The organism is Streptomyces sp. NPDC047981 (assembly GCF_040653315.1).
In the GTDB taxonomy this organism is placed as follows: Bacteria; Actinomycetota; Actinomycetes; order Streptomycetales; family Streptomycetaceae; genus Streptomyces.
The window spans coordinates 1-110,679 of sequence record NZ_JBEZNQ010000018.1; the positions used below are offsets into that span (position 1 = coordinate 1).

Sequence of the window (110,679 nt, forward strand, 5' to 3'; positions counted from 1 at the left end):
GCCCGGGCGCGGCGGGCGGCGACGCGGACGGGGACGCCGGCGCCGGGGACGTGGTCGACGGCGCGGCCGGCGGACCGGAGGCGCCGAGGGTGGGGGTGGGGGTGGGCCGCCCCGCCGGGGTGGAGGGGGCGGCGGAGGAGTCGGTGGCCGGGGGGCGGGACGGCTGGGTGGCCGTGGCGGGCGGGGTGGACGGAGCCGAACGCGCCGAGCCCGTCGGCGCGGGTCCCGGTCGCTCGTACCCGTGCACGTTTCCGTACCCGTACCCGTACGCCGTCGGTGCCGCGCCGACCAGGAGCCAGCACGCCACCGCGGGGCCGAGCGCCCGCCGCCGCAATGCCCGCGTGCGCGTGCCGCGGAGTCCTGGAGTCACGGGGTGACCCCCCTCCCGTACCGAGCCGCCGAGGTATCCAACTCAGCGTCACATGACGGGACAATTCCGGCATCCGGGCGCCTGCGCGGGGATGACCCCGGCAGGATCCGGATGCCGGAAGCGGGTTACTGCCCCGGGTTGCCCGTGGAGATCTCCAGGGTGAACTCGGCGTCGTCCTTCGACGCGTCCCCACCCGCCGGCGGGTACTGGCTGAGCACCGTGCCCTCGCCGTACGTCGCCTCGTCCACCGGCGTCTGCTTCGTGATCTTCCACCCGGCGGCCTGGATGCAGTCCTTCACCGACTGGATGTTCTTGTACGTGAAGTCGGGGATCTCGAACTTCGACGGGTCGTCGCTCGACTCCCTCGGCTCGGTGCACTTCTTCACGGCGATGGTCTTCGTCAGATCGGGACCCTTGTGCCCCGGCGCGATCGACTGGCTCTGGCTGGGGTCGCCGCCCGCTGTGTTGTTCGGGTCGTCGTCCTTGTTGAGGTTGATCACGGTGATCACCCCGGCGATCACGAGCAGCGCGGCGACGGCCGCGCCCACGATCATCGGCGTGTTCCGCCGGGACCCGCCGGCGGTGGCGGTACCGGACGTGCCGCCACCGGAGACCGGGGGCTGCGGCGACATCGTGTACGGGCCGGGGGCCGGCGTCTGGTACGCCGGGGCCGGCGGCGGGGTCTGCACCTGCTGCGGGTAGCCGTAGGCGGGCCCGGGCGCCGGAGTCGGCGGACCGTAGGGGCCCGGGGTCGGCGTCGGCTGCTGGTACGGGTACTGGACCCCGTGCGTCGCGGGCGGCGGCGTCTGGCCGACCGGCGGGAAGACCGCCGAGCCGACACCCGAACCGCTGCTGACCGGACCGCCCGCCACGATCACCGGCGCGCTCGTCTGGCCCGCCGACAGCACGCGCAGGCACTCGTCCTGCATCGCGGCGGCACTCGGGAAACGCTCGTTCGGGTTCTTCTTCAGCGCGCGGGCGACGAGCGCGTCCATCGCCGGGGTGACCGAGCGGTTGATGGACGAAGGTGCGACCGGCTCCTCCTGCACATGCGCGTACGCGATGGCCAGCGGCGAGTCCGCGTCGAACGGCAGACGGCCCGTGAGCAGCTGGAACAGCATGATGCCGACCGAGTACAGGTCGGAGCGCGCGTCCACCGCGCGGCCGAGGGCCTGCTCGGGGGAGAGGTACTGGGGCGTGCCGACGACCATGCCCGTCTGCGTCATCGAGGTGACGCCGGACTGCATGGCGCGCGCGATGCCGAAGTCCATCACCTTGACCACGCCGCGCTTGGTCATCATCACGTTGCCGGGCTTGATGTCCCGGTGGACCAGGCCCATCTCGTGGCTGGTGTCCAGGGCGGCGAGGACGTCCGCCGTCACCTTGAGCGCCTTGTCCGCGGGCATCGCGCCGAACTGCCGCACGTCGGAGGCGAGGACCGAACCGAGCGGCTGGCCCTCCACGTACTCCATGACGATGTACGGCATGACCGAGCCGTCGAGGGTGTCCTCGCCGGTGTCGAAGACCGAGACGATGTTCGTGTGCGAAAGCTTCGCGACGGCCTGCGCCTCGCGCCGGAACCGCTCGCGGAACGACTGTTCCCGGCCGAGTTCGGTGTGCAGCGTCTTGATGGCGACCTGGCGGTCGAGCGCGCTGTCGTAGGCGAGGTAGACGGAGGCCATGCCGCCCTCGCCGAGCAGGTCGCGCAGCTGGTACCGGCCGTTCGCAACCGAACCGCCCGCATAGCGGCCCTGGGCGCCGTCCTGGCTCATTCGTGCTCCCCCTACGCGCGCGTGCCGGCGCTGATCGTTAATTTCCTGGCCAAGTCTGCCCGAGGGCACGAACACGTCAAGCCGGGTGCCCGTTCCGTGACCCTCCGCGCAAGAAGCGTCTCGGAAGCGTTACACGATCCGGTCGGAATTTGCATGGGTGTACACGCGGGAGGTTGGATGGCCGGTCGACTCGGACCGAGGTGTCGGACGAAGCCTGTAGCGTGACGACGGAACGGCACCACACGACTGAAGACGACGGCGAGGACTGATGGCACCCGAATCCGAAGCAGGCGGCGGCGGCCTGTCGGGCGCCGCCGCGGAGTCCTGGGGCGTCGGCGGAGTGGTCGGCGACGGCCGGTACCGGCTGACCCACCGCCTCGGCCGCGGCGGCATGGCGGAGGTCTTCGCAGCCGAGGACGTGCGCCTCGGCCGCACCGTGGCTGTCAAGCTGCTCCGCTCCGACCTCGCCGAGGACCCGGTCTCCAAGGCCCGCTTCACACGCGAGGCGCAGTCGGTCGCCGGCCTCAACCACCACGCGATCGTCGCCGTGTACGACTCCGGCGAGGACGTCGTCGGCGCCCAGTCCGTGCCGTACATCGTGATGGAGCTGGTCGAGGGCCGCACCATCCGCGACCTGCTGATCAGCGCCGAGGCCCCGGGCCCCGAGCAGGCCCTGATCATCGTCTCCGGTGTCCTGGAGGCGCTCGCCTACTCGCACCAGCACGGCATCGTGCACCGCGACATCAAGCCGGCCAACGTCATCATCACGCACAGCGGCGCCGTCAAGGTGATGGACTTCGGCATCGCCCGCGCGCTGCACGGCGCGCAGTCGACGATGACCCAGACCGGCATGGTCATGGGCACGCCGCAGTACCTCTCCCCCGAGCAGGCCCTCGGCAAGGCCGTGGACCACCGTTCCGACCTGTACGCCACCGGCTGTCTGCTCTACGAACTGCTGGCGCTGCGGCCCCCGTTCACGGGCGAGACCCCGCTCTCCGTGGTCTACCAGCACGTGCAGGACACCCCGGTCCCGCCGTCCGACGTCGCCCAGGCGTCGCCGCCGGAGCTCGACGGGCTCGTGATGCGCTCGCTGGCGAAGGACCCGGACGACCGGTTCCAGAGCGCCGAGGAGATGCGCGGTCTCATCCAGTACGGCCTGTCGATGCTCCAGCAGGCGGGCGGTCACACGGGCACGTGGAGCACCGGCCCGGTGGAGATGCACGAGGGCGGTCACACCCCGGTCGGCGGCGTCGCAGCGACGACGGCGATGGGGCACCCGATGCACCACGAGACCGCGCAGCGCCCGATCCTGCCGCCGATGAACCCGGACGACGGCGGCTACGACGGCGGCGGCCACGGCGGCTACGGCCAGGACGGCTACGGCGGGCAGGGCGGCCGGGGCCGGGGCGGACGCGGCAAGGTGCTGCTGTTCCTGTCGCTCGCGATGATCGCGATCGTCGCGGGTGTCGTGTACGCGCTCGACAAGGCCGGTCAGCCGGACAACGGCAAGCCGACGGCCCCGGTCACCCAGTCGCCGACCCCGTCCTCGGGGACCCCGACGCCCTCGCAGGAGGCGAGCGAGGACACCCAGGAGCCGGACACGTCGACCGGCGGCGGCAACGAGCAGCCGTGGACGAAGCCGCCGACCACCCCGCACACCACACCGCCGACGACGCCCCAGACGACCCCGCCGACCACCCAGCCGACGCCGACGGACGACGGTTCGGACGACGGCGGCACCACCGGTGACCCGACGGGCGACCCGACCGGCACGCCGTCGGGCGACCCCTCGGACCCGCCGGACACCACCGTGCAGGGCAGCACCGGGCAGCCGGCGACGCGCGGCGGCACGGGCTCGACGCCGTAGCCCGCAGGCCCTCGCCTGGCGAGGGTCACCCCGTGAACGCGTCGCGTACCGCCTGGTATTCGCGTGTCCACCACACCACCAGGGCCGACGCCGCAGGAAACTGCGGGTCGGCCCTTCGGTCGTGGAGTTGGTAGCGCCAGCGCAGTATCCAGAAGTCGTTGAGCCGCTCCCACCAGACCCGGTGCACCGCCGAGGCCAGCTCCGCCGCGTCCGCGCCGGCCGCCCGCCGGTAGGCCCGCGCGTACGCCCGCACCTTCTCCAGGGCCAGCTCGCCCGCCGGCCGTACGAAGAAGATGGCGGCGGCCCGGACGGCCTCCTCCGCCCGTGGCTGGACGCCGAGGCGGTCCCAGTCGACGATCGCGGCCGGTTCGGCGCCCCGGTAGAGCAGGTTCAGCGGGTGGAAGTCGCCGTGCACCCAGCCGGCCGAGGTCGCGGCGGGCGGCCGGTGGTGGGCGTGCTCGGCGAGCAGCCCCCGGCGTTCGAGCAGCCGGTGCTCGGCGAGCGCGTCGAAGCCCGTGCGGGGCCGGTGGGCGCGGGCGAGGCGCAGCAGCTCGTCGATGACGCGGAGGGTGTCCTCGGGGCGGGCGCTCTCGTGCCCGCCGCCGGGTGGCGGGGACTCCATCACCTGCTCCAGGCAGGTGTGGACGTGCCCGAGCAGCGCGCCCAGGCGGAGCGAACCGCCCGTCGAGAGCTGGGTGCCGTCGCGGTGGCGGCCGTCGATCCAGGGGTGCAGGGCGTAGCAGCGGCCGCCGATGACGGCGACCGTGCGGCCGGCGGAGTCGGCGAGCGGCGGGGCGACGGGCAGGCCGAGGGCGTGCAGACGCTGGGTCGCGCGGTGCTGGCGGCTGATGGTGTCCCGGTCGGCGGTCGGCGCGTCGAGGTGCTGCTTGAGGAAGTAGGCGCCGCGGGTGGTGAAGAGGCGGTAGCCGCGGTTGAGGAGGCCCTGGGTGACGGGTTCGCAGGAGAGCGGCTCGCCGGCCTCGCGGTAGCGCCGCAGCAGGTCGCCGACGGGCGGCACGGGCGTCGCGGCGCGCAGCGGCGGCGAGGGCGTGCCGACGCTCACGAGCGGCACGGGCTGCGCGAGTGGTGCGGGCTGGGCGGGCTGCACGTGCGACGCGGGCGTGGGGGACGTCGTGGCGCCCCGCAGGCCCAGCGGGGTGGTCCCGGCCCGGGGTGCGGGCATGGTCGCGCCGACGGGCGGAGCGAGTGTTTCAGATGAGCGCGGCACCCGTCAGATGTTAGATCACGCTACGTGCTGGAGGTGTCGCTCCGTGGTGTAGTCCAGCTGGTGCACGGTCACGAACTGCGGCTCGATGCGCAGGTAGATCGGCTCGAAGGGGGCGCCGTCCACGACCTGCGGGCTCGCGCCGAACGCGGCGAGCTGCGCCTCGGTCGGTTCGACGACCTCGGCATAGCCGGTGAACTGCACGGACCAGAGGTTCTCCTCGCCCGAGTTGAAGTTGTCCGCGCCGTACGCGACGACACTGCCCGCGCAGGCCCGGTGGTAGCCGAGGCCCCGGTGCATGCGGATCAGGACGCAGCCGTCGTCCACGATGTGCCGGGCGGGGGCGACGAACGGCATCGCGCGCATGCTCGTCGCCACGCGGCCGTACGAGACGCGGTTGAGCAGCTCGATGGCGCGGATCTCCTCGGTGGACATGGCTTCCACTCTCCGCCACCGGCCCGGCGCGGGGAAGGGGCGCCTGCCCCGGTTCACCGGGGACGTAGGTCCCGAATCGGGGCCCGCACCGGGCCGGGCCGAACAGGTGACGGTGACCCGCGCGGGGCCACCGGCGCGCTCAGTGCCGCTCGGCCTGCATGCGGGCCACGTACGCCGCGGCCTGCGAACGGCGCTCCATGCCCAGCTTCGACAGCAGGCTGGAGACGTAGTTCTTGATGGTCTTCTCCGCCAGGTGGAGCCGTTCGCCGATGGCCCGGTTGGTCAGGCCCTCGCCGATCAGATCCAGGATCTTGCGCTCCTGTTCCGTCAGATTCGCGAGCTTGTCGTCACCCTTGGGGTTGTTTCCGTCCCGCAACCGCTCCAGGACGCGGGCGGTCGCGACCGGGTCGAGCAGGGACTTCCCCGCCGCCACGTCCCGTACCGCCGACAGCAGTTCGTTGCCGCGAATGGCCTTGAGGACATATCCCGAAGCCCCGGCCATGATCGCGTCGAAAAGCGCCTCGTCGTCGGCGTACGAGGTCAGCATCAGGCACTTGATGTCCTCGTTCTGCGAACGCACCTCGCGGCAGACCTCGACCCCGCTGCCGTCCGGCAGCCGCACGTCGAGCACGGCCACGTCGGGCCGGGTCGCCGGGATCCGGACCAGTGCGTCCGCCGCCGTGCCCGCCTCCCCGACCACCTCGATGTCGTCCTCCACGGAGAGCAGCTCGTGGACGCCGCGCCGGACGACTTCGTGGTCGTCCAGCAGAAATACCCGGATTTTTCCATCTTCGCGCACGCACTCAGTCTCACATATTGGCTCTTCCCGTGCCCGGGGTGTGCGGGATAACGTGCCGGTGTTCCGGCGGCCTGCGAGGCTGTTGCCAGCGCGCTGACCAGCTACTGTTCCCACATTTCTCGATTTACTTGGAAATCCAAGCAAAATCGCAGGTCAAATGGGGTTTCGCAGTAATGCGAAGCAGTGGGTAACGTGCCTATGACAGGGCGCTCGCCGGGGCACCTGTCACGCCCGACCCGGCCGAGTCGCACCCACCCCCGTGCGCGCGTCCGGACAAGGCGAGCCGCACTGGCCTTCCCGGCAACCCCGGGGGCCGGACCGACGGAGGAGTACGCACGTGACCGTGGAGAGCACTGCCGCGCGCAAGACGACGCGACGCAGCAGCGGCACCAAGCGCACGGCCGGCGCCAGCGCCGCCGCGAGCGCCAAGAAGTCGCAGACTTCGGAGCCCGAGCTCGTACAGCTGCTGACGCCCGAAGGGGAGCGCGTCCAGCACCCCGAGTACGACATCGACCTGAGCGCCGACGAGCTGCGCGGCCTGTACCGGGACATGGTCCTCAGCCGCCGCTTCGACGCGGAGGCCACCGCCCTGCAGCGCCAGGGCGAGCTGGGCCTGTGGGCGTCGCTGCTGGGCCAGGAGGCCGCCCAGATCGGCTCCGGCCGCGCCCTCCGGGACGACGACTACGTCTTCCCCACCTACCGCGAGCACGCCGTCGCGTGGTGCCGCGGGGTCGACCCGACCAACCTCCTCGGCATGTTCCGCGGTGTGAACAACGGTGGCTGGGACCCCAACACCAACAACTTCCACCTGTACACGATCGTCCTCGGCTCGCAGACCCTGCACGCCACCGGCTACGCCATGGGTATCGCCAAGGACGGCGCGGACTCCGCCGTGATCGCGTACTTCGGCGACGGTGCCTCCAGCCAGGGCGACGTGAACGAGGCGTTCGTCTTCTCCGCGGTCTACAACGCCCCGGTCGTGTTCTTCTGCCAGAACAACCAGTGGGCGATCTCCGAGCCCATCGAGAAGCAGACCCGCGTGCCGCTCTACCAGCGCGCGCAGGGCTTCGGTTTCCCCGGCGTCCGCGTCGACGGCAACGACGTCCTCGCGTGCCTGGCCGTGACCCGGTCGGCGCTCGAGCGCGCCCGCCGCGGCGAGGGCCCGACGCTCATCGAGGCGTACACCTACCGCATGGCCGCCCACACCACCTCCGACGACCCGACGCGCTACCGCCGCGACGCGGAGCGCGAGGAGTGGGAGGCCAAGGACCCGATCCTGCGCCTCAAGGCCTACATGGAGCGCGAGGGCCACGCCGACGCCGCCTTCTTCGAGGAGCTGGAGACGGAGAGCGAGGCGCTGGGCAAGCACGTCCGCGAGGTCGTCCGCGCCATGCCCGTTCCGGAGCACATGGCGATGTTCGACAACGTGTACGCGGACGGGCACGCGCTCGTCGACGAGGAGCGCGCGCAGTTCGCCGCCTACCAGGCGTCCTTCGAGGGCGGAGAGGCCGAGTAATCATGGCTGTTCAGAAGCTTCCCCTGGCGAAGGCGCTCAACGAGTCGCTGCGCAAGGCCCTGGAGACCGACCCCAAGGTCCTCGTCATGGGCCTGGACGTCGGCAAGCTCGGCGGTGTCTTCCGGATCACCGACGGTCTGCAGAAGGACTTCGGCGAGGACCGGGTCATCGACACCCCGCTCGCCGAGTCCGGCATCGTCGGCACCGCGATCGGTCTCGCGCTGCGCGGCTACCGGCCGGTCGTGGAGATCCAGTTCGACGGCTTCGTCTTCCCGGCGTACGACCAGATCGTCTCCCAGCTGGCGAAGATGCGGGCCCGTTCGCTCGGCACGGTGAAGATGCCGATCGTCATCCGCATCCCGTACGGCGGTGGCATCGGCGCCGTCGAGCACCACTCCGAATCCCCCGAGTCGCTCTTCGCGCACGTCGCGGGCCTCAAGGTCGTCACCCCGGCGACGCCCTCCGACGCCTACTGGATGCTCCAGCAGGCGATCCAGAGCGACGACCCGGTCGTCTTCTTCGAGCCCAAGCGCCGCTACTGGGACAAGGGCGAGGTCGACACCGAGGCCATCCCCGGCGAGCTGCACAAGGCCCGGGTCGCCCGCGAGGGCACGGACCTCACGCTCGTCGCCTACGGCCCGATGGTGAAGACCTGCCTGGAGGCCGCCGCGGCCGCCGCCGAGGAGGGCAAGTCGGTCGAGGTCGTGGACCTGCGCTCGATCTCCCCGCTCGACTTCGACACCGTCCAGGCCTCGGTCGAGAAGACCCGTCGCCTGGTCGTGGTCCACGAGGCTCCGGTCTTCTTCGGTTCCGGAGCCGAGATCGCCGCCCGTATCACCGAGCGCTGCTTCTACCACCTGGAGGCCCCCGTCCTGCGGGTCGGCGGCTACCACGCGCCGTATCCGCCGGCGCGCCTGGAGGAGGAGTACCTGCCGGGCCTGGACCGCGTGCTCGACGCCGTCGACCGCTCGCTGGCGTACTGAGGAGAGCACCGTGACGATCCGCGAATTCAAGATGCCCGACGTGGGCGAGGGCCTCACCGAGGCCGAGATCCTCAAGTGGTACGTCCAGCCCGGTGACACGGTCACCGACGGTCAGGTCGTGTGCGAGGTCGAGACGGCGAAGGCGGCCGTCGAGCTGCCGATCCCGTTCGACGGCACGGTCCACGAACTGCGCTTCCCCGAGGGCACGACGGTCGACGTCGGCCAGGTCATCATCTCGGTGAACGTGGGCGGAGAGGCCCCCGCGGCCCCGGCCGCCACCCCGGCTCCGGTCGTGGAGACCCCGGCGGCTCCGGCCGCTCCTGCAGCCCCCGCCGCTCCCGCCGAGGACGACGAGCCGCAGGGCCGTCAGCCGGTCCTCGTCGGCTACGGCGTGGCCGCCAGCTCGACCAAGCGCCGTGCCCGCAAGGGCGCGGGCGTGCCCGCGCAGGCCGCCTCCGCGATCCAGGGCGAGCTCAACGGGCACGGTGGTACGGGCGCCACCGCGACCGCGACCGCCACCCGGCCGCTGGCCAAGCCGCCGGTGCGCAAGCTCGCCAAGGACCTGGGCGTGGACCTGACGACGGTCGTCCCGACCGGCCCGGACGGGATCATCACCCGCGAGGACGTCCACGCGGCGGCCGCCCCGGTGGCGGCTCCCGCGGCCCCGGCCGCGGTTCCGGCTCCGGCGGTCCAGGCCCCCGCGGTCGCCGCGGCGCCGGCTCCTGCCGCCGCGCCCGTCGAGGTCGGCGCCCGGGAGACGCGTACCCCCATCAAGGGCGTACGGAAGGCCACGGCGGCGGCGATGGTCGGCTCGGCCTTCACCGCGCCGCACGTCACCGAGTTCGTCACCTTCGACATCACGCGCACCATGAAGCTGGTCGAGGAGCTCAAGTCCGACAAGGACATGGCGGGCCTGCGGGTCAACCCGCTGCTCCTCATCGCCAAGGCCGTCCTGGTCGCCGTCCGGCGCAACCCGGAGATCAACGCGGCCTGGGACGAGGCGAACCAGGAGATCGTGCTCAAGCACTACGTCAACCTGGGCATCGCCGCGGCCACCCCACGCGGTCTGATCGTGCCGAACATCAAGGACGCGCACGCCAAGACCCTGCCGGAGCTGTCGCAGTCGCTGAGCGAGCTGGTCGCCACGGCCCGGGACGGCAAGACGACCCCGGCGGCGATGCAGGGCGGCACCTTCACCATCACCAACGTCGGCGTCTTCGGCGTCGACACCGGTACGCCCATCCTGAACCCGGGCGAGTCCGCGATCCTCGCGGTCGGCGCGATCAAGCTCCAGCCCTGGGTCCACAAGGGCAAGGTGAAGCCGCGTCAGGTCACCACGCTCGCGCTCTCCTTCGACCACCGCCTGGTCGACGGCGAGCTGGGCTCCAAGTTCCTCGCCGACATCGCGGCGATCCTGGAGCAGCCGAAGCGGCTCATCACCTGGGCGTAAGAGTTCAGTTGGGATGTTTCACGTGAAACGCCCGGCCGGGGACGATGTGGTCCCACGGCCGGGCGTTTCGTGTTGAGCTGATACCCCTGACGGCTGTACGACGAGCAGGGGGGAACATGGCGGAGTATCTGGGCCCGCTGGAACTGGTCGGGGACCGGTGGATCATCGGGGACCCGAAACGCGAGGGCGGCACGTGCCTGGTCTTCACCCGCGAGGGGATCGAGTACCACAGGAACGGGGCACCGGAGCCACTGGAACTCGTGCCGTGGGCACGGGTGGTGTCGCTCCAGGTGGAGGCGGCCCGCCCTGTCTGGGTGCACGCCCTCGTGCGCCATCCGTACGACGATTGGTTCGTCCGCTACACCCATCACGAGCGGGCCTACTCGGGTACGCACATGTACCTGGTCACGCGGTTCATCCGTGCGGTCTCCGAGGCCAAGCTGCTGCCGCGGCTCGGAGACCCGCAGTGGGTGGGTCTCGCGGTCGCGAAGCTCGCCCCCTTGAAGATCGGCTTCACGACCGCGCGGAGAGTCAAAGAGGTCGTGGAGGTCGTGGAGGTCGTGGAGGGCGGGCAGCGTGGGGAGGGCGTGCAGGGCGGGTAGTGCGCGGGTGCGGGGCGTGCGTGCGGTGCGCGGCGCGCGTGGCCGTGCAGGTGGTGACAGGTCCGTCCGTATCGCGGACGGGCCTGCCTGTTGCACCCCTGTTGTATCTATGCTGTGCGCATGCCATCAGCGCCTCCCGCGGCCGACCGCGTCTACATGCACGTCAAGCAGGCCGTCCTCGACCGCCGCTACGAGGGAGGAACGCTGCTGACCGAGGGCGAACTCGCCCAGGCCGTCGGGGTGTCCAGGACCCCCGTACGGGAAGCGCTGCTGAAGCTGGAGATGGAAGGGCTGCTCAAGCTCTACCCCAAGAAGGGCGCCCTCGTCCTCGCCGTCTCCGCGCAGGAGATCGCCGACGTCGTCGAGACCCGGCTGCTCGTCGAGGAGTTCGCCGTCCGCCGGGCCGTCCCCGCGTCCGCCGCGCTCGTCGAGCGGCTCGAGGAGCTCCTGGAGGAGCAGAAGCGGCGCGCCGAGGCCGGGGACCTCGCCGAGGTCGCCGCCACCGACCGCTCCTTCCACGCCGAGATCGTCAAGCACGCCGGCAACCAGATCCTCGCCCGCCTCTACGACCAGCTGCGCGACCGTCAGCTGCGGATGGGCGTCGCCGTCATGCAGTCCCAGCCCGACCGGATCGCCAAGAACATCACCGAGCACGCCGAGATCCTGGAGCGGATCAAGGCCGGGGACACGGAGGGCGCGGCCCACTGCGTCCGCCAGCACCTGAGCTGGGTCAAGGTCCTGGTCCGGGGTGAGGCGAGGTGAGCCGCGACGGTCACGGCTCCGCGGTCACCCTCCCCGGTGACCCGCCCGGCGGCCGGCGCGCCGCCCTCGTCTGGGGCGTCGGCGTCGCCGTCTACTTCGTCGCCGTCATCTTCCGTACGTCCCTGGGCGTCGCCGGACTCGACGCCGCCGACCGTTTCGACGTCAACGCCTCCGCCCTCTCCACCTTCTCCATCCTCCAGCTGCTGGTCTACGCCGGCATGCAGATACCCGTCGGCCTCATGGTCGACCGGCTCGGCACCAAGAAGGTGCTGACCATCGGCGTCGTCCTCTTCACCGTCGGCCAGCTGGGCTTCGCGCTCTCCCCCTCGTACGGCACCGCGCTCGCCGCCCGCGCCCTGCTCGGCTGCGGCGACGCGATGACCTTCATCAGCGTGCTGCGGCTCGGCACCCGCTGGTTCCCCGCCCGCCGCGGCCCGCTCATCGCCCAGGTCGCCGCGCTCTTCGGGATGGCCGGCAACCTCGTCTCGACCATCTTCATCGCCCGCGCCCTGCACGACCTCGGCTGGACGACCACGTTCGTCGGCAGCTCGGTCGCGGGCGTCCTCGTGCTGGTCCTGCTGCTGCTCTTCCTCAAGGACCACCCCGAGGGCCACGAACCGCCGCCCGCGCCGCACGCGGGAGCCGCGTTCGTCCGCCGCCAGATCGCCGAGTCCTGGCGGGAGCCCGGCACCCGGCTCGGCATGTGGGTGCACTTCACGACCCAGTTCCCGGCGATGGTGTTCCTGCTGCTGTGGGGCCTGCCGTTCCTGGTCGAGGCCCAGGGCCTCTCGCAGGGGGTCGCCGGGGAGCTGCTGACGCTCGTCGTGCTCTCCAACATGGTGGTGGGGCTCGCGTACGGGCAGATCATCGCCCGCCATCACACCGCCCGGGCCCCGCTCGCCCTCTCCACGGTCGCGGCGACCGCGCTGCTGTGGGGCGCCACGCTCGCGTACCCCGCCGACCGGGCGCCGATGTGGCTGCTGATCACCCTGTGCGTGGTCCTCGGGGCCTGCGGACCCGCCTCGATGATCGGCTTCGACTTCGCCCGCCCCGCCAACCCGCCGGAGCGTCAGGGAACGGCCTCGGGCATCGTCAACATGGGCGGTTTCACCGCCTCGATGACGACCCTCCTCGCGGTCGGCGTCCTCCTCGACGCCACCGGCGACGACTACCGGATCGCCTTCGCGTCGGTCTTCGTCCTGCAGGCGCTGGGCGTCGTGCAGATCCTGCGGCTGAAGTCCCGTACCGCGCGCAGGGAGAAGGAACGCCTGGTGGCGAGCCGCGTCGAGGCGGTCCACGTACCGGCGTAGGCCACGCAGGCCGTGGCCGACGCCTCAGGGCGTCACGGGGTACCTGGCGTCACGGGGTCCCTGGCGTCACGGGACCACGTGATCACGGACGTCACGGACGTCACGGCATCACGGTGTCACGGCGAAGTTGTCCAGGATGGCCTGGGCCAGCTCCGTGTCGCCCTCGATCTTGATCCGGTCGGCGACGGACGCCGGCCGGACCCGGCCGCAGGCGAGGCGTACGTACGTCTCCCAGTCCGTCGCCAGCGTCACCGCGGGACCGAGCGACGGCGCGCCGTCGACCGAGCCGCGGCCCTCGCCGTCCACCCGGACCGTCCGCAGGAACTCCACCGGGCCGTGCACATCCACCACGACCGCCGAGTTCGCGGGCGCTCCCGCGTCCTTCGCGACGACCTTCGGCAGCGCCGCGAGCAGGTTGTCGCGGACGACCAGCGCGCCGGGGGAGTCCAGGTTGCCCGGTCGGCCGAGCGCGACCCGCAGGTCCTGCTCGTGCACCCATACGTCGAAGGCGCGCATCCGGTAGGCCACTTCGAGGGTCTGCTCGGCGCCGAGGGGGGCGCGGATGAGATGGTCGGGCTGCCGGTTCTCGTTGCGCAGCTGGCGGGCGCGGCGGATCAGGATGTACTCCAGCTCCGAGGTCATCTCGGGGCCGGTGTGGTGCCGGCGCACATCGACCTGCATCTCCATGTAGCGGGCGAACTCACCGCGTACGTGGTACAGATCGCGCGGCAGCGAGTGGATCGGCCGCGGGTCCCCCAGCATCTCGCACTCCATGCCGATCACATGGGACACGATGTCGCGCACCGACCAGCCCGGGCACGGTGTCGCGCGGTTCCATTCGCCTTCCACGAGCGGCTGCACCAACTCGGATATCGCTTCGATGGAGTGGGTCCAGGCGTCGGCGTAGGTCTGGAGGCTGGGATGGACGGTCACGGGACCCCTCGGCGGTTCTGCGGTGCGCGGGCTGACGATCGAGCGGACAGGCGGGCTGGAGACAAGACTGCGTGGGAGGCTCGGACGCTAAGTTACGCTGCCCGAAGGCACCCCGGCAGTGCTTTCGTGTGACGATCGTAGGCTGTGTTGACGGTTCGAATGCCAGGACGGTGGTAGTGTGCGCGCCTCCCTCATCCAGATCGCAGTAGACCCGGACGAACCGGTCGCTTCGCGCCGTGCGCGCGTGGCCGAGCTGGTACGCGCGGAGCGCGGCGCCGCGGACCTCGTGGTCCTGCCCGAGCTGTGGCCCATGGGCGCCTTCGCGTACGAGTCCTTCGCGGCGGAGTCCGAGCCGCTGCGCGGCCCCACGTACGACGCGATGGCGGCGGCCGCGCGGGACGCGGGGGTCTGGCTGCACGCCGGCTCGATCGTCGAGGCGGCGGAGGGCGCCCTGTACAACACCTCGCTCGTCATCTCCCCGTCCGGGGACCTGGCGGCGAGCTACCGGAAGATCCACCGCTTCGGCTTCGACAAGGGCGAGGCCGTGATGATGGCGGCGGGCGAGAAGCTGGTGACGTTCACCGCGCCGGAGCTCACGTTCGGCGTCGGCACCTGCTACGACCTGCGCTTCCCGGAGCTGTTCCGGGGCCTGGTGGACGCGGGCGCCGAGGCCTTCGTCGTCCCCGCGGGCTGGCCGGCCCGCCGCCGCGCCCACTGGACGCTGCTCGCGCGAGCCCGGGCGGTGGAGAACCAGGCGTACATGCTGGCCTGCGGCACGGCCGGCACCCACGCGGGCGTGGAGCAGGCGGGCCACTCGATCGTCGTCGACCCCTGGGGCGAGGTCCTGGCGGAGGCGGGCCCGGGCGAGGAGATCCTGCGCGTGGAGCTGGACGCGGAGCGGGTGACGACGACGAGGGAGCAGTTCCCGGCGCTGAAGGACAGGGTGCTGTAGGGGGCGCTCGCGCCGGGGGGGACGGGGTCCTGCGGCCCTCGGGCGCTCCCGCCCGGGCGGACGTCCCGCGGCCCTCGGGCGCTCGCGCCCTTGGGCACGGTGGCCCTCCGGCCCTTCGGGCGCCCCCGCCCGGCCGGACGTCCTCCGGCCCTCCGGCCCTCCCGCTCCGGCGGGCCCTAGTCCCCCCGCTCCGCCATCCGGATCACGCACACCGCGACCGCGATGAGAAGCGCGGTGTCGGTGTCGTCCCGGACGACGTTCACGGCGTACGTGTCGCGGACGCGGAACCACTGCCGGGAGATGTGGGCGAGGAGTTCGCCGTCGTACTCGATGGTGAACTCCCGGTCCAGGATCCGCCCGCTGACGTCCAGCTCGGTGCCTTCGACGAGGGTGACCCGGTAGTGGTTGCGGAGCAGCGAGAGCCGCTTCCTGCGGATCGTGGCGAGCGGCCGGTCGTCCCGCTCGATCGTCATCGAGTCCCGCAGGCTGAACATCTTCTGCCGCAGCGTGACCAGGACCTGCCCGTGCGGGTCCTTCAGCTCCAGCGTGTCCCGCAGGCGCAGGGCCTTCCCGTCGACGAGGAAGGCGTGGCCGCCGTGCTCGTCCTCGATCCAGTAGTCGTCGCCGACCGCGAAGATTTTGTCCCGTACGAGATATTTCATACGGGTACGCGTGCCCAATTCGGAGGCGATCCACGCCGTGCCGCCCCTAACGTGGGGCGGCATGACCAACATATGGGTGGGGCAGAAAGTGCGCCTGCGGGCCGTCGAGCCCGAGGACTGGGAAGGCTTCCGCGCGCTGGAGCAGGACACCGTCGACCTGCGCAACGCGGACATCGTCACACCGCCGCGCTCGGCGGAGGGCTTCCGCTCCTGGACCGCGGAGCGGGCGGGCCGGGAACCGGGCGGTGAGGCCTTCCGGCTGGTCGTCGAGGCACTGTCCGACGGGTCCTTCGTGGGATCCGTGACGGTCGGAGGCGTCGACACCCGTGCCGGGCACTTCAAGTCGGGCATCGAGATCACCCGCGACCGGCGCGGCAAGGGATACGCGAAGGAAGCAGTGGCGCTGCTCCTCACGTACATGTTCGCGGAGCGCCGCTTCCACAAGTGCGAGGTCGAGATCCACGCCTTCAACGACGCCTCGCTCGCCCTCCACCGCTCGCTCGGCTTCGTCGAGGAGGGCCGGCTCCGCCAGCACGAGTACTTCGCGGGCGCCTACCAGGACCTCGTCCTGATGGGCCTCACCGCCGACGAACACTGGACCGCCCACCCTCGACCGTCCGTGCGCTGACCCGCGCGGGCGCGCGGGCACGGACATCGCCGACGTCAGGCGCCGACCCCCTGTCGTACGTGCGTGATCCGCCCTTCATACCCGGATGGCAAGCTTGAAGCATGAACGATGCCGCCCCGGCGCCCACCCCCGCGCCCGAGCCCCGCCGCCGTGCCCGTGTCCGTGCCCCCGAGCTGATCGGCAAGGGAGGCTGGATCAACACCGGCGGGAAGGACCTCAAGCTCGCCGACTTCCGAGGTCGCACATTGATCCTGGATTTCTGGACCTTCTGCTGCATCAACTGCCTCCACGTCCTCGACGAACTCCGTGACCTGGAGGAGAAGCACCGGGACACGCTGGTGATCGTCGGTGTCCACTCGCCCAAGTTCGTGCACGAGGCCGAGCACCAGGCCGTCGTGGACGCCGTCGAGCGGTACGAGGTGCACCATCCCGTGCTGGACGATCCCGAGCTGGCGACCTGGAAGCAGTACGCCGTGCGGGCCTGGCCGACGCTCGTCGTCATCGACCCCGAGGGGTACGTCGTCGCCCAGCACGCGGGTGAGGGGCACGCGAACGCCATCCGGACGCTCGTCGAGGAGCTGGAGGCCGAGCACGCCGCCAAGGGGACGCTGCGTCGGGGCGACGGGCCCTACGTGCCGCCGGAGCCGGTAGCCACCGATCTGCGCTTCCCGGGGAAGGCCGTGCTGCTCGACAGCGGGAACTTCCTCGTCTCCGACACGACGCGCCACCAGCTCGTCGAGCTCGCCGCCGACGGCGAGACCGTGGTGCGCCGGATCGGGGACGGCGAGTTCCGGGAGCCGCAGGGGCTCGCGCTGCTCCCCGACGGCAAGGTCGTCGTCGCCGACACCGTGAACCACGCGCTGCGGACCTTCGACCCGGCGACCGGCGCGATCGAGCGGATCGCCGGTACCGGCAAGCAGTGGTGGCAGGGGTCGCCGACCTCCGGGCCCGCCCTCGACGTGGACCTCTCCTCGCCCTGGGACGTGGCCTGGTGGCAGGGCAAGGTGTGGATCGCGATGGCCGGCGTCCACCAGGTGTGGACCTACGACCCGGAGACCGGGACGGTCCAGGTCGCGGCCGGCACCACCAACGAGGGGCTCGTCGACGGGCCCGCCGCCGAGGCCTGGTTCGCGCAGCCCTCGGGCCTCGCGGCCACCGAGGACCGGCTGTGGATCGCCGACTCCGAGACCAGCGCCGTCCGCTGGATCGACACCGAGGGCGCCGTGCACACCGCCGTCGGCACCGGTCTCTTCGACTTCGGCCACCGCGACGGCGCCGCCGACCAGGCGCTGCTCCAGCACCCGCTCGGCGTGACCGCCCTCCCCGACGGCTCGGTCGCGATCTCCGACACGTACAACCACGCCCTGCGCCGCTTCGACCCGGCGACCGGCGAGGTGACGACGCTGGCCACCGATCTGCGCGAGCCGAGCGACGCCGTGCTCGTCGGCGACGAGATCGTGGTCGTCGAGTCCGCCCGGCACCGGCTGACCCGGCTGCGGCTGCCCGAGGAGGCCGTCCAGGTCGAGTCGGTCGCCCACCGCACGCAGCGCGAGGCCACCGAGGTCGCCCCCGGCCGCCTCCGGCTCGACATCGTCTTCCAGGCGCCGACGGGCCAGAAGCTCGACGAGCGCTACGGGCCCTCCACCCGGCTCCTGGTCTCCTCGACCCCGCCGGAGCTGCTGCTCGACGGCGAGGGCACGGGCACCGACCTCTTCCGGGAGCTGGAGCTGAACCCGGAGATCACGGACGGCGTCCTGCACGTCTCCGCCATGGCGGCGTCCTGCGACGACGACCCCGCCAACGAGTACCCGGCCTGCCATGTGCACCAGCAGGACTGGGGGGTTCCGGTGCGCCTCACGGCCGACGGCGCCTCCCGGCTGCCGCTGATCCTCGCCGGGATGGACGCCGAAGGGGTGTCGTCCTAGCCCACAAGGCCCTGGTTCCTGGACGGGCGGTTCGCCGCGCCGTCCAGGCAGCCGGCGACCCAGGCGGCCGGGTCGTGCACGGCCCGGCCGCCGCCCATCCCCGTGCGCCGCATGCTCGCGCACTCACCGGCCAGCAGGGCGCGGGCGCGCTCCCCGGTCGGGTCGGCCTTCCGGATGCGGACGGCCTGCAGATAGCCGCCCTCGTAGGCGATGTCCGTGCCCCACGGCGGGCGTTCGTTGTACCGGGCGATGAGGAGGCCTGTCGCGGCCGTGCCGATCAGCACGGCCGCGCACAGGCAGGCGATGAACTTCCCCCGGGGCGGGCCCACATGACGATCCATGAGGTCGACGGTGTCAGGTGGGACCTTTCCCGGATGTTTCGCCGGGCGAGTGCTCCGATCAGCCTTCCAGGAACGCGACCAGCGCGTTCGCCAGCAGGTACGGGTCCTCCGCGCCGCAGAGTTCGCGGGCGCTGTGCATCGACAGGCAGGCCACGCCGATGTCGACCGTGCTGATGCCGTGCCGGGCCGCCGTGATCGGGCCGATCGTCGTGCCGCACGGCATGTCGTTGTTGGAGACGAACGTCTGCCACGGCACGCCCGCCTTCTCGCACGCCGCCGCCCACACCGCCCGGCCGCTGCCGTCGGTCGCGTACCGCTGGTTGACGTTGACCTTGAGGATCGGACCGCCGTTGGGGCGCGGGTGGTGCGTCGGGTCGTGGCGCTCCCCGTAGTTGGGGTGGACGGCGTGGCCGACGTCGGAGGAGAGGCAGATCGAGGCGGCGAAGGCGCGGGCGCGGTCCTCGTAGGCGCCGCCCCGGGCGTAGATCGAGCGCTCCAGGACGTTGCCGAGGAGGGGCCCCTGGGCGCCGGTGTCGGCCTCGGAGCCGTTCTCCTCGTGGTCGAAGGCGGCGAGCACCGGGATGTACGGGAGGTCGGCGCGGCCCGCGACGGCGGCCAGGGCGGCGACGCCCGCGTGGACCGAGATCAGGTTGTCCATCCGGGGCCCTGCGACGAGTTCGCGGTCGCGGCCCAGGTAGGAGGGGGCCTCGATGGCGTGGACCATGAGGTCCCAGCCGGCGACGTCCTCGGCGTCGACGCCCGCCTCCTCGGCGACGAAGCGGATCAGGTCGCCCTCGTGGACCTCGCCCAGGCCCCAGATCGGCTGCATGTGGCGCTGCCGCTCCAGCTTGAGGCCCTCGTTGGCCTGCCGGTCGAGGTGGATGGCGAGCTGCGGGACGCGGAGCACGGCGCGGTCCACGTTCACCAGGTGGTGGCTGCCGTCGCGCAGGGTGAGCCGGCCGGCGAGGCCGAGGTCGCGGTCGAGCCAGGTGTTGAGGAGCGTCCCGCCGTAGATCTCGACGGAGACCTGGCGCCAGCCGCGCGCGCCCATGTCGGGCTGCGGCTTCACGCGCAGGTTGGGGGAGTCGGTGTGGGCGCCGACGATCCGGTACGGGGTGTGGGGGGACGCGCCCTCCGGGACGTACCAGGCGATGAGCGCGCCGCCGCGGATCACGTACTTGCCGCCCGTCGTGCCGTCCCAGGCGGCGGTCTCCTCGACCTGGCGGAAGCCGGCCTTCTCGAGCCGCTCGGCGGCGTTCGCCACGGCGTGGTACGGCGACGGGGATGCCGCCAGGAACGTCATGAGGTCGTCGGTGTGGCCGCGGTCGAAGCGGGCGGTGCTCGTCATGGGTTCACCTTACGCAGGCCCCGGAATACGGCGCCGGGGCCCCGATAGACGGAACGGAACGTTTCTGTGGGGGACGCGTTCCCGGAAAAAGCGGAACGGCCCACTCCCCTCCCCGGGAGCGAGCCGTTCCTCGTTGGACGTGGCGCGTGTCGAAGCGACTAGAACGCAGCCTCGTCCAGGTCCATCAGCGAGCCGTCGATCGCCTCGGCGAGCGCGCGCTCGGCGCCCACGCCCGGCAGGACGTTGGCGGCGAAGAACTTCGCGGCCGCGATCTTGCCCGCGTAGAAGGCCTGGTCCTTGGCGGGGGCGCCGGCGGCCAGCTTCTCCGCGGCGACGGCCGCGCCCTTCAGGAGCAGGTAGCCGACGACGACGTCGCCCGAAGCCATGAGCAGGCGCGTGGTGTTGAGGCCGACCTTGTAGATGTTCTTGACGTCCTCGCCGGTCGCCATGAGGTCGTCGAGCATCTTCTTGACGATGCCCTCCAGGTCCACGGCGGCCTTGGTGAGCGCGTCGCGGGCGCCGGCCAGCTCCTCGCCGCCGGTGCCGACCGCGAGGAACTTCTTGATCTCCTCCGAGAGCGCGTTCAGGGACGCGCCCTGGTCGCGGACGATCTTGCGGAAGAAGAAGTCCTGGCCCTGGATGGCCGTGGTGCCCTCGTAGAGGGTGTCGATCTTGGCGTCCCGGATGTACTGCTCGATCGGGTACTCCTGCAGGAAGCCGGAGCCGCCGAAGGTCTGGAGCGACTGCGCGAGCTGCTCGTAGCCCTTCTCGGAGCCGTAGCCCTTCACGATCGGCAGCAGCAGGTCGTTCAGGCCGTGCAGGGCCTTCGCGTCCTCGCCCGCGGCCTCCTTGAGCTGGATCTCGTCCTGCACGGTGGCCGTGTAGAGGACGAGGGAGCGCATGCCCTCGGCGTACGCCTTCTGCGTCATCAGCGAGCGGCGGACGTCCGGGTGGTGCGTGATGGTGACCTTGGGGGCGGCCTTGTCCATGAAGTTCGCCAGGTCGGTGCCCTGGACGCGCTCCTTGGCGTACTCCAGGGCGTTGAGGTAGCCCGTGGAGAGGGTGGAGATCGCCTTCGTGCCGACCATCATGCGGGCGAACTCGATGATGAGGAACATCTGGCGGATGCCGTCGTGCTTGTCGCCGATCAGCCAGCCCTTGGCGGGGTGCTGGTCGCCGAAGGTCATCTCGCACGTGTTGGAGGCCTTGAGGCCCATCTTGTGCTCGACGTTCGTGGCGTACACGCCGTTGCGCTCGCCCAGCTCGCCGGTCTCCCAGTCGAACAGGTACTTCGGCACGAGGAAGAGCGAGAGGCCCTTGGTGCCCGGGCCGGCGCCCTCGGGGCGGGCGAGGACGTAGTGGAGGATGTTCTCCTCCATGTCGTGCTCACCGGACGTGATGAAGCGCTTGACGCCCTCGATGTGCCAGGAGCCGTCCTCCTGCTGGACCGCCTTCGTGCGGCCGGCGCCGACGTCCGAGCCCGCGTCGGGCTCGGTGAGGACCATGGTGGAGCCCCACTGCTTCTCGACGGCGATCTGCGCGACCTTCTTCTGCGCCTCGTTGCCCTCGTTGAAGAGGATGCCGGCGAAGGCCGGGCCGGAGGAGTACATCCACACGGCCGGGTTCGCGCCGAGGATCAGCTCCGCGTAGGCCCAGATCAGGGAGCGCGGGGAGGTGGTGCCGCCGATCTCCTCGGGCAGGCCGAGGCGCCAGTACTCGGAGTCCATGAAGGCCTTGTAGGACTTCTTGAAGCTCGCCGGGACCGGGGCGGTGTTCGTCTCGGGGTCGAAGACCGGAGGGTTCCGGTCGGCGTCGGCGAAGGACTCGGCCAGCTCGTTCTCGGAGAGGCGGGTCAGCTCCTCCAGGACGCTCTTGGCGGTCTCGACGTCCATCTCCTCGAACGGACCGGTGCCGTACACCTTGTCGCGGCCGAGCACCTCGAAGAGGTTGAACTCGATGTCGCGGAGATTCGACTTGTAGTGCCCCATGGCGACGGCTCCGTAAGGATCGGGGAGGCAGGTTCCTCGTACACGTGCGGCGAGTACCAGCGAGTAGCTAATGCTCTCTCCGATGATGCTACCCACCGGTAATAAGAAGCAACCCCTATCCGGTCATCTGTGACGACAATCGCTACGGTCGCCCACTCGCTAGGCTGTGCGCCATGTACGGCTACGAGCAGAATCCGGGTGCCCAGCAGCAGTACGCCCCGCCCCCGCAGCAGCCGATGGCGGGCGGGATGCCGGGCATGCAGGGCGGGATGCCCGGGATGCAGGGGCAGGGGTACGGCCAGCAGCCGCCGCTCTACCCCGAGCCGTCCCCGCCGTCCCTCGCCGACGCCGTACGCGCCTTCACGACGGGCTCCCTGTCCGCCGAGGACTTCCAGCAGATCTTCGCGGGCTCGAAGGTCTACTGCCCGCGCGGCGACAACCCCGGCTTCCTGGCCCTGCACAACACCCAGCAGCCGGTCATCCCCATGTTCACGTCGCTCAAGGAGCTGCGGCGGTACGCGGGCAAGGAGTCGAAGTACTTCGTCATCACCGGCGCCGAGGTGATCGACCTCCTCCCGACCGGCTACGGCTTCGTCCTCGACATGGAGGGCGACCACCGGATGGTCTTCGACGCGAAGGCCGTGGAGCAGATGGTCGACTTCGCGATGCGCCGGATGTACGGCTGAGGTCGTAGCTGTAGCTGTAGCTGTAGCTGTAGACGTACGGCCGCTGCTGTGGCTGTGGCTGTGGCTGTAGACGTACGGCCGCGGCTGTCGCTGCAGCCCGTACGGCCGCGGACGTAGCCGTAGCCGTGCCGTACGGCCGCCGCGCCGCTCCCTACGCCGCCGTCGCGCGCCGGTGCAGGTGCAGGGCGTGCGCGCACCAGATCGCGGCGGCGAGCAGGGCGATCCCGGCCCCCGCGGCCAGCTCCGCGAGCTCGGGCCGGAAGCCCAGGGCCAGCCGGGTGCCCAGGAAGACCAGGACGAAGCCGATCCGGCCGGGCGCGTACACCGGGAACCGCGCGGCGGCGCCGCGCAGCAGACCGGCCACGATCAGCCCGGCTGCCCCGCAGGCGGCGAGCAGGGCCCAGGGGGAGCCGGGCGCGGCGGCCGGGATGCCGTAGTCGGCCGGACCCCAGGGGACGGCGGCGGCCACCCAGCCGAGGGCCAGTCCGACGACGGTGGCCGTGACCACCGACAGCAGGTGCTTCCACCAGGGGCCGGGCCGAGGGGTGGCCGGCTCGTCGTCGCCGCCGACATCGAAGATCTCCATCACGCACGGTAGGACGCGCCGTGGCGCACCCTGGTTGGCGCGGACGCCGTGGGGTTAGACCTGTGGGGCCAGATCTTTGTCATGTCTGTCATGTCCTGATGCCCTTCGGGCCCCCGGGAATGCCCTCGGGGCCCTTCCTGTTCTGCGGGTGTGGCAGAAAGTTCGAGTTTCAACTAAACTCGACGCAGAAGGAGGTTCCGACCATGCCTGCAGTGACTGTGGAGAACCCGTTGACGCTCCCGCGCGTCGCCGCCCCCGCCGACGCCGTCTCCCGCCCCGTGCTCGCCGTGACCACGGCGCCGTCCGGTTTCGAGGGCGAGGGATTCCCGGTGCGCCGCGCGTTCGCCGGGATCAACTACCAGTACCTCGACCCGTTCATCATGATGGACCAGATGGGAGAGGTGGAGTACGCCCCCGGTGAGCCCAAGGGCACCCCGTGGCACCCCCACCGCGGCTTCGAGACCGTCACGTACATCATCGACGGGACCTTCGACCACCAGGACTCCAACGGCGGTGGCGGCACCATCACCAACGGCGACACCCAGTGGATGACCGCCGGCTCGGGTCTCCTTCACATCGAGGCCCCGCCGGAGTCGCTCGTCCTCAGCGGCGGCCTCTTCCACGGCCTCCAGCTGTGGGTGAACCTGCCGGCCTCCGACAAGATGATGGCCCCGCGCTACCAGGACATCCGCGGTGGCCAGGTGCAGCTGCTGACCTCCCCCGACGGCGGCGCGCTGATCCGCGTCATCGCCGGCGAGCTCGACGGCCACGCGGGCCCCGGCATCACGCACACCCCGATCACGATGATCCACGCGACGATCCGGCCGGGCGCCGAGGTGACCCTGCCGTGGCGCGAGGACTTCAACGGCCTCGTCTACGTCCTCGCCGGGCGCGGCTCGGCCGGTGCGGAGCGCAGGCCGGTCCACATGGGCCAGACCGCGGTCTTCGGCAAGGGCGGCGCGCTCACGGTCCGGGCCGACGAGAAGCAGGACGGGCACACGCCCGACCTGGAGGTCGTCGTCCTCGGCGGGCAGCCGATCCGCGAGCCGATGGCGCACTACGGCCCGTTCGTCATGAACACCCAGGCCGAACTCCGCCAGGCCTTCGAGGACTTCCAGGCCGGACGCCTCGGCACGATCCCGGCGGTGCACGGGATGGGCGAGTAACGGTCGTACGAGGAACAGGGAGTGCGCCGGGCCGGACCTCGTCGTCCGGCCCTCGCCGCCTCCGCTCAGTCCCTTTCCGCGGTGCTCGACGCGCGGAACGCCTGGAACAGGCCGAGCGCGACGAGCGCGCCGCCGACGTACATCAGCACCAGGCCGACCTTCGTCAGCGTGACGACGGGCGTCTCCACACCGTCCGTGAACAGCCGGAGGGCCAGACCCGCGGCGAAGGTGAGGACACCTTCGATCAGGTTCTTCGACGACTGCCTCATGGGCGAACCCCCTTCCTGGAGCTACGGATACTCAGCAGCCTAGGAACGGAGCGGGACCCCGGCTTCCCCCTGGGGTACGAAGTCCCCTACATCGTTCGACGGACCCGCGTCAGGACCTCTCCGGACAGGCCCTGACGGAGCGTCACCCGTCCGGCCCGTAGCGCAGGACGACGCGCCGAGCGGCGTGGTCCGGTGGACGGGTGCAGACGCCCCCGCCACCGCCCCCGAGCTCGCAGGGCCCGCAGCCGCAGGGCCCGCGGTCGCAGGGTCCCCAGAGGCCGCTCCTTCCCGAGGCCGCCCTGCGGACCGCCGCCTGGTGTGCCGTCCTGCTGCTCCTCGCCGGGGTCGTGGCCGTCGGGATCTGGCTGTGCGTGGTGTTCCAGACGGCCGTCACACCCGTCCTGCTCGCGATCCTGGGCACCGCGCTGCTCGGGCCGCTCTACCGGCGCCTGCTGCGGATGAAGGTGCAGAAGTCGCTCGCCGCCGGGCTCACCGTCCTCGCCGTCCTCGCCTTCGTCGGCGGCGCGACGTACATCGTGGTCGCCGCGCTCATCGAGACCGGGGACCAGATCATCGCCTCGCTGCGGCAGGCCGCCCTCGACATCGCCGACCACCTGGGCGCGGCCGGGACCTCGATCGACGACCTCGCCAAGAACGCGAAGGCGCTCCTGGAGAAGTTCGGCGGGACCGCCGCGTCCGGGGTGATCTCCGGGATCAGCATCGTGGGCCAGGTCGCCGCCATGGCCGTGCTCGCCCTGCTGCTGATCTTCTTCTTCCTCCGGGACTCCCACCGGGCCGCCGACGCCCTGCGCTCCTTCGCCCCCGGCTCGACCGGCGACATGCTGGAGGCCATGGGGCGCCGCGCCTTCGAGGCCGTCGAGGGCTTCATGCGCGGGACGACCATCGTGGCCCTCGTCGACGCCGTCCTCATCACCATCGGCCTGCTGATCCTGCGGGTCCCCGGGGCGGTGGGCCTGGGCGCGCTCGTCTTCGTGACCGCCTACATCCCGTACCTCGGCGCGTTCCTCTCCGGGGCCATCGCCGTCCTGGTCGCCCTCGCCGACCGGGGCTTCGTCATCGCGCTCTGGGTCCTGGGCGTCGTCCTCGCCGTCCAGGTGATCGAGGGCAACGTCCTCCAGCCCGCGATCCAGAGTCGTACCGTCCAGATGCACCCGGCCGTCGTCATGCTCGCGATCACGGCCGGGGCCTCTGTCGCCGGGATCCTCGGCATGCTGCTCGCCGTACCGGTCACGGCGGCCGCATTCGGGGTGATCGGCGAGCTGCGCGGCCGGTACGCGAACCAGCCGGGCTGACCTCGGCCACCTCCCGGACCTCGGCCACCTCCCGGACCTCGGCCACCTCCCGGACCTCGGCCACCTCCTGGCCGGCCGACCTACCTCCCGGCCGACCTACCTCCCGGCCGCCATGCCGCCGGGCTCGAAGGACGCCAGCATCTGCACCAGGGCCGCCTGGTCCGGGCCCACGAAGGGGTCGGAGTCGGGGGCGGCGGCGATCGTCTCCAGCATCATCGAGGTCATCCGCACGGCGGGCGGCAGATGCGTGGAGAGCACGATCTCCGGGTTCATCTCCCGCAGCGGCTCGATCGTCGCCCGGTACTTCGCCGGGTCCACCAGGTGCACCCACGGGCTGTCGATCGTCGCCCACAGCGTCTGGGCGCCGGCCAGCTCCTCCGGCTTGAGGTCGTTGGCGTGCCCGCTCTCCGCCAGTTCGGCCGTCGGCATCGGGCCGCCGAAGCAGTCGGAACTGAAGCAGATCCCGGTCCTCTCGTCGTAGAAGCCGACGGTGGCCGGGTTGTCGAAGAGCGGCGGGCGGAAGGCGTGGAGCATGCGGTCGCCGACGTCCAGGGACTGGCCCGGGTTGCAGAGGTAGACGCGGTCCATCGGCAGCGGACGCTCGGTGGTCATCTCCCCCGCGCCCACGAAGGTGGTGACGACCTTCGCCTCGGGCGCGGCGTCGAGCAGGTCGAAGATGCCGCCCGTGTGGTCCTTGTCGGGGTGCGTCAGCCAGATCCAGCGGACGTCGTCGAGGTCGATGACCGTGGAGAGCGTGGCGACGAAGTCACGGTCGTCGAGGGAGAGACCGGTGTCGACGACCACGGGCTCCTTGGCGGTGACGACGTAGGCGTTGACGGGCAGGTGACCGATCCCCGGCACTTCGAGGCTGTCGGCGAGGACGGTCGTGTCGCTGCCGACCTTGTGGATGTCCATGGCGTACTCCGTGGTCCCCCCGGCGGCGGCCGTACACGTCCAGTCTCCTCCGGGGGAGTGACCCCCGCGCGCCGTGCGCACGGGGCAAGGACGCCTCCGGCTACTCCCGTTCTTCCGGCGGGGGCTCGTTCAGCTCGAACCAGATCGACTTGCCCTCGCCCCGCGGATCGACCCCCCACGCGTGCGCCAGCATCTCCATCAGGACCAGGCCGCGCCCGGAGGACGCCATCTCGCCCGGGTGCCGCTTGTGCGGCAGTTCGTCGCTGGTGTCGGAGACCTCCACCCGCAACCGCCGCCGGCAGGCGTCGTCGCAGGTCACCTCGGCGACGAGGAGCGCGTCGCCGTCCGTGTGGATGAGGACGTTGGTGACCATCTCGGAGACCATCAGGACCGCCGAGTCGATCTGGTCCTCGTCCGTCCAGTCGTGCAGCAGCTGGCGCACGTGCTGGCGGGCCGCCGCGATCCGCTCCGGTTCCGCCTGCGCGATGGTCATCATCGTGCGGCGCGGGGCCTGGCGGGCGGTCCGGCCCTGGCGGGAGAGGAGCAGGACCGCGATGTCGTCCTCGCGGCGGTCGGCCAGCGGGCCGGTCGTGTAGTGCGAGCCGGGGCCGTGGACGGCCTCCACGAGGCTGTCGGCGAGCTCCTCCAGGGACTCGCCGTCGTGCCCTTCGAGCAGCGTACGGATGCGTTCCCAGCCGCTGTCGAGGTCGTGGCCGCCGGTCTCCAGGAGCCCGTCCGTGCACATCATCAGGGTCTCGCCGGGCTCCAGCGTGAACCGGGTCGTCGGGTAGTCGGTGTCGGGGTCGATGCCGAGCGGCAGCCCGCCGGCCGTGGGACGCAGGAGAACCGTTCCGTCGGTCATCCGGACCGCGGGGTGGGGGTGCCCGGCGCGGGCGAGGTCGACGACGCCGGTGACCGGGTCGATCTCGAGGTAGAGGCAGGTCGCGAAGCGCGGCCCGCTGTCGCTCCCGCCGCCGCTCTCCCCGTAGCTCCCACCGCCGCTCTCACCCCCGTCCCCGTCGCCGCCCCCGTCCGCGCCCTCCGGGGTCTCTCCGCTGGTGATCCCGTACAGGAAGCGGGAGGCGCGGGAGAGGACGGCGTCGGGCCGGTGGCCCTCGGAGGCGTACGCGCGCAGGGCGATCCGCAGCTGGCCCATCAGTCCGGCGGCCCGCACGTCGTGGCCCTGGACGTCGCCGATGACGAGGGCGATGCGGCCGCCGGGCAGCTGGATCATGTCGTACCAGTCGCCGCCGACCTGGAGCCCGCCGCCGGTCGGCACGTACCGCGCGGCGACGTGCAGGCCCGGGATGCCGGGGCCGAGGACGGGCAGCATCGTGCGCTGGAGGCCGAGCGACAGTTCGCGCTCGGACTCGGCGACGCCCGCGCGGGCGAGGGCCTGGGCCAGCATGCGGGCGACGGTGGTGAGCACGGACCGCTCGTCGGGGGTGAAGCCGACGGGGTGCTTGAAGGCGGCCATCCAGGCGCCCATGGTGCGCCCGGCGACGATCAGGGGGAGGTAGGCCCAGGACTCCCTGCCGAATCGTTGCGCCAGCGGCCAGGTCACCGGGAAGCGGCGCAGGTACTCGTCCGGTGTCGGGAGATAGATCGCCCGCCCGGTCCGCACGACCTCCGCGGCCGGGTAGTCGGTGTCCACGGACATCGAGGTGAAGGGGCCTTCGTCGCCCACGTTGTGCCCGTGGTGGCCGATGATCGTCAGCCGCTCGCCGGCGACCCCGAAGACGGCGAGCCCGTCCGGCGAGAACCCCGGCATGGAGAGGGAGGCGGCCACCCGAAGGACCTCCGCGGTGGACCGGGCCTCGGCGAGCGCCCGGCCCGCGTCGAGCAGGAAGGCCTCGCGGGAGCGGCGCCAGTCGCCGGTGATGGGCGTACGGGCGGCGGTGCCCGGCTGCGGTTCGGCGACCTCCTGGAGGGTGCCGACGAGCTGGTAGTCCGTGCCCTCGACGAGCGGCTTGGACCTGCTCCGTACGGTACGGATCACCCGTCCGTGGCCGTCCATGATCCGCAGCCGGGCCTCGGCGAGGGTGCCTTCCGCGACGGCGAGGTTCACGACCCCGTCGATCTCGTTCCAGTCGACGGGATGAAACCGGGAGCGCACGGCCGCTTCCGTGAGCTCGACCGGTTCGGCGGGCAGCCCGAGCAGCCGGGCCGCCTCGGCGTCGAGGGTGACGATCCCGGATGCGTTGTCCCAGCGCCACAGGCCGGTCGCGATCGCGGCCAGGACGTCCTCGGTGCGCATTGCCCTACTTTATGAATATCGGACAGAAGGTCGCCACTGAGCGTATTCGAAATGCGATCTTGGGTCGCCCGGTAGGCTTGGCGGGTCTGCCGTCATGTCATGCCACGGCGGCACACCACCATGGATCCCGAAGACTGGATGAACGACGATGCATCGGTACAGGTCCCACACCTGCGGCGAGCTCCGCGCCTCTGACGTCGGCACCGACGTCCGGCTGAGCGGCTGGCTGCACAATCGGCGCGACCTGGGCGGCATCCTCTTCATCGATATCCGCGACCACTACGGCATCACGCAGCTGGTCGCCCGGCCCGGCACGGCCGCGGCCGAGGTGCTCGACAAGCTGACGAAGGAGACCGTCGTCCGCGTGGACGGCAAGGTCGTCTCGCGCGGCGCGGAGAACGTCAACCCGGAGCTGCCGACCGGCGAGGTCGAGATCGAGGCCGCCGAGGTCGAGGTCCTGGGCGCGGCCAAGCAGATCCCCTTCACCGTCAACACGGACGACGGCGTGAACGAGGAGCGGCGCCTGGAGTACCGCTTCCTCGACCTGCGCCGCGAGCGCATGCACCGCAACATCATGCTGCGCTCGGCCGTCATCGCCTCCATCCGTTCCAAGATGGTGGCCCTCGGCTTCAACGAGATGGCGACCCCGATCCTCGCCGCGACCTCCCCCGAGGGCGCCCGCGACTTCGTCGTCCCGTCGCGTCTGAACCCGGGCAAGTTCTACGCGCTGCCGCAGGCGCCGCAGCAGTTCAAGCAGCTGCTGATGATCTCCGGCTTCGACCGCTACTTCCAGATCGCGCCCTGCTTCCGCGACGAGGACGCCCGCGCGGACCGTTCTCCGGGCGAGTTCTACCAGCTCGACGTCGAGATGAGCTTCGTCGAGCAGGAGGACGTCTTCCAGCCGATCGAGAAGCTGATGACGGAGATCTTCGAGGAGTTCGGCGGCGGTCGCCACGTCACCTCCCCGTTCCCGCGGATCCCGTTCCGCGAGTCGATGCTGAAGTACGGCAACGACAAGCCGGACCTGCGGACGGCCCTGGAGCTCGTCGACATCTCGGACGTCTTCGAGGCGTCGGAGTTCAAGGCCTTCGCGGGCAAGCACGTCCGCGCGCTCGCGGTCCCGAACACGGGCGACCAGCCCCGCAAGTTCTTCGACTCCCTCGGTGACTTCGCGGTCTCCCTGGGCGCGAAGGGCCTGGCGTGGGTGCGCGTCGGTGAGGGCAACGCCCTGACCGGCCCGATCGCCAAGTTCCTCACCGAGGAGAACATCAAGGTCCTCACCGAGCGCCTCGGCCTGGAGCCGGGCCACGCGATCTTCTTCGGCGCGGGCGAGTTCGACGAGGTCTCCAAGATCATGGGCCCGGTCCGGGTCGAGGCCGCCAAGCGCGCCGGCCAGTTCGAGGAGAACGTCTTCCGCTTCGCGTGGATCGTGGACTTCCCGATGTACGAGCGGGACGAGGAGACCGGCAAGATCGACTTCTCGCACAACCCGTTCTCCATGCCGCAGGGCGGCATCGAGGCCCTGGAGACCCAGGACCCGCTGGACGTCCTCGGCTGGCAGTACGACATCGTCTGCAACGGCATCGAGCTCTCCTCGGGCGCGATCCGTAACCACGAGCCCGAGATCATGTTCAAGGCCTTCGAGATCGCGGGCTACTCCCGCGAGACGGTCGAGCACGAGTTCGCGGGCATGCTCCGCGCCTTCGAGTACGGCGCCCCGCCGCACGGCGGCATCGCCCCGGGCGTGGACCGCATCGTGATGCTCCTGGCCGACGAGCCGAACATCCGCGAGACCATCGCCTTCCCGCTCAACGGCAACGCCCAGGACCTCCTGATGGGCGCCCCGACGGAGCTCGACGAGGCCCGCCTGCGCGAGCTGAACATCCAGCTCCGCAAGCCCGTCGAGACGAAGGTCGTCGAGAAGCCCACGGACGAGCGCCCGATCACGGACGCGGTCCACCCGGACGCGGCGCGGTAACCCGTTCTTCGAACGAATGAAGGCCCGGGATCTTCGGATCCCGGGCCTTTGTCATCCGCCGCTCCAGATGCTTCCCGTGCCGTACGGTTGATGTGACGTTCGGCAACCGGGGGGATGCGATGAGCGATGTGGTGACGCCTGCGGACGACGAGGACGGCTCGGGGGACGCCGGGGGCACGGGGGGTCGTAGAAGCAGCAGGACGAGGAAGGCGGCCGAGCTGGCCGCTGTCGTCTCCGCGGTGACCGCGCTGGCGGCCTTGGTGTTCGGGCTGTTGGGGGTGATCGGCACCGGTGGCGCGGCGGGTGAAGGCCGCGATGCCGGATCCGGGCCGTCGACCGGGGAGGCCGCACCACCGGCCGAGAGCCCGTCGGCCAGTACGACCGGGACCCCACCCATCTCTTCGGCGCCACCCGCAGCGACCCGTACTCCCTCGCCCTCCCCGACCTCCGCACCCCCTCCTTTGCCACGAGGCTGGCACGTCGTCAGGTCGAAGGCGCTCCGCGTCGAGGTCGCCGTCCCTGACGGCTGGAAGCTCGCTACGGACACCGCGCTGCAGTCCACCTGGGTCTCTCCCGACGACCGCTACAGGATCGGCGTGAAGCGGGACGGCACCCACGGGAGCACCGCTCAGTCGGCGGCCATCGGTCAACTCGCCTGGTACCGGAAGCCGGAGGAGTCGAAGATGGAGGCCCTGCAGGCCGCGACCCACCCGGACCGACAGGGCGGCAAGCCCGCGGTGCGGCTGGAGATGGACTTCCACTGGCCGGCGAGTGCAGTCCCGTGCCACAGGACGGAGATCTTCGTCGCGGGCGAGGGCGGCCAGGTCTACCAACTCCACGTCAACGACCAGCAGTACGGCACCAAGCCGTCGGCTCTGCCTCAACTGCTCGCCACGGCACGGGCGCAGCTGCGTACGGACCTCACTGTCTGAGGGGCGGAACGGGGCAACAGCCACCGCAGGCGCCGGGTTCGGGCGCGCGGAAGGCGCGGTCGCAGACGTCGCAGTTCTGGAGCGGGTGCGGGACGGGCGGGGGTGCCTCCAGGGCGCGGAACGGTGGCAGCGGCGGGAGTTGGGCGGTGAGCCGGTGGGCCAGGAGCGCGGCCGGCCGGTGCAGACGGTCCGGTGGAAGGCCGGAGGTCAGTGCGTGCCGTACGGCGCTCGGAGGCATCTGCCGCTCCAGCCAGGCGACGACCCCGGGGGCGAGGTGTTCGGCGTCCGTGGCGGAGAGCAGGAGCCGCGGATCCTCCCGGTGGAGGCCGGCGAGCACGTCGAGGGCGGTGCGGAGGAGATCGGGGGCGGGGTAGGCGGGCTTCGGTACGGCGGGGAGGACGCGGCGGACCGGGCGTTTGGGCTTCGCGGCCGTTTCCCGCCTGGTGGCGTCGCCCTGACCTGCGTGACCCGGCTGGTTGCAGGAGACCGTACGGGTGACGATCCGGCCGCCGCTGGTGCGTTCGCACGTACGCCGTAGATAGCCGTGGGCTTCGAGTTCGCGCAGCGCGGCGGCGATCCGGGCCTTGCCTTCGGGGAAACGGGCGGCGAGGGACCGGATGTCGACGGCGGCGCCGCTGGGCAGGGACTGGATGTGCACGGCAAGCCCGATGGCGAGCAACGACAACTCGGCGTGCTGGGCGAGGTGGTTGCCGATCACCGTGAAGCGGCTGGCGTGGCGGACGTTGTCGTGAACGACACCGCCGCAGGTTCCCCGCTGCGGGTGGTTCTTGCCGCTGTTACGGGACGGGGCATGCGGGCGCACGCTAGTGTTCTGGACATCCATCAGGAAGGTCTGACTTCCTCGCTGGTAGGCCCTCGCCTCGGGATTTGCGGTCCCGGCGGGGGCCGACGCATTTCTGCGGCCGGTTGTTCTGTCGCGCTGAGCGTAGATCAGGCAACCCGCCCCGAAGCCAGTCGAGTTGGCACATTTCACCCGAGCGAGTGATCGCCCCGCCATGGGCGGGAGGGGTGGGGTTGGGCGCGGTTCTTTCTCCTCACGTTCCTTGGATCCTGGGACCGCCCCTGCCACCGGAGACCCGCCGGCGGGCCTCCGGTGTGTGGCCCTGGCGGGGCCACGGTGGCATCGCACGGACGGGTGAAGCCTCAGAATCTCCGACGCCCGAGCCTCTGGCATATGCCACGGTGCAGCCATGGCGATGACCCAAAGCACGTTCGAGGAGCTCGCGCGCCTCGGTGACCGCTTGAGCGACGCCCTGCGGCTTGAGTTCATTGACGGGAAGGTCAGGGAGAAGGCTTTGCCGGACGGCAACCACGGGCGGATCATCGAATGGCTGACCCGCCTGTGCGTTCAGGATGACGTCGGCTGGTGGCTCTACCCGGGCCAGGGGCTTCGGGTCGAGACGTACGGCAAAGGCAACGCACGCCCCGATGGACTCCTCGGACCTATCGACACCTTCGTCGGGCAGGGGGAATGGGCGAGCGCCGAGGGCGTGCTCATGGTGGTCGAGGTGACCTCGTACGACGCCGACACCGACCGACGCGACCGCGTCGAGAAGCCACGCGCGTACGCCGAGACGGGCATCCCCGTCTACCTGCTGATCGACCGCGCCCAGGGCGAGGTCAGGGTCCACTCCCAGCCCGGCGACGCAGGCCGCTACGACGTGGTCATCACCGTGACGTTCGGCAAGACGGTCACACTCCCGGACCCGGTGGGCCTGGAACTGGACACGGAACCGCTGAAGGACTGGGTGGGCTGAGGCGTAGGTCGAGTTCGGCCCATACGGTCTTGCAGGGTACGGGCCCGAGGTCGACGCCCCAGCGGTCGGCGAGGGCATCGACGAGGAGCAGGCCGCGCCCGGACTCGCCGTCCGGTGGCCGCAGGCGCGGGAGAGCGTCATCCCGAGTGTCCGTGACCTCGATGCGGAGTGTCTCTTCTTGCGCGATGAGCGCGAGTCGGAGGTTCCGGCCGGCAACGCGGCCGTGAGTGGCGGCGTTCGTGGCGAGTTCCGCGACGACGTGTTCGGCGTTCTCGACGACCCGGTACGGCAGCTCCGGCTTGGTGCGCAGCCACTCGACGGCGAGGAGACGGGCGAGGCGCGCACCGCGCGGTGTGGGGGACAGCAGGACACCGAAGTGTGGCGACTGTGACAGGAGTTGGGCGGGAGATTTCTGGTTCACGTCACCGAGCGTGGCGGCCCGCGACGACCATGAACAGTGATGAAGTCGATGCGTAGGGTGACTGTCCGGAGCTTGTCCACTGCTGTCCGGGCTGTCGGGCCCCCTTCGGCGGGTAGGGCCGTTGCGGCACGCAGGACGAAGGGAAGGGTGCGGCATGTCCGTGGATGACGGGGTGGGGCGGCTCAAGGGCGAGGCGGACGAGCCGGGCTGGGAGGTGGACCCTGACGACGACTGGGGCCTGGCCGTCGTCGCCACCGTGGGGCGGCAGTTGAGGCTGTGGCGGGAGGCGGCGGGCATGCGAGCTGCCGACTTCGGGGTGGCGGTCGGCTACGGCGAGGACATGATCTACAAGCTGGAGGGCGGGAAGCGGATCCCGCGACCCGAGTTCCTCGACAAGGCGGACGAGGTGCTGCGGGCGGACGGCATGATCACGGCGATGAAGGACGACGTGGGGAAGGTCCGGTACCCGAAGAAGGTCCGCGACCTGGCCAAGCTGGAGGCGGGCGCGGTCGAGCTCCAGCTCTACGACCCGCTCAACATCCACGGCCTGTTGCAGACGCCCGCGTACGCGCGCGGACTGCTGCTGATGCGGCGGCCGGCGTACACGCAGGACGAGGTGGAGCGGATGGTGGCCGGTCGCATGGCCCGCAAGGCCGTGTTCGAACGGGACCCGGCACCCGAACTCGGCTTCGTCCTGGAGGAGTGGACACTCCGACGCCCCTTGGGCGGCCGGGCGCTGCTGCGGGCACAGCTCGAACACCTGCTGGAAGTGGCGCAGTTGCGGAGCGTGGAGCTGCAAGTGATGCCGATGGACCGCGAGGAGCACGCGGGGGTGGACGGCGGGATCGAGGTGCTGAAGTTCGGCGACGGATCGGCGGTCGGCCGCTCTCCGGTCGTGGCCAACGGCCGACCGGTGACCGAGCGGAAGCAGCTCCGTATCCTTGAGCTGCGGTATGGCATCATCCGGGCCCAGGCTCTCACGCCCCGTGAGTCGACGGCCCTCATCGAGCAACTGCTGGGAGAGACATGATCCGCAACGCTTCGGCCGGGGACGCCTCCGAACTGGCGTGGTTCAAGAGCAGCTACAGCAGCGGCAGCGAGGGTGACTCCTGCGTCGAGGTCGCCACGACCCTCACCACCATCCACGTCCGCGACTCCAAGCTCCTCGACGGCCCCGAACTCAGCCTCACCCCGAGGGCATGGGCCGGCTTCGTCGCGTACGCGACGGGCGCCTGACGCCTGGAGAACCGGGAGTAGCCTTGCGGCGGCCGGGGCGACACGGGAATTGGTGGACGACGATCCACGTCTCCCATTCCTCTGCGGAGACCGCACAGATGACGCTGCCATCCTCCGACACCGTGACGAACTCGGTGTTGCTGGTGCCGGCACGGATTCGGGACGGAAGATCGCTTCCGATGGGGTCTCGTACATGGATCCAGCCGACCTCGTGCCCGCGTGCGACCGGAGCCAGAATAAAGAAGGTGCCGCCGTTTCCGACGAGGTGATGGGCGGCAGCCTGGGCCGCCCATTCGCGATCCAGTTGTGCGGAGGCGTCGGCTAGGGAATTACTGACAGCCGCAGTTGGTTCGACTTCGAATCCGTTTACCGCGTAGATCGCAGACATGACGTCGGGAAAGCCGTCGGGGGCCCTGCGATCGAGCACTGTCAGCCCGCTGGCCTCCAGCTTCCACCGCCATTCCGGCGTAGTTCCGTCGAGGTTTTTCCTCAAGTCGATCTCGCGATGCGTGGGGCGAATTCCTCCATGTACGCGCGGTGTTCCGCGTGGATAGCCGATTCCGGAATTTCCCCCAGGGGTGAGAGATCGACACCTCCGAGCTTTCCGCACCCGTCGAGATCCGTCAGCGCGTGAAGGAGGGCCTCCAGGGCCACGCGGGACTCCTCGTGCGGGGACAGCATGGCGATCAGGTCACCGGCGGCTCTGGCTTGAGTTTCGGTGAGGAGGTTCGCGAAGTCCTGAACGCGGTCGGCCGCCTCCGTGCGAACCGCATCGTCGAGACTCAGGAGGTCCCGGAGGAATTCGATGTAGTACTTGCCTTCCATGTGCCTCGTCTTTCAGGTCAGTGTGAGTACGGGATCGGCAGGTGGCTGGGCCATGGAATGTGAGTATCGTTCATGGCCTCCTCATTGTAGTTCGGGCTATTCTTGTTTCCGATCTGATGGTGGTAAAGATTTCCTGCCTCGTCCTGGAATTGGTGTGATATCTGGATTCGGTAGATGGGGCCGCTACGGGCATTGGGTCCGGCGTCCGGGCCGAAGTCGGCACCATGGACGCGCATACGTACCGTCTTTCCCGTGACTTCGTCCGTCCATTTCCACTTGATGCCGTGCTCGACACCGCCGGGGATCGGTCGCCATGGTTCCTGGACGGCGTCCTTCGGGATGATGCTGAGCGGGTCCGCTCCTCCTCTGAGGTCCCAGCCTCCACCCTCGATCCGGGGCGGACAGGGCCCGAGTCCGAGCGGGTCGCTCCAGGTGTGTGGGTTGTGGACGTACGTCGCCGGGTTGTCCGCAGGAGCGAGGCCCAAGGGGTCCTGGGCCAGGTACCGGGCTGATTCTGGGTCGTAGTAGCGGAAGTGGTTGTAGTGGAGGCCTGATTCCGGGTCGAAGTACTGGCCCGGGAAGCGGAGGGGGGTGTAGGCGGTGGCCGTTCGGTTCCAGGTGGTGGTGCCCCAGAGGGTGGTGCGGGTGTGCCAGGCCAACTCGCCTGATTCAGCGACGAGTTCCGTCGGTGTGCCGATCAGGTCCGTGACGATGGCGAAGAAGCGCTCGTCCGTCGAGTCCGTGCGGCGTTCCGTCTGGGCCAGGGGGCGGAGGCCCTCGTGGTCCCAGGTGAGGGTGACCTCTGCCGTCTGCTGTTCGCAGAGCGTGGGGCCGTCCCAGGTGAAGTGGACGATCTCTGACGGAGACTGCTTCGACATTCGGCGGCCCAGAGGGTCGTACGCGTAGCGCCACACCGTGCCGTCCGGGGTCGTCACCGACGTCAGGCGGTCCTCCGCGTCCCACGCGTAGCGCCAGGTGTCCGGCTTCCGGGAGAGGCGGGTCTTCTGGCGGAGGACCGTGCGGCCTTGCGCGTCGTTGTCGTAGCGGACAGCGCCGGCGTGGGTGAGGCGGGTGCCCGTGTATGTGCGAAGGCCCGTCGATTCGTGGGACGGGTGGGTCGACGGCCAGGAGGCTTCCGTCTGGTTGCCCGCCTCGTCGTAGGCGTACCGTTCCGACCAGTCCTTCGCGTGCACCGCCGTGACCCTGCCCGCCGCGTCCACGTCGAAGTGGCGCGTTCCTGAGAGCTTGTCCGTGACACCGATCAGGTTGCCGTCGGGGCGGTACGCGTATGTGCGGTGTTGGAGCTGGGTTCCCTGCGACCGTACGTCCTGTGCCGCCAGGCGGCCCCTCTCGTCGAACGACGACGTCAGCGTGACGAAGTCCGACACCGTGCGCGCCGCCTCGCGGCCCGCCGCGTCCCGGACGAAGGCCAGGCGGCGGCCCGAACTCGTCAGCTCCGTCCTGCGGCCCGCCGCGTCGTACGACCACGTGCTCGTCGAGCCGCCCGGGGTCGTACGGCCCACCCGGCGGCCCACGGCGTCGTGCCTGAAGGAGAGCGTTCGGCCGTTCACCGTCTCGGAGACGAGGCGGCCGTAGCGGTCCCTGAGGCGGGTCAGCGTCGCGTCGGGGCCCGTCGCCGTCGCCAGTTCGTCGAAGACGTCGTACTCGTACGTGGTGACCGCGCCGGCCGCGTCCTTGCGGATGACTCTGCCGAGGGCGTTGTGCTCGAAGCCGATCGTCTGGCCGAGTCCGTTCGTACGGGAGGTCTGGCGGCCCGCCGCGTTGTACGTGTACGTCAGCGTTCTGGCGTCGAAGTCCGTTTCCGAGAGCAGGCGGCCCGCGCCGTCGTACGCGTACTCCCACGTCAGGCCCTGCGGGTTGGTCACGCGCGTCAGCCGCAGGTTCGAGTCGTGGGTGAACTCGTAGCGCACGCCGTCCGGGGTCGTGCGGGACGTCAGGAGGTCGAAGTCCGTGTACGCGAAGTGGGTCGTGGCGCCCATGGCGTTCGTGTGTGTCAGGCAGTTGCCCTCGCCGTCGTACGTCCACGACTCCACCGTGCCGTCCGGGGCCGTGCGGCGGGACACCCGGCCCTCGACCGTCCACTCCAGGTGGGTTTCGGCTCCCAGGGCGTCCGTGATCCTGGTCGTGCGGCCGAACGCGTCGTGTGCGTAGTGGGTTGTCGCCCCCAGCGGGTCCGTGATCTCGGTGGGCAGGCCGCGGGGGTCGAGGACCAGGCGCGTGGTGGCGCCGAGGGGGTCCGTCACGGCCGTGAGGCCGCCCTGCTCGTCGTACGTGAAGCTCGTCGTCGCGCCCGACGGGTCCGTCACCGACGTGCGGTTGCCGCGCTCGTCGAAGGTCTGCCGGGTGACGTTGCCGTCCGTGCCGACGATGCGGGTCGGGAGGCCGAGGGGGTTGTACTCCGCCCGCGCCCGGCGGCCGTCCGGGCGCTCCAGCTCCGTCATGTGGCCGTGCTCGTCGTAGGCGGAGTGGGTGACGTTGCCCAGGGGGTCCGTGTGGGACAGGAGGTTGCCGTGGCGGTCGTACGCGAAGCGGGTGACCGCGCCCAGCGCGTCGATCTCGGCGACGCGCTGCGCGCGGTCGTTGATCAGATGACGCTGGGTGTGTCCGTAGCCGTCCGTGAAGGTCGTCAGGCGGAGACCGGTCGCCGGGTCGACATCGTCCCAGGTGAAGGTGGTTTCGAGGTGGCCGTTGGTGCCCGACTGATAGGTGCAGCGGTCCTGGTCGTCGTAGACGTAGTCGAAGCGGCTGCCGTTGGTGTCCGTCCACGAGGTGATGCGGCCCTCCGCGTCGCAGCCGAAGCGCAGCGGGCGGCCCGAGGAGTTCACCACCTCCGTCAGGTGGCCGTCGGTGTAGCCGTAGCGCAGGATCTCCTGGTCGGACCCGTCCGGTGCCGCTTCCGCGAGGTGGAGGGCGGTCACCCGGCCTTCGGCCGTGGTGAGCTTCAGGTGGTAGCCGCCGTGGTGGACGATCGAGGTCGGGGCGCCCGTCTCGTCGTGCTCGAAGGTGATCCAGCGGCCGTTGCGGTCGTCGATCTGGGCCAGGAGGGCCAGTTCGTGGGTGTGGTCGGTGAAGTGGCGGACCGTTCCCGTGTCGGGGTCGGTGATCGTGTAGCCGTCCTCCACCCGGTCCAGCGGCCACTGCCGGCCGTGGGTCGGAACGACCGGGACGCCCGGTGCCGGGTGCGGGTACGCGAGCAGGCTGCCCTCGTCGCAGCTGAAGATGACGCCCGCGGAGTCGATCTCAAGGCGTTGGTCCACCGTCGACGACCACGTCGGGCCGAACCAGCGGCCCGAGCGGCGCGAGGAGTCGAAGGTACGGCGGAAGAGGAGGGGGAGCGAGCCCGGCAGGGTGATGTCGGTCTGGGGCAGCACCATGTGGCCCGACGCGATGTCGACCGGGTCCTTCGCGCAGTCCTTCTGGCCGGTCGTCTTGCAGCTGGTGGGCGGGTCCTTCTCCTGGTCCGCCCGGGGGGTGCCGTCCGACTGCATGTGCGGTTTGTCCGGGCGCTCGGCTCTGTCCAGGCCGACCCGCAGGCCGCCCTTGATGACGCCGCCGCCCTTCGTGCCCAGGAGTTCCGGGAGGAGTCGGCCGATGAACTCGCTCGGGTCGCCCTTCGCCGCGTCCCAGGCGTTCTTCAGCGCCCGGTCCGGGTTCGCCACCGTGGAGACCAGGCCGGCGAGCGTCGTGTTGACGCCCTTGTAGTAGTCCGCCGGGTGCGTCAGGTTGTACGGGTCCGTCGGGTTCACCGAGCGGACGAAGTTGACCAGGCCCGCCGTGCCCTTGACGACGCCGCCGCCGAAGTGGGCCAGCTCGAAGCCCTGGCCCAGGGCGTGGTCCATCATGTCGAGCTTGGCCTTCTCGACGCCCGTCGGCTCCTTCGGCGCGTGGGCGAGCGCCGCGCGTACCGCCGTTCTCGCCGTCTCCCCGGCCTCGTTGCGCGCCCTGCGCGCGTCGTTCAGGATCTCCCGGGCCCGCGCCCGCTTTGACGCGCCCGGGTCGGAGAACGTGCCTGGGTGGGGCAGCGGACTGTCCCCGGTGCGGGCGGTGTTGTAGGCGTCGACCTTCTTGTTGTACGCGTCGACCGCCGACTTGGAGTCCTTGTCGCCCTCCTTGTACAGGGCGATCGCCTCACCGGCCTTGCCCTGAGCGCTCACCACCGTCTTGGCGTACGTCTCCAGGGCCTTGGCCGCGTCCTCCATCGCGTCCGCCGCGTGCAGCCAGTCGGTGGGCAGGGTCTGGAACTTCTCCCGGAACGTGGTGGCCGCCGCGCCCCGCCAGTGCGCGGAGTCCAGCTTCTTCATCCCGCCGCCGACCAGGTCGAAGGCCTTCTGGAAGTCCCGGAGGTTCTTCGCCGTCGCGGTGATCCGGTCCGGCTTGCCGTGGATCAGCTCGTTCGCTTCCTCGCTCTGCCCGAGCTGCTGCTCCCCGACCTGCGCGCCGAGCGACGACGCCGTCTCGTCGCCCCAGTCCTCGACCGCGTCCGCCCAGTCGTGGGCACCGACCTTCTCCAGGCCCTCGCCGATCTTGTCGGTGGCGTGGTCGATGCCCTTGCCGACCAGCTCCTTGCCCTTGTCGATCCCCTTGTCGAGCCCGTCGACTATGCCGTCGCCGATCCCCCGCCAGTCGACCATCAGCGGCTCTCCCCCCACCGCGGCTGCTCGGCCTGCTCGATCGTCGCCCGGTCGGGGGCGAGGGTCTCCTTCAGCTCCTCGTCCATCACGTCACGCAGCTTCGGGTCCACCACACCCGAGTTCTCCATCGAGTCGAGCAGCGAGTCCTCGACGTCGTACGCCGTGTTCCGCCAGGTCTGCTCGACCTCCTGGTGGGCCTCGGTGAACGACTCCCGGCTGTAGTCCGCGTCGTCCCACATGTGCTGGTCACGGATGGTGTCCCAGCGCATCTGCTTGACCTCGTCCTCCGACAGGTGCGGGTTCCCGTTGAGGGAGTTCACCACGATCTTGAAGGAGTCCTTCACGTACTGCTCCTGCTCCGCGAACGAGCCCGCCGAGAGGCCGACCCCCTGCGCAAAACCGTTTCCTCGCAAGGTCAGCGCACGGACGCCCCACTCCCACCGGTCGCAGAACGTCTCGAACTCGGCCGTCAGGCCCCCGTGCCCCAGCTCAAGGCCCGACAGCGCCAGATCCGAGAACCCTCGGCCCGCCGACGCCTCGCCGATCATGCCGAGCTCCTTCAGCTCCGCATGCGCCAGATCGATGCCCTTCACGATCTCCGCGAGCGCCGCCGCCGGCGCCGCGAGTTCAGGCTCGTTCCCGCTCATCCTGGGCCCCCGTTCCCCCGAGATCCACCGCCACCCCGTCCGGGACGATCCCCGCCACCGGCGGGAACACCATCCCGTCCGCACTGCCCGCGTCCAGCGCCACGCCCCCCGGACCCGGCAGCATCGGCACCATCACGTCCAGCAGGCGTGCGCCGAGGATCGTGCGGTACGTCCACTCACGCTCCGCCTCGCCCCGCGCGACCGCGAAGCGCGCCAGCGCCTCCTCGTCCGAGAACGCGCAGATCCACCGGACTCCGCTGAAGTCCGCGGTCCACAGGCTCCCGTGCTCGTCGAACGGCACCAGGACCGCCGTGCGACGGAATTCGCCGAGCAACCGCGCAAATTCGCGGCGCGCCGCCACCGACGTGGAAGCGTCGACTTGTCCCCGTTCCGGACCGGCCGGGACTGGCGTATCCGACAATTCGTCCAGTCTCGACGCCCGTTGAGGCTTCGCTGTGCCGTCCCCGTTCTCCGTCACCCACGCATGCTGCCACGCGAGCATTTCCACGAGCAACGAACAAAAGCGCGAGGCCCGGAACCTGTCCGGTTCCGGGCCTCGCTGCATGTACTACGGGAAGGACGTCAGTCCTTCTTCGGGTCCTCCAGGCGCGGGAAGAGGATCGCGCCCTTCGTCACCGTCGTGCCCGCCGGGAGCTTGCCCCACTCGCCGGCCGACTGGACCGGCTGGGAGGCGAGGGTGCCCAGGGAGGGCTCCGCGCCCAGGGAGTCCCAGAGCTTCTGGGAGGTCTCCGGCATGATCGGGTTCAGGAGGACCGCGACGCCCCGGAGGGACTCGGCCGCCGTGTAGAGGATCGTCGCCAGGCGGGCGCGGCCCGCCTCCGACTCGTCCTTGGCGACCTTCCACGGCTCCTGCTCCGTGATGTAGCCGTTGACCTGCTTCACGAAGTCGAAGATCGCCAGGATGCCGCCCTGGAAGTCCAGCTCCTCGCCGATCTTCTGGTCGGCGGTCGCGACGGCCTTCGCCAGGCCCTCGTGGATCGCCTTCTCCGCGTCACCGTCGGCCGTCGCGGCCGGCAGGGCGCCGTCGAAGTACTTGCCGACCATCGCCGCCACGCGCGAGGCGAGGTTGCCGTAGTCGTTCGCCAGCTCGCTCGTGTAGCGGGCGGTGAAGTCCTCCCACGAGAACGAGCCGTCGCTGCCGAACGCGATCGCGCGCAGGAAGTACCAGCGGTACGCGTCCACGCCGAAGTGCGAGGTCAGGTCCTGCGGCTTGATGCCGGTCAGGTTCGACTTCGACATCTTCTCGCCGCCGACCATCAGCCAGCCGTTCGCCGCCACCTTGCCCGGCACCGGCAGACCCTGTGCCATCAGCATCGCCGGCCAGATCACCGCGTGGAAGCGCAGGATGTCCTTGCCCACGAGGTGGACGTTGGCAGGGAAGGTGTCCGCGAACTTCTCGGGGTTCTCGTTGTAGCCGACCGCCGTCGCGTAGTTCAGGAGCGCGTCGACCCACACGTAGATCACGTGCTTCTCGTCCCACGGCACCGGGACGCCCCAGTCGAAGGTCGAGCGCGAGATCGACAGGTCCTGCAGGCCCTGCTTGACGAAGTTCACGACCTCGTTGCGCGCCGACTCCGGCTGGATGAAGCCCGGGTTCGCCTCGTAGAACTCAAGGAGCTTCGGGCCGTACTCGCTCAGCTTGAAGAAGTAGTTCTCCTCCTTGAGGATCTCCACCGGCTTCTTGTGGATCGGGCACAGCTTCGTGCCGTCCTCGGCCTCGATGAGATCGCCCGGGAGCTTGTACTCCTCACAGCCCACGCAGTACGGGCCCTCGTACCCGCCCTTGTAGATCTCGTCCTTGTCGTACAGGTCCTGCACGAACTCCTGGACGCGATCCGTGTGCCGCTTCTCCGTCGTCCGGATGAAGTCGTCGTTCGCGATGTTCAGGTGCTCCCAGAGGGGCTTCCAGGCCTCCTCGACGAGCTTGTCGCACCAGGCCTGGGGCGTGACGTCGTTCGCCTCGGCCGTGCGCATGATCTTCTGACCGTGCTCGTCCGTGCCGGTGAGGTACCACACCTTCTCGCCGCGCTGACGGTGCCAGCGCGTGAGCACGTCGCCTGCGACGGTCGTGTAGGCGTGGCCCAGGTGAGGAGCGTCGTTGACGTAGTAGATGGGGGTCGAGACGTAGAACGCCTTCGCCCCCTGCTTCTCGGATCCAGTGGCCGCCATGGTCGAAATCCTAACGGGCAGTTCAAGATCCACTCACATCCATAACCGGGGGGTGAGACGGGACGGGGTGGGTGCGGGGTGGGTGTGGGAGCTCGGAGAGCTTTGCGAAACGTTGGCCGGCGTAGAACGGGACGTGGCCGTCAGCAGCGAGGAAGAGATCATGCGCGTACTTGTCGCCGAGGACGAGGAGGTCCTCGCGGAGCTCCTCGCCACCGGTCTGCGGCGGGCCGGCTTCGCCGTCGACACCGTCTACAGCGGCGACGCCGCCCTCGCCTACCTGGGCCTGCACGACTACGACGTCGTCGTCCTCGACCGCGACCTGCCCCGCGTCCACGGCGACGACGTCGCCCGCGCGCTCGTCGCCCGCTCCGCCCGGACCCGGATTCTGATGCTCACCGCTTCCGCTTCCACCGAGGAGCGGATCGAAGGGCTCGATCTCGGTGCCGACGACTACCTCGGCAAGCCCTTCGAGTTCCCCGAGCTCGTCTCCCGCGTGCGCGCCCTGCGGCGCCGCAGCGCCCGGCCCGTGCCGCCGCGCCTTGAGCGGGCGGGCGTGGCGATGGACACCGTACGGCGGGGCGTGACCCGGGACGGGCGCGTCCTCGATCTGTCCCCGAAGGAGTTCTCCGTGCTCCAGATCCTGCTGGAGGCGGACGGGGCGACCGTCTCCGCCGAGGAGCTCCTGGAGCGGGCCTGGGACGCCCACACCGACCCGTTCACCGGCGCGGTACGGGTCTGCATGAGCAAGCTGCGCGCCAAGCTCGGCGAGCCGGCGCTTATCAGGACCGTGCAGGGAGTGGGGTACGCGCTGTGACGGGAGTCCTCGAAGCGGGGTCCACCATCCGGACCCGGATCGCCCTCGTGTACGGGGGTGTCTTCGTCGTGCTCGGCGGATGCCTGCTCACCGTCGTGAACCTGCTCTCCCGCGCCGGTACGGAGGGTGAGGCGGACGCCATCGCCGCGCGGGTACGGGTGGTCGCGCCGTTCGAGACCGTCACCGCCTACCGGCTCAGCGACGACGTCAGCCGGGCCGCGGGCGAGCAGATGCTCATGTGGTCGTGCCTGGCCCTCGCCGTCATGGCGTTCTGCGCCGTCGCGGTCGGGTGGTGGACGGCCGGGCGCGTGCTGCGGCCGGTCCACGAGATGACCGCGCGTGCGCGACGCCTCTCGGAGCGGAACCTGCACGAGAGGATCGCCGCGAGCGGGCCCGACGACGAGCTGAAGGAGCTCGGAGACACGATCGACGCGCTGCTGGGCCGGCTGGAGGCCGCCTTCGACAGCCAGCGGCGGTTCATCGCGAACGCCTCCCACGAGCTGCGGACCCCGCTCGCCACACAGCGCGCCGCGATCCAGATCGGCCTCGACGACGCGAACGAGGTCAAGCAGGTGCTCCTCGACAGCAACCGGCGCAGCGAGCGCCTCATCGAGGGGCTCCTGGTGCTCGCGAGGAGCGAGCGCGGGCTTGAGGGGCGGGAGCGTGTCGAGCTGAGGGATGTCGTCGAGGAGGAGTGCGAGGCGTACGGGGTTCCGGTGGAGGGTGCGGGCGACGAGCACGCGGGTCGCGGTGCCCGAGGTGGTGCCGGATGTGTCGTGCTCGGGAGCCGTGTGCTGCTCGGGCAGCTCGTACGGAACCTCGTCGCCAACGCCGTCGCCCACAACGTGCCGGGCGGATCGGTGGAGGTGTCTGTGGACGGGGGTGTCGTGACCGTCGTGAACACGGGACCCGTCGTCGACCCGGTGGACGTACCGGGGCTCTTCGAGCCCTTCCGGCGGGGCGAGGGCCGTGACCGGATGGGGCCGGGGGCCGGGCTCGGCCTGTCGATCGTCCGCTCGATCGCGGCCGCGCATGGGGGGACCGTCAGCGCGGTCGCCCGGGGGGAGGGAGACGGCGGGGGCCTGGTGGTGACGGTGACGTTGCCCGTCTCCGTCGCCACCAGGCCCCCAGTCGCTTCCGGTCAGGCCTCCCAGGTGGAGAGCAGCCCGCGGTAGAAGTCGGCGTGGGCGGTCTCGGAGGGGGTCGCGCCGGCGAGGAAGTGGCCGGTACGGGGGGCGGTGAGCTTACGGACGTAGTCGAAGGCCTTGTTGTCCTCCTCGCCCCACGCCACGAACTGCCAGTGGATCGGGCGCTCGGCGGCCTCGGCGAGCGCCTGGGTGGCGGCCGTCTTGGACTCGGGCGCGCCGTCCGTCTGGAAGACGACGAGTGCGGGGCGGGTGGGGTCGGCCTTCTCGTGGTGGGCGAGGACCTCTTCGACGGCGCGGTGGTAGTTCGTACGGCCGAGGCGGCCGAGGCCCGCGTTGATCTCGTCGATGCGGCCGTCGATGCCGGCCGGGCGGAGTTCGGCGGTGCCGTCGATGTCCGTGGAGAAGAAGACGGCGGTGACCGTGGCGTCCTCGGTGAGGTGGGCGGCCAGCGCGACCGTCTGCTCGGCCAGGCGCTGGACGGACCCGTCCTTGAAGTACCCGCGCATCGATCCCGACCGGTCGACCACGAGGTACACGGCCGCCTGCGTCTTGACCAGCCCGCGCTCCTTGAGCACGTCACCCGCGGCGGCGTACGCGTCGAGCAGCTGCGGCGCCTCGGCCGCGACGATCCCGGCGGGGGCGGGGTCGGTGGCGGGGGTGGTGGCGGTGACCGGCTCGGGGGCGGGGACGGTGACTGCTTCGGCCTCGGGCTCGGGCTCGGGGGCGGCGGGAGCTGCGGCGGGCTCGGCCTCCGTGACGACTGCCTCGGGCTCGGGCTCCGGGGCAGGGGCGGTGACTGCCTCCGGCTCGGGCTCGGTGGCGGTGACTGCCTCCAGCTCCAGCTCCGGCTCGGGGGCGGTGACCGGCTCGGGCTCCTTGGCGACGACGGCCGCTTCCGGCTCCGCGTCGTCCGCCTCCGCGGCGACCGGCTCCGCCTCCGCCGGGGCGGCGGCTTCCTGCTCGTCGGCCTCGGCGGCGACCTCGGCCGCCTCGGGCTCGGTGACGGCGGGGGCAGCCTCGGGCTCCTCCGCCTCGGCGGCGACCGCCTCGACCTCGGCCTCCGTCGTGGCCTCAGGCGCCGCCTCGACCTCGGACTCCACCGCGGGCGTCTCCGCCTCCGCCTCCGTCGGCTCGGTGACGGCCTCAGTCACCTCGACCGGCTCGGACTGCTCCACCTCTGCGACGACGACCTCGTCCGCCTTGGCGACCTCGGCCTCGTCGGCCGCCACGGTCTCCGCGACCGGCTCCGGTGCAGCCTCGGCCTCGTCGGCCGCCACGGCCTCCGCGACCGGCTCCGCCGCCACGGTCTCCGCGACCGGCTCCGCCGCCACGGTCTCCGCGACCGGCTCCGCCGCCTCGGTCTCCGCGACCGGCTCCGGTGCAGACTCGGCCTCGACGGCCGGCTCCGTCTCCGCAGCCGCAGTCTCCTGCGCCGCCGGGCTCGACGGGCTCGCCGTCCGTGCCGCCGGGACCTTCGGGTTGTCGAAGGCGGCCGCCACCAGGTCGTCCGCCGCGCGCTGGGCCGCGTCCTTCCTCGGGGCCGCCGAAGGCACCGCGGGCGCCGACGCCTCCGCGGTCGTCGACGTCGCCGAGGCCGTCGCCGCCTCCGTGGTGGCCTTCGCCTCGGCCGACCCGGCGGTCGACCCGATGGCCGACGCGGCGCCCGACGCGGCGGCCGACGCGGTCACCGTCGCCGGGGCCGTCTCCTCCTCCGCGGCCGGGGCCGCCTGGGGCGGGACGGAGGTTGCCGGGGAATCAGCGTGCTGTTCCGCACGATCGCGTCCGAACACCTTGCGCAGCAAGCTCCGAATGCCCATGGGCGAGGCCTTTCGCATGAGTTGAGTGCGGTGAATGTCCGTACTGGGAGGAATCATCCCTGGCCAGGGCGGACACGTAAGGTTAGCGGCCCCGGGTGTGTCGCCTTCGGTGGCCCATAATCGACCCTCCCCGGCCGCCGTACGGCTCGCGCCACGCCCGTGAACGACCTCCGAACGAACCTCCGTTCCTGCCCATTCATGCACCGTTCACTTCCCCGCCTCCCCCGTGCAGATGTGTACACATAACGTCACCGCCGGACCAATTCCCGACACCATGTCGGGACCAAGGGGCGGCGCAGTATTGCGCCGGAGGAGGACCAAGTGCGCAAACTGCTGCCGCTGCTGAGCACCAACCCGCACGGAGGCGGCCGTTCCGCCCTCACCTGCCGGTTCCGCTGTGGTGACGCCTGCTTCCACGAGGTGCCCAACACCAGCGACAACGAGTACGTCGGCGACGTCATAGCCGGCGTCCTCTCCCGCCGTTCCATGATGCGCACCGCCGCCGTCGTGACCGTCGCCGCCGCGGCCGGCAGCGCCGTCGTCGGCTCCGGCAGCTCGCCGGCCGTCGCCGCCGCCCCCGAGAGCGACGCCGCCTCCGCCGCCGCCAAGGGCTTCCACCGTGTCGACGGCGCCCGCGGTCTGCGCTTCACGCCCGTCGCGCCCAACACGGCCGACAAGGTCACCGTCCCCACCGGCTACGAGCAGAACGTGGTCATCCGCTGGGGCGAGCCCATCCTCCGCGGTGCGCCGGCCTTCGACGCCGACAAGCAGACCGCCGCCGCGCAGGCCGGTCAGTTCGGCTACAACAACGACTTCCTGAGCCTGCTCCCGCTCCACGGTGAGCACGGCCGCCAGCTCCTGGTCGCCAACCACGAGTACACCGACGAAATCCTGATGTTCAAGGGCTACGACGCCGAGAACCCGACCCGCGAGCAGGTCGAGATCGCCTGGGCCGCCCACGGTCTCTCCGTCGTCGTGGTCCAGGAGGAGCGCCGCTCGGGCAAGCTCACGCCCGTCACGCGGCACTCGCTCAACCGCCGTCTCCACACCACCAGCGCGTTCGAGCTGACCGGCCCGGCCGCCGGCTCCGCGCTCGTGAAGACCTCCGCCGACCCGACCGGCCGCAAGGTCCTCGGCACGCTCAACAACTGCGCCGGTGGCACCACCCCGTGGGGCACGACGCTGCACGGCGAGGAGAACTTCAACCAGTACTTCGCCAACGGCTCCTCCGCCACCGACAAGCGCTACGGCGTCGGCACCGGTGCCTCCGAGCGCAAGTGGGAGCGGTTCGACAAGCGCTTCGACCTCAAGCAGGAGCCCAACGAGGTCCACCGCCAGGGCTGGGTCGTCGAGCTCGACCCGTACGACCCCGAGTCGACGCCGAAGAAGCGCACCGCGCTCGGCCGCTTCAAGCACGAGGCCGCGCAGCCCCGTCTCACCGCGGACGGCCGTCCGGTCGTCTACATGGGCGACGACGAGCGCTTCGACTACTTCTACAAGTTCGTCTCGTCGAAGCGGATGATGAAGGGCAACTCGCGGGCCGCCCGCGCGCACAACCTCACCCTGCTCGACGAGGGCACCCTCTACGTCGCCAAGCTGACCGGCGACAGCCCGGCGGCGCAGATCGACGGCACCGGCAAGCACCCGTCCGACGGCGAGTTCGACGGTTCCGGCGTGTGGATCCCGCTGGCCACCGGCAACGTCTCGCACGTCGAGGGCATGACCGCCGAGGAGGTGTACGTCTTCACCCGCCTCGCCGGTGACAAGGTCGGCGCGACGAAGATGGACCGCCCCGAGGACGTCGAGCCGAGCCCGCGCACGGGCCGCGTCTACGTCGCGCTCACCAACAACACCAACCGCGGCAAGACCGGTTACGCCCCGGCCGACGAGGCCAACCCGCGCAACCTGAACAAGCACGGCCAGATCCTGGAGCTCGCCGAGAACTGGGACGACCCGACCTCCGACGGCTTCGCCTGGCGCCTCTTCCTCGTCGCCGGCGACCCGAACGACCCGGCCACGTACTTCGCCGGGTACCCGAAGGACAAGGTCTCCCCGATCTCCTGCCCGGACAACGTCGCCTTCGACCCGCACGGCAACCTGTGGATCTCCACCGACGGTGCCCAGCTCGGCTCGCACGACGGCCTGTTCGGTGTGGCCACGCAGGGCGAGCGGCGCGGTGAGCTCAAGCAGTTCCTGACCGTCCCGAAGGGCGCCGAGACCTGCGGTCCGATCATCCAGGACCGCCGCGTGGTCATCGCCGTCCAGCACCCGGGCGAGCTCGACGGCGCGTCCGTCGAGAACCCGAAGTCGGAGTGGCCCGACGGACCCGGCAAGATCGTCCGTCCGTCCGTCGTCTCCGTCTGGCGCAAGGACGGCCGCGACATCGGCGTCTGAGCCGCTCGAAGCCCGGTGTGGGGGCCCCGCCCCTCACACCGGGCCGAGCCCCAGGCCCTCGCGGAAGCGGACGAACTGCTCCTCCGGTTCGCCCGTGTACGCCCACGGCACCCACGCCGCCCGGGTCCCGAGCATGGTGAGCACCTCGCGCGCCACCTCGACCTGGCCGGCGTAGCAGGCGGCGTGCGCCAGGTAGTTGAGGTCCGGCACCTCCTCGGGGGCGACCGGACCGCCCGGCTCCCGGCCGCCGATCCAGCGCTGGTGGGTGCGGCGCAGCTCGTCCACGGCCAGCTCGTGCTTCCAGTGCTGGTCGAACCCGCGCACCGGGCCCCGGCCGAGCGCCCCGTCCGCGATGTAGCGGTACTCCTCCACGCGCGCCACCTGTACCAGGATCGGCAGCGGCGAACCGGGCGGCGCCACGCCCGCCGCGTCCCGCGCGAAGTCGTACATGGCCCCGTGCGTGCCGTGCCAGCGCGCCGACAGGTACCGCATCACCTGGGCGTGCCCCTCGGTGTTGTACGGGTCCCGGTGGCGCAGCTCGTCGAACCACTGGCGCAGTTGCCTGCGGGTCACCCCGCCCTCGTACAGCCGGGCCACCGAGAGCAGCGAGACCCACGGCATCGGGTCCGCCGGTGCCGCCTCCGTCGCCCGCAGGCAGGCGTCGACGGTCGCGTCGACCCGGCCCCGGTCCACGACCGTGCCCCGGCCCGCCGCGATGGCCGTGTCGAAGATCCGTACCACCTCGGTCGCGGCCCGCAGCACCGCCGCGTCCGGGCTGTCCGGCTCGGCCGCCCGCCAGGACTCCACCGCCGAGCTGCCCGCGGCCGCGTGCGCGAGGAGCCGTATCCGGTGCGTCCGGCGCGCCCAGTCCTCGCCGGTCTCCCGCAGCAGGTCCCGGACGCCCTGCCAGCGGCCGATCACGATGTCGTTCCGTGCCACGGTGAGCGCCCGGTCGCCGAAGTCCGGGTCGAAGACGGGCGTGAAGCGCGGCGAGCGTCCCGAGCGCGCCGAGCGGCGGAGTGCGGCCATCGTCAGAAGTCCGTCGAGAGCGACTCGTCCGCCCTGCGCGCCCGCGGCGTGCTCGGTGCGAACGGTTCGGCCGCCGCCAGGGCGCGCGCCGCGTCGAGCCGCGCCGGCCGGTAGTACGCGCTGCCCCGGCGCCAGTACACGATCATCGGGACGAGGCCCACGAGCAGGCCGCCGAGGCCCACCACCCGGGCCGTCGTGGACAGTTCGCCGAGGGACTCGACGAAGGCCCACAGCATGAACACCGAGCCGAGGAGCGGCCAGACGCCGCCGACCAGGAAGTTCCGGACGGACGTCAGCAGCATCTTGCGGTACGCGACGACGGCGGCGAGGCCCGCGAGGGCGTAGTAGAACGCGATCAGGAGGCCGATCGCGGAGACCGCGTCGCGCAGGATCCGGCTCATCGAACCGGCGGCCGCCGCCGCGCAGAACATCAGCAGCGCGGCGCAGCCGACGGCGGCGATGGCGACCCACGGGGTGTTCCAGCGGCGGTGCACGGTGCCGAGCGCGGCCGGCATCGTGTGGTCGCGGCCCATCGCGAAGAGCGAGCGGGTCACCTGGATCAGGGTGGTCTCCAGGGTGGCGACCGTGGACAGGAGCACCGCCGCGACCAGGAGTTTCCCGCCGACGCCCGGCCAGATCTCCTGGCCGAGGACGGCGAGGACGTTCGCGCCGCCCTGCTCGATCTGGTCGGAGGTCAGGAGCACGTTGACCGCGACGGTGAACGCCTCGAAGAGCAGGAAGACGACGCCGACGCCGACGAGCGCGGCGAACCCGGCCGTGCGGCGGCTGTCGCGGGTCTCCTCGCTGAGGTTGCTGGTGACGTCCCAGCCCCAGTAGTAGAAGGCGGCGATCAGCGCGCCGGAGGCGAAGCCCGCCGGGCCGTCGAAGTGGCCGAAGCCGAACCAGGACCAGTCGAAGGCGGTCGCGTGCCCCCGGTGCAGCAGGGCGGCCAGGATGAACGCGACGAGGATGAGCATCTCGACGCCCGACATGAGGAGTTGGGCCCGTACGGTGAGCCGGGCGCCGCCCAGGACGACGAGCAGCATCATCAGGAACCAGCCGGCTCCGACGACGGCGGCGAGCGGGGTGTTGTCGGCGAGGGAGGGGTCGATGAGGGAGAGCGTGAGGGCGCCGGCGGGCAGCGAACCGGCGACCATGAACACGGTCGCGGAGACGACGAGGGCCCAGCCGGAGAGGAAACCGAGGAAGGGGTGGAGGGTGCGCCCCACCCAGGAGTAGCCGGCGCCCGCGTTGACGTCGATCCGCCCGAGGCGCGCGTAGGCGAGGACGATGCCGAGCATCGGTATCGCGCAGTACAGCAGGGCCGCGGGGCCCGCGAGCCCGACCGCGCCGAAGAGCACGGCCGTGGTGGCGGCCAGGGAGTAGGCGGGCGCACTGCCGGCGACGGCCATGACGACGGTGTCGAAGGTCCCGAGGACATTGGGCTGGAGCCCTCTGCCGGTAGTGCTGCGCATGGCGGATGTCCTTGGGGGGCACGGGAGCGGTGCAGGACGAAGTGACCGTGCTCGCCGGGTGAGTTCTTCCCCGGACCGCGCACGGATCAAGGTGAATCGAGCGCATCGTAGTCGCCCCGGGGGATTCCGGTAACGGCGGCATGGAGGGTTCCGTTCAGTGACCGCCGGTAAGTCCATCCGTGCGCCCCCGGCGGGGTGTTTGAGCGGATCTTGGAAGGGGAGAGTGCCGTCGGTCCACCGCGGCCCGGCCTTCCGGTTTCAGTCCTTCACCGCCGTCGCGCGGGGCGTGGCGATCGCCCGGGCGGCGCGGACCTCCTGGCGCAGCGGGGCGAGCACGCCCTCCTCGTCGCCGGTCAGCTCGGCCCGTACCTCCACCAGGACGTCCGTGCCCCGCAGCCCGTCCGCGAGCTCCCGCAACTGCTGCTCCACGGCTTCCACTTCCGCCGGGTCGGGCGGCGGCGCGCCGTGGTTCACGCGGACCCGGGCGGCGGTCGTGGCGTCGACGATCCGCTCCACGGCGACGACCAGCGGCCACCACGCGGAGGCGACGGTGCCGGTCGGCGGCGGTTCGGTCAGGGCGCGCTGGAACTCGGAGCGTACGGAGGACAGATCGCGGTACAGCTTCCGCCGGGCGCGCACGCGGGCGCCCGGGTCCTCCTCCTCGGGCGCGCAGAACGCCCGCGCCACGTACGCGGCGGTGTCGGCGACGGAGTCGGCGAGCCGGTCGCCGATGCGGCTGTGCCAGGACTCGGGCCAGAGCAGATAGCCGGCGACCAGGGCGATCCCGCAGCCGATGAGGGAGTCGTAGAGCCGCGGCAGGACCAGGTCGAAGCCCTGCCGGTTGATGAGGTCGGAGAGCAGCAGGATCACGGGGGTGATCGCCGCCGTCTGGAAGGCGTACCCCTTCGCGGAGAAGGCCGGGATCAGCCCGGCGAGCACGACCATCACCGGCACGTCCCACCAGCCGCGCGGCACCTCGGCGAGCACGAGCGCGGCGGTGACGAGGCCGACGGCGGTGCCGAAGGCGCGCAGCACGGCCCGGGAGAAGACCGAGCCGAAGTCGGGCTTCATGACGAAGGTGACGGTGAGGGCGACCCAGTACGAGCGGGGTACGTCGATGAGCGAGACCAGCGCCTGCGCGAGGCCGATGCAGAGCGCGAGCCTGAGGCCGTACCGCCAGGAGGCCTCGGAGAACAGCACGCCCCGGGCGACCCGGCGGGCCCGGACCCGCAGGGCGGCGGGGCGGCCGAGCCGGTCGTCCACGTTGTACGGGTTCGGCTCGGCGCTGTGGACGACGGTCGCCGCGTGCCGCAGGGCGTGGTCGACGGCCTTCTCGGCGGGCCTGCCCGGCCGGGGGAGGTCCAGGGCGGGGGTGCCGGTGCGGCCTTCCTCGACGGCGTCGGCGAGGTCGCGGACGGCGGCGGGGATCGCGGGCGGCAGGGGGCGGTGGAAGCGGAGGGCGGCGATGTGCGCGGCCGGGGCGGCCTCCACGAGCGGGATGACGGCGTTGAGCTGGGCGAGCAGCCGGACCAGGATCGGCGCGCGGCCGTGCTCGCGGGCGCGGCGGGCGAGGACGAGGTCGTACGCCTGGTTGAGCGAGGCGGTGACGGCCTGCCGCCGCTCCTCGTAGGCGGGTGGCGTGCCGGCGGCTTCGAGGACGTCGGCGACGGCCCGGTAGGTGCCGGCGACGGCGGTCCGCTCGGGGACGAGGCCGCGCAGCGGCCAGCCGAGCAGGGTCAGGGCGAGGACGACGGCGCCGCCGAGGGTCAGCAGGAGCGGCGGCTTCCACCAGGGGTCGGGCATCGGGAGCCCGGCGCCGACGACCGCGTTGAGGAGCAGGAGCAGCCCGGACGCGGAGGCGACCGCGCCGATCGAGGAGATCATCCCGGAGACGAGCGCGATGAGCGTGAGGACGATGACGGCCGGCCAGCCGTCGCCGTACACGAGGCTGCCGAGGGTGACGCCGAGGGCGCCGAAGAGCTGGGGGACGGCGATGTTGTGGAAGCGCATCCGGTACGCGTCGGCGGTGTCGCCGATGACCCCGGAGAGGGCGCCCATGGAGACCAGGGCGCCGTAGACGGGCTGGTCGGTGGCGAAGCCCACGGCGAGCGGCGCCGACAGGGCGATGGAGGCACGGGCGACGGCGGCCCAGGGGATCGGCGCGGGTGCGGGGCGCAGCCCTGCGGTGAGCCAGGTCGGAGGGGTGAGGCGTCCGGGGCGTGCCATGGGGTCACGGTACGCGGCTTGTGGGGGTCCGCCCGTAGTCAGGCGGTTTCACCTGCGTTGGGCTGCTTCGTTCCCGTACGGTACGGGGTCGGCGGGGGCCGGTCAGTTGCGGTAGCCCTCCACCTCCGCCGCCGGGCGGACGGCGGCCGTGTCCGGGTCCTCCCCGAACTCGCTCTTCGCGCGGCGCTGGCGCAACAGGTCCCAGCACTGGTCCAGTTGCACCTCCAGCTCGGCGAGCCGGGTCAGCTCCTCGGGGAGCAGGCCGCCCGTCCGCTGCCGCAGCGCCCGTTCCTCCTCGACGAGGCCGCCGATGTTCGCCAGGATCTGCTGGTCGTCGTGCATGTGCTCCATACAGTCCAGCGTGGCCGATCAGCGGCCCGCGTGCAGGTCGAGATCGGTCAGGACGGCCCGGTGGTCCGAGCCGGTCAGCTCCAGGAAGCGGACCTGGCGCACCCGGAAGTCGTCGCTGACCAGCACGTGGTCGATCTGCACGTACGGCGGCAGGGCCAGCTCGCGCGGCCAGGTCGGGGTCCTGGCGGCGCCCGCGAGCCGGGCCGCGTCGTGCAGCCGGCCCGTGTCGAGGACGGCCCGGAAGGCGGCGTGGTCCTGGGAGGCGTTGAAGTCGCCGGCGAGGAGCACCGGGCCGCCCGCGCGGTGCGCGGCGCCCGCGGCGTCGGCCACCCGCCCCAGCTCGGTCCGCCAGGCGTCGACCTGGCGGGGGATCGGCGGCAGCGGGTGCGCGAGCCGCAGCTCGACGTCCCGGCCGCCGATCCGGGCGGCGGCGCCCGGCATGCCCATCGCGGCCGGGATCGGGGGCCGGGCGGTCAGCGGGTACGCGCTGAGGATCACCGAGCCGGTCGAGCCCTCGCCGTCGACGACGGCCCGGTGCGGGAGGTTCGCCGACAGGGCGCCGGTGAGGGCGCGCGCGCACGCGGGGTCGCACTCGGAGACGTACAGGAGTGCGGGCCGCTCCCGCCGCGCCGCCGTGACGAGGGCGTCCGTCGCCTCGCCGAACTCGACGTTCGCGGCGAGCACCCGCAGCCGTTCCACGACGGGCCCGCGGGCGGTCGTGGTGTCCGGGCCGTACGGGAGCGTGAACCAGGCCGTGGTGAGCAGGACGAGGGCCGACCAGCCGGCCAGGAGGCGACGGCGGGCCACCAGGGCGAGCAGGGCGGCGAGCGCCGCCGGGAGGGTGAGCCAGGGCAGGAAGGACAGCAGCTGCGGTACGGGGGTCAGGGCGTCGGTGTCGAGCAGCCGGCAGCCGGTGACCAGGGACGGCACGGCCACGAGCAGACCGGCGGCCCAGGCGGCTGCTGCGCGGTGCCTGGGCCGGGAGGCCTGCGGGGCGGGGTCGGGCACGGAGGACGGCTGGGCTGCCAGGAGTTGCTCCACTCCGTCAGTGTCGCAGCGCCTGGGCGACCTCGGCCTTCGTCTCGCCCGACAGGGTGCGGTTGCTGCGCGCCGTACCGGACTTGGACTTCCCCGCCTCGACCCCGTCGATGTTCAGGACGACGGCGTCGAGCAGGTTCCCGCCGCTGTCGCGGAAGTTGACCATGACGGTGTAGTCGGCGCTCTTGTCCTGCGGGTTCGTGGCGGTGATCTCGGCGGTGGTCCGGTCGCCGTCCACCTTCGTCGGACCCGCCTTCACCTCCTCGGTGGCGTTCACCCCGTCCTTGACCTCGTTCATCTTCTCCTGGGCGGCGGAGGCCGCGGCCGAGGTCGCCGAGGAGACGATGTCGCCCGCCTTCTGCTGGGCCTCCTCGGTGCAGCCGGTCACCCCGACGAGGGCGAGGAGGGCGGCGGCGGAGGCGGCGGTGAGGACGCGGGTGCCGGTGCGAGCGCGCCGAGTGCGCCTCACACCGTGTCCTTGCCGTAGGTGTCGTCCGTGGCCAGGGCCCAGATCACGAAGATCGAGATGGCCATGGAGAACAGTGCCCACCAGGGGTGGTACGGCAGGAAGAGGAACTGGGCGATGACGTTGAGGGACGCCAGGGTGATGCCGGCGACCCTGCCCCACCCGGTGCCCTTGAGGATTCCGAAGCCCGCGAGTGCGACGACGATGCCGAGGATCAGATGGATCCAGCCCCAGCTCGTCAGGTCCCACTTGAACACGTAGTCGCCGACGCGGGTGTAGACGTCGTCCTCGGCGATCGCGGCGATGCCCTGGAGCACGTCCAGGATGCCGATGACCACCATCAGGACGCCGGCGAAGAGGGTCCCGCCGGATGCCCAGCCGGAGCCGGTGTCGGTGCTCTGTCTGCGGGGAGGTGCGGTGTTCTGGCTCATGGGCTCATGGTGCGGCGATTTCGGGTGATTCGCCACCGAACGGACCAATGGGGGCGAAAGGGTGAGGGCCGGTCGGGGGGAGCGCACCCCTCGACCGGCCCCCGCTCAGAGGGTGTCGAGGAACCCGGCGAGTGCCGCGTCGAACTCCTCCGGCCGCTCCAGATTCGGCATGTGCGCCGCCCGCTCGACGACCACGAGCGTGGAGTGCGGCAGCGCCGCGTGCATCGCCTCCGCGTCCGCGACCGGCGTGAACGCGTCGTCCCGGCCGACCACGATCAGGGCCGGTACGGAGACGGTGGTGAGCAGCGCGCGGTAGTCGGGACGCTCGGCCCGCCCGCGCAGCGCGGCCGCCGCGCCCTCCGGATTGGTGCCGAGCATCATCCGGCGCACGTGGGGCGCGGCGTGCGTGTTGTACGGCGCGACCATCCGGTCCAGGACCTCGTCGGCGTACCCCCGCATGCCCTCGCGGACCAGCCGCTCGGCCATGGCGCGGCGCCCGGCCCGGCCCTCCGCGGTCTCGGCCGCGGGGAAGGTGTCGGCGAGGACCAGACCGCGGATCCGGCCGGGGAACAGGCGGTAGCACTCCATGACGATCTGGCCGCCCATGGAGAGCCCGCCGAGGACGAACTCCTCGACGCCCAGGCGGTCGAGGAGCGCGGCGAGGTCGCCCGCGAAGACGGAGAGCGGGGTGGTGCCGGGGACGACGGTGGTGGCGCCGTAGCCGCGCAGGTCGGGGGCGACGACCCGGTGGGTGGCCGAGAAGCGCTCGATCTGGGGCCGCCACATCGAGCGGTCGAAGGGGTGGCCGTGGACCAGCACGAGCGCGGGGCCCGTGCCCTGGTCCTCGTAGCCGATGGTGATTCCGTCGATCTCTGCGGAAGGCATGCTCGGAAGGCTAGGCAGCGGCTTCTGCTCGGTGCAATGGGATCCTTTGCTCTCGGTGCAATGAGGCGCTGGTGGAGGAGGGCGGGCGATGGAGGAGTACCGGCGGATCGCCGATCTGTTCGCGCGGCGGATCGCGGACGGGCGGCTGCGTCCGGGGGACCGGCTGCCCCCGCAGCGGGTGCTCGCGCGGCGCCACCGGATCGCCAACTCCACGGCGATCCGGGTGTACGGCGAGCTGGCGCGGCGCGGCCTGGTCGTCGGTGAGGTGGGGCGCGGGACGTTCGTACGGGCGGCTCCCCCGCCGCCGGGCGCCGGGCTCGCGCTCGCCGAGCCGGCCGGCGACGCGCCCGTCGACCTCCAGCTCAACTACCCGGTGGCGGAGGGGCAGTCGGAGCTGATGGCGCGGGCGCTCGCGGCGCTCGCCCGCGCCGACGTGCTGGGCGAGCAGACCAGCCTCCCGGCGGCGGCCACCGGCACGGCGGAGGCACGGTCCGCCGCCGCGCGGGTCCTCGCGCGGCCGGGCTGGGCGCCGGACCCCGACCGGGTGCTCTTCGCGGGCAACGGCCGCCAGGCCATCGCGGCGGCGCTCTCCGCGCTCGTCCCTCCCGGCGGCGCGCTCGGTATCGAGGCGCTGACATATCCGCTGGTCAAGACGGTGGCGGAGCGGCTCGGGGTGCGGCTCGTGCCGATCGGGCTCGACGGGGAGGGGATGCGTCCCGACGCGCTGGCGGCGGCCCACCGCGCGGGCCCGCTCGCCGCCGTGTACGTCCAGCCGACCCTGCACAACCCGCTGTCCCTGACGGCGAGTCCGGGACGCAGGGCCGAACTGGCTGACGTGCTGCGGGAGTCGGGGCTCACCGCGATCGAGGACACCACCTGGGCCTTCCTCGTCCCGGACGCCCCCGCGCCGCTCGCGGCGCACGCCCCGGAGCGGGTGGTGCTCGTGGACAGCCTCTCCAAGCGCCTCGCGCCCGGCCTCACCGTCGGCCACCTGGTCGCGCCGGACGCCCCCATGGTGCAGGAGCTCGCGCGGGCGCTGCGCTCGGGGGCGTGGACGGCGGGCGGGCTCGCGCTCGCGGCGGCGACCCGGTGGGCGGCGGACGGCACGGTCGACGCGCTCGTGGCGGCGAAGCGCGCGGACGCGGCGGCCCGGCACGCGCTGATGGCGCGGCACGTGGGCGGGTACCGGATCCGTACGTCCCCGCACGCGTACTACTGCTGGTGGGAGCTGCCGGCGCCGTGGCGCGCGGAGACCTTCGTGGCCGCGGCGGCCGAGCGGGGCATCGCGCAGACCCCGGGCCCGTCCTTCGCGGTCGACGGGCGGGGCGCGGGAGGCGGCGGCCGGCCCGTACCGGGGCGCGGGCTCGCGCGGGGCGCGGCGGACGCGGTCCGCGTGGGGCTTGCCTCGCCGCCGCTGCCGGTCCTGGAGCGGGCGCTCGCGCGCCTCGCGGAGCTGGCGGAACGGGGTCCGGACGGAACGGGGTTGCCTCGCTAATCCTGGACGTCTAGTATCCAGAATATGAGGATGAACGAAGGCGTCGAGTGGGCGATGCACAGCTGCCTCAACCTGGCCTGGATCGGGCCGGAGCGGGCGGTGACGGCGGCGCGGCTCGCCGCGTACCACGAGCTGCCCGCGGCCTACCTCAACAAGCAGCTCCAGGCGCTCTCCCGGGCCGGGATCCTCAGCTCCACCTCCGGCCCCAAGGGGGGCTTCCGGCTGGCGCGACCGCTGGACCGGATCACCCTGATGGACGTCGTCGCGGCGATCGAGGGCACGGAGGAGGCCTTCCGCTGCAGCGAGATCCGGCAGCAGGGTCCGGGCGCGGGCCCCGCGGACGGATACGCCGCCGAGTGCGCGATCGCGGGTGCGATGGGGGCGGCGGAGCTGGCCTGGCGCCGGGAGCTGGCCGCCCGGACGCTGGACGGCGTACGGGAGCAGGCGGAACGTCAGGCGCCGGCGGCCCCGGACCGTATCCGCCGCTGGTTCGCGAACGTCTGAGCCGTCGTTCGGTACGGATTCGAGCCGACGCGTGGGGTGTCGGCCCTTTCTTCAGGGGGTGATTCTGGATGTTAGATGTCCAGATTAAAAAGGGCGGCGACCGCCGCACCGGCTCGGGGCCGCTGCGGGTCGGGGCGGTCACGCTCGGGATCTTCACCGTCATGACGGCCGAGTTGCTCCCGGTCGGGCTGCTCACCCCGGTCGCGGCCGACCTCGGGGTCTCCCCCGGCACGGCGGGCCTGATGGTGACCGTGCCGGGCCTGGTGGCCGCCGTGTCGGCCCCGCTGATCGCGCTGCGCGCGGCCGGATACGACCGGCGGACCGTCCTGGTCCTGCTGATGGCCCTGGTCGCCGCCGCGAACCTCGGGACCGCCCTGGCCGGGCACTTCGCGGTCGTCCTCGGCGCCCGGGCCCTGCTCGGGGTCGCCATCGGCGGCTTCTGGGCCCTCGCGGGCGGCCTCGCGCCCCGGCTCGTCCCGGCCGCCGGGGTGGGCCGGGCCACCGCCGTCATCTTCGGCGGGGTCTCGGCCGCTTCCGTGCTCGGCGTACCGGCGGCCACGGCAGCGGCGGAATGGACCGGCTGGCGAGGGGCGTTCGCCGGGACGGGGGTGGTGGCGTTGCTGGCGACGGGGGCACTGGCGGCGCTCCTGCCCGCCCTCCCGGGAGCGCCCGCCGCGCGGCGCTCCGGCGGACGGATCGCGGGGCGCGAGGGGGTGCGGATCCCCGGGCGCCGAGGGCTACGGAGCGCCGGCCGCGAGGGGGTGCGGGTCGCGGGGCGCGAGGCTGTGCGGTTCGCGGGCCGCCGGTGGGTGCGGATCCCCGGGCTGCTCGACCTGCCGCGCCGCCATGTGCCTGTGCGCGTCGGCCTCCTGCTCACCCTCCTCCTCGTGACCGGCCACTTCCTCGCGTACTCCTTCGTGCGGCCCGTCCTCGCCGAACACGCCCACGTGCCCGAGCGGTTCCTCGGGCCGCTCCTGCTCGGCTACGGGATCGCGGGCGTCGCGGGGAACTTCCTCGCCGGGCCCCGGGCCGCCCGATCCCCCGCCCGCACCCTCGCCGCCCTCGGCGCGGGACTGACCGTCGCGCTCCTGGCCCTCGCCCTCGCGGGCGGTACGCCCCCGGCGGGTGCGGCGCTGCTGATCCTGTGGGGGCTCGCGTACGGCGGGGTCTCCGTCGGGCTGCAGTCCTGGCTCATGGCCGTCGCCGCGCCCGAGGACCTGGAGACCGCGACGGCCCTGCAGGTCAGCGTCTTCTGCCTCTCCATCGCGCTCGGCGCCCTCCTCGGCGGGCTGATCACCGACGCGACCACGTTCACCGCGGTGCTCGCCACGGGCGCCGCGCTCACCCTGGCCGCCTGCCTGACGGCCGTACTCTCCGGAAGGAAGCCCTCCCGATGAGCACCGACACCACCACCGACACCACCCACGCCACGACGACCGCCACGACCGACTCCACGCCCACCGACCGGCGCACCATCACCAACCCCGCGACCCTCCACGACCCGTCGCCCTTCGGCTACAGCCACGCCGTCTCCGCCCCCGGCGAACTCGTCTTCATCGGCGGCCAGTACGCCTCCGACCGGACCGGCGCGCCCGTCCCCGGGGACTTCGCCGCCCAGGTCGAGCTGGCCTTCACCAACCTCCGGCTCGCCCTCGAAGGAGCCGGGCTCGGCTTCGAGCACGTCGTGCGCCTCGGGTCGTACATCGTCGATCACGACCTCGCCAAGCTGGAGGTGCTCGGCCAGGCGCTGCACGGCGCGTTCGGCGAGCGGCTGCCCGCGCAGACGCTGAGCGGCGTCGCCGCCCTGGCGCTGCCCGGGATGCTCTTCGAGATCGACGCGGTCGCGGTACGGCCCGCGGGCTGAGCCGCCCGGTTGCGCGGGCGGGCGCTCCGGGTGTGCCCTTGAGGGTGAGGGGGCGAGAGCGAAGGAGCGCCTGCCATGGCCGCACACGCAGCGGTACCGACGCGACGGCAGCTGAGCACCCACGGCCTGGTCCTGCCCGTGACGCTGGGCCTCGCCTACGGCATCTACGCCGCCGCCATCCAGCGCTCCGGGGGCGTCATCACCTGGGGCCAGGTCCTGCTCGGCGTGGTCTCGGGCCTCGTCCTCGCGGGGGCGGTGTACGCGGTGCGGCAGTGGGGCCACGTCCTGCCCCGCGAACTGCACGCGGCGGCCTGGGCGGTGGTCGCCGGCTGCGCGATCGGCTTCCTGTTCAGCCTGTCCGGCGCGAGCATCCTGTCCGGGGTGATCCTCGGCCTGATCGTGGCGGCGGGCACCCTCGTCACCGCCTTCTACCTCCTCTACACGCACGAGCCCTAGACCGAGCCCTGGACCGAGCCCTGGACGCGGGTCCGGCGGCAGGAGCGCCTGCGGGAGTACGCCACCGCCACGGCGGCGAGCAGCGGGGCCCAGGCCGCCAACGGCAGGTAGCAGACGAGGAAAAGGACCTCCTGGAACCCGTCCGCCACGTGGATGCCCTCCACGTCCCGCGCGATCCCCGAGACCGCCACGTAGGTGTACCAGCCCGTCAGGGCGAAGAGCCCGGCCGCCCCGCCCAGTGCGGCGGCGGTCGCGCCGCGCCGGGACACCGGCCGCCCGCCGAGCAGCGGCAGGCGGCGCGGGTAGACCTCGCCCCAGGAGCGGACCAGGCCGAGCGTCAGGAAGGCCAGCAGCTCGGCGACGACGGTCAGCACGATCTGGAAGACGTCCTGCCCGAGCGTGGGGGCGTCGACGGTGGCGACCGGCAGCCTCAGGCTCAGGGCGATCCGCCAGATCCCGGAGGGCAGGACGAGCAGCGGCACGGCATGGGCGGCGACGGCGGCCCAGCGGGGCACGTCCGGCAGCGCGTCGATCCTCAGCGGCTTCCTCAGGAGCTCCGTCAGAGGCTTCCTCGGAGTCGGAGTCGGAGTCGGAGTCGGCGTCGGCGCCGTCGGCGTCGTCGGTGAGAGCGTCATGGGCGTCAGCGTGGCGTGCGGGTGCCATCCAGGGCGTCGGCCCGACGGCCCGACCGGCTCCCCCGCGCGGCGGAGGCGGCGCTCCTCCCCGCCGCCCGACCGGCGCCGATGCCGTCCCGGACGGTGCTCCGGCCGCCCGGTCCCCCTCCGCGTACACGCGTTCCCCCTGGCATCCCGTGGGCAACCGTCGGAGACTGGTCGGAGCGGGCCCGCACCCGGCAAGGGGACCCGTATCCGGCAGCGGGAGGACAGCGCATGACCGACCTCGCCATCGAGACGGAGGGCCTGGTCAAGGTCTTCGGCACGAACCGTGCCGTCGACGGCATCGACCTCCGCGTACCGGCAGGGACGGTCTACGGCGTCCTCGGCCCCAACGGCGCCGGCAAGACCACGGCCGTCAAGATGCTCGCGACCCTGCTGCGCCCCGACGGCGGCCGGGCCCGGGTCTTCGGCAACGACGTCGTGAGGGACGCCGACACCGTGCGCGGGCGCGTCAGCCTCACCGGCCAGTACGCCTCCGTGGACGAGGACCTGACCGGCACCGAGAACCTCGTCCTGCTCGGCAGGCTCCTCGGCCACACGCGTCCGGCCGCCCGCGAGCGCTCGGCGCAGCTCCTCGAGGCCTTCGGGCTCGCGGAGGCGGCGGACAAGCAGATCAAGAACTACTCGGGCGGCATGCGGCGCCGGATCGACATCGCCGCGTCCATCCTGAACACCCCCGACCTGCTCTTCCTCGACGAGCCGACGACCGGCCTCGACCCGCGCTCGCGCAACCAGGTCTGGGACATCGTCCGGGCGGTGGTCGCCCAGGGCACCACGGTCCTGCTCACCACCCAGTACCTGGACGAGGCCGACCAGCTGGCCTCCCGGATCGCCGTCATCGACCACGGCAAGGTGATCGCGGAGGGCACGAAGGGCGAGCTGAAGGCGTCCGTGGGCTCGGGCTCGGTGCACGTACGGCTCCGGGACCCCGAGCAGCGCCCGGAGGCCGAGCGGGTCCTCAGGGAGGCGCTGAAGGCCACCGTGCAGCTCGATCAGGACCCGGTCGCGCTCACCGCCACCGTCAACGGCCACGGCACGGACCTGGGCGCCGCGGAGCAGGCCGCCCGGGCGCTGTCGGAGCTGGCGCGGGCGGGCATCACGGTCGACAACTTCGGGCTCGGCCAGCCCAGCCTCGACGAGGTGTTCCTGGCGCTGACGGACAGGAAAGGAACGGCGGCATGACCACCGTCACCACCGGCAAGGACCCGCAAGGCACCGACACCCTCGACTTCGTCGCCCCGAAGGCGGACGAGCTCGCGGCGCTGCTCGTCGGGCAGACCCGCCCGCCGCGCCCGAGCGCGCTCTCGGCGTCGCTGACCTTCGGCTGGCGGGCCATGCTGAAGATCAAGCACGTGCCGGAGCAGTTGTTCGACGTGACGGCGTTCCCGATCATGATGGTGCTGATGTACACGTACCTCTTCGGGGGCGCGCTGGCCGGTTCGGCCTCGGCGTACATCCAGTTCCTGCTGCCGGGCATCCTCGTGATGAGCGTCGTCATGATCACGATGTACACGGGTGTCTCGGTCAACACGGACATCGAGAAGGGCGTCTTCGACCGGTTCCGTACGCTGCCGATCTGGCGCCCCGCGCCGATGGTCGGCTATCTCCTCGGCGACGTGGTGCGCTATCTGATCGCCTCGGCGGTGATGCTCTCGGTCGGCATGATCATCGGCTACCGCCCGGAGGGCGGAGTGGTCGGCGTGCTGCTCGGGGTCGCGCTGCTGGTGGTCTTCTCGTTCGCGTTCTCGTGGATCTGGACCATGTTCGGGCTGCTGCTGCGCAGCGAGAAGTCGGTCATGGGCGTCAGCATGATGGTGATCTTCCCGCTGACGTTCCTGTCCAACGTCTTCGTCGACCCGAAGACGATGCCCGGCTGGCTGCAGGCCTTCGTGAACAACAGCCCGGTGACGCATCTGGCGACGGCGGTACGGGAATTGATGGCCGGGAACTGGCCGGCGGCGGACATCGCCTGGTCGCTGGGGTGGTCGGCGGCGCTGGTGGTGGTCTTCGGTGCGATCACCATGCGGCTCTACAACCGCAAGTGACCAACCGCAAGTGACCAACCGCGAGTGACCAACCGCGAGTGACCAACCACAAGTGACCACCGGCCTGGGTCACTTCCCGCGCGGGGTGATCTGCTGGACCGCCCAGCGGTTGCCGTCCGGGTCGGCGAAGTAGACGAAGGAGCCCCACGGCTGGTCGTCGATCGCGGTGACCTCGACACCCCGCCCGGACAGGTCGGCGTGGGCCGCCTCGATGTCGGAGACCACGACCTGCATGTTGTCGAGGGAGCCCGGCTTCATCTCGGTGATGCCCTTGCCGAACGCGATCGAGCAGGCGGAGCCGGGCGGGGTCATCTGGACGAAGCGGACGTCCTCGTTGACCGTCACGTCGTGGTCGGCGTGGAAGCCGACCTTCTCGTAGAAGGCCTTGGCCCGGTCGATGTCGGTGACGGGCACGCCGATCAGTTCGAGCTTGATGTCCATGAGGGCATCATGCGCCCGCTCGGCGCGCGCCGCTCCCCGAATGCGGAACTGTTCCCCGGCCGCGCGGGCTCCTCGCCCCGGACGGGCTATACGGGCTCCTCGCCCCGGACCACGACCACCGGACACGGCGCGTGCTGGGTCACATGGGTGGAGACGGAGCCCAGGACCGCCGCCTTGAAGCCCGCGTAGCCGCGGTCGCCGACGACCAGCAGGGACGCGCCCTGGGCCTGGTCGAGCAGGGCCTGGGCCGGGTTGCCGCCGACGACCGTGCGGGTGACCGTGGCCGCGACGGCCGGGGCGAGCGCCTCGGCCAGGGACTGGTCCAGGATCTCCTTCGCGAGCCGCTCCGGGTCGAACTCCGGCGGCACTCCGGGCATGAGCGTCGCCCAGGACGCCGGGTACTCCCAACTGGACACCACCTGGAGCTCGTCCCCGGTGAGGGCGGCCTGCCCGGCCGCCCACCGCAGCGCCTTGAGGGACGGTTCCGAACCGTCGACGCCCACCACGATCCTGCCGGCCATGTCGGTCTCCGTTCGCTGGATCACGCATCCGCCCCCAACGTAACAAAGACGCTCAATCCAGGCGCAGGTCGGCGAGCTGGCGCTCGAAGGGGACGACCTCGTCGTCGTCCGCCGCGCCCGCCGGGCCCCTGGCCGCGACCATGTCGGCGAGTTCGTGCCCGGCCCGGGCGATCCGGGACGGCAGGCCGTCCGTCCACTCGTCGCCGCCCGAACCCCAGTCCTCCGAGGCCGCGTAGACGGCCGTCGGGGCGACGAGGGCCCGCAGATAGGCGAAGAGCGGGCGCAGCGCGTGGTCGAGGACGAGCGAGTGCCGGGCCGTGCCGCCGGTCGCGCCGATCAGCACGGGCCTGCCGGTCAGCGCGGCCGGGTCGATCAGGTCGAAGAAGGACTTGAACAGGCCGCTGTAGGAGGCGGTGAAGACGGGCGTCACCGCGATCACCCCGTCGGCGCCGGTCACCGCGTCGATCGCGGCCTGGAGCTGCCCGGAGGGGAAGCCGGTCACGAAGTTCTTCGCGATGTCGACGGCGAGGTCGCGCAGTTCGACCACCTGGACCTCGACGACGTACTCCTGCTCGATCAGCCGCTGCTCGGCCGCCTTGGCGAGCCGGTCCGCGAGCAGCCGGGTGGAGGAGGGCGCGCTGAGTCCGGCGGACACGGCGACCAGCTTCAGGGTCTGCATGGCTCAAGCCTCCTGCTTCTGCTGCGCGGCCTGCTGGCCGGCCTTCTGCGTGGCCTTCTGCTGTACGGCGGGGTGGAGCGGGGCGGTCTCCGGGACGCCGGCGGGCCGCAGGTTGGCGAACTCCTTGCGCAGCACCGGGACGACCTCCTCGCCGAGGAGGTCGAGCTGCTCCAGGACGGTCTTCAGGGGCAGGCCGGCGTGGTCGACCAGGAAGAGCTGGCGCTGGTAGTCGCCGACGTACTCGCGGAAGGACAGGGTGCGTTCGATGACCTCCTGCGGGGAGCCGACGGTCAGCGGGGTCTCGCGGGTGAACTCCTCCAGGGAGGGGCCGTGGCCGTAGACCGGAGCGTTGTCGAAGTACGGGCGGAACTCCCGTACGGCGTCCTGGGAGTTCTTGCCGATGAAGATCTGGCCGCCGAGGCCGACGATGGCCTGCTCGGGGGTGCCGTGGCCGTAGTGGGCGTACCGCTGGCGGTAGAGGCGGACCATCTTCTCGGTGTGCTGCTTGGGCCAGAAGATGTGGTTGGCGAAGAAGCCGTCGCCGTAGTACGCGGCCTGCTCGGCGATCTCGGGGGAGCGGATCGAGCCGTGCCAGACGAACGGCGGGACGTCGTCCAGCGGGCGGGGCGTCGCGGTGAAGCCCTGGAGGGCGGTGCGGAACTTGCCCTCCCAGTCGACCACGTCCTCCCTCCACAGCCTGTGGAGGAGCGCGTAATTCTCGATGGCGAGCGGGATGCCCTGGCGGATGTCCTGGCCGAACCACGGGTAGACGGGACCGGTGTTGCCGCGCCCCATCATCAGGTCCACGCGGCCGTCGGCGAGGTGCTGGAGGGTCGCGTAGTCCTCGGCGATCTTCACCGGGTCGTTGGTGGTGATCAGCGTGGTGGAGGTGGAGAGGATCAGGTTCTCGGTCCGCGCCGCGATGTGCCCGAGGAGGGTGGTCGGGGAGGACGGGACGAAGGGCGGGTTGTGGTGCTCGCCGGTTGCGAAGACGTCGAGCCCGACCTCTTCCGCCTTGAGCGCGATGGCGACGGTGTTCTTGATCCGCTCGTGCTCGGTCTGGGTGCGGCCGGTCGTGGGGTCGGTCGTCACGTCGCCGACGGTGAAGATCCCGAACTGCATCGTGCTCACCTCTCGCTGGGGCGCCGCTCTCGGAGCCAGTAGTTGAACCTTAAACCATCACGCTCAACCGTGCACCCGGGTCCTGTATTCCGCGTGCCGCACGTTACCGGATAGTTATCCGCTTTAGCGCCCCGGATGTCGCCGGGCGGCCTCCCGTAGAGTTCGCCGACGTGAGCACCAGCACCGTTCCTCCGGCCGCGATATCCGTCGTCGGGATCGGCGCGGACGGCTGGGACGGCCTTCCCGCGCGGTCCCGCCGCGTCCTGGGCGCCGCCGAGGTCCTCATCGGAGGCGTCCGGCAGCTCGATCTGCTGCCCGCCGCCGAGTGCCAGGGCGAGCGGATCGCCTGGCCCTCGCCGCTGCGGCCCGCCGTGCCCGGCCTCCTCGCCGCCCACGAGGGCCGCGCCGTGGCCGTCCTCGCCAGCGGGGACCCCACCTTCTACGGGATCGGGCGCACCCTCGCCGAGACGGTGGGAGCCGAGCGCCTGGACGTCCTGCCGCACCCCTCCTCCGTCGCGTACGCCTGCGCCCGCCTGGGCTGGGCCGGGGAGGCCGTGGAGACGGTCTCGCTGGTGGGCCGGCCCCTCGCGGGGCTCTCCGCCGCCCTGCACGACGGCCGTCGCCTCCTCGTGCTGAGCGCGGACGGCACGACTCCGGGCGAGGTCGCGGGCCTGCTGCGGGAGAAGGGCTTCGGCGACAGCCGGATGCGGGTCCTGGAGCAGCTCGGCTCGGACCGCGAGCGGACGGTCGACGCCACGGCGGAGACCTGGCCGCAGGCGGGGCCGGTGGACGCCCTGAACGTGATCGCCCTCGACCTCGTCCGCTCCCCTGACGCGCCGCGGCTCGGCGCCGTACCCGGTCTGCCGGACGACGCGTACGAGCACGACGGCCAGCTCACCAAGCGCTACGTCCGCGCGGCGACGCTCGCCGCGCTCGCGCCCGCGCCGGGCGAGCTGCTCTGGGACATCGGCGGCGGCTCGGGCTCGATCGGCATCGAGTGGATGCGGACGCACCGCTCCTGCCGGGCGGTGGCGGTGGAGAAGTCCCCGGCGCGGGCGGCCCGGATCACGCGCAACGCCACGAGCCTGGGCGTCCCGGCGCTCCAGGTGGTGACCGCCGCGGCCCCGGACGGCCTCGCGGCCCTCCCGGCCCCCGACGCGATCTTCATCGGCGGCGGCCTGACCGCCCCGGGCCTGCTCGAAGCCTGCTGGGCGGCGCTGCCCACGGGCGGGAGGCTGGTCGCGAACACCGTGACCCTGGAGTCCGAGGCGCTGCTCGCGCGGTGGTACGGCGAGCACGGCGGGGAGCTGGTCAGGCTCGCCGTCGCCCAGGCCGTCCCGGTGGGCGGTTTCACCGGCTGGCGACAGGCGATGCCGGTCACGCAGTGGTCCGTAACGAAAGCAGGAGCTGGAGCATGACCGTCTACTTCATCGGCGCGGGCCCGGGTGCGGCCGACCTGATCACGCTGCGCGGCGCCCGTGCGCTGGCATCGTGCGGGGTGTGCCTGTACGCGGGCTCCCTGGTGCCGCGCGAGCTGCTCGCCGAGTGCCCGCCGGACGCGCGCCTGGTGGACACGGCGGACCTGGACCTGGACCGGATCGAGGCCGAGTTCGTCCGCGCCCACGAGGCGGGCCAGGACGTGGCGCGGCTGCACTCGGGCGACCCGTCGGTCTTCAGCGCGGTGGCGGAGCAGATGCGGCGCCTGGACGCGCGGGGCATCCCGTACGAGGTCGTGCCGGGAGTCCCGGCCTTCGCGGCGGCCGCGGCGGCGCTCAAGCGGGAGCTGACGGTCCCGACGGTGGGCCAGACGGTGATCCTGACCCGGATCGCCCAGCAGGCGACCCCGATGCCGGAGGGCGAGGACCTGGCGACCCTCGGCCGCAGCGGCGCCCTGCTCGTCCTCCACCTGGCGGCCCGCTACGTCGACCGGGTCGTCGCCGAGCTGACCCCGCACTACGGCACGGACTGCCCGGCGGCGGTCGTGGCGATGGCCAGCCGCCCGGACGAGGTCGTGCTGCGGGGCACCCTGGCGGACATCGCCGAACAGACGAAGGCGGCCGGCATCACGAAGACGGCGGTCATCCTGGTCGGCCGCACCCTCGCGGCCTCCCAGTTCCGCGACAGCCACCTCTACGACCCGGCCCGCGACCGCCACACCTGCTGACGCCGGAGCGGACACACGAAGGCCGGGCCCCGCGAGGGACCCGGCCTTCGTTCGGTCATCGCCACAGCTCAGGCGTTGGGCCGCTTGCCGTGGTTGGCCTTCTTCTTCTTACGGGCCCGCCTCTTGTTGCCGCGCTTCGCCATGGGACTCCCTCTCCAACGGGGTTTTGTCCAGGTAAGCCTAGATTCGGGAAGCGGGGGCCGCATCCGGTGGCAGGCGGCTCCCGGAGCCCTCGGGGAGCCCTCCGGGAGCGCCCTGCGGGCTCAGGCCGCCCGCGAAGGCCCAGCCGGGGACGAGCGGCCGACGACCGTGCCCGCGCGGTCGATGCAGATGACGTCCACCGTGACCGGGGCGCCGCGCAGGACCGTGAGGGACTCGTCGCGGGCCCGGGCGGCGACCAGGTCGCCGAGGGGGACGCCGGCGGACTCGCAGAGGCGCAGGGCCGCGAGGCCCGTGTTGGCCGCCGCGATCTCCCCGGCCAGGGCGTCGCTCGCGCCGCCCGTGCGGGCCAGGTCGGCGAGGAAGGCCTTGTCGACCTGGGAGCGGGCGGAGTGGAGGTCCAGGTGGCCCGCGGCCAGCTTGGAGAGCTTGGCGAAGCCGCCGCAGATCGTCAGGCGGTCCACGGGGTGGCGGCGGATGTACTTCAGGACCGCGCCCGCGAAGTCGCCCATGTCGAGCAGGGCGATCTCCGGCAGGTCGTAGAGCGTCGTCACCGTCCTCTCCGAGGTGGAGCCGGTGCAGCCCGCCACGTGGCTCAGGCCCGCCGCGCGGGCCACGTCCACGCCCCGGCGGATCGAGTCGATCCACGCCGAGCAGGAGTACGGCACGACCACGCCCGTCGTGCCCAGGATCGACAGGCCGCCCAGGATCCCGATCCGCGGGTTCCACGTCGAGCGGGCGATCTCCTCGCCGTGGTCCACGGAGACCGTGATCTCCACGTCGCCGCCGCCCCCGTGCGCCGCCGCCACCTCCGCCACGTGGTCGCGCATCATCTGGCGCGGGACCGGGTTGATCGCCGGCTCGCCGACCTCCAGGGGCAGGCCCGGCAGCGTGACCGTACCGACGCCGGGACCGGCCCGGAAGACCACACCGGAGCCGGCCGGCAGGAGCCGTACCGTCGAGCGGATCAGCGCGCCGTGCGTGACGTCCGGGTCGTCGCCCGCGTCCTTCACGACCGCCGCCATCGCCGCTCCGCCGGTCAGCTCCTCCGCCGCGAGCGCGAACGCGGGCCGCTGGCCCTTCGGCAGCGTGATCGTCACCGGGTCGGGGAAGTCGCCGGTGAGCAGCGCCGTGTACGCGGCCGTCGTCGCCGCCGTCGCGCAGGCACCGGTCGTCCAGCCGGGCCGCAGACCGGTGTGCTTGAGTTGGGCGTCTCGCCCGCCGCCCGCACTCACGAAGGGACCCCCGTGACTCCCATGACTCCCGTGGCTCCCGTGCACGTACTCATTCTCGGCGGGACCAGCGAGGCCCGCGCCCTCGCCGAGCGCCTGCACGGCACGGACGGCGGCACCGTACGCGTCACCAGCTCCCTCGCCGGCCGCGTCGCCGCGCCCCGGCTGCCCGCCGGTGAGGTCCGGATCGGCGGGTTCGGCGGCGTGGACGGGCTCGTGGCCTGGGTGCGCGAGCACCACGTGGACGCGGTCATCGACGCCACCCATCCCTTCGCGGAGACCATCAGCTTCAACGCGGCCGGGGCGGCCGCCACCGCCCATGTTCCCCTGCTGGCCCTGCGCCGCCCCGGCTGGGTCCCGGAGGCCGGGGACGACTGGCACCCGGTCGGCTCCCTGGCCGAGGCCGCGCGGGCCCTGGACCGGCTGGGGGACCGGGTGTTCCTGACGACAGGCCGCATGGGGCTCGCCGCCTTCGCCGACCGCCCCGAGTGGTTCCTGGTCCGCTCCGTCGACGCGCCCGAGCCGCCGATGCCCGCCCGCACCGAAGTCCTCCTGGACCGGGGCCCGTTCACGCTGGAGGGCGAGCGGGAGCTGCTGCGCCGCCACCGCGTCGACGTCCTCGTCACCAAGGACAGCGGCGGCGCCGCGACCGCCCCCAAGCTCCGCGCCGCCCGCGAGGCCGGCGTCCCGGTGGTCGTCGTCCGCCGCCCGCCCGTCCCTGAGGGCGTGGAAACGGCCGCCTCCGTCACGGAGGCCGCCGCTTGGGTCCGTGTGCGTGCCGAGGCCTGACCTGACGCGTCAGGCCTCCGGGTAGCGCCGGGGCGTCCAGGTGATCGTGCGGCCGTCGGCGCGCTCCACCGCCCGTGTCTGCGACGAGCCGATCAGCAGCAGCGTGCGCATGTCGACCTCGCTCGGCTCCAGCGTCTTCAGGGTCACCACCCGCACCGACTGCTCCGGGCCGCCGACGTCCCGCGCGACGACCACCGGCGTCTCGGGCGAGCGGAGTTCGAGCAGCAGCTCACGGGCGGCCGCCACCTGGTGCGTACGGGACTTGGAGCCCGGGTTGTACAGCGCCAGGACCAGGTCCGCCTCGGCCGCCGCGCGCAGCCGGGCGGCGATGACCTCCCAGGGCTTGAGCCGGTCGGAGAGCGAGATCGTGGCGTAGTCGTGGCCGAGCGGGGCGCCCGCGGCGGCAGCCGCCGCGTTCGCGGCCGTCACCCCCGGCAGGACCCGCACCGGGACGTCCGCGTACCGCTCCTCGGAGGCGACCTCCAGGACCGCCGTCGCCATGGCGAAGACGCCCGGGTCGCCGCCCGAGACGACCGCGACCCGGTGCCCGCGCCGGGCCAGGTCGAGCGCGAACTCGGCGCGTTCGGACTCGACCTTGTTGTCCGAGCCGTGCCGCCGCTGCCCGGGGCGCAGCACCGGGACCCGGTCGAGGTAGGTGGTGTAGCCGACGAGGTCGTCGGCGTTGACGAGCGCGCCGCGCGACTCGGGCGTCAGCCAGGGCGCGCCCGCCGGTCCCGTGCCGACGACGACGACCTCGCCCCGCTCCCGTGCCGGCGGGGCCTGGTCGATCCGGGAGGGCAGCACGGCGACCGAGAAGTACGGGACCGTCTCCGGGTCCACGTCCGCCAGGGTCCCGGTCCGCTCGCCCGCCATGAACGCCCGCTCCACGTACCGCGCGTCCTCCAGCCGGCCCGCCCGCTCCAGGGCGCGCCGCACGGTCGGGAACGTCCGGCCGAGCTTCATCACGACCGCCGAGTCGGTGCCCGCGAGCCGGGCCGTCAGCTCGTCCTCCGGCAGGGTGCCGGGGACGATCGTCAGGACCTCCTCGGCCTCGCACAGCGGCTCCCCGAGCCGGGCGGCGGCGGCGCTCACCGAGGTCACCCCGGGGATGACGGTGGTGTCGTAGCGGTCCGCGAGCCGCTTGTGCATGTGCTGGTACGAGCCGTAGAAGAGCGGGTCGCCCTCGGCGAGCACGGCGACCGTGCGGCCGGCGTCCAGGTGCGCGGCGAGCCGGGCGGCGGCCTGCTCGTAGAAGTCGTCGAGCGCGCCGCGGTAGCCGCCGGGGTGGTCCGTGGTCTCGACCGTGAGCGGGTACATCAGCCGCTCCTCGATGTGGTCGGCCCGGATGTGCTCGGCCGCTATCGAGCGGGCGATGGACCGGCCGTGCCGGGCCGAGTGGTACGCGATCACGTCGGCGGCGGCGATGGCCTTGACCGCGGCGAGCGTGAGCAGCTCCGGGTCGCCGGGCCCGAGGCCGACCCCGTACAGCTTTCCTGTGGTGGGCGTGCCGGGGGTGCTCATGCCTGGATCTCCGCTTCGTGGGCGAGGGCGTTGATCGCCGCGGCGGTCATGGCGCTGCCGCCGCGCCGGCCGCGGACGACGAGGTAGTCGAGGCCGAGGGTCTGGGCCGCCAGGGCGTCCTTGGACTCGGCGGCGCCGATGAAGCCGACGGGTATGCCGAGGACGGCGGCGGGCTTCCCGGCGCCCTTGGCGACCATCTCCAGGAGGTGGAAGAGCGCGGTGGGCGCGTTGCCGATGGCGACGACGGAACCTTCGAGGCGGTCGCGCCAGAGTTCGAGGGCGGCGGCGCTGCGGGTGGTGCCGAGTTCGGCGGCGAGCGCGGGCACGGACGGGTCGGAGAGCGTGCAGACGACCTCGTTGTCGGCGGGCAGCCGCCTGCGGGTGACACCGCTGGCGACCATCTGCGCGTCGCAGAGGATCGGCGCGCCCGCGCGCAGGGCGGCGCGGGCCCGGGAGACGACCTGCGGGGAGTACGCGAGGTCGGCGACCAGGTCGGTCATGCCGCAGGCGTGGATCATGCGGACGGCGACCTGGGCGACGTCGGCGGGCAGACCCGCGAGGTCCGCCTCGGCGCGGATCGTGGCAAAGGACTGGCGGTAGATCTCCGTGCCGTCCTTCTCGTAGTCGAACATCCTGCTGCTCTCGCTCATCTCGTGGTTGCTGTGGGGACGCGGGCCGCCGCGACGGCGTCGGGCAGGGCGGTACGGGGGGTGGGGACGCCGTCGACCAGGTACGCGCCGTCGCCGGTGGCGAGGACGTCGACCCAGGCGCCGTGCGGGTGGCCGCAGCGCCGCTCGCACCCGGAGAAGTACACGGGCAGCCCGCCGGGGCCGTGGCCGCTGCCCGGGGTGGCGTCGGCGCGCACGTCCGCGAGGGACTTCGCGCAGCCGGGGCGCCCGGTGCAGGCGCCGACCCCGGCCCAGGGAGAGCGGGGGTCGGTGACGAGACCGTGGGCGTCGAGCTCGCGCAGCCGGGCCGCGACGGCGCCCGGGTCGGCGAGGCCGGTGACGACGGCCCCGCGCCAGGGCGTGAGCCGCACCTCGCCGCCGCTCGCGGCGAGCGCCCGCAACTGGTCGGCGGTCAGCCGCCCGAGGGGCGCGAGTACGTGGAGGGCCTGGTCGCCGAGGGGCCCGGGGGCGGGCGGCCCGGCGGGTGGAGGGTCCATGGCCGGTAGGGGCTCGGTGACCGTTCCGGGCGCGGGCTCGGCGGCCGTCGCGGGCTTGGGATGGGCGCCCGTCCCCCCGGACTCGGGCTCGGCGGCCGTCGCGGGCTCCGCCGGGACCGCCGGGACCGCCATGACCGCCGGGACCGCCGGGACCGCCGGGACCGCCATGACCGCCGGGAGCACAGGGACCGTCGGGAGCGCAGGGATCGCCGGGACCGCCATGACCGCCGTGATCCCGGCGCCCGCGAGCGCGCCGGGCAGGTCCGGGGCGTGCCCCTCGGGCAGCTCCCGTACGCGCCAGGCGCCGTTCCCGGCGGTGCGGGCGGCGGCCAGGAAGGCCCCGGCGGCGGCGAGCGCGGCCCGGGGCGCGTCGGCGGCGCCGACCCGGACGTCCTGGCCCCCCACCCGTACCCGTACCGACGGGCCTTCTGCGATCAACGTCACATCTCCGCCGAGCCCCGCCACATCGCCCCGCCCGTCGTCCAGGGCGAAGAGGAACCGGCCGGACAGGGCCGCCGTCCACGGCCGGGCGCACAGCAGCGCGTCCAGTTCGCGGGCCCACAACTGCACGTCTCCGTGGCCGAGTCCGTCGAGTCCGGCCGCCGGGGAGGCCACGATGTTCCGGACCCGCTCATGGGTCTCGGAGGGCAGCAGTCCGGCGCCCGAGAGCCGCTCGGCCAGCGCCGCGCCACAGGCCTCGCCGAGCCCGCGCAGCTCCACGTTCCCCCGGGACGTGACACTGACCCGCCCGTCCCCGAGCTCCTCGGCCACCGAGGCCAGAACCAGTACCTGATGAGTCGTCAACAACCCTGCGGGCAGCCGCAGTCGGGCCAGACGTCCGTCGTCGGCGGCGTGCAGTCGAAGCGCCCCGGGGCAGGCGTCACCACGGTCCCGTACGGGCGGTTCGCCCGGGTTGGGACGTGCGGGTGGGGTGGGCGGCATGGCGGCGAGCATACCCACGACGCCGACGGGCCAGACCGGCCCGGCGGACGCACGATCTACTATGCAGATCGGCATGGGGTCCCAGGACCCCGGGGAGGAAGCCCGGTGAGAATCCGGCGCGGTCCCGCCACTGTGAGCCGGGCCCCGCAAGGGTCCCGGTGAGTCAGGAACTCCCTTCCCCAAGCTCTCGGCTTCGCTCGAGCAGGGGAGGCCCCAACCCACACGACCACCCGGGGCGCGGACAACCCCGAGGAAGGCCTGCGCACGCATGCGAATTCTGTTGCTGTCGCACTCCGACACCGACCTGCTCAGCGCCCGCGCGGCCGGCGGCCCGGTCGCCTACCGGTTCGCCAACCCCTCCCGGCTCGCCCCGGACGACCTGCCCGGGCTCCTCGACGAGGCCGACCTCGTCGTCGTCCGCCTCCTCGGCGGGCTGCGGGCGTGGGAGGAGGGCCTGACGGCCGTGCGCGCGGCCGGGAAGCCGGTCGTCGTGCTCTCCGGCGAACAGGCCCCCGACGCCCAGCTCATGGAGGCCTCCACCGTCCCCGTCGGCGTCGCCACCGAGGCCCACGCCTACCTCGCGCACGGCGGCCCGGCCAACCTGGAGCAGCTGGCCCGGTTCCTCGCCGACACCCTGCTGCTGACCGGCCACGGCTTCGAGGCCCCGGCCGCCGCGCCCACCTGGGGCCCGCTGGAGCGCACGGCCCGGACGACCGAGGGCCCGACCATCGCGGTGCTCTACTACCGCGCCCACCACATGAGCGGGAACACCGCCTTCGTCGACGCCCTCTGCTCGGCGATCGAGGACGCGGGCGCCCGCCCCCTGCCGCTCTACGTGGCCTCCCTGCGCGCCCCCGAGCCCGAGCTGATCGAGACGCTGAAGCGCGCGGACGCGATCGTCACCACCGTCCTCGCCGCCGGTGGCACGAAGCCGGCCGAGGCACAGGCGGGCGGCGACGAGGACGCCTGGGACGCGGGCGCGCTCGCCGCCCTCGACGTGCCGATCCTGCAGGCGCTCTGCCTCACCGGCTCGCGGGCCGCCTGGGAGGAGAACGACGAGGGGCTCTCCCCGCTGGACGCCGCCAGCCAGGTCGCCGTGCCCGAGTTCGACGGCCGCCTGATCACCGTGCCGTTCTCCTTCAAGGAGATCGACGAGGACGGGCTCCCCGCGTACGTCGCCGATGCCGAGCGGGCCTCCCGCGTCGCCGGGATCGCGGTCCGCCACGCCCGGCTGCGGCACATCCCGAACGCGGAGAAGAAGCTCGCGCTCGTCCTCTCCGCGTACCCGACGAAGCACTCCCGGATCGGCAACGCGGTCGGCCTGGACACCCCCGCCTCCGCCGTCGCGCTGCTGCGGCGGCTGATCGCCGAGGGGTACGACTTCGGGGCCGAGGCCGACATCCCGGGGATCGTCTCCGGCGACGGCGACGAGCTGATCTACGCCCTGATCGAGGCAGGCGGCCACGACCAGGACTGGCTGACCGAGGAGCAGCTGGCCAAGAACCCGGTCCGCATCCCGGCCGCCGACTACAAGCGCTGGTACGCGCAGCTCCCGGCCGAGCTGCGGGAGGCCGTGGAGGAGCACTGGGGCCCCGCGCCCGGCGAGATGTTCCTCGACCGCTCCCGCAACCCGGAGGGCGACATCGTCCTCGCCGCGCTGCGGCGCGGGAACCTGCTGATCCTCATCCAGCCGCCGCGCGGCTTCGGCGAGAACCCGATCGCGATCTACCACGACCCCGATCTCCCGCCGTCCCACCACTACTTGGCCGCCTACCGCTGGATCGCGGCGCGCGCCGAGGACGGCGGCTTCGGGGCGGACGCCATGGTCCACCTCGGCAAGCACGGCAACCTGGAGTGGCTGCCCGGCAAGAACGCCGGCCTGTCGGCCGCGTGCGGCCCGGACGCGGCGCTCGGTGACATCCCGCTGGTCTACCCGTTCCTCGTCAACGACCCGGGTGAGGGCACGCAGGCCAAGCGGCGCGTGCACGCCACGCTCGTCGACCACCTGGTGCCGCCGATGGCCCGCGCCGACTCGTACGGCGACATCGCGCGCCTGGAGCAGCTGCTCGACGAGTACGCGCAGATCTCCTCCATGGACCCCTCGAAGCTGCCGGCGATCCGGGCGCAGATCTGGACGCTGATCCAGGCGGCCAAGCTCGACCACGACCTGGGCATGGAGGACCGTCCCGAGGACGACGGCTTCGACGACTTCCTGCTGCACGTCGACGGCTGGCTCTGCGAGGTCAAGGACGCTCAGATCCGCGACGGTCTGCACGTGCTCGGCGGGGCGCCGACCGGGCCCGAGCGGGTCAACCTGGTCCTGTCGATCCTGCGCGCCCGGCAGATCTGGGGCGGTACGCAGGCCCTGCCGGGTCTGCGCGAGGCGCTCGGCCTGGACGAGTCGGCCGCGACCCGGACCACCGCCGACGAGGCGGAGGCGACGGCGCGCGCGCTCGTCGAGGCGATGGAGGCCGCCGACTGGTCCGTGGACGCGGTCGCGGGCGTCGCCGCCGCGCACGGCCCGGACGTGGCCGCCGTGCTCCGGTTCGCCGCCGAGCAGGTCGTCCCGCGCCTGGCCGCGACGACCGACGAACTCGCGCACGCCGTGCACGCGCTGAACGGCGGCTTCGTCCCGGCCGGCCCCTCGGGTTCTCCGCTCCGGGGCCTGGTCAACGTGCTGCCGACGGGCCGGAACTTCTACTCCGTCGACCCCAAGGCCGTCCCCTCCCGTCTTGCCTGGGAGACCGGCCAGGCGCTCGCCGACTCGCTCCTGTCGCGCTACCGCGCCGACAACGGCGAGTGGCCCACCTCCGTCGGGCTCTCCCTCTGGGGTACGAGCGCGATGCGCACGGCCGGTGACGACGTCGCCGAGGCGCTCGCCCTCCTGGGCGTCCGCCCCACCTGGGACGACGCCTCGCGCCGGGTGAACGGCCTGGAACCGGTCCCGCTCGCCGAGCTGGGCCGCCCGCGCATCGACGTCACGCTGCGCATCTCGGGCTTCTTCCGGGACGCGTTCCCGCACGTCATCGGGGTCCTCGACGACGCCGTACGGCTGGCCGCCGGGCTCGACGAGCCGGCCGCGGACAACTACGTACGGGCGCACGCGCAGGCGGACCTCGCCGAGCACGGCGACGAGCGGCGCGCGACCACCCGGATCTTCGGCTCGCGGCCCGGCACCTACGGCGCGGGCATCCTCCAGCTGATCGACTCGCGCGACTGGCGGACGGACGCGGACCTCGCCGAGGTGTACACGGTCTGGGGCGGCTACGCCTACGGCCGCGGGCTCGAAGGCCGCCCGGCGCGGGCCGAGATGGAGACGGCGTACAAGCGGATCGCGGTCGCGGCGAAGAACACGGACACCCGCGAGCACGACATCGCCGACTCCGACGACTACTTCCAGTACCACGGCGGCATGGTCGCGACCGTCCGCGCGCTCACGGGCACCGCGCCCGAGGCGTACATCGGCGACTCCACCCGCCCGGAGACCGTCCGTACCCGGACGCTGGTCGAGGAGACCTCGCGGGTCTTCCGGGCCCGCGTGGTCAACCCGAAGTGGATCGAGGCGATGCGCCGCCACGGCTACAAGGGCGCGTTCGAGCTGGCGGCGACGGTCGACTACCTCTTCGGCTACGACGCGACGACCGGGGTCGTCGCCGACTGGATGTACGACAAGCTCACCGAGACGTACGTCCTCGACCCGGAGAACCAGGCCTTCCTGAAGGAGGCCAACCCCTGGGCCCTGCACGGCATCGCGGAGCGCCTCCTGGAGGCCGAGTCGCGCGGCATGTGGGAGAAGCCGGACCCCGAGACCCTGGCCGCCCTGCGCCAGGTGTTCCTGGAGTCGGAGGGCGACCTGGAGGGCGACGACTAGGCGGTCACGACGGCTTCCGGGGTCAGTTCGAGGCGGCGGCCCCGGAAGCCGGTCCGGATCCTGCGGTCGTGGGTGACGATCACCAGGGTGCCGGGGTAGTGGGCGAGCGCGGCCTCCATCTCCTCCACCAGGCCGGGGGCGAGGTGGTTGGTCGGTTCGTCGAGGAGGAGCAGGTCCGCAGGGCGGGTGACCAGGCGGGCCAGTTCCAGCTTCCGGCGCTGTCCGGTGGACAACTCCCGTACGGGTACGGCCAGATCGGCGGCGGTGAAGAGCCCGAGCCGCAGCAGCTCGTCCTCCCGGCCCGCCCCGAAGGCCTCCGCCACGGTGCGCGGGTCGTCGGGCAGGGCGGTGTCCTGGTGGAGCGTCCCGACCCGGCGCGGGGCCGTCACCGTCCCGCTGTCCGGGGTGAGTTCGCCCGCGAGGACCTTCAGGAGGGTGGACTTTCCGGCGCCGTTGGGGCCGGTGACGAGGAGCCGCTCGCCGGGGGCCAGGTGCAGGGAGTCCAGTGCGAGGCGCCCCGCCACCCGGACGTCGGTCAGGGCGACCGCGCCGGCCGCCTCGCCCTCGAAGGCGGCGGTGAACCGCAGCGGTTCCGGGGGCGCGGCCACCGGGTTCTCGGTGAGCCGGTGCAGCCTCTCGCGGGCGGCCCGGATCCTGCTCATCGCGCCGTGCGCCCGTGACCTGGCCCGGAAGGCGCCCGCCCCGCTGAAGGCGGCCGGGGCCTTGCGCGGGATGGCGGAGAAGCGGTCGATGGTCGCGTCGGCGAGGGCCGAGTACCGGGCGAGCTCGGCCCGCCACTCCTCGTACTCCCGCTCCCAGCGGGCCCGTTCGGCGGCGCGGCCGGTCAGATAGCCGTCGTAGCCGTTGCCGTACCGGCGTACGGTCCGCAGGTCGTGGTCGACCTCCAGGACGGCGGTGGTGACGCGGTCGAGGAAGGCCCGGTCGTGGGTGACGGCGACGACGGTGCCGCGGTGTGCGCGCAGCCGCTCCTCCAGCCAGTTCACGGCCTCGTCGTCGAGGTCGTTGGTCGGCTCGTCGAGGAGGAGCAGTTCGGGGTCGGCGGCGAGGGTGGCGGCGAGCGCGAGGCGTGAGCGCTGCCCGCCGGAGAGCGTGGCGAGCGGGCGGTCCCGGTCGAGCGGCGCGCGCTCGCCGAGCTGCCGCAGCGTCGTCTCGACGCGCCGGTCGGCGTCCTGGCCGCCCCGTGCCTCGTACGCGGCGAGGAGCGCGGCGTAGCCGTCGAGGTCCCCGCTGCGGTCGAGTTCCGCCTCGGCCGCCCGGATGGCCCGCTCCAGCTCCCGTACGTCGGCGAGCGCGAGGTCGACGGCGTCGCCGACGGTCGCCGTACCCGGGAGGTCCAGGGTCTGGGCGAGGTGGCCGAGGCCGCCGGGGGCCTCGACGGCGACGGTGCCGTTGTCGGGCCGCTCCAGGCCGGCGAGGAGCCGGAGGAGGGTGGACTTGCCGGAGCCGTTGTCGCCGACGACGCCGACGCGCTCGCCGGGCCGGACGGTGAGGGAGACCCGGTCGAGGACCAGCCGGTCGTCGTAGCGCTTGGTGACGTCGGTGAGATGGACACGGAACAAGAGCGACTCCTGTCGTCGACGATCTGATCTGTGAGACGAGACGTCTCGTCTCGATGCGAAGACTGTAGGGCGCCCGGAGTGATTGCGCAAGACGCTGCGTCTCGTCTCGTCCCGTCTCGGGGGAAGTCACCGCCGGAGCGATGAGTTTCGCCTCCGCCGGCCGTCTACCCCTTCGAACCGAGAGAGACCAGAGGAGAAGGAACCATGGCCGAGATCGACACCCGCACGCTCGACGCGACCGGTGCCACCCTGAGCTACGACATCCGTCCCGGCGAGCCGACGACCGCCCCGCTGCTCCTGGTCGGTTCGCCCATGGACGCGACCGGTTTCACCACGCTGGCCTCCCACTTCACCGACCGCACCGTCGTCACCTACGACCCCAGGGGCGTCGCCCGCAGCCCCCGCACCGACGGCGCCGCCGAGACGACGCCCGCCGAGCACGCCGACGACCTGCGCCGGGTCATCGAGGCGCTCGGCACGGGCCCGGTGGACGTCTTCGCCAGCAGCGGCGGCGCGGTCAACGCGCTCGAACTCGTCGCCCGCCACGGCGACCTCGTGCGCACCCTCGTCGCGCACGAGCCGCCGGTCGTGGGGGTGCTCCCGGACCGGGAGCCGGCCCTCGCGGCCTGCGTGGACGTCCGCGAGACGTATCTGCGCGAGGGCATGGGGCCCGCGATGGCCAAGTTCATCGTCCTCACCAGCCGCAAGGGCGAGGTCCCGGCGGACTGGGCCGACGAGCCGGCGCCCTCGCCCGCCGCGTTCGGCCTGCCGGCCGAGGACGACGGCTCGCGCGACGACGCGCTGCTCGGCCAGAACATGCGCACCTGCACCGGCTACGTCCCCGACTTCGAGGCGCTCCGCGCCGCGCCTGCCCGCGTGGTCGTCGCGGTGGGCGTCGAGTCGGAGGGCGAACTCGCCCACCGCGCGGGCGTGGAGGTGGCCGCCGCCCTGGGCAGCGAGCCCGCCGTCTTCCCCAGCCACCACGGCGGCTTCCTGGGCGGCGAGTACGGCCAGCAGGGAGCCCCGACGGAGTTCGCGAAGGCCCTGCGCGAGGTGCTGGAGGGTTGAGCGGACCCTGGTCGTGTCAGGGCGTGTCCGGCGGACCCTCGGCCGGCTCGCCCAAGACCCGTACGGCGTCGATGACCAGCTCCCAGAAGCCCGGCACGTCGACCTCCATCCCCACGTCCGCGTTGGCCGGCCGGCCCGTCACCCCGTGCAGGTCCACGACCGTGGCGCCCCGGGTGTGCGTGCCGGTCAGCTCGACCGAGACCGCCGCCCGCACCAGGCTGATCAGGGACGGGTCGATCAGGTGCGCCACGGTGAGCGGATCGTGCAGAGGAGGCGTGTCGAAGCCGTACACCTCCCGGTAGGTCCCGGCGAAGTACGTCAGCAGCTGGACGCAGAGCCGGGCGAGCGGGGTGCCGAGCGCCGCGATCCGGGCGACGACCTCGGGCGTCGCCCGGGCCTGGTGCGTGGCGTTCAGCCCGATCATCGTGATCGGCAGTCCGCTGGAGAAGACGATGTCGGCGGCCTCCGGGTCGCAGAGGATGTTGAACTCCGCGGCCGGGGTGGTGTTCCCGCGTCCGGTCGAGCCGCCCATGAGCACGATCCGCTCGATCCGGGGGGTCAGCTCCGGGTGGGCGAGCAGGAACGTGGCGATGTTGCTGAGCGGCCCGGTCGGGACGAGCGTCACCGGCGCCGGGTGGGTGAGGAGGGTGTCCCGGATCAGGGTCAGCGCGTCGCGCGGGTCCTGCGGGACGTCGGGTTCGCCCTCGCCGAAGCCCGGGCCGTCGAGCCCCGAGCCGCCGTGGATGTCCGCGGCGACGCGCGGCTCCCGGTCCGGCCCGCCGCGCAGCGGCCGGTCCCGGCCGGCCGCGATCGGCACCCCGCGGATCCCGGCGACCTCGCAGACGCGGCGGGCGTTCAGCGTGGTCTTCTCGACCGTCTGGTTGCCCGCCACGGTGGTGAGGGCGAGGAGCTCGACGGCCGGGTGGGCGGCGGCGAGCAGGATGTTGAACGCGTCGTCGTGACCGGGATCGCAGTCGAGGATCACGGGTACGGGCATGGTCCCACCGTCCCACAGCCGCGGCCGGCCGTCACGGGCGCGAGGGCATGTCCCGCGCCGCCACGGCCTCGGGGCGCGGCCCCCCGACGGCCGCCATCCCCCCGGCCGCCACCCCCCGGGCGCTACCCCAGTGTCCGCACCGGCTTCCCATCGAGGAACGCCTCGATGTCCTCCACCGCCTGGCCGAAGTAGCGGCCGTAGTTGGCGCGTGTCACGTAGCCGAGGTGGGGGAGGGCCAGCACGTTGGGGAGGGTGCGCAGGGGGTCGTCCGAGGGCAGCGGTTCGGTGGTGAAGACGTCGAGGCCCGCCCCCGCGATCCAGTCCTCGCGGAGCGCCCGCAGCAGCGCGGGGCCGTCGACCAGGCCGGCCCGTGAGGTGTTGACCAGGTACGCGCTCGGGCGCATCGCCCGCAGTTCGGGCTCCCCGATCAGGTTCCTCGTGCGCTCCGAGAGGACCATGTGGAGGGAGACGAAGTCGGCGCGCTCCAGGAGTTCCCGCTTGTCCGCGGCCCGCGCGACCCCGTGTTCCGCCGCGCGCTCGTCGTCGAGGTTCGGGCTCCAGGCGACGACGTCCATCCCGAAGGCGAGCCCCACCCGCGCCACCCGGCCGCCGATCTTGCCGAGGCCGACGAGGCCGAGGGTGCGCCCTGACAGGTCCGTGCCGACGGTCGACTGCCAGGGGCCTCCCTCGCGTACCGCCCGCGCCTCGGCCGGTACGTGCCGGGCGAGGCCCAGGATCAGTGCCCAGGTCAGCTCGGCGGGCGGTTCGGAGGCGCTGGCCGTGCCGCAGACGGTGATCCCGAGCGCGGCGGCCGTCGCGAGGTCGATGGAGGCGTTGCGCATCCCCGAGGTCACCACGAGCCGGAGCCTGGGCAGCCGGTGCAGCAACGCGGCGTCGAGCGGGGTCCGCTCCCGCATGACGACGAGGATCTCGCAGTCCTCGACGGCGGCGACGAGGGCGTCCCGGTCGCTCAGGTGCTCGCGCAGCACGCGTACGTCGACGCGGTCGGCGAGCGGGGCCCAGTCGGCGGAGGAGAGGGCGACGCCCTGGAAGTCGTCGAGTACGGCGCAACGGAGCTTCATGCCCCCATGATCGCGCGGGGCCGGTGATCGTACGACAGGGGGCCCGGCCGTGCGCAGCGGTGCTGCGGCACCCGGGTGAGGGTCGGCGGCCGGTTCAGCCGGACGCCCGCCCGGAGCGACAGAAGCACCCTCTGTTCGGAGAATTGCCCTGATTTGTCACGCCGTAGGACGCGGCCGTAGGACGCAGTCGTCGGACACAGGGTGAGGGAGAGCGGCATGAGGGAGCACGGCCCCAGGGGGAACGCATGAGCTCGATGGACTTCCCCGCCGAGGTGCCCCGCCAGGTGACGCACGCCGCCGAGGCCCGCAGGCCGGCCGTGCCCACGATGACCTGGGTGACGCTCGCCCTGATGACCACCGCCTCGGTGGCCAGCCTGCGCGCCGCGCCCACCATGGCCGTCTACGGACTGGCCTGCGTCTTCCTCTACCTCGTCCCGGCGATCGTCTTCCTGCTGCCGACCGCCCTGGTCTCGGCCGAACTCGCGTCCGGCTGGAGCGGCGGTGTCTACCGCTGGGTCTCCGAGGGCCTGTCCAAGCCGCTCGGCTTCCTCGCGGTCTGGTGCCAGTTCGCGATGACGATCTTCTACTACCCGAGCCTCCTCGGGTTCGTCGCGTCGACCATCGCGTACATCATCGATCCGGCGCTCGCCTCCAGCGGCCCGTACACCGCGATCGTCATCGTGGTCCTCTACTGGACCGGAGTGTGGGTCTCCTCGCGCGGTACGAAGGCGCTGGCCGGGCTGGCCAGCTGGGGCCTGATCATCGGCACCCTGATCCCCGGCACCCTGCTCGTGGTCCTCGGCATGGTCTTCCTCGGCCAGGGCAACCCCTCCGCCGCCCCGATGACCGCCTCGCACCTGCTCCCGCAGTGGACGGGTCTGGCCAGCCTCGTCCTGATCGTCAACAACTTCCTGTCGTACTCCGGCATGGAGATGAACGCCGTCCACGTCTCCTCGCTGAAGGACCCGGGGAAGGAGTACCCGAAGTCGATGTTCCTGGCGACGGGTCTGGTGCTGCTGATCTTCATCCTCCCGGCGCTCGCGATCAGCTGGGTCGTCCCGGCCGACCAGCTCAGCCTCACCGCCGGCGTCATGCAGGCCTTCGACGCGTTCTTCTCGTACTTCAACATCGGCTGGATGACGCCGATCGCCGCCGTCATGCTGATCTCCGCGTCCCTCGCCGGCATGCTGACCTGGCTCGCCGGACCGTCGAAGGGCCTCCTGGAGATCTCCCGCCAGGAGGGCTACCTGCCCCCGTTCCTGCAGAAGCTCAACAAGTACGGCATCCAGCAGAACATCCTCGTCACCCAGGGCGTCGTGACCACCGTCATCGCCCTGGGGTACGCGCTGATCCCGAACGTCTCCAGCGTCTACTGGATCTTCTCGGTCATCACCACGCAGGTCTACCTGATCGTCTATCTGCTGATGTTCGCCGCGGCGATGCGGCTGCGGAAGACCCAGCCGGACCACCCCCGCGGATATCGGGCCCCCGCCCTCGGCGTCCTGTGCGTCGTCGGGCTGCTCGCCTCGCTCGCCGCTCTCTGCATCGGCTTCGTCCCGAGCTCGCAGTTCGGCAGCGGCAGCGTCTGGGCGTACATCGCCATCGTCGGCGGCGGCCTGATCATCCTGGGCTTCCTGATCCCCTGGGCCTTCCTGAAGTTCCGCAAGCCCAGTTGGCGCACCGCGGCCGCAGAGGAAGGAGACGCGTCATGAGCCCCACCCGCTTCGCCTCCGAGCACAAGTGGATCTACCTCGGCGCGATCGTAGTCCTGGTCGGCATGGTGATCGTCGGCCTCGTCCAGTACAGCGCCGTCCGGCGCGACAACCAGACCGCCACCAAGGCGAAGGAGCTGAGCGACCAGCTCGTGCAGGCCGGCTATCCGGCCCCCGACCAGGACACCGTCGAGCGGCTCCTCGGCACCGACGGCGGCGCCGTCTGCGACGACCCCGGCAGCGCCCTGAAGACGGCGCTCTACCGGCTCCAGCAGCTGTCCAACGGGGCCACGGGCCCCGGCCAGCGGCCGATCATCGCCGACGGCCAGGCGATCGGCGCAGAGAGGATCGTGCTCCAGGTGTACTGCCCCGACCAGGTCGACGACTTCGACGAGGCCGTCGACGACCTCAAGACCGACGACACGGTGCGCCGATGAGCACCCCGGGAACCACGGGGCAGCCCAACGGCGAACTGGAAGCCCTCCGGGCCCGGATCGCCGCCCTGGAGGCGGAGGCCGAGGCCGCGAAGGCCCGGCCGCCGCGCCACCGGCTGCGCTCCTTCTTCGCCGCCCTCCTGATCGTCCTCGGCTGCGTCCTCGCCCCGCTGGGCATCGTCGCCGCCTGGACGGCCGACGAGGTGGGCGACACCGACCGGTACGTCGCCACCGTCGCCCCGCTCGCCTCCGACCCGGACGTCCAGGCCGCCGTGGCGAACCGGGTCACCGGCGCCGTCATGGAACACATCGACCTGAACGCCATCCTGGAGGGCGTCGCCCCCGAACAGCGCCCGCTCCTCCAGAAGGCCCTCGGCCGGCTCGGGGACTCCCTGGAGGGCGCCGTCCAGAGCTTCGTCCACGAGAAGGCGCAGGAGATCGTCGCCTCGGACGCCTTCGAGACGGTCTGGACCGACGCCAACCGGGCCATCCACACCTCCGTCGTCCGCGCCCTCACCGGCAGCGGCGAAGGGGCGGTGGAGATCAAGAACGACACGGTCACGCTCGACCTCGCCCCCGTGATCGAACGGGTCAAGCAGCGCCTGATCGAGTCCGGCCTCACGGTCGCCGAGAAGATCCCCGAGGTCCACACCGACTTCACGGTCCTCAAGTCCGACGACATCGGGAAGGTCAAGACCGGCTTCCGGCTGCTCCAGCTCATGGGCCTGTGGCTGCCGGTCATCGCCGTGCTGCTCGCGGCGGCCGGCGTCCTGCTCTCGGCCCACCGCCGCCGCTCCCTGATCGCGGCGGCCCTCGGCTTCGCCGTGGCGGCGATCGTCCTCGGCGTCGGCCTGACCGTGTTCCGTACGGTCTACCTCAACGCGCTGCCCGACACCGTCTCGCAGGCCGCGGCCGGCTCCGTCTACGACGCCATGGTCCGGCTGCTGCGGACGACGATCCGGATGGTCGTGGTCCTCGGTGTCGTGCTCGCCCTCGCGGCCTGGCTCTCGGGCCCGGGCAAGTGGGCCACGGCGGTCCGCGAGATGTGGCACTCGGGCATCGCGGCGACCCGGGCGGCGGCCGACCGCGTGGGTCTGCGCACGGGCCCGGTGGGGCCGTTCGTCCGCCGCTACCGCACGTGGATCACATGGATCCTGGTGGCGGCCGCGGTCCTCGTGTACGTGTTCTGGGACCACCCGACGGGCTGGGTGGTGGTGGGCCTGGCGCTGGTGCTCCTGTTCCTCCTGGCGGTGGCGGAGTTCCTGGCGGCGGAGGAGTCGGAACCCGGCGCCGGGTCCGGGCCCCAGGGCGGACCGGGCTCCGGAGCGGGACCCGGAGCCGGACCGGAGCCCGAGCCCGAACCGGAGCAGAGCCTCAAGTAGGCGCGGTCCCCGGCCTCACCCGGGGGCCTCCCCGACCCGGACCAGGGCGAGGGTGATGTTGTCCGGCCCGCCGGCCTCCATGGCGGCCTTCCACAGTTCGAAGGCCGCCTTGCCGTCGTCGTGCACGCGGAGCAGCGCCTCGACGTCCTCCTCGGGCACCGGGTCGGTCAGGCCGTCGCTGCAGACGAGGCAGCGGTCGCCGGTGACGAGCGGGAACTCGGCGACGTGCGGGGTGACGGCCTCGTACACATGGCTGCCGCCGAGGGTCTGGGTGACGGCCGACGTGGTGCGCTGCCCGGGCGCGGGCGGGGGGCTGTCGTCCACGCTGACCTGGCGCAGGGCGTCCTGCCCGTCCTGCCCGTTCCGCCCGTCCTGCCCGGACACGTGGAAGACCTTGCTGTCGCCGACGTTGAACGACAGCAGCGACTCCGGCGGCAGCACGAGCGTGCCGGCGACCGTCGTGCCCATGGTCGCCAGCTCGGGGCGGCCCTCGGCGGCGGTGTACACGGCCCGGTTGCACATCTCCAGGGCCTCGCCGACGCTCTCGGCGCCGTCGAGCGCGGGACCGAGCGCCGCGAGCCGCCGGACCACCAGCGAGCTGGCCACCTCGCCGCCCGGCTGCCCGCCGAGCCCGTCGGCGACGGCCACGAGCAGGGGCCTGTCCAGCGGGAACAGCAGCGTCTGGGGGCTGTCGGTGACGGTCCCGCACAGGGTCCACGGCCCCACGACGAGGCTGTCCTCGTTGTGCTCGCGCATGAGCCCGGTGTGGCTCAGGGCGGTCACGGCGATGTACGGCACCACGGCCACCGCCTCCTCACGGCCCGTACGTCTCCCACCCCACCCTCACCCCCATTGTCGCCCCGGCATGCGGGGTGCGGCCCGCCGTCGCACGCTGGTCCTGAGCCGCCCGTCGGCCGGGGAAGCCGGGGACGGGCCGGGCAACGCCGAGGAAGGGACGTCCGTCGATGTACGCGAGGCTGAGCACCTACCAGGGGTCACCGGTTCCGCTGGAGGGCGACCTGGCCGCCAGGTCGGAGACGATCGTCAAGCTGGTCGAGAACCTCCCGGGGTTCCGGGGCGCGTACTACCTCGTGGAGCGGGAGACGGGCGAGGCGCGCTCGCTGACGCTGTGGGAGGACGAGGCGGCGATGGTGGCGAGCGAGGAGGAGGCGGCCCGGGTCAGGGCCGAGTCGTCCCACCGTGAGGGGCAGCGGGTGGTCTCGGTGGAGCACTTCGAGGTGGCGTTCGTCCGCCTGGCCGAGGACACGCGGACGAACACCGGCGCGTGACGAAGGAGCCCGCCCCCGGACGTCCGGTCCGGGGGCGGGCTCCTGTCTGTCGTTCCTGCCGTCGTCCTACGGGTCCCCGTCAGGCCGTGGCGCCCTGGCCCGGGTCGCCGTAGCCCGCGTCCTCGCACGGGTGCTCGTCGCCGTAGCCCATGTCCTTGCAGGGCTCCTCACGGCTGTTGGTCAGCCTGGCGGTCACGTCCTCGTGGCCGGCGTCGACGACGTACGGGCCGAAGACCGGGTCGGCGGGCAGGACATAGCCGTCGGGGACGTCCGTCTCCCGCGCGTAGTACGTGCCCTTCTCCAGGTCCTCGAAGGCGCAGACGCCCGCGGCGGTGGTGGTGCACTCGGTCCCGATGCGGGAGTCGGCGTTGATGCCGATGGTCTGGAGGCCGGTGGTGCTGTTGGTCTCCTTCCACAGCTCGAACACCGCGCCGCGCAGCGGCAGTCCGCTCTTGGCGTCGACCTTGGTGATCGTGAGCGAGCCGTCGACGGGCGGGACGGGGATCGCGGTGTTGGCGGCCTGGACGGTGACGCCCGCGGTGGCGTTCTCCGCGGTCAGGACCAGCGGCCCGAAGACGTTGGGGTCGGGCACCTGGTACCCGGAGGGGGCGCGGGTCTCCTGCCAGTAGTACGTCCCCGTCTCCACGGTCCGGACGCACAGGCCGTCGGCGCCGGTGACGCACAGCCTGCCCACCTGTGTGTCGGGGTCGTTGCCGCCGGGCTGGAGACCGGTGATGCCGTTGGTCTCCCGCCAGAGCTGGAACCAGGCGCCGCCCAGCGGGCCGCCGGTCGCCGCGTCCGTCTTGCGCACCCGCACCTCGCCCGTCGCGTTCGGGTTGTCGGCGGGGGTGTTCTCGGCCGTGACGGTCACGCCGTCGGCGGCGTTCTCCTCGGTGAGGACCAGGGGCCCGAAGACCGGGTTGGCGGGCAGGTCGTAGCCGGGCGGGGCGCCCGTCTCCTGCCAGTAGTACGTCCCGGTGGGCACGGTCCGGGAGCAGACTCCGTCGGCCGCGCCGGTCGTGCAGACGTCGCCGACGGCGGTGTCCGGGTCGGCGCCGCCGGTCTGGAGGCCGGGGATGCCGTTGGTCTCCTCCCACAGCTGGAACGTGGCCCCGCCCAGCGCGGCGCCCGTCACGGCGTCCTCCTTGACCACCTTCACGTCGCCCGTGGTGACGGGCGGGGTGTTGCCGCAGTCCGGCAGGTCCCCGTTGAAGGGGTACGCGTGGAACTCCTGGCCTCCGCCGCCCGAGGCGGCGCTGGTGTGGGTGAGCGAACCGGTGGTGAAGAAGCGGCCGTTGACGCCCGGCAGGGTCACCGTGGTGGCCGAGGACTGCTCGCCGACGAGGAAGCTGCCCTGGAACTGGCCGGTGCCGGTGAGGTTGACCGTCGTCGCGTCAGGGATGTTCCAGAGCAGCCGCTCGCGGTAGGCGTTGAGCGGGTCGGTCGCGTCGGCGATGCCGCCGCTGTAGGTGTTGAGGGTGAAGCGGGGGCCCGTGATGTTGACGAGGACGGTGGCGTTCGCCGGGATGCGGGCGAAGACGACGCCCTGCTGGCCCCCGTCCGCCTTGGTCATGTCGAAGTCGACGTTGAACACCTGGAGGGCGGAGCTGCCGTCGCCGGTGAAGCGCGTCTGCTCGCCCTCGTTGACGGCGGTGCCGGTGGGCGTGCGCGGGTTGCCGTCGACGCGGGCGTAGCAGCGGCTCGCGGTGGTCAGCTGGTCCCGCAGGGCGGTGAACGGGGCGGTGGCGGCGGCGTCCTGGACGAGCGTGGACCTGACGGTGCCGGTGACCGTGCCCGCGTGGCGTACGCGTCCGGCCTCGGCCAGGACCTGTTGGTTCGCGGCCACGGTGATGTCGCCGCCGGTGGTCATCCAGTCCGTGCCGGCCGCGGGCGGGACGCGGGAGCCGACGCCGGCCTCGCCGATGTTGTAGTTCCCGCCCGCCTGGGCGTTCTTGTTCATGTCGAAGTCGTCCAGGACGACGACCCGGCCCTCCGCCTCGGCGGCGGAGCCGCGGACGAGGAAGTCGTCGCCGACGAAGACGTTGATCCCGTTGTCCCGGTACTGGATCGTCCCGCTGCCGATCTGCGGGTAGGGGCCGGGCGGGCAGGTGCCGGGTACGCAGGGACCGAGCCCGCCGGGGAGCGGAGCGGCCTGCGCGGGAGCCGCGCCGGGGCCGACGACGAGGACGGGGAGGGCCGCGAGGGCGGCGACGTAGGCGAGCCCGGCGGCTTTGGCGCGCGTTCCGGCGCGCGCCCGTGGCCGGACATTCGTGCGGTTTCTCATGATCCGGAGTCTGTGATTCCGCCCTGGGGCCCACCACGGGAGACCGTCGTCATTGCGCCTTCCGGCAGCCCGGCTCACCGGATGGCGTGACGGACCCCGGCCAGTCGGCGCAAGAGCGCTCGCCACCGCTTCCCGCCGTCCGCCGGCGGGGCGTCCGTGGGCCGCCACAACGGATGCTCGCGCTCCGCCCACGACCGCTCGACCGACCCGGTCCGCATGCCCCTGCGCGCCTCGGGATCGGCGAACGCCTTCGCGATGTGCCCGGCGAGCACCACACCGACGGCGAGGGCGAGCCAGTCGTGCACGAAGGTGGCGCTGGTGCGCCACTCCAGCGGCGTCAGCCGGGTGAACCACATCAGCAGCCCGGTCACCAGCATCACCAGGACGGCGCCCGCGATCCACGACGCGTAGACCTTCTGCCCGGCGTTGAACTTGCCTGCGGGCCGGGACTCCGGCCGGTGGTCGCGGCGGCGGGCCGCGCGCAGCCACACCCGGTCGTGCGGTCCGAAGCGGTTGAGCCTGCGCAGATCGGCCCGGAAGGCGGCGGACGCGAGACCGAACAGGAAGGGCACGGGCAGCAGCAGCCCGGACCACTCGTGGACGGTGACGACGAGGTGCCGACGGCCGACGAGCTGGGCGATCGGCGCCACGTACAGGGCGGCGGCGGTCGCCACGCACAGCAGCGTCAGGGCGGCCGTCGTCCGGTGCGCCCAGCGCTCGGCGGACGTGAACCTGCGGACGCGCGCCGGGGGTTCGGACGGTGGAGGGTCGGACGGCAGGGGTTCGGACGGTCGGCGTTCGGACGGTCGGGGTTCGGGCGCCGGGGGTTCGGACACGGGGGGTTCAGACGGTCGGGGTGTCGTCGCGGCCGTTGGACCGGCCGACCCAGGCGTCGATGTCATAGCCCCGCTCCTCCCAGTAGCCGGGGCGGACGTCAGGGGTGACGGTGATCCCGGAGAGCCATTTCGCCGACTTGTAGAAGTACATGGGCGCGACGTAGAGCCGGACCGGGCCGCCGTGCGCGTGGCTGACCGGCTCGTCCCGCATCCGCAGACAGACCAGCACGTCGTCGCGCCGGGCCTGCGCGAGCGTGAGGCTCTCGCTGTACGCGCCGTCGAAGCAGGTGAAGCGGATCGCCCTGCCCTCGGGACGTACCCCCGCGGCGTCGAGGAGACGCGACAGGGTGACGCCGGAGAAGGCCGTCTGCGGCACCCGCCATCCGGTGACGCACTGCACGTCGCGTACGACCCGGGTCTGCGGCAGCGCGCGCAGCTCGTCGAGGGTGTACGTCGCGGGGCGGTCGACGAGACCGTCCACGGTGAGCCGGTAGTTCCGCTCGTCCTTCCGCGGTACGGACGAGGTGACGGAGTAGTACCGGAATCCGCCCCCGGTGGGGACGAGCCCGGTGAGCCCTGTCGGATCCTTCGCCGCGGCGGCCGCGAGCGCGCCCTCGAAGGCGCGCTGCGCGTACGGGGCGACGGCGAGCCCCGCCGCCCCGAGCCCGAGCATGCCGAGCACCAGGCGGCGCCCGACGGGGGCGCCTTCGCTGTCGGTCGGATCTGTGGTCACCGCTCGATTCGACCACCGCGGGGTCCGGGACTCCAGGGTGGAGGCGACGACGTCAGACTTCCGTCATGTTCGGCCTGAGGTCATGTTCGGCCTGACGACGTGTTCTGCCTTCGGTCGTGTCCGGCCCGGACGGCGCGCTCAGCCGAGGTCGAGGCAGACGACGAGCAGACAGAGCTCCGCGGGCGAGGTGGTGCCCGGCGCCGGTGCGGGGGCGGGTGCGGTGGGTGCGGGGGCGACCGGGGTGGCGGGCGCGGTCTCGGCCGGTGCGGCTTGGGCGGGCACGGCCCGTGCGGGCGCGGGAGACGGAGCGGTGGCGCGGTCGGGCCGCGGGGCGGCCGGGGTGGCCGTCGCGCGCGGCTGGACGGGGACGGTGACCGCCGGCCGTACGCGCGGCGGTTCGGGCGAGAGGTGGGCACCGGAGTGCGGGCGCGGGCTCTCGGACAGCGCCGGAGCGGACGACTGCGCGGAGGACGGCCGCGGCGCCGAGACGTGGTGCCGGGCGGGAGGTACGGACGTCGGGCGGACGTCCTTCTCGGCGGGTCCCGTGGCCTCCCCGACGGTGTCGGCTCCGGGGTTCTCGGGAGCCGTGGCCGCCTGTGACGTGTCGCCGGACTGCCGCTCCATCGCGGACACGGTCAGGCCGCCGCCCACGAGCGCGAAGGCGGTCGCGACCACGGCCCGGCGCTTGTTCCTCCGCCACCGCTCCCGCTGCCGCCGCCGCGCCGCGCGCCCTTCCGCGGCGACCGGTGCGGCCACCGAGGCATCGGCGGCCGGGGCAGGGGCCAGGTCCGGGGCGTACACGCCGCAACCGGGGCACATCAACGCGCCGTTGAGGTGCCGCCGGCACGAGGAGCAGTAGTCCATTTCCCGTTCCCGGTCTCTCTGAGTCGAACGAGACGGCCGGGGCTCCGTGGAACTTCCGTCACGGAAGGGAGCATGCGATCCGCCGTCTGCGGGGGTTCTGTCCCCCTCTGCGGGCGGCGGAAACCTGCCCTGCGCGCGGCGCCGTACGCCCCAATCGCGTCGTTGCTCCCCCCACTCCCCTCGGTCACTTGCTCCGGAGCGTTCCGAGCGGGTCGGGATCCGTGTCCAGGGCGGTGATAGCGGCCTTCCACGCCGTGTCGTCGCCCTGGAGGGCGTCGCGCAGATAGGCCGTGGTGAGACGTTGGATCAGGGCGACACGGGCGGGTGACGCGTCGGTGGTCTCGCTGACGTCGTGACCGGGGACGCCGCCGAGGGAGTGTTCCGCGCCGAACAGCGTGAGCAGGCTCTTGGCACCCGGGCTGTACGTGTACGGGTCGGTGAACCAGTCCGGTCCGCGCGTGGACAGGTGGGACTGGTCCCTGTCCCCCGCGACGACGAGGGCCGGCGTGGTCATGGTCGCGAACGACGGCCGCATGAAGGGGAAGTGCTCGGCGGCGAAGGGCGTCAGGTCGTCACCGAGGCCGGTCAGGGCGAGCAGGACGCCCGCCGTGACCCGGGGGTCGGACATGTCCTCGCCGGGTGCGCCGTCGGCGTCGAGCACCCGGGCCCCCAGCAGCGTGCTCACCGTCTGGGCTCCCCAGGAGTGCCCGGCCACCGCGACGCGGTCGCGGTCGACGCGCCCGGCGAGGCCCGGCACGGCCGCCTCCAGGGCGTCGAGGCCGTCGAGGACGCGGGTGATGTCCTCGATCCGGTGGCGCCAGATGTGCGGGGTGCGCGGGTCGTCGGCGGGGAGGGCGAGGGTGCGGGAGTCGAGGTGGGTGGGCTGGACGACCACGAAGCCCTGGGCGGCCCAGTGGTCCGCGAGGGGCGCGTAGCCGTCCATCGACCAGCCGAACCCGTGCGAGAAGACGATCACGGGCAGCGCGCTCCCGCCCACGGGCGCGGACACCCGCACCTCGAGGTCGTCACCGCGGCCCGGCGCGGGCAGGACGACCGGCTTGGCGGAGAGCACCGTGACCACGGGGGCGGATGTGGATGTGGTCGTCGAGTCGGGCATGGCAGTTCCTTCCGTACGGGGGCGTCGGCAGTCACCAAAACGGAACCCTGTTCCGCAAAGAACGATACGGAACGCTGTTCCGCTTCGCAAGGGACGCCCGGCGAACGCCCGAACGCCCTCCCTCCCACCTCACCCGCAGCAGGCACTCGGCGGGCGCCGCCCTTCAGCCGGCCGGCGCGGCCGAGGGGCGACGCACGCCGAACCACTGCTCGGCGCCGTACTCCTCGAACCGCTCGACCTCGACGAAGCCCAGCTTCGAAGCGAGCCGCATCGCGCGCTCGTTGGCGCTCTGGGTGGAGAGCACCACGGGCTCGCCGGGGCGTGCGCCGGAGAACCAGTCGAGTGCCGCCGCGCACGCCTCGAAGGCGTAGCCGTGCCCCCACGCCCGTGGCAGGAACAGGTAGCCGAGTTCGGCCTCCCCGGCCTCGGGGCGGACATGTCCCCGCCGCTCGGCGTCGCGAGGGTCGAGCGTGAGGAGGCCGATCATCGTCCCGTCGAGTTCGACGACGAAGCAGCCGGGACGCCGGCCGGGCACCTCGGGCATCGCACGCTGAAGTTCCTCGCGCGGCCGGGCGCCGCCGACGTAGGTGCCGACCTCGGGTGAGGCGAACAGCTCGACGAACACCGCGCGATCGCGGGCCTCGGACTCGCGCAGGACGAGCCGTTCGGTCGGTAGCGGGGAGGGCGGCCAGGCGAACATTCCGGGTTCGGTCATGGCGGGGAACGTATCGCAGGCCCGTGGGGAACGACCGGCGAAGCCGACGGCCTCGCTGTCTCGCACCGTCTGCCCGATCAGTAGTCGGCGAAGTTCCAGAACAAGCCCACCTCGGTGTCCGCGACGACGACCAGGCCGCAGTCCTCCGTGTAGACGCTCAGCGGGCTGTACGCCCGGTTCCGTGTCGTGAAGTCGAGCGTGCCACGCACGTGGGCAGGCTTCTTGACGTTGGTGTGAAAGCCGGCTTCATCTCCGTATCGCGCCAGGATCGTGCGCGCCATCGCGCGGAGCTCGTCCGGGGACTCGCTGAAGTACTGGAGGTTGGAGAGGGTGCAGCCGTCCTCAGTGAGAGCGAGGAGCAGGTTCTCGGCGCTTTCCCGATCGATCCTCTGGAGCCGGCGCGCGACGTACTCCGGCGAGCGATCGGCGAAGGGATGGATCGGGTTCCCCACCCGGTCCGGGTCCCGCGCGGCATCGTCGACGCCGGTCCAACCCCGAGGGTCCGGCACACGGGCCATGACCGCGAGGACATCGAGCGTCCAGTCCTCGTGGCGGCGTGGACCTGTGGCGACGTACGCGTACGCGTCCTCGTACAGGTGATGGACTGCGGTTTCCCAGGACTCCTGGTCGACGGACGGCATCCGAGCAGCTTGTCACGGGGCTGACGCGGACCAGCGATCGATGCGTTGCGAGCGCAGACCACGGGCCGGGGTGGTGCTGGATTCCGCGCCATCCAGGCCAGCAGCTGTCCTAGTTGCGTCCTAGGGTCGTCACGTCACGAGGAACCGCACGAGGGGACGAGACCGATGAGTCACACCGCACCCGAGGGCTACACCAGCGTCGCGCCGTGGGTGGTCACCGACGACACCGGCGCGCTGCTCGACTTCGTCACCGCCGCGTTCGGCGGCGAGGAACTCGCACGGGTGCCGGTCGAGGACGGCACCATCGGGCACGGCGAGATCCGTGTCGGCGACACGGTGGTGCTGGCGTTCGACCGACGGCCCGACTGGCCGGTGATGCCCGCGCTGCTGCGCGTCTACGTCCCCGACGCGGACGCCGCCATGGCGGCCGCGGTCAGGCACGGGGCGCAGGTGATCACCGAGTGCGCCGACAGCGCGTGGGGGGATCGCGGGGGCCGGGTACGGGACCCGTTCGGCAACATCTGGTGGGTGACGAGCCGCGTGGAGGACGTCGCACCGGACCGGGCCTGGGAGCGCATGTCGGAGCCGAAGTACGCCGACGCCATGCGCACGGCACAGGAGACGCTGGACGCCGCGCTGAGCGGCCGGGAGGCAGGGGTGGCAAGCGCCCCGCGGCGCCCGACCGACTGAACCCGCCTCACGTGGTGGCATGCCCTCTTCGGGCGGTGTGCGCGACGCGGGTGGGAAGCCGTCCTGCCCACGTGTGATCCAGTGCACCTCGACGGGAGCGATGACTCTCCTCTTCGCCGTCGGTCATAGGGGGGACGACATCGAAGCGAGGAAAGGCCCCGCCATGACCGACATGCTCACCGCTCCCGGCCACGCCGTTTCCGCCGTGCCCACGTCGCGCGCCGCACGCTGGGCCCTGGCCGGTGGGGTGGTGGCGGGGCCGCTGTTCCTGGTGGTCGGACTCGTCCAGGGCTTCGTGCGGGACGGCTTCGGCTTCACCCGGAACGCGATCAGCCAGCTCGCCCTCGGCGAGGCGGGCTGGATACAGACGTCGAGCTTCCTGCTCACCGGCGCGCTGCTGCTGGCCGGTGCGGTCGGACTGCGGCGGGCACTGCGCGGTGGCCCCGGCGGGACGTGGGGTCCGGCCCTCGTCGCTGTCTTCGGCGTCTCCTTCTGGGCTGCGGCGGCCTTCCCCGCCGACGCCGGGGCCGGCTTCCCGGCCGGGGCGCCCACGGCGACCGAGATGAGCGGGCACGGCGCCGCCCACATGTTCGCCGGAATGATCGGCTACCTGGCCCTGTGCGCCGCGTTCGTCGTCCTGGCCCGCCCGCTCGCCGCCCGGGGCCTGCGGGGCTGCGCCATCGCCTCCCGCGTCGTCCCCGTGGCCGTCCTCGCCGGGTTCATGGCCTCGGCCGCCTCGGTCCTGGCGTTCACCATCGGCGCCGGCCTCGGCCTGCTGTGGCTGAGCGTGCTGACGACCCGCCTGGCCGGCGCTCCGGCCGCCCGCTAGCCGACGGGGACCTCATCGGGCCGGCACGCCGAGGCCGCCTTCTTCCCTGGCCGGCCGGGTCCTCCAGGGCCGCTGCCCGTTGTGAGCGGCCGGCGTTCTGCCGAGCCCTGCGGCCCGCTCCTGGAGGGCGTCCAGCACCGCCTCGTGGGGGCTGTCGACGGAGATGTCCAGACGGATCTGCTCCGGGCCGGGGGTGATGGCGAAGCGGAAGAACGAGCAGCAGCCGCTCTCGCGCGCGACGAGGTCGCGCACCGTCTCCTCGACACCTTCGGACCTGGCGAACGCCAGTCGCAACCGGTGTGGGCCCGGCCGGGCCAGATCTGTCAGATGCGCGGCGAACAGCGTGTCGAACTCGGCGACCCGCAGCGGCTGCTCGCCGGTGGGCAGTGTGCACGAGTCCGGTACCCAGGACGTCATCGTGACCCCTTCCGCGGACGCAACTCCAGCCTCGGTCAGGACACCCACCCAGGCAGCGTCATGCCGGAGCGGCGTTGGTGAGCAGCTTGCCCATGGCGGCGAGAACGTCGGGCTCCACGCGGTAGTAGACCCAGGTCCCGCGCCGCTCGGAGGAGAGCAGACCCGCTTCCTTCAGCTTCTTCAGGTGGTGGGAGACGGTCGGCTGCGAGACGCCGACGTCGGAGATGTCGCAGACGCATGCCTCGCCGCCCTCGTGCGAGGCGACCGCCGAGAACAGGCGCAGCCGGACCGGATCGCCGAGGGCCTTGAACATCTTCGCGGTCCGCTCGGCCTCCTCGGCGTTCAGCGGGCGCTCGGTGAGCGGCGGGCAGCAGGGGGCGACCTCGGGCTCGAGAAGCGGCAGCGCGGAGACGTTCGACATGCATCTATGTTGACACATATCGAAGCAGGCGCCCAGTGTCGCGAGGGCCTTCCTCTCCGAACTCCGCCTCGGCCTCGACGAGCGCCTCCAGGCGGGTCCGCTCCGTCGACCCCGGGCACGGGCCGCGAGTCGAGGTAGGCACCCCACCCGTCGACGGCGGACGCCGTGTGATCACCGCGCGCGGGGCGTAGCTGCCCTGGCGAGGCGGGCTCCCTCCTCGCCGTGCTGCTCGGTGGGCGTCAGGAGGTGCGCGGGGTGACCAGGCCGGATTCGTAGGCCAGGATGACGAGTTGGGCGCGGTCGCGGGCGTGGAGCTTGGTCATGGCCCGGTTGATGTGGGTCTTCGCGGTCATCGGGGTGATCACCATCCGGTCGGCGATCTCGTCGTTGGACAGGCCCTGGGCGACCAGGGCGACGGCCTCGCGTTCCCGGTTGGTCAGCTCCTCCAGCCCGACGCGGGCCGTGGCTTCGAGCGGCTGGGCGACGTACCGGTTGATCAGCTTGCGGGTGATCGACGGTGCGAGCAGCGCGTCCCCGCGCGCGGCGACGCGCACGGCGTGGAGGAAGTCTTCCGGCAGGACGTCCTTGACGAGGAATCCGGTCGCGCCCGCGCGCAGTGCCTCGAAGACGTACTCGTCGAAGCCGTAGTTGGTGAGGATGACGACGTGAACTCCGGCCAGGGCGGGGTCCGCGGCGATGCGCCGCGTCGTCTCGATGCCGTCCATGACGGGCATCTGGACGTCGATGAGCGCGATGTCGGGCAGGTGCTCGCCGACCAGGGCCAGGCCTTCCCTTCCGTCGCCCGCCTCGGCCACCACCTCGATGTCGTCCTCCAGATCGAGGAGGGCGCGGAACCCGCTGCGGATGAGTGGCTGGTCGTCCACCAGCACGACGCGGATCACGGCGTCCGGTCCAGGGGGAGTTCGGCCTGGACGGTGAAGCCGCCGTCGGGGCGCGGTTCGGCGCGCAGCCGGCCGCCGAGGGCGGTGACCCGCTCGCGCATGCCGAGCAGCCCGAAGCCGGAGGTGGGAGCCGTGTTCGGGGTGGCCTTGCCGTCGTCGTCGACGCGAATCGCGAGGGCGTCAGGACGCCAGTCGATGCCGACCGATGCCGTGGCGGCGTGGGCGTGGCGGGCGATGTTGGTGAGCGACTCCTGGACGACCCGGTAGACGGTCCGGTCCACCGCGGCCGGCACGTCGTGCGGATGTCCCTCGACCTTCAGCGTGGCGTTCAGACCGATCCTGCGGGCCTGTTCCATGAGTTCGGGGACGTCATCGAGTCCGCGTGGCGGGGTCGTGCCGTCGTCGCGCAGGGCCTCCAGCGTCGCGCGCAGTTCCCGGCTCGCCTCACGTCCGGCCGCCTGGATCGCCAGCAGTGCGTCCGGTATGTGCTCGCCCCGTTTACGGGCCACGTGCACGGCGACCTCGGCCTGCACCTTGATGACCGAGATCTGGTGGGTGAGGGAGTCGTGCAGCTCTCGCGCGATGCGCAGGCGCTCCTCGTCGGCGCGCCGCCGCGCGGTCTCCTCCCGGGTGCGTTCGGCCTCGTCCGCGCGCCGCTCGGCCTGCCGCAGCGCCTCGCCCGCGGCCCCGGCGGCGATCAGCCAGGCGATCTCCAGGGCGCCCCGGGACCGCGCGAGCGCCCCGCCCAGGTCGCTCATGCCCGAGACCAGGGCGGCGACGGGGAGGGCGGCGAGCATGGCGACGCCGGCCGCGATGGTGAGCGTACGGTGGCCGGCCCGTACGGCCGCGTGGACGGCGAACAGGAAGGCGACGGCAGGCACGTCGAAGCCCGCTGCCTGGTACCCGGCCGCGCACAGGCCGGTGACGGCCAGGACGGCGACCGGGGCACGCCGGCGTGCGACGAGAACGAGGCCGCCGGCCGCGAGAAGGGCAAGGCCGAGCAGGTCGACCGGGTCGGGTCCGGTGGCGAAGCGCTGCCGGGAAAGGCCCGTGATCAGCAGCGCCGCACCGACGCCGACGGCGATCGCGATGTCCACGACGGCCGCTCGTGCCTCGGCTCGCGGACCGGACCGTGCTGCGCTGCTCATGCGCGCAACCTACCCAAGGAGCCTCTCCGGCGGGTCCGTCCGGCGGAGGAGAGGACGGCTACCGCGCGCGCGGTACCTCCACTGTTTCTGCCGCGTTCGTGGCAGTGCGCGGTGTCCGCTGCTGCTGGATGACCCGAGGTGGGCCCGGCGGACATGCTCGGAGGGCATTGATCGCAGGAGGAGAAGGAGCACGTCATGTCCGTCCGATACGCGCTTGCCGAGATCCAGCCGGTCGCCGCCAGTGTCCTGCACGTGAGCGCCGGGCGGGCGGGTGCCGCCACCGCCGCGGTCCTCGGGCTGATCGGCGTGGCCGCCGGCTGGCGGGCTCTCCGCCGCGCCTGGCGGCCCGGGGCCTTCGTGGCCCTCTCGGCCGGCCTGATCGCCCTGGTACTCGGCGGGTTCGTCGCGGCCACCGCGTCCGGCGGCCTCGGCACCGGCAACGGCCTGGGCGGGGCCTATGTCGGCCTGTTGACGGGGCTGACCGCGACCGCCGTGGGCGTACGGGCTCTGGCCAAGGGCTGAACAGGTCCAGCCGACGATGACCGCCCTGGTCGCTGACCAGGGCGGTCGTTCACGGGAGCGATCCTGCTGCCGTTCGGCCGGCTGAGCGACACCCAGGTCATGCCTCTGCCGCGAGAGCCGACTCTCCGGTGACCAACGGACGCACATGGGCCAGGAGCAGCTCCAGGAACCGTTCCGGCCGTCGGAACGCCGCGAAGTGGCTGCAGTCCTCGATCAGCGCGAAAGCCTTCACCGGCGCCTGGACGTCGTCGAAGAACCGGCGGGCGAGCTCCGGCGAGGTGAGGACGTCCTTCTCGCCCTGGAAGAGGAAGAAGGGGAGTTCGAACGTCGTGCCGTCCGCCCAGTCGTCGAACCCGGCGGTGCCCTGAGCGATCTGCTCCGAGAGGGTCATTCCCTGGAGGAAGCGCCCCAGCTCGCGTAGCGAGTGCAGCGGTGAGAACCACAGGGACCCCATGACGATCTTCTTCATCGTCTCCAGGGTCAGGGGGTCGCTGGTGGCCAGCAGCTTGGCGTGCATCGCGCGTTCGCGGGCCGTCCATCGACGCTCATCGGGGTGGAGCGCCTCGACCGCCGCCAGTTCCTTGCGCTTTCCGGCCGCGCGCAGCCGGGCGAGCAGGGCCTGGTGTACGGAGTTGTCGCGACCGGCGTCGTGGATGTTCTGGTCGGTGCCGACATATGCGGAGTAGCGCTCGGGGAACTCGCGGGCGAGCCGCAGGCCGAAGGCACTTCCGTAGGAGTGGCCGAGCAGCGCGACCTTGTCGACGGCCAGGCGGGTGCGGATGTGGTCGGTGACCTCGATCGCGTCCGCGTAGATCCGGTCGAAGGTCATCTCGCCCTGACCTTCAGGACCGCTGCGGCCGAGGGTCTTGAGGGTGCCGCGCATGTCCCAGCGGACGATCGTGAAGTGCTTCTCCCAGGATCTCGTGCGCGGCCCGAAGATCGCGGTCGAGGCTCCGGGGCCGCCGTGCAGTTCCAGGACGACCGGATTGGCCAGGTCCTCGCCGCGGATCGAGATCCACTGCTCGATGCCGCCGATGCGGACGAAGCCCTGCTCGTCGATCCCGTTCCGGGAAGTGATCTTCATCAGGGAGTCGTTGCGTGAACGCTTGAGGGCGCGGTGGCCGAGGACGCCGATCGCGGGCGCGGCAAGGAGGGCAGCTGCGGAGGTGATGGCGATGGTGGCGATCATGACGACTCCCTGGTTCCGGTTCGAGAAAAACTGTATATGACGTAAGCGGTTGGCTATACGCTATAAACAGTTAGGGTGAGGTGTCAACGGATACCGGTGAAGGAGGCGCGGGTGGTCGCGAAGAAGTCCCCGAAGCAGGTCGACGTGAAGGCGAGCTTCGCGTTGCTCTGGGGCGAGCAGGAGCTGCCGAGCAGGGGCCCGAAGCCCTCGCTCACCGCGGGGCGGATCGCGGAGGCGGCCATCGGGATCGCCGACAGGGAGGGCCTGGCCGCGGTCTCGCTGGCGCGGGTCGCCAAGGAGTTCGGCGTCACCGCGATGGCGCTCTACCGGTACGTGCCCGGCAAGACGGAACTCCTCGACCTGATGGTCGACCTCGCGATCGGCCCCCCGGCAGCCGTCGCCGGCGTCCCTGGCGGCTGGCGCCCGCAACTGACCGAGTGGGCCCGGCAGTGCCTGGCGATGTACCGCCGCCACCCGTGGATCCTGGCGGCGACCGGCACGCGCCGCCAGATCATGGGCCCTCATCAACTCGAGTGGCTGGACACCGCCTTGGCCGCGCTGGCCGGAACGGGGCTGTCCGCCCCCCAGCGACATGACACGTTTCTGCTGCTCGTGGGCCACATTCGTCATGTCGCTCAGCAGTACGTCGACCAGGACGAGGCCGCGAGCGAAGAGTGGGCGCAGCTGACGGCCGAGGTCATGGAGCGGCACGAGGAGCGCTTTCCCGCCCTGACGGAGGCGATCGCGGCGGGCGCCTTCGCTCCGCGAGACGGGAGCCCGCTGGACTTCGGTCTGGAGCGGATCCTCGACGGGGTGGCGGCCCTGATCCCCCGGTGAACCGCTGGGGTCTCCGCGCCGACGGCGCCACCCCTGGCCGAGCCCTCGGCCAGGCGTGGCCGTCGCGGTAGGCGTCTCGGCAAACGACGAAGGCCCTGGTCGCTGACCAGGGCCTTCGTTCAAGAGCGGATGACGGGAATCGAACCCGCGCTATAAGCTTGGGAATCTTGAGCCGATCACCAGCCTAGTGCACGGGACCAGCAATTTCAGGCAGAGCCACTCGTCCCGTGGTCCGACCGACGGACCGTCACTGACCGCCGTTTACCGCCCTAGGTGGTGCGCTGGTGGTGCAGGGTGAGCGGGCTGGCCCGCTCCCCAACGGTGTCTCGTCAGAATGGTGGTTCGTCGCCGTACCCTCCTGCGGGCCTGCGTCCGCCTGCGGGCTCGCTCTCGACACTCCATGCGGAAGCTGATTCCGTTGTCCATGGGTCGCTCAGAAGAGGGGCGTTCGTCTCAGCTTGGGTCGCCGGCTCGACTCCCAAGTATCGGTTGACCTCTTCCCGAAGTCGGCTCACGTACTTGGCTACATCCACCTCGTCGTAGCCAGTGTCCCAGGGCTCATCCGCGAACACCCGCGAGAAAGCTCCGGTGTGCGTAAGCACGAAGCTAGCGAGTTCGTTCATGTCCTGCAGAGCCAGCTCTCGAACCCTTGCCAAAAAGGCTTCCACTTGATCGGCAAGGACTATCCGCGTTCTGAGCCCAGACGTGACGATCAAGTCTGCAGGGCCGACTGCAGCTAGAAACGCGACTCCTCGCTCACGACGTGACTGCTGTGCCCAGTCCTGCGGAGGCGACGGCGTGGCGCTTTTGAGCAGGAGCTCGTTGATCGAAGCACTCAAGGTCTTGATAGTTGCTTCGAGGCACTCGATCTGCGCTCGCAGCTCCTCAACCTGCGCAGATAGATCACTCGAAGAAGGCCGCCGCCGCTCTGAACGAGCACGCGCCCATGCCTCATGCCATGGCTTCCACGGCTGGTCGCACCCCATGGTGATGAAGCTCTCGAAGGTGTCCTCACGCGGGCAGGATCTGCCGTTGAACAGACCGGAGATGGTGCCTTCTGACAATTGGCTTCGCTGAGCTACCTGATTCTGCTTGAGCCCGAGTGCCGCGACGAGTGCCTTAGCGGCTGCAGCCAGTTCGGCTACCGAAGAAACTGCGGCTGGGTCCGGCAGCGACGACCTTGCTCCCTGCACCACGCCCCCCTTCATTGGTTCAGATCTTCACCACTCTAAGGTGAAACCCCCCTGCGGGCAGGGGGTTCTTCGGAGCGTCCTGCAACTTGGAAGCTGCCATTCAGAAGTTCACATGAAGTCGCCAGTGCCTGCTGAGATCACCGAAACAACGGCAATCGGCATGGAGGTTCGGTGAACGAGGAGATGAGCTTGCGGGCTCTGGTGTTGCTCATGGTGGGAGCACTTGGTACGGCCGCTGCAATGCACGATGCGGAACTTGGGGCGGCGCTGCTGGTCGGCGCGAGTCTCGTAACCGTGCTGATTCTGATCATGCGCCACTGAACTTGCTCAGGTCTGGCCGTGATGGCGCTGCGGATCGTCCTCACGGCAAACCTGGGTGGAGGCGCGTGGATCTTCGCAGCGGCGTCAGAGGCGAGAGGCGTCAAGGGCTGCGATCACGGTCCCAGGATCACCGTCGTACAACACGTGCGGTTCATCTGCCCGAGGAGGGATGAACCGCGTGCGGTACCGCTGTAGGTCACTCTCGGAGAAGTAGATCGAGTTCGGATCGTTCGCGTGGAACTCGTTGCGCATACTGATCCGCGCCCACAGCTCGGCATGGCTGGCTTCGAGGTAGACGAGCACGGGCGTCGCGCCGGCGTCGGTGGCTATGGCGCGCCACCTAGCCCGATCCTCCGGGGTCCAGAAGCCATGGTCCACGACGACGTCGTGCCCCGCCTTGAGCTGATCCCGAAGATCAGCCGCCACGTCTTCGAGGACCGGCTGCTCAAGCGTCGGGAAGACGCCCCGGGGGAAGTCCACCCCGTAGACACCGTGCCGACGGAACATCTCCTCGTCCGGGCACAGCCGTACGAACCCGCGGGCGGTGAGTGTGCGGGAAAGCGTGGTCTTGCCCGAGCCGGGAAGCCCGGCCATCAGGACACAGAGCGGCGGGTAGGTGGGCATCGGCCTCGACAGTGTCCGGGAGATGGCGGCCACCTCCACTTCGGCTTCGGGCGTGATTGTGCCAGCCCTGCGGGTCGCCAGCAGTGCGCCGAGCCGTTCTTCGAGCGCGTTCGTGAGCGTGTCGTCCGTGACCCTCACGAGACCTCCGATTCGGTGCGCCATGTCCGGCCGGGACCCCCAAGGTCCACGCCGTACTCAACGGTGTTGCCCTCACTGTCTACGAACTTCGCCGTCATGACGACGACAGGTGCCGTGGGCAGGTTGTCGGGGTCCAGTTCGAGGAGCTGCGCGTGCTCCGGTGTCAGCAACGACGCGGACGCGGTGTCGACGCGGTGGCTGATCGGGTGGCCGGTCGCCTCGGCGATGAGCTGGAGCGACGTGCCCCCGGTCAGTCGCTCGCTCTCCGCTAGCTGAGGGATCAGCTTGCCGTACCGGGCGGGGATCCAGGACGTGCTGTGAGCGACGATTCCGTGCCGGTCTCTATATACGCGGCTGCGGCGGACCACCTCGGCGCCGGGCTGGATGTCCAGCGCCTGAGCCACATCAGCGGGAGCGGGCACCACGGCAGCCTGGTGCGAGTCGGACCTCTCGCCGTCCCCCCAACTGGACCCGGTGCGACGCCCCCGGTCCTGCCGCTGAGAACCCGAGGACATGGGCGCCGGCTGGTCGAGAACCTCGGTGCCAATGCCGTGGATGCCTCGAACGAGCCCCTCGTTGCGCAGTTTGCGCAGCGCCTTCTCGGCGGTAGCGGTGCTGACCTTCCACTCCTCCGAGAGGTTCTTGATGCTCGGCAAGAGGGTGCCCGGCTGTAGCTGACCGGACGTAATCAGCTCTGTGTAGTGGGCAGCGATTCTCGCGTAAGGGGCCCGATTGTCGGCCTGGCCTGCCATGTCGCCTGCTCCCTGTCGTCACTTCCCTGGGGTTCCCTAGCTTACCGCTTGACACCGCAGGGAACCCTAGGGAACCTTAGGGATGTACTCGCCGGTCGGTCCAACTGGCCAAAGGGTGCGGGACCTTGGCGTGCCCGACTGGGTGCGTTCTGGGTCAAGGGGCCCGGGACAGAGCGGGCCGAGGGGCCCGGATCCCTGGTCAACCGGAGGGCAAGACCGCAAGGTCACCGTCTCGCAGCCTCAACGGGAGCGCGCTCCCGAAGGCGAGACACGTACGCACAACCTCCGCAGCTCACCGCTGCGGCCGGTTGCCTCCTCCGCCCGTCCGGCTTCGGTCGTACGGGCGGGGTGGTGGGGAGCCGGATGGTTCCAACGGCGAGAGGCCCCGGAGGTGCAACTCCGGGGCCTCGTTTCGGGCCGTTCCTGTCTGAGAGGAACACACCCAATGAAGTCCATCGCTGCACTTCAGGCCGTTGTTACGGCCACCCCGTTCGACGGTGAGCCGTCGGACGCTGAGCTGGACGCGATCGAGCAGGAGATGCCGCTGATCCTGGCGGAGGTCGAACTGCTCGACGCGCGGATCGCGGTCCTGGACCGCACCCCGGTCACGCTCGACGACGCCCGCCGGATCCGCCGGGCTCACCGCCGCGTCCTCGCCGCCCGCACCGCGCTCGCCAACCAGGCCGCCGCGGTGGCTCCGGAGGTGGCGTGATGGCCACGGCGATCACCGCGCACATGACCGGCCGGAACGACCGGTGGCGCATCTACGTGCTCCTGCCCGGACCGGTCGCCGACTGGCCCGAGTACGACCTGGGGCCGGGTGACGTGCCGACCGCCCGGGAGCGTTCACGGGCGCTGAACGCGCTCGGCTACGTGTTCACGGACGGCGCCGAGTGGTCCTGGACGGAGACCACCCTGTGGCCGAACGACCCGGACGCCCGGGCGTACCTGATCGCGTCGATCGAGGTACAGGAAGCGCGGGAGGCGCGGGAATGAACAGTGTTCAGATCCGTTCAGCCGAGCGCGCGCTGTCGGTCGGGACGTGGCTGATCGTGGCCGGCGCGATGCTCTACTCGATCCTCACCGTCACGCCGCTCATGGCGGCCCACACCCCCGACAAGTGGGACTGGACCGCTCCGATCCTCCCCCTCGTGGTCGACGCGGCGGTCGTCATCGTGGTCCGCCTGGACGCGGTCCTCGCCCGTCTGGGCGGGCACGGTGGCCGGTGGCCAATCGTGCTGCGGTGGATGACCGGCTGCATGACCCTGGCGCTGAACGTGGCCGAGTCTGCGCTGAGGAAAGACCTGGTGGGCGTGGCCGTGCACGCGGTCGCGCCGCTCCTGCTGATCGTGACAGCGGAGACCGGACTCGCCTACCGCCGAGCCATCACCGCCGCGCTCGCGGCGCTGGAGGTCGAGCAGAAGGCCGAGCAGGCGGAGCGCGACCGGGAACTCCGGGAACGGCGCGAGGCTGAGGCGCGGCGGGTCCGCGAGGAGCGCGAGCACGCCGAGTCGCTCGCTCGTGAACAGCGCGAGCATGAGGCTCGCCTAGCCCGTGAACAGGCCGAGCGGGAGGAAGCCGCGAGGCGTGCGGAGCGAGCCGAAGAGCAGGAGCGTGAGCGGGCGGAGCAGGTGGCCCGTGAACAGCGTGAGCGCGAGCGTGAACAGCAGGAGCGGGAGCGTGAACGCCTTGAACGCGAGGCCGTTCAGCGCTCTGAGGCTGAGCGTCTGGAGCGCGAAGCTGCCGCCCGGCGGGAGGAGTCGGAGCGCGCGGAGCGGGCGGCTCGTGAACGGGCCGCGCTGCTCGCCGGCGGGCCGGTGAAAGACAAGCTTCCCGAAGACCAGGCCCGCCGGATCATCAACGCCGCGTTCGCGGAGGGAGTGCCGGTGCGGTCGGCTGCGGAGCTGTGCGGCTGGTCGATCGGCTGGGTCTCCACCCGCTACCAGGAACTGCGCGACACCGCCCCCGAGTCTGCTCGTGCTCTGGAAGGAGCCGCGTCGTGAAGCTCTCCCCGAACACCACGCCCGTGGAGCCGATCAACCTCCTGATCCGCTTCCACAATCAGGTCGGCGCCGCCGTCGACGTCACCGGCACCACGGCCTATATGGGCTCGCGCTGGCGCTGCCACGGCTGCGGCGACGACGACGGTTTGCACGGCATCATCTCCACCCGTCGCAGCGCCAACGACCACGCTGGCTTCTGCCGCGCCGCGTACCACCGCCTGTGATGGGCGCCATCCCCACCTACCGGTGGCGGTGCGCCCCCGAGGGGCTGGCGACGTTTCGCCAGCTGCGGGCGATGGGCCTTCGGCCCGGTGGTCAGGACGTTGCCGCTCAGGTCGAACGCTCCCGCCGTCGGCGGGGCCCGTTGGTCGCCTACCTGTACCGGGTCGGACCTGGCCAAGCCCGTCCGCCCCATGACTGCTGGCCGCTGGGCGGCCCTGGAGCGGGCGAACACGGCCCGCCGGATCTGCCCGAACTGCCGCTGCGACGCCGGGTACCGCATCCCGGCCTCGCTCGGCATGTGCGCTCCCTGCGCCTACCCGACACCGTCTGATGGAGGCCGATCATGAGCAACGCCACCGTGCACATCCTGACCCGTCTCACCGGCAGCACCACGGCCGACGTCGTCTCCCTGGACATCGCCAAGGACAGTGCGCTGCGGTTGATCGACTCGACCCGGCAGGTCGCCAAGGACACCCAGATCCACGAGACGGCCGACCGCGACGGGACCCGCGTCTGCGTCTTCTACACCCAGCTCGCGGGCCCGTGGGACGACGTCGACGACACCACCCACGTCGTCAGCATCCCCACCGCCGAACTGCCCCCGCCGCTGCCCGCGCGGCACCGCGCGTTCTGACCTGCAACACCTCGCCCAGCAGGGCCCACACGCACCGCCCTAGGAAGCCTCGCGTGTGGGCCCTGCTGCTTCTCCGTGAAGGAGTGCACACCAGCATGACGGACACCACCCTCGCCCCGGTAGAAGCCACCGAGGCCCCACCCGACACGACACCGACTCACACCCCCGAACCGGCACCCGCCGCCACCCCGGTCGTGGAGCACACGCCGGGTGGGTGGCCGGTCGTGCCGCTCGCGGTGACCGGCGCTAACGCCACCACGACGCTCCTGGCCGCCGCAGCCCTGGTTGGCGGCCCGGCCGCGCTCGCGGTCGCCGCAACCGGCGCCGTCGTCCTCGGCACCGCCGCCGCCACCCGACACCGCCGCGACCCCAAGACCAACCCCAAGACCGGCAACGGCCGTACCGCCCGCAAGAGGAGTGCGTCGGGAGAGGCATCGGCCGGTCGGCGCGGTACGGGTCGAGTACCGACGCAGACCCGCAGCGGGAGCGCCGGCGCCACCAAGGCCGTTGGTCGCGGACGGGGCACCGGATCCCGGGCCACCACTGGATCGACCTCGGCTGGGAGGAAGACGGCCGGGCTGAACCGCACCCGCAAGGCGTTCACGGCCGGTGCGTCCGCGCCGGGTTCGTCCACGGGTTCCCGCAGGTCTGCGGGCCGTGTCGGGCAGGTCAAGGCGCTGCGTGACCAAGCCCGGCAGGCCTCGCCGTCCCGGGCGGAGCGCCGCAACGATGCCAAGGGCGCCCGCCGCTCGGTCGCGGACGCCCGCCGCCAGGCCAAGGCCGCCCAGCGGACCGCCTCGCTCGCGAAGAAGAGCCCGGTCGGCCGGGCGGTGGGCAGGGCCGCCGGCCGGATCAGCAAGGCCCGTGGCGCAGCTATAGAGCGGGCCCGTACCGCGCGGGACCGCCGGGCTGCCGGGCAGGTCGACTCCCAGCGCGACCAGGTCCGCAAGGCCCCCGTCCGGAAGGCGGCCCGGAAGGCTCTGCGCAGGTCGGCGGCCCGCTTCCAGCGCCGCCGCCTGCTCGCGGCCCTGCTCGCCGGGGCGCTGGGCATCGTCGGGATGCTCACGACGCCGCTCGGGCGGAAGCTCGGCATTCCGTGGTTGATGCACCCCGGCCGGCGCCTGTTCGCCCGCCTCACGCGGACCGCCGCTGATCAGCGCGCGGTCCGCGACGAGGAGATCCGGGCCGTCCTGCAGGACGAGGAAGCCACGATCGACGCCCAGGCGGCGGACGACGCGTCGGAGCAGATCAGCGACATGGCGGAGCGGCCCGCCGGCCTCGTTCCCGCCGCACTCAACAGCAGCAACAACAGCAGCAGCAGCGAGGGAGAGAACGTGTCGGGTTTCCGGTTCGAGGAGCACGCGGCGGAGATGGAAGCCGCGGCGAACAGCTACGACCCCGAGAACGCCATGGAGATCCTCGCCATGGTCGAAGGGCTCCCGGCCGCGCTCACGAGCGTGGCGAGGGTGATGCAGATCCTGGCCGAGCGCGCCGACTCCGAGTTCCCGCTGGAGAAGGAAGTCGCGGACGGCTTCAACGACATCTACAACGCCCTCATGAGCGCGGTCACGGTCGCGGAGGACATGGGGCCGCTGTTCCGCTCCGCGCACGAGCAGGACATCGCCCGCCACGAGGACCCCCGCAACGGGTCCGAGGCCGAGAA

105 protein-coding genes, 2 pseudogenes and 1 riboswitch (1 of these 108 only partly in view) are annotated in these 110,679 nt (G+C 72.0%); of the genes and pseudogenes, 50 read left to right on the forward strand and 57 right to left on the reverse strand.

The features are described from left to right. Nucleotides 1-377, forward strand: a pseudogene (locus tag AB0E14_RS13305) (hypothetical protein); the annotation flags it as partial. A gap of 118 nt (nt 378-495) precedes the next feature. Here the strand turns inward: AB0E14_RS13305 and AB0E14_RS13310 are convergent. Next, the gene (locus AB0E14_RS13310) at nt 496-2,142 is read right to left on the reverse strand and encodes a protein kinase (RefSeq protein WP_362415763.1); all 1,647 of its coding nucleotides are present in this window, start codon (nt 2,140-2,142) and stop codon (nt 496-498) included. A 268-nt stretch (nt 2,143-2,410) separates the two neighbouring features. On the opposite strand from AB0E14_RS13310, the gene AB0E14_RS13315 reads away from it, so the two are divergent. After that, entirely contained in the window at nt 2,411-4,009 is a 1,599-nt protein-coding gene (locus AB0E14_RS13315; RefSeq protein ID WP_362415765.1) for a protein kinase, read from the forward strand. A 25-nt stretch (nt 4,010-4,034) separates the two neighbouring features. On the opposite strand, the gene AB0E14_RS13320 is transcribed toward AB0E14_RS13315, so the two are convergent. The 3 genes from AB0E14_RS13320 to AB0E14_RS13330 all read right to left on the reverse strand — a co-directional run bounded on the left by AB0E14_RS13320 (nt 4,035) and on the right by AB0E14_RS13330 (nt 6,468). Beyond that, nucleotides 4,035-5,192: a phosphotransferase gene (locus tag AB0E14_RS13320; protein WP_362415767.1), complete on the reverse strand. Its 1,158-nt coding sequence runs from the start codon at nt 5,190-5,192 to the stop codon at nt 4,035-4,037. Nucleotides 5,193-5,252: 60 nt separating this feature from the next. After that, entirely contained in the window at nt 5,253-5,669 is a 417-nt protein-coding gene (locus tag AB0E14_RS13325) for a pyridoxamine 5'-phosphate oxidase family protein (RefSeq protein WP_362415769.1), read from the reverse strand. Nucleotides 5,670-5,808: 139 nt separating this feature from the next. Beyond that, nucleotides 5,809-6,468 (reverse strand): response regulator transcription factor, encoded by a 660-nt coding sequence (locus AB0E14_RS13330; protein ID WP_361960018.1) that lies wholly within the window; start codon nt 6,466-6,468, stop codon nt 5,809-5,811. 337 nt (nt 6,469-6,805) lie between these two features. Here AB0E14_RS13330 and pdhA point away from each other — a divergent pair, with 337 nt between their 5' ends. The 6 genes from pdhA to AB0E14_RS13360 all read left to right on the forward strand — a co-directional run bounded on the left by pdhA (nt 6,806) and on the right by AB0E14_RS13360 (nt 13,091). Next, nucleotides 6,806-7,984, forward strand: a complete 1,179-nt coding sequence (gene pdhA, locus AB0E14_RS13335) for a pyruvate dehydrogenase (acetyl-transferring) E1 component subunit alpha (protein ID WP_362415771.1) — start codon at nt 6,806-6,808, stop codon at nt 7,982-7,984. 2 nt (nt 7,985-7,986) lie between these two features. Then, nucleotides 7,987-8,967: an alpha-ketoacid dehydrogenase subunit beta gene (locus AB0E14_RS13340; protein ID WP_362415773.1), complete on the forward strand. Its 981-nt coding sequence runs from the start codon at nt 7,987-7,989 to the stop codon at nt 8,965-8,967. Nucleotides 8,968-8,998: 31 nt separating this feature from the next. Continuing rightward, nucleotides 8,999-10,417 (forward strand): dihydrolipoamide acetyltransferase family protein, encoded by a 1,419-nt coding sequence (locus AB0E14_RS13345; RefSeq protein ID WP_362415979.1) that lies wholly within the window; start codon nt 8,999-9,001, stop codon nt 10,415-10,417. 116 nt (nt 10,418-10,533) lie between these two features. Then, entirely contained in the window at nt 10,534-11,019 is a 486-nt protein-coding gene (locus tag AB0E14_RS13350) for a hypothetical protein (protein WP_362415775.1), read from the forward strand. 120 nt (nt 11,020-11,139) lie between these two features. Beyond that, nucleotides 11,140-11,781 (forward strand): GntR family transcriptional regulator, encoded by a 642-nt coding sequence (locus tag AB0E14_RS13355; protein ID WP_362415777.1) that lies wholly within the window; start codon nt 11,140-11,142, stop codon nt 11,779-11,781. After that, complete coding sequence (locus AB0E14_RS13360; protein WP_362415779.1) at nt 11,778-13,091, forward strand: MFS transporter; 1,314 nt, start codon at nt 11,778-11,780, stop codon at nt 13,089-13,091. The genes AB0E14_RS13355 and AB0E14_RS13360 overlap by 4 nt, the downstream gene beginning before the upstream one ends. 108 nt (nt 13,092-13,199) lie before the next feature. Here the strand turns inward: AB0E14_RS13360 and AB0E14_RS13365 are convergent, their stop codons facing one another. Then, a complete protein-coding gene (locus AB0E14_RS13365; protein WP_362415781.1) occupies nt 13,200-14,024 on the reverse strand; it encodes a maleylpyruvate isomerase family mycothiol-dependent enzyme in 825 nt (274 codons plus the stop codon). A gap of 178 nt (nt 14,025-14,202) precedes the next feature. On the opposite strand from AB0E14_RS13365, the gene AB0E14_RS13370 reads away from it, so the two are divergent. Further along, nucleotides 14,203-14,976 carry a carbon-nitrogen family hydrolase gene (locus AB0E14_RS13370; protein WP_362415783.1) on the forward strand — a complete coding sequence of 258 codons (774 nt, stop codon included), beginning with the start codon at nt 14,203-14,205 and terminating at the stop codon, nt 14,974-14,976. 176 nt (nt 14,977-15,152) lie between these two features. Here AB0E14_RS13370 and AB0E14_RS13375 read toward each other — a convergent pair whose 3' ends face one another. Then, nucleotides 15,153-15,638 carry an LURP-one-related family protein gene (locus tag AB0E14_RS13375; RefSeq protein WP_362415785.1) on the reverse strand — a complete coding sequence of 162 codons (486 nt, stop codon included), beginning with the start codon at nt 15,636-15,638 and terminating at the stop codon, nt 15,153-15,155. A 61-nt stretch (nt 15,639-15,699) separates the two neighbouring features. Between AB0E14_RS13375 and AB0E14_RS13380 the strand changes: the two genes are divergently transcribed. Beyond that, complete coding sequence (locus tag AB0E14_RS13380) at nt 15,700-16,266, forward strand: GNAT family protein (RefSeq protein WP_362415787.1); 567 nt, start codon at nt 15,700-15,702, stop codon at nt 16,264-16,266. Between the two features lie 101 nt (nt 16,267-16,367). Then, nucleotides 16,368-18,191 (forward strand): NHL domain-containing thioredoxin family protein, encoded by a 1,824-nt coding sequence (locus tag AB0E14_RS13385; protein WP_362415789.1) that lies wholly within the window; start codon nt 16,368-16,370, stop codon nt 18,189-18,191. On the opposite strand, the gene AB0E14_RS13390 is transcribed toward AB0E14_RS13385, so the two are convergent. From AB0E14_RS13390 to AB0E14_RS13400, 3 genes are all read right to left on the reverse strand, one after another. Beyond that, the gene (locus AB0E14_RS13390) at nt 18,188-18,532 is read right to left on the reverse strand and encodes a hypothetical protein (protein WP_362415791.1); all 345 of its coding nucleotides are present in this window, start codon (nt 18,530-18,532) and stop codon (nt 18,188-18,190) included. The two genes, AB0E14_RS13385 and AB0E14_RS13390, sit on opposite strands and share 4 nt — an antisense overlap. 58 nt (nt 18,533-18,590) lie before the next feature. Further along, nucleotides 18,591-19,880 (reverse strand): M18 family aminopeptidase, encoded by a 1,290-nt coding sequence (locus AB0E14_RS13395; RefSeq protein WP_362415793.1) that lies wholly within the window; start codon nt 19,878-19,880, stop codon nt 18,591-18,593. Between the two features lie 158 nt (nt 19,881-20,038). After that, nucleotides 20,039-21,868, reverse strand: a complete 1,830-nt coding sequence (locus AB0E14_RS13400) for an acyl-CoA dehydrogenase (RefSeq protein ID WP_362415795.1) — start codon at nt 21,866-21,868, stop codon at nt 20,039-20,041. A gap of 173 nt (nt 21,869-22,041) precedes the next feature. On the opposite strand from AB0E14_RS13400, the gene AB0E14_RS13405 reads away from it, so the two are divergent. Further along, nucleotides 22,042-22,554 carry an SseB family protein gene (locus AB0E14_RS13405; RefSeq protein ID WP_362005575.1) on the forward strand — a complete coding sequence of 171 codons (513 nt, stop codon included), beginning with the start codon at nt 22,042-22,044 and terminating at the stop codon, nt 22,552-22,554. 151 nt (nt 22,555-22,705) lie between these two features. Here AB0E14_RS13405 and AB0E14_RS13410 read toward each other — a convergent pair whose 3' ends face one another. Further along, entirely contained in the window at nt 22,706-23,140 is a 435-nt protein-coding gene (locus AB0E14_RS13410) for a hypothetical protein (RefSeq protein ID WP_362415798.1), read from the reverse strand. 203 nt (nt 23,141-23,343) lie between these two features. Here AB0E14_RS13410 and AB0E14_RS13415 point away from each other — a divergent pair, with 203 nt between their 5' ends. Continuing rightward, nucleotides 23,344-24,306: a pirin family protein gene (locus AB0E14_RS13415; protein WP_362415800.1), complete on the forward strand. Its 963-nt coding sequence runs from the start codon at nt 23,344-23,346 to the stop codon at nt 24,304-24,306. Nucleotides 24,307-24,371: 65 nt separating this feature from the next. On the opposite strand, the gene AB0E14_RS13420 is transcribed toward AB0E14_RS13415, so the two are convergent. Continuing rightward, nucleotides 24,372-24,575 (reverse strand): DUF5708 family protein, encoded by a 204-nt coding sequence (locus tag AB0E14_RS13420; protein ID WP_362415802.1) that lies wholly within the window; start codon nt 24,573-24,575, stop codon nt 24,372-24,374. A gap of 299 nt (nt 24,576-24,874) precedes the next feature. On the opposite strand from AB0E14_RS13420, the gene AB0E14_RS13425 reads away from it, so the two are divergent. After that, the gene (locus tag AB0E14_RS13425) at nt 24,875-25,888 is read left to right on the forward strand and encodes an AI-2E family transporter (protein ID WP_362415981.1); all 1,014 of its coding nucleotides are present in this window, start codon (nt 24,875-24,877) and stop codon (nt 25,886-25,888) included. Between the two features lie 96 nt (nt 25,889-25,984). Here the strand turns inward: AB0E14_RS13425 and AB0E14_RS13430 are convergent, their stop codons facing one another. Then, on the reverse strand, nt 25,985-26,803 hold the full coding sequence (locus tag AB0E14_RS13430) for an MBL fold metallo-hydrolase (RefSeq protein WP_362415804.1): 819 nt from the start codon (nt 26,801-26,803) through the stop codon (nt 25,985-25,987). Between the two features lie 100 nt (nt 26,804-26,903). Beyond that, nucleotides 26,904-29,060 carry a SpoIIE family protein phosphatase gene (locus tag AB0E14_RS13435; RefSeq protein ID WP_362415806.1) on the reverse strand — a complete coding sequence of 719 codons (2,157 nt, stop codon included), beginning with the start codon at nt 29,058-29,060 and terminating at the stop codon, nt 26,904-26,906. Nucleotides 29,061-29,208: 148 nt separating this feature from the next. Here AB0E14_RS13435 and aspS point away from each other — a divergent pair, with 148 nt between their 5' ends. Together aspS and AB0E14_RS13445 are read left to right on the forward strand one after the other, a co-directional pair. Further along, on the forward strand, nt 29,209-31,038 hold the full coding sequence (aspS, locus tag AB0E14_RS13440) for an aspartate--tRNA ligase (RefSeq protein WP_362415808.1): 1,830 nt from the start codon (nt 29,209-29,211) through the stop codon (nt 31,036-31,038). A gap of 119 nt (nt 31,039-31,157) precedes the next feature. Then, nucleotides 31,158-31,970, forward strand: a complete 813-nt coding sequence (locus AB0E14_RS13445) for a hypothetical protein (RefSeq protein ID WP_362415810.1) — start codon at nt 31,158-31,160, stop codon at nt 31,968-31,970. Here the strand turns inward: AB0E14_RS13445 and AB0E14_RS13450 are convergent. Further along, nucleotides 31,960-32,814 (reverse strand): helix-turn-helix domain-containing protein, encoded by an 855-nt coding sequence (locus tag AB0E14_RS13450; protein ID WP_362415812.1) that lies wholly within the window; start codon nt 32,812-32,814, stop codon nt 31,960-31,962. The two genes, AB0E14_RS13445 and AB0E14_RS13450, sit on opposite strands and share 11 nt — an antisense overlap. A 367-nt stretch (nt 32,815-33,181) precedes the next feature. Here AB0E14_RS13450 and AB0E14_RS13455 point away from each other — a divergent pair, with 367 nt between their 5' ends. Beyond that, nucleotides 33,182-33,748, forward strand: a complete 567-nt coding sequence (locus tag AB0E14_RS13455) for a Uma2 family endonuclease (RefSeq protein WP_362415814.1) — start codon at nt 33,182-33,184, stop codon at nt 33,746-33,748. Here the strand turns inward: AB0E14_RS13455 and AB0E14_RS13460 are convergent. Then, the gene (locus tag AB0E14_RS13460) at nt 33,684-34,169 is read right to left on the reverse strand and encodes an ATP-binding protein (RefSeq protein ID WP_362415816.1); all 486 of its coding nucleotides are present in this window, start codon (nt 34,167-34,169) and stop codon (nt 33,684-33,686) included. The genes AB0E14_RS13455 and AB0E14_RS13460 overlap by 65 nt on opposite strands. A 154-nt stretch (nt 34,170-34,323) precedes the next feature. Between AB0E14_RS13460 and AB0E14_RS13465 the strand changes: the two genes are divergently transcribed. Next, nucleotides 34,324-35,199, forward strand: coding sequence for a helix-turn-helix transcriptional regulator (locus AB0E14_RS13465; RefSeq protein WP_362415818.1), 876 nt, complete (start codon nt 34,324-34,326; stop codon nt 35,197-35,199). Next, nucleotides 35,196-35,405 (forward strand): DUF397 domain-containing protein, encoded by a 210-nt coding sequence (locus AB0E14_RS13470; protein ID WP_362415820.1) that lies wholly within the window; start codon nt 35,196-35,198, stop codon nt 35,403-35,405. The genes AB0E14_RS13465 and AB0E14_RS13470 overlap by 4 nt, the downstream gene beginning before the upstream one ends. A gap of 489 nt (nt 35,406-35,894) precedes the next feature. On the opposite strand, the gene AB0E14_RS13475 is transcribed toward AB0E14_RS13470, so the two are convergent. The 5 genes from AB0E14_RS13475 to metG form a co-directional block, all read right to left on the reverse strand. Beyond that, nucleotides 35,895-36,230, reverse strand: coding sequence for a hypothetical protein (locus AB0E14_RS13475; protein WP_362415822.1), 336 nt, complete (start codon nt 36,228-36,230; stop codon nt 35,895-35,897). A gap of 17 nt (nt 36,231-36,247) precedes the next feature. Next, nucleotides 36,248-40,882, reverse strand: a complete 4,635-nt coding sequence (locus tag AB0E14_RS13480) for a putative T7SS-secreted protein (RefSeq protein ID WP_362415824.1) — start codon at nt 40,880-40,882, stop codon at nt 36,248-36,250. Then, nucleotides 40,882-41,529, reverse strand: a complete 648-nt coding sequence (locus tag AB0E14_RS13485; RefSeq protein ID WP_362415826.1) for a hypothetical protein — start codon at nt 41,527-41,529, stop codon at nt 40,882-40,884. The genes AB0E14_RS13480 and AB0E14_RS13485 overlap by 1 nt, the downstream gene beginning before the upstream one ends. Next, nucleotides 41,510-42,007, reverse strand: coding sequence for an SseB family protein (locus tag AB0E14_RS13490; protein ID WP_362415828.1), 498 nt, complete (start codon nt 42,005-42,007; stop codon nt 41,510-41,512). Before AB0E14_RS13490 ends, AB0E14_RS13485 begins: the two co-directional genes overlap by 20 nt. A gap of 104 nt (nt 42,008-42,111) precedes the next feature. Next, nucleotides 42,112-43,719 (reverse strand): methionine--tRNA ligase, encoded by a 1,608-nt coding sequence (gene metG, locus AB0E14_RS13495; RefSeq protein WP_362415830.1) that lies wholly within the window; start codon nt 43,717-43,719, stop codon nt 42,112-42,114. Nucleotides 43,720-43,879: 160 nt separating this feature from the next. Between metG and AB0E14_RS13500 the strand changes: the two genes are divergently transcribed. Both AB0E14_RS13500 and AB0E14_RS13505 read left to right on the forward strand, forming a co-directional pair. Then, nucleotides 43,880-44,533: a response regulator transcription factor gene (locus AB0E14_RS13500; protein ID WP_362415832.1), complete on the forward strand. Its 654-nt coding sequence runs from the start codon at nt 43,880-43,882 to the stop codon at nt 44,531-44,533. Then, the gene (locus AB0E14_RS13505; protein ID WP_362415834.1) at nt 44,530-45,708 is read left to right on the forward strand and encodes a HAMP domain-containing sensor histidine kinase; all 1,179 of its coding nucleotides are present in this window, start codon (nt 44,530-44,532) and stop codon (nt 45,706-45,708) included. The genes AB0E14_RS13500 and AB0E14_RS13505 overlap by 4 nt, the downstream gene beginning before the upstream one ends. Here the strand turns inward: AB0E14_RS13505 and AB0E14_RS13510 are convergent. Beyond that, a complete protein-coding gene (locus AB0E14_RS13510) occupies nt 45,675-47,498 on the reverse strand; it encodes a VWA domain-containing protein (protein ID WP_362415836.1) in 1,824 nt (607 codons plus the stop codon). The genes AB0E14_RS13505 and AB0E14_RS13510 overlap by 34 nt on opposite strands. A gap of 321 nt (nt 47,499-47,819) precedes the next feature. Between AB0E14_RS13510 and AB0E14_RS13515 the strand changes: the two genes are divergently transcribed. Continuing rightward, nucleotides 47,820-49,892: a PhoX family protein gene (locus tag AB0E14_RS13515; protein WP_362415838.1), complete on the forward strand. Its 2,073-nt coding sequence runs from the start codon at nt 47,820-47,822 to the stop codon at nt 49,890-49,892. 33 nt (nt 49,893-49,925) lie between these two features. On the opposite strand, the gene AB0E14_RS13520 is transcribed toward AB0E14_RS13515, so the two are convergent. The 8 genes from AB0E14_RS13520 to AB0E14_RS13555 form a co-directional block, all read right to left on the reverse strand. Then, nucleotides 49,926-50,921 (reverse strand): hypothetical protein, encoded by a 996-nt coding sequence (locus tag AB0E14_RS13520; protein ID WP_362415840.1) that lies wholly within the window; start codon nt 50,919-50,921, stop codon nt 49,926-49,928. Between the two features lie 2 nt (nt 50,922-50,923). After that, complete coding sequence (locus tag AB0E14_RS13525; protein ID WP_362415842.1) at nt 50,924-52,396, reverse strand: APC family permease; 1,473 nt, start codon at nt 52,394-52,396, stop codon at nt 50,924-50,926. 258 nt (nt 52,397-52,654) lie between these two features. Further along, nucleotides 52,655-54,622: an FUSC family protein gene (locus tag AB0E14_RS13530; protein WP_362415844.1), complete on the reverse strand. Its 1,968-nt coding sequence runs from the start codon at nt 54,620-54,622 to the stop codon at nt 52,655-52,657. A gap of 102 nt (nt 54,623-54,724) precedes the next feature. After that, nucleotides 54,725-54,964, reverse strand: coding sequence for a DUF2630 family protein (locus AB0E14_RS13535; protein ID WP_362415983.1), 240 nt, complete (start codon nt 54,962-54,964; stop codon nt 54,725-54,727). A 27-nt stretch (nt 54,965-54,991) separates the two neighbouring features. Then, a complete protein-coding gene (locus AB0E14_RS13540) occupies nt 54,992-56,014 on the reverse strand; it encodes an endonuclease/exonuclease/phosphatase family protein (RefSeq protein WP_362415846.1) in 1,023 nt (340 codons plus the stop codon). A 4-nt stretch (nt 56,015-56,018) separates the two neighbouring features. Continuing rightward, on the reverse strand, nt 56,019-56,480 hold the full coding sequence (locus AB0E14_RS13545; RefSeq protein ID WP_362415848.1) for a hypothetical protein: 462 nt from the start codon (nt 56,478-56,480) through the stop codon (nt 56,019-56,021). Further along, on the reverse strand, nt 56,477-56,908 hold the full coding sequence (locus AB0E14_RS13550) for a hypothetical protein (protein WP_362415850.1): 432 nt from the start codon (nt 56,906-56,908) through the stop codon (nt 56,477-56,479). The genes AB0E14_RS13545 and AB0E14_RS13550 overlap by 4 nt, the downstream gene beginning before the upstream one ends. A 105-nt stretch (nt 56,909-57,013) precedes the next feature. Next, nucleotides 57,014-57,793, reverse strand: coding sequence for an alpha/beta hydrolase (locus AB0E14_RS13555; RefSeq protein ID WP_362415852.1), 780 nt, complete (start codon nt 57,791-57,793; stop codon nt 57,014-57,016). Nucleotides 57,794-57,881: 88 nt separating this feature from the next. Here AB0E14_RS13555 and AB0E14_RS13560 point away from each other — a divergent pair, with 88 nt between their 5' ends. The 5 genes from AB0E14_RS13560 (at nt 57,882) to AB0E14_RS13580 (ending at nt 62,112) form a co-directional block, all read left to right on the forward strand. Then, nucleotides 57,882-59,288 carry a PLP-dependent aminotransferase family protein gene (locus AB0E14_RS13560; protein WP_362415854.1) on the forward strand — a complete coding sequence of 469 codons (1,407 nt, stop codon included), beginning with the start codon at nt 57,882-57,884 and terminating at the stop codon, nt 59,286-59,288. Nucleotides 59,289-59,318: 30 nt separating this feature from the next. Further along, nucleotides 59,319-59,792: an Rrf2 family transcriptional regulator gene (locus AB0E14_RS13565; protein WP_362415985.1), complete on the forward strand. Its 474-nt coding sequence runs from the start codon at nt 59,319-59,321 to the stop codon at nt 59,790-59,792. 68 nt (nt 59,793-59,860) lie between these two features. Continuing rightward, the gene (locus AB0E14_RS13570; RefSeq protein WP_362415856.1) at nt 59,861-61,189 is read left to right on the forward strand and encodes an MFS transporter; all 1,329 of its coding nucleotides are present in this window, start codon (nt 59,861-59,863) and stop codon (nt 61,187-61,189) included. Beyond that, nucleotides 61,186-61,656 carry a RidA family protein gene (locus tag AB0E14_RS13575; protein WP_362415858.1) on the forward strand — a complete coding sequence of 157 codons (471 nt, stop codon included), beginning with the start codon at nt 61,186-61,188 and terminating at the stop codon, nt 61,654-61,656. The genes AB0E14_RS13570 and AB0E14_RS13575 overlap by 4 nt, the downstream gene beginning before the upstream one ends. Nucleotides 61,657-61,731: 75 nt before the next feature. Next, nucleotides 61,732-62,112 (forward strand): hypothetical protein, encoded by a 381-nt coding sequence (locus AB0E14_RS13580; RefSeq protein WP_362415860.1) that lies wholly within the window; start codon nt 61,732-61,734, stop codon nt 62,110-62,112. Here the strand turns inward: AB0E14_RS13580 and AB0E14_RS13585 are convergent. Further along, nucleotides 62,109-62,747 carry a hypothetical protein gene (locus AB0E14_RS13585; RefSeq protein ID WP_362415862.1) on the reverse strand — a complete coding sequence of 213 codons (639 nt, stop codon included), beginning with the start codon at nt 62,745-62,747 and terminating at the stop codon, nt 62,109-62,111. The genes AB0E14_RS13580 and AB0E14_RS13585 overlap by 4 nt on opposite strands. 255 nt (nt 62,748-63,002) lie before the next feature. Between AB0E14_RS13585 and AB0E14_RS13590 the strand changes: the two genes are divergently transcribed. Continuing rightward, on the forward strand, nt 63,003-63,971 hold the full coding sequence (locus tag AB0E14_RS13590; protein WP_362415864.1) for an ATP-binding cassette domain-containing protein: 969 nt from the start codon (nt 63,003-63,005) through the stop codon (nt 63,969-63,971). Continuing rightward, nucleotides 63,968-64,834, forward strand: a complete 867-nt coding sequence (locus AB0E14_RS13595; RefSeq protein WP_362415866.1) for an ABC transporter permease — start codon at nt 63,968-63,970, stop codon at nt 64,832-64,834. Before AB0E14_RS13590 ends, AB0E14_RS13595 begins: the two co-directional genes overlap by 4 nt. Nucleotides 64,835-64,903: 69 nt before the next feature. Here AB0E14_RS13595 and AB0E14_RS13600 read toward each other — a convergent pair whose 3' ends face one another. The 4 genes from AB0E14_RS13600 to AB0E14_RS13615 form a co-directional block, all read right to left on the reverse strand. Next, nucleotides 64,904-65,275 carry a VOC family protein gene (locus AB0E14_RS13600; protein ID WP_362415868.1) on the reverse strand — a complete coding sequence of 124 codons (372 nt, stop codon included), beginning with the start codon at nt 65,273-65,275 and terminating at the stop codon, nt 64,904-64,906. An 86-nt stretch (nt 65,276-65,361) separates the two neighbouring features. Beyond that, a complete protein-coding gene (locus tag AB0E14_RS13605) occupies nt 65,362-65,796 on the reverse strand; it encodes a universal stress protein (protein ID WP_362415870.1) in 435 nt (144 codons plus the stop codon). 52 nt (nt 65,797-65,848) lie between these two features. Further along, nucleotides 65,849-66,475 (reverse strand): FMN reductase, encoded by a 627-nt coding sequence (locus AB0E14_RS13610; protein WP_362415872.1) that lies wholly within the window; start codon nt 66,473-66,475, stop codon nt 65,849-65,851. 3 nt (nt 66,476-66,478) lie between these two features. Further along, nucleotides 66,479-67,597: an LLM class flavin-dependent oxidoreductase gene (locus AB0E14_RS13615; RefSeq protein WP_362415874.1), complete on the reverse strand. Its 1,119-nt coding sequence runs from the start codon at nt 67,595-67,597 to the stop codon at nt 66,479-66,481. 170 nt (nt 67,598-67,767) lie between these two features. On the opposite strand from AB0E14_RS13615, the gene cbiE reads away from it, so the two are divergent. Beyond that, the gene (cbiE, locus tag AB0E14_RS13620) at nt 67,768-69,015 is read left to right on the forward strand and encodes a precorrin-6y C5,15-methyltransferase (decarboxylating) subunit CbiE (protein ID WP_362415876.1); all 1,248 of its coding nucleotides are present in this window, start codon (nt 67,768-67,770) and stop codon (nt 69,013-69,015) included. Beyond that, nucleotides 69,012-69,761, forward strand: a complete 750-nt coding sequence (gene cobM, locus AB0E14_RS13625; RefSeq protein WP_362415878.1) for a precorrin-4 C(11)-methyltransferase — start codon at nt 69,012-69,014, stop codon at nt 69,759-69,761. The genes cbiE and cobM overlap by 4 nt, the downstream gene beginning before the upstream one ends. A 263-nt stretch (nt 69,762-70,024) precedes the next feature. Here cobM and AB0E14_RS13630 read toward each other — a convergent pair whose 3' ends face one another. Further along, nucleotides 70,025-71,155 carry a cobalt-precorrin-5B (C(1))-methyltransferase gene (locus AB0E14_RS13630; RefSeq protein ID WP_362415883.1) on the reverse strand — a complete coding sequence of 377 codons (1,131 nt, stop codon included), beginning with the start codon at nt 71,153-71,155 and terminating at the stop codon, nt 70,025-70,027. A 39-nt stretch (nt 71,156-71,194) separates the two neighbouring features. Here AB0E14_RS13630 and AB0E14_RS13635 point away from each other — a divergent pair, with 39 nt between their 5' ends. Then, entirely contained in the window at nt 71,195-71,941 is a 747-nt protein-coding gene (locus tag AB0E14_RS13635) for a cobalt-precorrin-6A reductase (RefSeq protein WP_362415885.1), read from the forward strand. 9 nt (nt 71,942-71,950) lie between these two features. On the opposite strand, the gene AB0E14_RS13640 is transcribed toward AB0E14_RS13635, so the two are convergent. The 3 genes from AB0E14_RS13640 to AB0E14_RS13650 are packed head-to-tail and all read right to left on the reverse strand — an operon-like array spanning nt 71,951 to nt 75,569. Beyond that, complete coding sequence (locus AB0E14_RS13640) at nt 71,951-73,462, reverse strand: precorrin-2 C(20)-methyltransferase (protein ID WP_362415887.1); 1,512 nt, start codon at nt 73,460-73,462, stop codon at nt 71,951-71,953. After that, complete coding sequence (locus AB0E14_RS13645; RefSeq protein ID WP_362415987.1) at nt 73,459-74,094, reverse strand: precorrin-8X methylmutase; 636 nt, start codon at nt 74,092-74,094, stop codon at nt 73,459-73,461. Before AB0E14_RS13645 ends, AB0E14_RS13640 begins: the two co-directional genes overlap by 4 nt. A 14-nt stretch (nt 74,095-74,108) precedes the next feature. Then, entirely contained in the window at nt 74,109-75,569 is a 1,461-nt protein-coding gene (locus AB0E14_RS13650) for a cobalamin biosynthesis protein CobG (protein ID WP_362415889.1), read from the reverse strand. 58 nt (nt 75,570-75,627) lie between these two features. After that, a riboswitch (cobalamin riboswitch) is annotated at nt 75,628-75,761 on the forward strand. Between the two features lie 76 nt (nt 75,762-75,837). Here AB0E14_RS13650 and cobN point away from each other — a divergent pair. Further along, nucleotides 75,838-79,440 carry a cobaltochelatase subunit CobN gene (gene cobN, locus AB0E14_RS13655; RefSeq protein WP_362415891.1) on the forward strand — a complete coding sequence of 1,201 codons (3,603 nt, stop codon included), beginning with the start codon at nt 75,838-75,840 and terminating at the stop codon, nt 79,438-79,440. Here cobN and abc-f read toward each other — a convergent pair. Next, a complete protein-coding gene (gene abc-f, locus AB0E14_RS13660; RefSeq protein WP_362415893.1) occupies nt 79,437-81,020 on the reverse strand; it encodes a ribosomal protection-like ABC-F family protein in 1,584 nt (527 codons plus the stop codon). The two genes, cobN and abc-f, sit on opposite strands and share 4 nt — an antisense overlap. A gap of 204 nt (nt 81,021-81,224) precedes the next feature. On the opposite strand from abc-f, the gene AB0E14_RS13665 reads away from it, so the two are divergent. Further along, nucleotides 81,225-82,088, forward strand: a complete 864-nt coding sequence (locus AB0E14_RS13665; protein WP_362415895.1) for an alpha/beta hydrolase — start codon at nt 81,225-81,227, stop codon at nt 82,086-82,088. A 16-nt stretch (nt 82,089-82,104) separates the two neighbouring features. Here the strand turns inward: AB0E14_RS13665 and AB0E14_RS13670 are convergent, their stop codons facing one another. Together AB0E14_RS13670 and AB0E14_RS13675 are read right to left on the reverse strand one after the other, a co-directional pair. Continuing rightward, complete coding sequence (locus AB0E14_RS13670; RefSeq protein WP_362415897.1) at nt 82,105-83,085, reverse strand: nucleoside hydrolase; 981 nt, start codon at nt 83,083-83,085, stop codon at nt 82,105-82,107. A 122-nt stretch (nt 83,086-83,207) separates the two neighbouring features. Next, on the reverse strand, nt 83,208-84,167 hold the full coding sequence (locus AB0E14_RS13675) for a D-2-hydroxyacid dehydrogenase family protein (protein ID WP_362415899.1): 960 nt from the start codon (nt 84,165-84,167) through the stop codon (nt 83,208-83,210). Between the two features lie 245 nt (nt 84,168-84,412). Between AB0E14_RS13675 and AB0E14_RS13680 the strand changes: the two genes are divergently transcribed. From AB0E14_RS13680 to AB0E14_RS13690, 3 genes are read left to right on the forward strand one after another with little or no spacing between them, the layout of a single operon-like run. Continuing rightward, a complete protein-coding gene (locus AB0E14_RS13680) occupies nt 84,413-85,879 on the forward strand; it encodes an APC family permease (RefSeq protein ID WP_362415901.1) in 1,467 nt (488 codons plus the stop codon). Beyond that, on the forward strand, nt 85,876-86,316 hold the full coding sequence (locus AB0E14_RS13685; protein ID WP_362415903.1) for a hypothetical protein: 441 nt from the start codon (nt 85,876-85,878) through the stop codon (nt 86,314-86,316). Before AB0E14_RS13680 ends, AB0E14_RS13685 begins: the two co-directional genes overlap by 4 nt. Then, nucleotides 86,313-87,695, forward strand: a complete 1,383-nt coding sequence (locus AB0E14_RS13690) for a hypothetical protein (RefSeq protein ID WP_362415905.1) — start codon at nt 86,313-86,315, stop codon at nt 87,693-87,695. Before AB0E14_RS13685 ends, AB0E14_RS13690 begins: the two co-directional genes overlap by 4 nt. Nucleotides 87,696-87,710: 15 nt before the next feature. On the opposite strand, the gene AB0E14_RS13695 is transcribed toward AB0E14_RS13690, so the two are convergent. After that, nucleotides 87,711-88,493, reverse strand: coding sequence for a PP2C family serine/threonine-protein phosphatase (locus AB0E14_RS13695; RefSeq protein WP_362415989.1), 783 nt, complete (start codon nt 88,491-88,493; stop codon nt 87,711-87,713). A gap of 167 nt (nt 88,494-88,660) precedes the next feature. On the opposite strand from AB0E14_RS13695, the gene AB0E14_RS13700 reads away from it, so the two are divergent. After that, nucleotides 88,661-88,984: a hypothetical protein gene (locus AB0E14_RS13700; RefSeq protein WP_362415907.1), complete on the forward strand. Its 324-nt coding sequence runs from the start codon at nt 88,661-88,663 to the stop codon at nt 88,982-88,984. A 79-nt stretch (nt 88,985-89,063) separates the two neighbouring features. Here AB0E14_RS13700 and AB0E14_RS13705 read toward each other — a convergent pair whose 3' ends face one another. The 7 genes from AB0E14_RS13705 to AB0E14_RS13735 form a co-directional block, all read right to left on the reverse strand. Continuing rightward, a complete protein-coding gene (locus tag AB0E14_RS13705) occupies nt 89,064-91,268 on the reverse strand; it encodes a choice-of-anchor A family protein (protein ID WP_362415909.1) in 2,205 nt (734 codons plus the stop codon). 74 nt (nt 91,269-91,342) lie between these two features. Further along, on the reverse strand, nt 91,343-92,170 hold the full coding sequence (locus AB0E14_RS13710) for a cytochrome b/b6 domain-containing protein (RefSeq protein WP_362415911.1): 828 nt from the start codon (nt 92,168-92,170) through the stop codon (nt 91,343-91,345). Beyond that, nucleotides 92,112-92,777, reverse strand: coding sequence for a molybdopterin-dependent oxidoreductase (locus AB0E14_RS13715; RefSeq protein WP_362415991.1), 666 nt, complete (start codon nt 92,775-92,777; stop codon nt 92,112-92,114). Before AB0E14_RS13715 ends, AB0E14_RS13710 begins: the two co-directional genes overlap by 59 nt. Before the next feature lie 198 nt (nt 92,778-92,975). After that, entirely contained in the window at nt 92,976-93,701 is a 726-nt protein-coding gene (locus AB0E14_RS13720) for a hypothetical protein (RefSeq protein WP_362415913.1), read from the reverse strand. A gap of 184 nt (nt 93,702-93,885) precedes the next feature. After that, nucleotides 93,886-94,818: a dienelactone hydrolase family protein gene (locus AB0E14_RS13725; protein WP_362415915.1), complete on the reverse strand. Its 933-nt coding sequence runs from the start codon at nt 94,816-94,818 to the stop codon at nt 93,886-93,888. A 163-nt stretch (nt 94,819-94,981) separates the two neighbouring features. Then, the gene (locus AB0E14_RS13730) at nt 94,982-95,533 is read right to left on the reverse strand and encodes a GNAT family N-acetyltransferase (protein WP_362415917.1); all 552 of its coding nucleotides are present in this window, start codon (nt 95,531-95,533) and stop codon (nt 94,982-94,984) included. A gap of 77 nt (nt 95,534-95,610) precedes the next feature. Beyond that, nucleotides 95,611-96,174, reverse strand: a complete 564-nt coding sequence (locus AB0E14_RS13735; protein WP_362415919.1) for a hypothetical protein — start codon at nt 96,172-96,174, stop codon at nt 95,611-95,613. A 165-nt stretch (nt 96,175-96,339) separates the two neighbouring features. On the opposite strand from AB0E14_RS13735, the gene AB0E14_RS13740 reads away from it, so the two are divergent. Both AB0E14_RS13740 and AB0E14_RS13745 read left to right on the forward strand, forming a co-directional pair. After that, nucleotides 96,340-96,864 (forward strand): VOC family protein, encoded by a 525-nt coding sequence (locus AB0E14_RS13740; RefSeq protein WP_362415921.1) that lies wholly within the window; start codon nt 96,340-96,342, stop codon nt 96,862-96,864. A gap of 163 nt (nt 96,865-97,027) precedes the next feature. After that, nucleotides 97,028-97,693, forward strand: a complete 666-nt coding sequence (locus AB0E14_RS13745; RefSeq protein WP_362415923.1) for a DUF998 domain-containing protein — start codon at nt 97,028-97,030, stop codon at nt 97,691-97,693. Between the two features lie 12 nt (nt 97,694-97,705). On the opposite strand, the gene AB0E14_RS13750 is transcribed toward AB0E14_RS13745, so the two are convergent. The 4 genes from AB0E14_RS13750 to AB0E14_RS13765 all read right to left on the reverse strand — a co-directional run bounded on the left by AB0E14_RS13750 (nt 97,706) and on the right by AB0E14_RS13765 (nt 100,581). Then, complete coding sequence (locus AB0E14_RS13750) at nt 97,706-98,110, reverse strand: hypothetical protein (RefSeq protein WP_362415925.1); 405 nt, start codon at nt 98,108-98,110, stop codon at nt 97,706-97,708. A 58-nt stretch (nt 98,111-98,168) separates the two neighbouring features. Further along, the gene (locus AB0E14_RS13755) at nt 98,169-98,531 is read right to left on the reverse strand and encodes a metalloregulator ArsR/SmtB family transcription factor (protein ID WP_362415927.1); all 363 of its coding nucleotides are present in this window, start codon (nt 98,529-98,531) and stop codon (nt 98,169-98,171) included. A gap of 239 nt (nt 98,532-98,770) precedes the next feature. Next, nucleotides 98,771-99,433 carry a response regulator transcription factor gene (locus AB0E14_RS13760; protein ID WP_362415929.1) on the reverse strand — a complete coding sequence of 221 codons (663 nt, stop codon included), beginning with the start codon at nt 99,431-99,433 and terminating at the stop codon, nt 98,771-98,773. Further along, nucleotides 99,430-100,581 (reverse strand): sensor histidine kinase, encoded by a 1,152-nt coding sequence (locus AB0E14_RS13765; RefSeq protein WP_362415931.1) that lies wholly within the window; start codon nt 100,579-100,581, stop codon nt 99,430-99,432. Before AB0E14_RS13765 ends, AB0E14_RS13760 begins: the two co-directional genes overlap by 4 nt. 195 nt (nt 100,582-100,776) lie before the next feature. Here AB0E14_RS13765 and AB0E14_RS13770 point away from each other — a divergent pair, with 195 nt between their 5' ends. After that, nucleotides 100,777-101,103 (forward strand): DUF6223 family protein, encoded by a 327-nt coding sequence (locus AB0E14_RS13770; protein WP_362415933.1) that lies wholly within the window; start codon nt 100,777-100,779, stop codon nt 101,101-101,103. Between the two features lie 97 nt (nt 101,104-101,200). Here the strand turns inward: AB0E14_RS13770 and AB0E14_RS13775 are convergent, their stop codons facing one another. After that, entirely contained in the window at nt 101,201-102,292 is a 1,092-nt protein-coding gene (locus AB0E14_RS13775) for an alpha/beta hydrolase (protein ID WP_362415935.1), read from the reverse strand. Nucleotides 102,293-102,403: 111 nt separating this feature from the next. Here AB0E14_RS13775 and AB0E14_RS13780 point away from each other — a divergent pair, with 111 nt between their 5' ends. Beyond that, on the forward strand, nt 102,404-103,129 hold the full coding sequence (locus AB0E14_RS13780) for a TetR/AcrR family transcriptional regulator (RefSeq protein ID WP_362415937.1): 726 nt from the start codon (nt 102,404-102,406) through the stop codon (nt 103,127-103,129). A gap of 329 nt (nt 103,130-103,458) precedes the next feature. On the opposite strand, the gene AB0E14_RS13785 is transcribed toward AB0E14_RS13780, so the two are convergent. Beyond that, nucleotides 103,459-104,325, reverse strand: a complete 867-nt coding sequence (locus AB0E14_RS13785) for a helix-turn-helix domain-containing protein (RefSeq protein WP_362415939.1) — start codon at nt 104,323-104,325, stop codon at nt 103,459-103,461. Nucleotides 104,326-104,493: 168 nt separating this feature from the next. Between AB0E14_RS13785 and AB0E14_RS13790 the strand changes: the two genes are divergently transcribed. Beyond that, nucleotides 104,494-104,643, forward strand: coding sequence for a hypothetical protein (locus tag AB0E14_RS13790; RefSeq protein ID WP_362415941.1), 150 nt, complete (start codon nt 104,494-104,496; stop codon nt 104,641-104,643). A gap of 84 nt (nt 104,644-104,727) precedes the next feature. Here the strand turns inward: AB0E14_RS13790 and AB0E14_RS13795 are convergent, their stop codons facing one another. Both AB0E14_RS13795 and AB0E14_RS13800 read right to left on the reverse strand, forming a co-directional pair. Then, nucleotides 104,728-105,405, reverse strand: a complete 678-nt coding sequence (locus AB0E14_RS13795) for an ATP-binding protein (RefSeq protein WP_362415943.1) — start codon at nt 105,403-105,405, stop codon at nt 104,728-104,730. Then, entirely contained in the window at nt 105,402-106,157 is a 756-nt protein-coding gene (locus AB0E14_RS13800; RefSeq protein WP_362415945.1) for a GntR family transcriptional regulator, read from the reverse strand. The genes AB0E14_RS13795 and AB0E14_RS13800 overlap by 4 nt, the downstream gene beginning before the upstream one ends. Nucleotides 106,158-106,602: 445 nt before the next feature. Here AB0E14_RS13800 and AB0E14_RS13805 point away from each other — a divergent pair, with 445 nt between their 5' ends. From AB0E14_RS13805 to AB0E14_RS13835, 7 genes and pseudogenes are all read left to right on the forward strand, one after another. Beyond that, entirely contained in the window at nt 106,603-106,869 is a 267-nt protein-coding gene (locus tag AB0E14_RS13805) for a DUF6284 family protein (protein WP_362415947.1), read from the forward strand. Continuing rightward, nucleotides 106,869-107,153: a DUF6303 family protein gene (locus AB0E14_RS13810; protein WP_362415949.1), complete on the forward strand. Its 285-nt coding sequence runs from the start codon at nt 106,869-106,871 to the stop codon at nt 107,151-107,153. Before AB0E14_RS13805 ends, AB0E14_RS13810 begins: the two co-directional genes overlap by 1 nt. Next, the gene (locus AB0E14_RS13815) at nt 107,150-108,160 is read left to right on the forward strand and encodes a DUF2637 domain-containing protein (protein ID WP_362415951.1); all 1,011 of its coding nucleotides are present in this window, start codon (nt 107,150-107,152) and stop codon (nt 108,158-108,160) included. The genes AB0E14_RS13810 and AB0E14_RS13815 overlap by 4 nt, the downstream gene beginning before the upstream one ends. Then, nucleotides 108,157-108,384 carry a hypothetical protein gene (locus tag AB0E14_RS13820; protein ID WP_362415953.1) on the forward strand — a complete coding sequence of 76 codons (228 nt, stop codon included), beginning with the start codon at nt 108,157-108,159 and terminating at the stop codon, nt 108,382-108,384. The genes AB0E14_RS13815 and AB0E14_RS13820 overlap by 4 nt, the downstream gene beginning before the upstream one ends. Continuing rightward, nucleotides 108,384-108,729: pseudogene (locus AB0E14_RS13825) on the forward strand (RRQRL motif-containing zinc-binding protein). The gene AB0E14_RS13820 and the pseudogene AB0E14_RS13825 overlap by 1 nt, the downstream one beginning before the upstream one ends. Next, nucleotides 108,726-109,016, forward strand: a complete 291-nt coding sequence (locus AB0E14_RS13830; protein ID WP_362415955.1) for a hypothetical protein — start codon at nt 108,726-108,728, stop codon at nt 109,014-109,016. Before AB0E14_RS13825 ends, AB0E14_RS13830 begins: the two are co-directional and overlap by 4 nt. A 95-nt stretch (nt 109,017-109,111) precedes the next feature. After that, nucleotides 109,112-110,679, forward strand: partial view of a hypothetical protein gene (locus AB0E14_RS13835; protein WP_362415957.1) — the 5' portion only. It continues 16 nt past the right edge of the window; only the first 1,568 of its 1,584 coding nucleotides appear in the window; its start codon is at nt 109,112-109,114; the stop codon falls past the right edge of the window.

Coding starts and splice junctions, on each gene's coding strand:
- AB0E14_RS13715 (WP_362415991.1), bottom strand. CDS start 92,777: ATGCTCGGGCTCGGGGCGGCGGGGCTCGCCGTCGCCCCGTACGCGCAG.
- AB0E14_RS13510 (WP_362415836.1), bottom strand. CDS start 47,498: ATGGGCATTCGGAGCTTGCTGCGCAAGGTGTTCGGACGCGATCGTGCG.
- AB0E14_RS13750 (WP_362415925.1), bottom strand. CDS start 98,110: ATGACGTCCTGGGTACCGGACTCGTGCACACTGCCCACCGGCGAGCAG.
- AB0E14_RS13410 (WP_362415798.1), bottom strand. CDS start 23,140: ATGGAGATCTTCGATGTCGGCGGCGACGACGAGCCGGCCACCCCTCGG.
- AB0E14_RS13670 (WP_362415897.1), bottom strand. CDS start 83,085: ATGCCCGTACCCGTGATCCTCGACTGCGATCCCGGTCACGACGACGCG.
- AB0E14_RS13610 (WP_362415872.1), bottom strand. CDS start 66,475: ATGCAGACCCTGAAGCTGGTCGCCGTGTCCGCCGGACTCAGCGCGCCC.
- AB0E14_RS13710 (WP_362415911.1), bottom strand. CDS start 92,170: ATGACATCGACGCCTGGGTCGGCCGGTCCAACGGCCGCGACGACACCC.
- AB0E14_RS13690 (WP_362415905.1), top strand. CDS start 86,313: ATGAGCACCCCGGGAACCACGGGGCAGCCCAACGGCGAACTGGAAGCC.
- AB0E14_RS13770 (WP_362415933.1), top strand. CDS start 100,777: ATGTCCGTCCGATACGCGCTTGCCGAGATCCAGCCGGTCGCCGCCAGT.
- AB0E14_RS13685 (WP_362415903.1), top strand. CDS start 85,876: ATGAGCCCCACCCGCTTCGCCTCCGAGCACAAGTGGATCTACCTCGGC.
- AB0E14_RS13520 (WP_362415840.1), bottom strand. CDS start 50,921: ATGGCCGCACTCCGCCGCTCGGCGCGCTCGGGACGCTCGCCGCGCTTC.
- AB0E14_RS13665 (WP_362415895.1), top strand. CDS start 81,225: ATGGCCGAGATCGACACCCGCACGCTCGACGCGACCGGTGCCACCCTG.
- AB0E14_RS13345 (WP_362415979.1), top strand. CDS start 8,999: ATGCCCGACGTGGGCGAGGGCCTCACCGAGGCCGAGATCCTCAAGTGG.
- AB0E14_RS13725 (WP_362415915.1), bottom strand. CDS start 94,818: ATGCCCGACTCGACGACCACATCCACATCCGCCCCCGTGGTCACGGTG.
- AB0E14_RS13350 (WP_362415775.1), top strand. CDS start 10,534: ATGGCGGAGTATCTGGGCCCGCTGGAACTGGTCGGGGACCGGTGGATC.
- AB0E14_RS13600 (WP_362415868.1), bottom strand. CDS start 65,275: ATGGACATCAAGCTCGAACTGATCGGCGTGCCCGTCACCGACATCGAC.
- AB0E14_RS13595 (WP_362415866.1), top strand. CDS start 63,968: ATGACCACCGTCACCACCGGCAAGGACCCGCAAGGCACCGACACCCTC.
- AB0E14_RS13535 (WP_362415983.1), bottom strand. CDS start 54,964: ATGCACGACGACCAGCAGATCCTGGCGAACATCGGCGGCCTCGTCGAG.
- AB0E14_RS13580 (WP_362415860.1), top strand. CDS start 61,732: ATGGCCGCACACGCAGCGGTACCGACGCGACGGCAGCTGAGCACCCAC.
- AB0E14_RS13775 (WP_362415935.1), bottom strand. CDS start 102,292: ATGATCGCCACCATCGCCATCACCTCCGCAGCTGCCCTCCTTGCCGCG.
- AB0E14_RS13470 (WP_362415820.1), top strand. CDS start 35,196: ATGATCCGCAACGCTTCGGCCGGGGACGCCTCCGAACTGGCGTGGTTC.
- AB0E14_RS13815 (WP_362415951.1), top strand. CDS start 107,150: ATGAACAGTGTTCAGATCCGTTCAGCCGAGCGCGCGCTGTCGGTCGGG.
- AB0E14_RS13830 (WP_362415955.1), top strand. CDS start 108,726: ATGAGCAACGCCACCGTGCACATCCTGACCCGTCTCACCGGCAGCACC.
- AB0E14_RS13615 (WP_362415874.1), bottom strand. CDS start 67,597: ATGCAGTTCGGGATCTTCACCGTCGGCGACGTGACGACCGACCCCACG.
- AB0E14_RS13445 (WP_362415810.1), top strand. CDS start 31,158: ATGAGCGATGTGGTGACGCCTGCGGACGACGAGGACGGCTCGGGGGAC.
- AB0E14_RS13465 (WP_362415818.1), top strand. CDS start 34,324: ATGTCCGTGGATGACGGGGTGGGGCGGCTCAAGGGCGAGGCGGACGAG.
- AB0E14_RS13475 (WP_362415822.1), bottom strand. CDS start 36,230: ATGGAAGGCAAGTACTACATCGAATTCCTCCGGGACCTCCTGAGTCTC.
- cobN (WP_362415891.1), top strand. CDS start 75,838: ATGCGAATTCTGTTGCTGTCGCACTCCGACACCGACCTGCTCAGCGCC.
- AB0E14_RS13755 (WP_362415927.1), bottom strand. CDS start 98,531: ATGTCGAACGTCTCCGCGCTGCCGCTTCTCGAGCCCGAGGTCGCCCCC.
- AB0E14_RS13455 (WP_362415814.1), top strand. CDS start 33,182: ATGGCGATGACCCAAAGCACGTTCGAGGAGCTCGCGCGCCTCGGTGAC.
- AB0E14_RS13320 (WP_362415767.1), bottom strand. CDS start 5,192: ATGCCCGCACCCCGGGCCGGGACCACCCCGCTGGGCCTGCGGGGCGCC.
- AB0E14_RS13745 (WP_362415923.1), top strand. CDS start 97,028: ATGACCGACATGCTCACCGCTCCCGGCCACGCCGTTTCCGCCGTGCCC.
- AB0E14_RS13430 (WP_362415804.1), bottom strand. CDS start 26,803: ATGGACATCCACAAGGTCGGCAGCGACACGACCGTCCTCGCCGACAGC.
- AB0E14_RS13525 (WP_362415842.1), bottom strand. CDS start 52,396: ATGCGCAGCACTACCGGCAGAGGGCTCCAGCCCAATGTCCTCGGGACC.
- AB0E14_RS13605 (WP_362415870.1), bottom strand. CDS start 65,796: ATGGCCGGCAGGATCGTGGTGGGCGTCGACGGTTCGGAACCGTCCCTC.
- AB0E14_RS13560 (WP_362415854.1), top strand. CDS start 57,882: ATGGAGGAGTACCGGCGGATCGCCGATCTGTTCGCGCGGCGGATCGCG.
- AB0E14_RS13735 (WP_362415919.1), bottom strand. CDS start 96,174: ATGCCGTCCGTCGACCAGGAGTCCTGGGAAACCGCAGTCCATCACCTG.
- AB0E14_RS13800 (WP_362415945.1), bottom strand. CDS start 106,157: ATGGCAGGCCAGGCCGACAATCGGGCCCCTTACGCGAGAATCGCTGCC.
- aspS (WP_362415808.1), top strand. CDS start 29,209: ATGCATCGGTACAGGTCCCACACCTGCGGCGAGCTCCGCGCCTCTGAC.
- AB0E14_RS13705 (WP_362415909.1), bottom strand. CDS start 91,268: ATGAGAAACCGCACGAATGTCCGGCCACGGGCGCGCGCCGGAACGCGC.
- AB0E14_RS13700 (WP_362415907.1), top strand. CDS start 88,661: ATGTACGCGAGGCTGAGCACCTACCAGGGGTCACCGGTTCCGCTGGAG.
- AB0E14_RS13500 (WP_362415832.1), top strand. CDS start 43,880: ATGCGCGTACTTGTCGCCGAGGACGAGGAGGTCCTCGCGGAGCTCCTC.
- AB0E14_RS13435 (WP_362415806.1), bottom strand. CDS start 29,060: ATGCGCACCGAGGACGTCCTGGCCGCGATCGCGACCGGCCTGTGGCGC.
- AB0E14_RS13480 (WP_362415824.1), bottom strand. CDS start 40,882: ATGGTCGACTGGCGGGGGATCGGCGACGGCATAGTCGACGGGCTCGAC.
- AB0E14_RS13450 (WP_362415812.1), bottom strand. CDS start 32,814: ATGGATGTCCAGAACACTAGCGTGCGCCCGCATGCCCCGTCCCGTAAC.
- AB0E14_RS13315 (WP_362415765.1), top strand. CDS start 2,411: ATGGCACCCGAATCCGAAGCAGGCGGCGGCGGCCTGTCGGGCGCCGCC.
- AB0E14_RS13405 (WP_362005575.1), top strand. CDS start 22,042: ATGTACGGCTACGAGCAGAATCCGGGTGCCCAGCAGCAGTACGCCCCG.
- AB0E14_RS13375 (WP_362415785.1), bottom strand. CDS start 15,638: ATGAAATATCTCGTACGGGACAAAATCTTCGCGGTCGGCGACGACTAC.
- AB0E14_RS13395 (WP_362415793.1), bottom strand. CDS start 19,880: ATGACGAGCACCGCCCGCTTCGACCGCGGCCACACCGACGACCTCATG.
- metG (WP_362415830.1), bottom strand. CDS start 43,719: ATGGCGGCCACTGGATCCGAGAAGCAGGGGGCGAAGGCGTTCTACGTC.
- AB0E14_RS13355 (WP_362415777.1), top strand. CDS start 11,140: ATGCCATCAGCGCCTCCCGCGGCCGACCGCGTCTACATGCACGTCAAG.
- AB0E14_RS13675 (WP_362415899.1), bottom strand. CDS start 84,167: ATGAAGCTCCGTTGCGCCGTACTCGACGACTTCCAGGGCGTCGCCCTC.
- AB0E14_RS13390 (WP_362415791.1), bottom strand. CDS start 18,532: ATGGATCGTCATGTGGGCCCGCCCCGGGGGAAGTTCATCGCCTGCCTG.
- AB0E14_RS13585 (WP_362415862.1), bottom strand. CDS start 62,747: ATGACGCTCTCACCGACGACGCCGACGGCGCCGACGCCGACTCCGACT.
- AB0E14_RS13740 (WP_362415921.1), top strand. CDS start 96,340: ATGAGTCACACCGCACCCGAGGGCTACACCAGCGTCGCGCCGTGGGTG.
- AB0E14_RS13310 (WP_362415763.1), bottom strand. CDS start 2,142: ATGAGCCAGGACGGCGCCCAGGGCCGCTATGCGGGCGGTTCGGTTGCG.
- AB0E14_RS13645 (WP_362415987.1), bottom strand. CDS start 74,094: ATGTTCGACTACGAGAAGGACGGCACGGAGATCTACCGCCAGTCCTTT.
- AB0E14_RS13415 (WP_362415800.1), top strand. CDS start 23,344: ATGCCTGCAGTGACTGTGGAGAACCCGTTGACGCTCCCGCGCGTCGCC.
- AB0E14_RS13680 (WP_362415901.1), top strand. CDS start 84,413: ATGAGCTCGATGGACTTCCCCGCCGAGGTGCCCCGCCAGGTGACGCAC.
- AB0E14_RS13485 (WP_362415826.1), bottom strand. CDS start 41,529: ATGAGCGGGAACGAGCCTGAACTCGCGGCGCCGGCGGCGGCGCTCGCG.
- AB0E14_RS13805 (WP_362415947.1), top strand. CDS start 106,603: ATGAAGTCCATCGCTGCACTTCAGGCCGTTGTTACGGCCACCCCGTTC.
- AB0E14_RS13640 (WP_362415887.1), bottom strand. CDS start 73,462: ATGAGCACCCCCGGCACGCCCACCACAGGAAAGCTGTACGGGGTCGGC.
- AB0E14_RS13565 (WP_362415985.1), top strand. CDS start 59,319: ATGAACGAAGGCGTCGAGTGGGCGATGCACAGCTGCCTCAACCTGGCC.
- AB0E14_RS13400 (WP_362415795.1), bottom strand. CDS start 21,868: ATGGGGCACTACAAGTCGAATCTCCGCGACATCGAGTTCAACCTCTTC.
- AB0E14_RS13650 (WP_362415889.1), bottom strand. CDS start 75,569: ATGCCGCCCACCCCACCCGCACGTCCCAACCCGGGCGAACCGCCCGTA.
- AB0E14_RS13570 (WP_362415856.1), top strand. CDS start 59,861: ATGTTAGATGTCCAGATTAAAAAGGGCGGCGACCGCCGCACCGGCTCG.
- AB0E14_RS13765 (WP_362415931.1), bottom strand. CDS start 100,581: ATGAGCAGCGCAGCACGGTCCGGTCCGCGAGCCGAGGCACGAGCGGCC.
- AB0E14_RS13325 (WP_362415769.1), bottom strand. CDS start 5,669: ATGTCCACCGAGGAGATCCGCGCCATCGAGCTGCTCAACCGCGTCTCG.
- AB0E14_RS13720 (WP_362415913.1), bottom strand. CDS start 93,701: ATGGACTACTGCTCCTCGTGCCGGCGGCACCTCAACGGCGCGTTGATG.
- AB0E14_RS13550 (WP_362415850.1), bottom strand. CDS start 56,908: ATGAGCCAGAACACCGCACCTCCCCGCAGACAGAGCACCGACACCGGC.
- AB0E14_RS13730 (WP_362415917.1), bottom strand. CDS start 95,533: ATGACCGAACCCGGAATGTTCGCCTGGCCGCCCTCCCCGCTACCGACC.
- cobM (WP_362415878.1), top strand. CDS start 69,012: ATGACCGTCTACTTCATCGGCGCGGGCCCGGGTGCGGCCGACCTGATC.
- AB0E14_RS13590 (WP_362415864.1), top strand. CDS start 63,003: ATGACCGACCTCGCCATCGAGACGGAGGGCCTGGTCAAGGTCTTCGGC.
- AB0E14_RS13340 (WP_362415773.1), top strand. CDS start 7,987: ATGGCTGTTCAGAAGCTTCCCCTGGCGAAGGCGCTCAACGAGTCGCTG.
- AB0E14_RS13555 (WP_362415852.1), bottom strand. CDS start 57,793: ATGCCTTCCGCAGAGATCGACGGAATCACCATCGGCTACGAGGACCAG.
- AB0E14_RS13575 (WP_362415858.1), top strand. CDS start 61,186: ATGAGCACCGACACCACCACCGACACCACCCACGCCACGACGACCGCC.
- AB0E14_RS13420 (WP_362415802.1), bottom strand. CDS start 24,575: ATGAGGCAGTCGTCGAAGAACCTGATCGAAGGTGTCCTCACCTTCGCC.
- AB0E14_RS13810 (WP_362415949.1), top strand. CDS start 106,869: ATGGCCACGGCGATCACCGCGCACATGACCGGCCGGAACGACCGGTGG.
- AB0E14_RS13530 (WP_362415844.1), bottom strand. CDS start 54,622: ATGGCACGCCCCGGACGCCTCACCCCTCCGACCTGGCTCACCGCAGGG.
- AB0E14_RS13380 (WP_362415787.1), top strand. CDS start 15,700: ATGACCAACATATGGGTGGGGCAGAAAGTGCGCCTGCGGGCCGTCGAG.
- AB0E14_RS13385 (WP_362415789.1), top strand. CDS start 16,368: ATGAACGATGCCGCCCCGGCGCCCACCCCCGCGCCCGAGCCCCGCCGC.